General features: G+C 44.1%; 87 protein-coding genes and 4 tRNA genes (1 of these 91 only partly in view). 47 read left to right on the forward strand and 44 right to left on the reverse strand.

Annotated elements, in window-relative coordinates; all coding sequences use genetic code 11:
• The 3 genes from obgE to hpt all read right to left on the reverse strand — a co-directional run.
• Positions 1-520: the 5' portion of a GTPase ObgE gene (gene obgE, locus T426_RS0115135; protein WP_027585920.1), read on the reverse strand. It extends 473 nt beyond the left edge of the window; only the first 520 of its 993 coding nucleotides appear in the window; it begins with the start codon at positions 518-520; its stop codon lies beyond the left edge, outside the window.
• A 159-nt stretch (positions 521-679) separates the two neighbouring features.
• Positions 680-1,252, reverse strand: a complete 573-nt coding sequence (locus T426_RS0115140; protein WP_025865384.1) for an adenylate kinase — start codon at positions 1,250-1,252, stop codon at positions 680-682.
• A 68-nt stretch (positions 1,253-1,320) separates the two neighbouring features.
• Positions 1,321-1,863, reverse strand: a complete 543-nt coding sequence (hpt, locus tag T426_RS0115145) for a hypoxanthine phosphoribosyltransferase (RefSeq protein WP_025865385.1) — start codon at positions 1,861-1,863, stop codon at positions 1,321-1,323.
• A gap of 347 nt (positions 1,864-2,210) precedes the next feature.
• Here hpt and purE point away from each other — a divergent pair, with 347 nt between their 5' ends.
• The 8 genes from purE (at position 2,211) to T426_RS23920 (ending at position 12,406) form a co-directional block, all read left to right on the forward strand.
• Positions 2,211-2,720, forward strand: a complete 510-nt coding sequence (gene purE / locus T426_RS0115150) for a 5-(carboxyamino)imidazole ribonucleotide mutase (RefSeq protein ID WP_234406817.1) — start codon at positions 2,211-2,213, stop codon at positions 2,718-2,720.
• Between the two features lie 115 nt (positions 2,721-2,835).
• On the forward strand, positions 2,836-3,669 hold the full coding sequence (locus T426_RS0115155; RefSeq protein WP_148303811.1) for a PorV/PorQ family protein: 834 nt from the start codon (positions 2,836-2,838) through the stop codon (positions 3,667-3,669).
• Positions 3,670-3,675: 6 nt separating this feature from the next.
• On the forward strand, positions 3,676-5,718 hold the full coding sequence (locus T426_RS0115160; RefSeq protein WP_025865388.1) for a ComEA family DNA-binding protein: 2,043 nt from the start codon (positions 3,676-3,678) through the stop codon (positions 5,716-5,718).
• Positions 5,719-5,823: 105 nt separating this feature from the next.
• The gene (locus tag T426_RS0115165) at positions 5,824-6,978 is read left to right on the forward strand and encodes a 1-acyl-sn-glycerol-3-phosphate acyltransferase (protein ID WP_025865389.1); all 1,155 of its coding nucleotides are present in this window, start codon (positions 5,824-5,826) and stop codon (positions 6,976-6,978) included.
• Complete coding sequence (locus T426_RS0115170; protein ID WP_025865390.1) at positions 6,979-7,617, forward strand: HAD family hydrolase; 639 nt, start codon at positions 6,979-6,981, stop codon at positions 7,615-7,617.
• Positions 7,618-7,807: 190 nt separating this feature from the next.
• The gene (locus T426_RS0115175; protein WP_025865391.1) at positions 7,808-9,124 is read left to right on the forward strand and encodes an aspartate kinase; all 1,317 of its coding nucleotides are present in this window, start codon (positions 7,808-7,810) and stop codon (positions 9,122-9,124) included.
• A gap of 6 nt (positions 9,125-9,130) precedes the next feature.
• Positions 9,131-10,285, forward strand: a complete 1,155-nt coding sequence (gene lysA, locus T426_RS0115180) for a diaminopimelate decarboxylase (RefSeq protein ID WP_025865392.1) — start codon at positions 9,131-9,133, stop codon at positions 10,283-10,285.
• 570 nt (positions 10,286-10,855) lie between these two features.
• Positions 10,856-12,406: an ArnT family glycosyltransferase gene (locus T426_RS23920; protein ID WP_051569003.1), complete on the forward strand. Its 1,551-nt coding sequence runs from the start codon at positions 10,856-10,858 to the stop codon at positions 12,404-12,406.
• A gap of 11 nt (positions 12,407-12,417) precedes the next feature.
• On the opposite strand, the gene cls is transcribed toward T426_RS23920, so the two are convergent.
• The 10 genes from cls to T426_RS0115250 form a co-directional block, all read right to left on the reverse strand.
• Positions 12,418-13,875 (reverse strand): cardiolipin synthase, encoded by a 1,458-nt coding sequence (gene cls, locus T426_RS0115195; RefSeq protein ID WP_027585922.1) that lies wholly within the window; start codon positions 13,873-13,875, stop codon positions 12,418-12,420.
• A 175-nt stretch (positions 13,876-14,050) separates the two neighbouring features.
• Positions 14,051-14,593, reverse strand: a complete 543-nt coding sequence (locus T426_RS0115200) for an isochorismatase family protein (protein WP_025865395.1) — start codon at positions 14,591-14,593, stop codon at positions 14,051-14,053.
• An 11-nt stretch (positions 14,594-14,604) separates the two neighbouring features.
• On the reverse strand, positions 14,605-15,237 hold the full coding sequence (locus T426_RS0115205) for a KpsF/GutQ family sugar-phosphate isomerase (RefSeq protein ID WP_025865396.1): 633 nt from the start codon (positions 15,235-15,237) through the stop codon (positions 14,605-14,607).
• A 226-nt stretch (positions 15,238-15,463) separates the two neighbouring features.
• Positions 15,464-16,231 (reverse strand): CPBP family intramembrane glutamic endopeptidase, encoded by a 768-nt coding sequence (locus tag T426_RS0115210; RefSeq protein ID WP_025865397.1) that lies wholly within the window; start codon positions 16,229-16,231, stop codon positions 15,464-15,466.
• A gap of 118 nt (positions 16,232-16,349) precedes the next feature.
• Positions 16,350-17,375 (reverse strand): glycosyltransferase family 2 protein, encoded by a 1,026-nt coding sequence (locus T426_RS0115215; protein WP_025865398.1) that lies wholly within the window; start codon positions 17,373-17,375, stop codon positions 16,350-16,352.
• A complete protein-coding gene (locus tag T426_RS0115220) occupies positions 17,372-18,271 on the reverse strand; it encodes a lysophospholipid acyltransferase family protein (RefSeq protein ID WP_025865399.1) in 900 nt (299 codons plus the stop codon). Before T426_RS0115220 ends, T426_RS0115215 begins: the two co-directional genes overlap by 4 nt.
• 18 nt (positions 18,272-18,289) lie before the next feature.
• Positions 18,290-18,760 carry a hypothetical protein gene (locus T426_RS25235; RefSeq protein ID WP_025865400.1) on the reverse strand — a complete coding sequence of 157 codons (471 nt, stop codon included), beginning with the start codon at positions 18,758-18,760 and terminating at the stop codon, positions 18,290-18,292.
• A 9-nt stretch (positions 18,761-18,769) separates the two neighbouring features.
• Positions 18,770-19,564, reverse strand: coding sequence for an inositol monophosphatase family protein (locus T426_RS0115230; RefSeq protein WP_025865401.1), 795 nt, complete (start codon positions 19,562-19,564; stop codon positions 18,770-18,772).
• A gap of 147 nt (positions 19,565-19,711) precedes the next feature.
• Complete coding sequence (gene mtaB, locus T426_RS0115235; RefSeq protein ID WP_025865402.1) at positions 19,712-21,013, reverse strand: tRNA (N(6)-L-threonylcarbamoyladenosine(37)-C(2))-methylthiotransferase MtaB; 1,302 nt, start codon at positions 21,011-21,013, stop codon at positions 19,712-19,714.
• Between the two features lie 612 nt (positions 21,014-21,625).
• Positions 21,626-22,948, reverse strand: coding sequence for a PhoH family protein (locus tag T426_RS0115250; protein WP_025865403.1), 1,323 nt, complete (start codon positions 22,946-22,948; stop codon positions 21,626-21,628).
• A gap of 112 nt (positions 22,949-23,060) precedes the next feature.
• On the opposite strand from T426_RS0115250, the gene T426_RS0115255 reads away from it, so the two are divergent.
• The gene (locus T426_RS0115255) at positions 23,061-24,359 is read left to right on the forward strand and encodes a bifunctional folylpolyglutamate synthase/dihydrofolate synthase (RefSeq protein ID WP_027585925.1); all 1,299 of its coding nucleotides are present in this window, start codon (positions 23,061-23,063) and stop codon (positions 24,357-24,359) included.
• Positions 24,360-24,415: 56 nt separating this feature from the next.
• On the opposite strand, the gene T426_RS0115260 is transcribed toward T426_RS0115255, so the two are convergent.
• From T426_RS0115260 to T426_RS23930, 5 genes are all read right to left on the reverse strand, one after another.
• A tRNA-Val gene (locus T426_RS0115260) sits at positions 24,416-24,490 on the reverse strand.
• Positions 24,491-24,521: 31 nt separating this feature from the next.
• A tRNA-Val gene (locus tag T426_RS0115265) sits at positions 24,522-24,596 on the reverse strand.
• A 174-nt stretch (positions 24,597-24,770) separates the two neighbouring features.
• A complete protein-coding gene (locus T426_RS0115270) occupies positions 24,771-25,565 on the reverse strand; it encodes a 3-keto-disaccharide hydrolase (RefSeq protein ID WP_025864304.1) in 795 nt (264 codons plus the stop codon).
• 91 nt (positions 25,566-25,656) lie between these two features.
• Positions 25,657-25,911 (reverse strand): hypothetical protein, encoded by a 255-nt coding sequence (locus T426_RS0115275; protein WP_025864305.1) that lies wholly within the window; start codon positions 25,909-25,911, stop codon positions 25,657-25,659.
• Positions 25,912-26,090: 179 nt separating this feature from the next.
• The gene (locus T426_RS23930) at positions 26,091-29,147 is read right to left on the reverse strand and encodes a serine hydrolase domain-containing protein (protein ID WP_025864306.1); all 3,057 of its coding nucleotides are present in this window, start codon (positions 29,145-29,147) and stop codon (positions 26,091-26,093) included.
• Between the two features lie 214 nt (positions 29,148-29,361).
• Between T426_RS23930 and T426_RS0115285 the strand changes: the two genes are divergently transcribed.
• The 4 genes from T426_RS0115285 to T426_RS23935 all read left to right on the forward strand — a co-directional run bounded on the left by T426_RS0115285 (position 29,362) and on the right by T426_RS23935 (position 34,566).
• Positions 29,362-30,537: an exo-beta-N-acetylmuramidase NamZ family protein gene (locus tag T426_RS0115285; RefSeq protein ID WP_027585926.1), complete on the forward strand. Its 1,176-nt coding sequence runs from the start codon at positions 29,362-29,364 to the stop codon at positions 30,535-30,537.
• 3 nt (positions 30,538-30,540) lie between these two features.
• A complete protein-coding gene (locus T426_RS0115290) occupies positions 30,541-32,010 on the forward strand; it encodes a sodium:solute symporter (protein WP_027585927.1) in 1,470 nt (489 codons plus the stop codon).
• A 111-nt stretch (positions 32,011-32,121) separates the two neighbouring features.
• The gene (locus T426_RS0115295) at positions 32,122-33,537 is read left to right on the forward strand and encodes a hypothetical protein (RefSeq protein ID WP_051538788.1); all 1,416 of its coding nucleotides are present in this window, start codon (positions 32,122-32,124) and stop codon (positions 33,535-33,537) included.
• 6 nt (positions 33,538-33,543) lie between these two features.
• Positions 33,544-34,566: an endonuclease/exonuclease/phosphatase family protein gene (locus T426_RS23935; RefSeq protein ID WP_036984467.1), complete on the forward strand. Its 1,023-nt coding sequence runs from the start codon at positions 33,544-33,546 to the stop codon at positions 34,564-34,566.
• 1 nt (position 34,567) lies between these two features.
• Here the strand turns inward: T426_RS23935 and T426_RS0115305 are convergent, their stop codons facing one another.
• On the reverse strand, positions 34,568-36,001 hold the full coding sequence (locus T426_RS0115305) for a CCA tRNA nucleotidyltransferase (RefSeq protein ID WP_025864310.1): 1,434 nt from the start codon (positions 35,999-36,001) through the stop codon (positions 34,568-34,570).
• A 150-nt stretch (positions 36,002-36,151) separates the two neighbouring features.
• Between T426_RS0115305 and trxA the strand changes: the two genes are divergently transcribed.
• Entirely contained in the window at positions 36,152-36,511 is a 360-nt protein-coding gene (trxA, locus tag T426_RS0115310) for a thioredoxin (RefSeq protein ID WP_025864311.1), read from the forward strand.
• Positions 36,512-36,566: 55 nt separating this feature from the next.
• On the opposite strand, the gene T426_RS0115315 is transcribed toward trxA, so the two are convergent.
• Positions 36,567-37,859, reverse strand: coding sequence for a UDP-N-acetylmuramoyl-tripeptide--D-alanyl-D-alanine ligase (locus tag T426_RS0115315; RefSeq protein WP_025864312.1), 1,293 nt, complete (start codon positions 37,857-37,859; stop codon positions 36,567-36,569).
• A gap of 63 nt (positions 37,860-37,922) precedes the next feature.
• Positions 37,923-39,377, reverse strand: coding sequence for an SUMF1/EgtB/PvdO family nonheme iron enzyme (locus T426_RS0115320; RefSeq protein ID WP_025864313.1), 1,455 nt, complete (start codon positions 39,375-39,377; stop codon positions 37,923-37,925).
• Between the two features lie 277 nt (positions 39,378-39,654).
• Between T426_RS0115320 and porU the strand changes: the two genes are divergently transcribed.
• The 5 genes from porU to T426_RS0115350 all read left to right on the forward strand — a co-directional run bounded on the left by porU (position 39,655) and on the right by T426_RS0115350 (position 47,877).
• A complete protein-coding gene (porU, locus tag T426_RS0115330) occupies positions 39,655-43,371 on the forward strand; it encodes a type IX secretion system sortase PorU (protein WP_025864315.1) in 3,717 nt (1,238 codons plus the stop codon).
• A gap of 113 nt (positions 43,372-43,484) precedes the next feature.
• Positions 43,485-44,672: a type IX secretion system outer membrane channel protein PorV gene (porV, locus tag T426_RS0115335; RefSeq protein ID WP_025864316.1), complete on the forward strand. Its 1,188-nt coding sequence runs from the start codon at positions 43,485-43,487 to the stop codon at positions 44,670-44,672.
• A gap of 3 nt (positions 44,673-44,675) precedes the next feature.
• On the forward strand, positions 44,676-45,161 hold the full coding sequence (gene ispF / locus T426_RS0115340; RefSeq protein WP_025864317.1) for a 2-C-methyl-D-erythritol 2,4-cyclodiphosphate synthase: 486 nt from the start codon (positions 44,676-44,678) through the stop codon (positions 45,159-45,161).
• Between the two features lie 42 nt (positions 45,162-45,203).
• A complete protein-coding gene (locus tag T426_RS0115345; RefSeq protein WP_025864318.1) occupies positions 45,204-45,512 on the forward strand; it encodes a thioredoxin family protein in 309 nt (102 codons plus the stop codon).
• 130 nt (positions 45,513-45,642) lie between these two features.
• Entirely contained in the window at positions 45,643-47,877 is a 2,235-nt protein-coding gene (locus tag T426_RS0115350) for an ATP-binding protein (protein WP_153637584.1), read from the forward strand.
• A gap of 54 nt (positions 47,878-47,931) precedes the next feature.
• Here T426_RS0115350 and hutU read toward each other — a convergent pair whose 3' ends face one another.
• On the reverse strand, positions 47,932-49,941 hold the full coding sequence (hutU, locus tag T426_RS0115355) for a urocanate hydratase (protein WP_025864321.1): 2,010 nt from the start codon (positions 49,939-49,941) through the stop codon (positions 47,932-47,934).
• A gap of 339 nt (positions 49,942-50,280) precedes the next feature.
• Between hutU and T426_RS0115360 the strand changes: the two genes are divergently transcribed.
• Genes T426_RS0115360 through T426_RS0115370 form a run of 3 tightly spaced genes read left to right on the forward strand, consistent with a single transcriptional unit; the run spans position 50,281 to position 52,172 of the window.
• Positions 50,281-50,874: a LemA family protein gene (locus T426_RS0115360; protein WP_025864322.1), complete on the forward strand. Its 594-nt coding sequence runs from the start codon at positions 50,281-50,283 to the stop codon at positions 50,872-50,874.
• Positions 50,875-50,886: 12 nt separating this feature from the next.
• The gene (locus T426_RS0115365; RefSeq protein WP_025864323.1) at positions 50,887-51,324 is read left to right on the forward strand and encodes a TPM domain-containing protein; all 438 of its coding nucleotides are present in this window, start codon (positions 50,887-50,889) and stop codon (positions 51,322-51,324) included.
• A complete protein-coding gene (locus T426_RS0115370; protein WP_025864324.1) occupies positions 51,324-52,172 on the forward strand; it encodes a TPM domain-containing protein in 849 nt (282 codons plus the stop codon). The genes T426_RS0115365 and T426_RS0115370 overlap by 1 nt, the downstream gene beginning before the upstream one ends.
• Positions 52,173-52,247: 75 nt before the next feature.
• Here the strand turns inward: T426_RS0115370 and T426_RS0115375 are convergent, their stop codons facing one another.
• From T426_RS0115375 to T426_RS0115390, 4 genes are read right to left on the reverse strand one after another with little or no spacing between them, the layout of a single operon-like run.
• On the reverse strand, positions 52,248-53,036 hold the full coding sequence (locus tag T426_RS0115375) for a zinc ribbon domain-containing protein (RefSeq protein ID WP_025864325.1): 789 nt from the start codon (positions 53,034-53,036) through the stop codon (positions 52,248-52,250).
• Between the two features lie 34 nt (positions 53,037-53,070).
• On the reverse strand, positions 53,071-54,171 hold the full coding sequence (locus T426_RS0115380; protein WP_025864326.1) for a Nif3-like dinuclear metal center hexameric protein: 1,101 nt from the start codon (positions 54,169-54,171) through the stop codon (positions 53,071-53,073).
• A 48-nt stretch (positions 54,172-54,219) separates the two neighbouring features.
• Entirely contained in the window at positions 54,220-54,555 is a 336-nt protein-coding gene (locus T426_RS25805; RefSeq protein WP_025864327.1) for a MerR family transcriptional regulator, read from the reverse strand.
• A gap of 11 nt (positions 54,556-54,566) precedes the next feature.
• A complete protein-coding gene (locus tag T426_RS0115390; RefSeq protein ID WP_025864328.1) occupies positions 54,567-55,538 on the reverse strand; it encodes a M23 family metallopeptidase in 972 nt (323 codons plus the stop codon).
• A gap of 178 nt (positions 55,539-55,716) precedes the next feature.
• Between T426_RS0115390 and alaS the strand changes: the two genes are divergently transcribed.
• The 4 genes from alaS to T426_RS0115410 all read left to right on the forward strand — a co-directional run bounded on the left by alaS (position 55,717) and on the right by T426_RS0115410 (position 63,367).
• Entirely contained in the window at positions 55,717-58,338 is a 2,622-nt protein-coding gene (gene alaS / locus T426_RS0115395; RefSeq protein ID WP_148303734.1) for an alanine--tRNA ligase, read from the forward strand.
• Between the two features lie 275 nt (positions 58,339-58,613).
• On the forward strand, positions 58,614-60,404 hold the full coding sequence (locus T426_RS0115400; protein WP_025864330.1) for an AMP-dependent synthetase/ligase: 1,791 nt from the start codon (positions 58,614-58,616) through the stop codon (positions 60,402-60,404).
• A 28-nt stretch (positions 60,405-60,432) separates the two neighbouring features.
• Positions 60,433-62,214 carry an AMP-dependent synthetase/ligase gene (locus tag T426_RS0115405; RefSeq protein WP_025864331.1) on the forward strand — a complete coding sequence of 594 codons (1,782 nt, stop codon included), beginning with the start codon at positions 60,433-60,435 and terminating at the stop codon, positions 62,212-62,214.
• A gap of 271 nt (positions 62,215-62,485) precedes the next feature.
• Positions 62,486-63,367: an SDR family oxidoreductase gene (locus T426_RS0115410; protein ID WP_027585932.1), complete on the forward strand. Its 882-nt coding sequence runs from the start codon at positions 62,486-62,488 to the stop codon at positions 63,365-63,367.
• A gap of 254 nt (positions 63,368-63,621) precedes the next feature.
• Here the strand turns inward: T426_RS0115410 and T426_RS25810 are convergent, their stop codons facing one another.
• Together T426_RS25810 and T426_RS0115420 are read right to left on the reverse strand one after the other, a co-directional pair.
• Positions 63,622-64,467 carry an SEC-C metal-binding domain-containing protein gene (locus T426_RS25810; protein ID WP_025864333.1) on the reverse strand — a complete coding sequence of 282 codons (846 nt, stop codon included), beginning with the start codon at positions 64,465-64,467 and terminating at the stop codon, positions 63,622-63,624.
• A gap of 116 nt (positions 64,468-64,583) precedes the next feature.
• Positions 64,584-66,248, reverse strand: coding sequence for a peptide MFS transporter (locus T426_RS0115420; protein WP_025864334.1), 1,665 nt, complete (start codon positions 66,246-66,248; stop codon positions 64,584-64,586).
• A gap of 232 nt (positions 66,249-66,480) precedes the next feature.
• Here T426_RS0115420 and T426_RS0115425 point away from each other — a divergent pair, with 232 nt between their 5' ends.
• From T426_RS0115425 to T426_RS0115440, 4 genes are all read left to right on the forward strand, one after another.
• Entirely contained in the window at positions 66,481-67,998 is a 1,518-nt protein-coding gene (locus T426_RS0115425) for a bifunctional ADP-dependent NAD(P)H-hydrate dehydratase/NAD(P)H-hydrate epimerase (protein WP_025864335.1), read from the forward strand.
• Between the two features lie 225 nt (positions 67,999-68,223).
• A complete protein-coding gene (locus T426_RS0115430; RefSeq protein ID WP_169737689.1) occupies positions 68,224-69,348 on the forward strand; it encodes a DUF4831 family protein in 1,125 nt (374 codons plus the stop codon).
• Positions 69,349-69,599: 251 nt separating this feature from the next.
• Positions 69,600-71,288, forward strand: a complete 1,689-nt coding sequence (locus T426_RS23940; RefSeq protein ID WP_025864338.1) for an MFS transporter — start codon at positions 69,600-69,602, stop codon at positions 71,286-71,288.
• Positions 71,289-71,494: 206 nt separating this feature from the next.
• Positions 71,495-72,955 carry an aminoacyl-histidine dipeptidase gene (locus T426_RS0115440; protein WP_025864339.1) on the forward strand — a complete coding sequence of 487 codons (1,461 nt, stop codon included), beginning with the start codon at positions 71,495-71,497 and terminating at the stop codon, positions 72,953-72,955.
• A 79-nt stretch (positions 72,956-73,034) separates the two neighbouring features.
• Here T426_RS0115440 and T426_RS0115445 read toward each other — a convergent pair whose 3' ends face one another.
• The 9 genes from T426_RS0115445 to T426_RS0115490 all read right to left on the reverse strand — a co-directional run bounded on the left by T426_RS0115445 (position 73,035) and on the right by T426_RS0115490 (position 83,914).
• Complete coding sequence (locus tag T426_RS0115445) at positions 73,035-74,135, reverse strand: alanine racemase (protein WP_025864340.1); 1,101 nt, start codon at positions 74,133-74,135, stop codon at positions 73,035-73,037.
• Positions 74,135-75,580, reverse strand: coding sequence for a nicotinate phosphoribosyltransferase (locus tag T426_RS0115450; RefSeq protein ID WP_027585934.1), 1,446 nt, complete (start codon positions 75,578-75,580; stop codon positions 74,135-74,137). Before T426_RS0115450 ends, T426_RS0115445 begins: the two co-directional genes overlap by 1 nt.
• A 204-nt stretch (positions 75,581-75,784) precedes the next feature.
• Positions 75,785-77,062 (reverse strand): adenylosuccinate synthase, encoded by a 1,278-nt coding sequence (locus tag T426_RS0115455; protein WP_025864341.1) that lies wholly within the window; start codon positions 77,060-77,062, stop codon positions 75,785-75,787.
• Between the two features lie 229 nt (positions 77,063-77,291).
• Positions 77,292-77,738, reverse strand: a complete 447-nt coding sequence (locus tag T426_RS0115460) for a Fur family transcriptional regulator (RefSeq protein ID WP_025864342.1) — start codon at positions 77,736-77,738, stop codon at positions 77,292-77,294.
• An 82-nt stretch (positions 77,739-77,820) separates the two neighbouring features.
• On the reverse strand, positions 77,821-80,010 hold the full coding sequence (locus T426_RS0115465) for a RelA/SpoT family protein (RefSeq protein WP_025864343.1): 2,190 nt from the start codon (positions 80,008-80,010) through the stop codon (positions 77,821-77,823).
• A gap of 255 nt (positions 80,011-80,265) precedes the next feature.
• A complete protein-coding gene (locus T426_RS0115475; protein ID WP_025864344.1) occupies positions 80,266-80,976 on the reverse strand; it encodes a nucleotidyltransferase family protein in 711 nt (236 codons plus the stop codon).
• Positions 80,977-81,027: 51 nt separating this feature from the next.
• Positions 81,028-81,606 (reverse strand): D-sedoheptulose-7-phosphate isomerase, encoded by a 579-nt coding sequence (locus tag T426_RS0115480; protein WP_025864345.1) that lies wholly within the window; start codon positions 81,604-81,606, stop codon positions 81,028-81,030.
• A gap of 19 nt (positions 81,607-81,625) precedes the next feature.
• Entirely contained in the window at positions 81,626-82,648 is a 1,023-nt protein-coding gene (locus T426_RS0115485; RefSeq protein WP_025864346.1) for a GHMP family kinase ATP-binding protein, read from the reverse strand.
• A gap of 3 nt (positions 82,649-82,651) precedes the next feature.
• Positions 82,652-83,914, reverse strand: coding sequence for a glycosyltransferase (locus T426_RS0115490; protein WP_199898556.1), 1,263 nt, complete (start codon positions 83,912-83,914; stop codon positions 82,652-82,654).
• Positions 83,915-84,005: 91 nt separating this feature from the next.
• On the opposite strand from T426_RS0115490, the gene surE reads away from it, so the two are divergent.
• From surE to T426_RS0115525, 7 genes are all read left to right on the forward strand, one after another.
• Positions 84,006-84,767, forward strand: a complete 762-nt coding sequence (surE, locus tag T426_RS0115495) for a 5'/3'-nucleotidase SurE (RefSeq protein WP_025864348.1) — start codon at positions 84,006-84,008, stop codon at positions 84,765-84,767.
• Between the two features lie 2 nt (positions 84,768-84,769).
• The gene (locus tag T426_RS23945) at positions 84,770-85,084 is read left to right on the forward strand and encodes a hypothetical protein (RefSeq protein ID WP_025864349.1); all 315 of its coding nucleotides are present in this window, start codon (positions 84,770-84,772) and stop codon (positions 85,082-85,084) included.
• 63 nt (positions 85,085-85,147) lie between these two features.
• The gene (gene lpxB, locus T426_RS0115505) at positions 85,148-86,272 is read left to right on the forward strand and encodes a lipid-A-disaccharide synthase (protein ID WP_027585935.1); all 1,125 of its coding nucleotides are present in this window, start codon (positions 85,148-85,150) and stop codon (positions 86,270-86,272) included.
• 24 nt (positions 86,273-86,296) lie between these two features.
• The gene (gene gldG, locus T426_RS0115510; protein ID WP_027585936.1) at positions 86,297-88,714 is read left to right on the forward strand and encodes a gliding motility-associated ABC transporter substrate-binding protein GldG; all 2,418 of its coding nucleotides are present in this window, start codon (positions 86,297-86,299) and stop codon (positions 88,712-88,714) included.
• Between the two features lie 150 nt (positions 88,715-88,864).
• Entirely contained in the window at positions 88,865-89,992 is a 1,128-nt protein-coding gene (dnaN, locus tag T426_RS0115515) for a DNA polymerase III subunit beta (RefSeq protein ID WP_027585937.1), read from the forward strand.
• Between the two features lie 79 nt (positions 89,993-90,071).
• Positions 90,072-90,881, forward strand: a complete 810-nt coding sequence (locus T426_RS0115520; RefSeq protein WP_025864350.1) for a 3'-5' exonuclease — start codon at positions 90,072-90,074, stop codon at positions 90,879-90,881.
• A gap of 27 nt (positions 90,882-90,908) precedes the next feature.
• Positions 90,909-91,523 (forward strand): fumarylacetoacetate hydrolase family protein, encoded by a 615-nt coding sequence (locus tag T426_RS0115525; protein ID WP_025864351.1) that lies wholly within the window; start codon positions 90,909-90,911, stop codon positions 91,521-91,523.
• A 54-nt stretch (positions 91,524-91,577) separates the two neighbouring features.
• Here T426_RS0115525 and T426_RS0115530 read toward each other — a convergent pair whose 3' ends face one another.
• The gene (locus T426_RS0115530; protein ID WP_036984470.1) at positions 91,578-92,399 is read right to left on the reverse strand and encodes a hypothetical protein; all 822 of its coding nucleotides are present in this window, start codon (positions 92,397-92,399) and stop codon (positions 91,578-91,580) included.
• A 122-nt stretch (positions 92,400-92,521) separates the two neighbouring features.
• On the opposite strand from T426_RS0115530, the gene T426_RS0115535 reads away from it, so the two are divergent.
• The gene (locus tag T426_RS0115535; protein WP_025864353.1) at positions 92,522-93,811 is read left to right on the forward strand and encodes an LVIVD repeat-containing protein; all 1,290 of its coding nucleotides are present in this window, start codon (positions 92,522-92,524) and stop codon (positions 93,809-93,811) included.
• Positions 93,812-93,888: 77 nt separating this feature from the next.
• Here the strand turns inward: T426_RS0115535 and T426_RS0115540 are convergent, their stop codons facing one another.
• Together T426_RS0115540 and T426_RS0115545 are read right to left on the reverse strand one after the other, a co-directional pair.
• Positions 93,889-95,304 carry an NfeD family protein gene (locus T426_RS0115540; RefSeq protein ID WP_025864354.1) on the reverse strand — a complete coding sequence of 472 codons (1,416 nt, stop codon included), beginning with the start codon at positions 95,302-95,304 and terminating at the stop codon, positions 93,889-93,891.
• A gap of 72 nt (positions 95,305-95,376) precedes the next feature.
• On the reverse strand, positions 95,377-96,132 hold the full coding sequence (locus tag T426_RS0115545; protein ID WP_025864355.1) for a menaquinone biosynthetic enzyme MqnA/MqnD family protein: 756 nt from the start codon (positions 96,130-96,132) through the stop codon (positions 95,377-95,379).
• Positions 96,133-96,453: 321 nt separating this feature from the next.
• Between T426_RS0115545 and purB the strand changes: the two genes are divergently transcribed.
• Positions 96,454-97,803: an adenylosuccinate lyase gene (gene purB, locus T426_RS0115550; protein WP_027585940.1), complete on the forward strand. Its 1,350-nt coding sequence runs from the start codon at positions 96,454-96,456 to the stop codon at positions 97,801-97,803.
• Between the two features lie 235 nt (positions 97,804-98,038).
• Positions 98,039-99,859: an ABC transporter ATP-binding protein gene (locus T426_RS0115560; RefSeq protein WP_025864356.1), complete on the forward strand. Its 1,821-nt coding sequence runs from the start codon at positions 98,039-98,041 to the stop codon at positions 99,857-99,859.
• 82 nt (positions 99,860-99,941) lie between these two features.
• Here the strand turns inward: T426_RS0115560 and T426_RS0115565 are convergent, their stop codons facing one another.
• The 4 genes from T426_RS0115565 to T426_RS0115580 form a co-directional block, all read right to left on the reverse strand.
• Positions 99,942-101,891 carry a dipeptidyl-peptidase 3 family protein gene (locus T426_RS0115565; RefSeq protein WP_025864357.1) on the reverse strand — a complete coding sequence of 650 codons (1,950 nt, stop codon included), beginning with the start codon at positions 101,889-101,891 and terminating at the stop codon, positions 99,942-99,944.
• Positions 101,892-102,020: 129 nt separating this feature from the next.
• Complete coding sequence (locus tag T426_RS0115570; RefSeq protein WP_025864358.1) at positions 102,021-102,773, reverse strand: LytR/AlgR family response regulator transcription factor; 753 nt, start codon at positions 102,771-102,773, stop codon at positions 102,021-102,023.
• A gap of 91 nt (positions 102,774-102,864) precedes the next feature.
• Positions 102,865-103,545, reverse strand: coding sequence for a TrmH family RNA methyltransferase (locus tag T426_RS0115575; protein WP_027585942.1), 681 nt, complete (start codon positions 103,543-103,545; stop codon positions 102,865-102,867).
• Positions 103,546-103,602: 57 nt separating this feature from the next.
• Positions 103,603-103,875: an HU family DNA-binding protein gene (locus tag T426_RS0115580; protein ID WP_025864360.1), complete on the reverse strand. Its 273-nt coding sequence runs from the start codon at positions 103,873-103,875 to the stop codon at positions 103,603-103,605.
• 321 nt (positions 103,876-104,196) lie between these two features.
• Between T426_RS0115580 and T426_RS0115585 the strand changes: the two genes are divergently transcribed.
• The 7 genes from T426_RS0115585 to T426_RS0115615 all read left to right on the forward strand — a co-directional run bounded on the left by T426_RS0115585 (position 104,197) and on the right by T426_RS0115615 (position 115,338).
• Positions 104,197-104,281, forward strand: a tRNA-Ser gene (locus tag T426_RS0115585).
• Positions 104,282-104,286: 5 nt separating this feature from the next.
• A tRNA-Trp gene (locus tag T426_RS0115590) sits at positions 104,287-104,359 on the forward strand.
• A gap of 187 nt (positions 104,360-104,546) precedes the next feature.
• Positions 104,547-105,266: a (Fe-S)-binding protein gene (locus tag T426_RS0115595; protein ID WP_025864361.1), complete on the forward strand. Its 720-nt coding sequence runs from the start codon at positions 104,547-104,549 to the stop codon at positions 105,264-105,266.
• Positions 105,267-105,408: 142 nt separating this feature from the next.
• Positions 105,409-107,457, forward strand: a complete 2,049-nt coding sequence (gene htpG, locus T426_RS0115600; protein ID WP_025864362.1) for a molecular chaperone HtpG — start codon at positions 105,409-105,411, stop codon at positions 107,455-107,457.
• 117 nt (positions 107,458-107,574) lie between these two features.
• Positions 107,575-110,448 (forward strand): two-component regulator propeller domain-containing protein, encoded by a 2,874-nt coding sequence (locus T426_RS0115605; RefSeq protein WP_027585944.1) that lies wholly within the window; start codon positions 107,575-107,577, stop codon positions 110,446-110,448.
• A gap of 372 nt (positions 110,449-110,820) precedes the next feature.
• Positions 110,821-113,856 carry a SusC/RagA family TonB-linked outer membrane protein gene (locus T426_RS0115610; protein ID WP_025864364.1) on the forward strand — a complete coding sequence of 1,012 codons (3,036 nt, stop codon included), beginning with the start codon at positions 110,821-110,823 and terminating at the stop codon, positions 113,854-113,856.
• A 27-nt stretch (positions 113,857-113,883) separates the two neighbouring features.
• Positions 113,884-115,338, forward strand: a complete 1,455-nt coding sequence (locus T426_RS0115615; RefSeq protein WP_025864365.1) for a RagB/SusD family nutrient uptake outer membrane protein — start codon at positions 113,884-113,886, stop codon at positions 115,336-115,338.
• Positions 115,339-115,343: the final 5 nt, after the last annotated feature.

The following is a 115,343-nucleotide window of genomic DNA, read 5'->3' on the forward strand; positions in this document are numbered from 1 at the left end:
CGGCACTGGGGAAACCAACCAGACCAACGTCGGCCAATACTTTCAACTCCAGTATACGCCAGCTTTCTTCGTAATCTTCACCGGGCTGAGAATACCTTGGCGTTTGGTTGGTGGCCGATTTAAAGTGTACGTTACCCTGCCCGCCGCGACCACCTTTTGCCAGGAAGCCCGTTTCGCCATCTTTGGTAATTTCAAACAGGACTTCGCCGGTCTCGGCGTCTTTGGCAACCGTTCCCAACGGCACTTCGATGATCACATCATCTCCGTCTTTGCCCGTGCTGGTTTGTCTTCCGCCCGATTCACCATGTCCGGCGAATATGTGTTTCTGGAATTTCAGGTGCAGTAATGTCCACATCTGGGCGTTACCGCGCACAATCACATGGCCGCCTCGACCACCATCGCCTCCGTCGGGACCACCTTTCGGTATATATTTCTCCCGCCGCATGTGACTTGAACCTGCACCGCCTTTTCCTGAGCGGCAAAATATTTTAACGTAATCTACGAAGTTCGATCCTGCCATTTTGTATTTCTGTTGAAGGGGACAAAATTACACCCTTAATTTGACAATGCGAAAAGCAATTACGCTTTGTGAGACGATATCGGCAAAATGCCTCATCAAAACAGAAAAAAGGCCGCCTTCCATTTCGAAAGCGGCCTTTCTATTTTTTTTTTGTTGCGATTAAAGCGCCTTAACCGACCGAACCAGTTTATCGGCAATTTCCTCAACTGTCCCCATTCCTTCAACCGGGACATATTTGCCCTGTGCTTTGTAGAATTCAATCAATGGAGCAGTTTTGTGTTCATACACAGAAATCCGGTTTTCGATGATCGCCCGATCCTGATCGTCAGAGCGACCAGAGGTCAAGCCTCTGTTCAGCAGCCGGTCAATCAGTTCCTGTTTTTCTACCTGAAGGCAGAGCATTGCAGACAAATCGGTGCCATGCTCTTCCAAAAGCTGGTCGAGCGCCTTTGCCTGGGCGACTGTACGTGGAAAGCCGTCGAAAATAAATCCGTTTGCCGTCGGATGGGCATTCAATTTACCTTTGATCATGTCGACAACCACAGAATCGGGCACCAATTCTCCTTTGTCGATGTTTTTCTTTGCTTCAATGCCGAGGTGAGTTTTTGCAGCTATTTCAGTGCGCAACAGATCTCCCGTGGAAAGATGAATCAGGTTGAAGTTTTTTTCCAGAAATTCAGCCTGCGTACCTTTTCCCGCTCCGGGGGGTCCAAAAAGAACTAAGTTAAGCATATCCTTTTTATCTAATTGATGTTTTGGTTTCCCGATATCAGGTCAATAGGCTTGCAAGTTAATTATTATTAGTCAGGTACTAATGTGTAAATATCCTTTAGGTTACGGCCACGCCCGTCATAATCAAGACCATAACCTACAATGAAATCATTGGGTATTTCCAACCCCACGTAATTCAGGTTGACCTCTGTCTTCAGGGCATCTGGCTTGAATAACAGTGTTGCCACTTTTACATCAGCTGCGCCTTTTCCTTTTACCTGCCGAACGACATCGGTAATGGTAAATCCGCTGTCAACAATGTCCTCAAGAATGACGACGTTGCGTCCCTGCAAGTTCTCATTCAGTCCAATCAATTCTTTCAAATTGCCCGTAGATTGAGTGCCTGAATAGGAAGCCAGTTTGAGGAACGTAATTTCAGCATCCGCCAACTCCAATTCTTTCAATAAATCGGCTGAGAAAATAAAGGAACCGTTAAGAATACAGAGGAAAATCACTTCTTTCCCTTCAAGTTCGCTTCGCATTTGATCGGCCATTCTTTTTATGGCCTGTTGAATTTTCCCCTCAGAAATGGAAATTTCAAATTCTTTGTCCCAGAGTTTAATCCGTTTCATTCGTCTTACAGTTAACCTTTTAAGGTGTCGGAATCTCAGCGTTGTAAAATCCGGTTGAATTGTTGTTCGGACGGTCTTTGTGAAGGATTTGAAAAAGGTGTAACGAACAATTTTTCAAGATACCGACCGGAAAAAACAGAACCCGGGCAATTGCCAGGGCCGGATAAACAAACGTCAGAATTCCTTAATACAAGCTTGAAATTTCCGGACAAAGGTAAGCATTTCTTTTTTTTGTGACGGATAATTGCTGTGAGTAAGTGAGAGATTTTTAATGCTTTTCTATTTTTTGGTATTATTTTTATCCGGTCAATTTATGAATTGTATTAATCAACCAATAAATAGTCAAAATGATGGAACCAAAGGTTAGTATCATTATGGGCAGTACCTCCGATTTACCCGTGATGGAAGGGGCTGCCAAGATTCTGGATGAATTCGGAATCCCTTTTGAAATGAACGCCCTTTCAGCTCATCGTACGCCGGAAGCGGTGGAGAAATTTGCCACAAATGCGGCCGATCGGGGAATAAAAGTAATTATTGCGGCTGCAGGAATGGCCGCACATTTACCTGGCGTAATTGCTGCCATGACTCCACTGCCGGTTATTGGAGTACCCATTAAAGCCAGCCTGGATGGTTGGGATTCTATCCTCTCTATCGTACAGATGCCTCCCGGAATACCGGTGGCGACGGTTGCCGTAAACGGAGCTCGCAATGCGGCTATTCTGGCTATTCAGATTATGGCTACCGGCGATGCGGAGTTGATGGGAAAGTTCAAAGCATTTAAAAACGATTTGAAGAAAAAAATCGTGAAAGCGAATGAGGAATTGGCTACTGTGAAATATCAGTACAAAACGAATTAAATATTAGGTTTCATTCCTCATTTTTTCGTAAATTAATTAATAGTTTTTCAGGGGGCCGATGGTTGTTATGCAACCACCGGCCTTTTTTTCATCCATTTTAGCTGACGAAATTGGAATGCATCAAACCAATAACCTGACATTTAACCTTTTTATTTGTTTCTTTCTTCTCTCGACCACTTCAAGCTTTGCTCAGGCTGATTTCGCTAAATCAGACAGTTATTCCATTTCTGTTGGCGGGGCTTCCGTCACTCTGCAAACTCCATTCGCGGTTTTTTATAACCAGGCTGGCCTGGCCGGTTTGGAAAAATTATCGGCTGCGGTATATTACCAGCAGCGTTATATGACCAGTGATTTCGCGGAAATTTCTGGTGTCGTTTGTTTGCCTCTCAAAACCGGAACTTTCGCATTAAGTGTGTGGCAGACGGGAATTACGGGTTACCACGAAAATCGTTTTGGGCTGGCTTTTGCCAAGAAGCTAGGGCCTCGTTTGTCCAGTGGACTGCAATTCAGTTATTACATGATGGATTTTCCGGAGAACGGAACTGCTCAGGGAGTTTTTCTCTTCGAGATGGGGGCTCGGTACGAATTACCGGGAAAGCAAACCTTGGGCGTTCATCTGTTTAATCCGTTTGGCGCCAATGTGCGCTCCACTCTCAATCGTCATACGTTGCCTGCTGCTCTTAAAATTGGAGCGGGGTTCCCGTTAGGTGATATGCTACGAACTTATCTGGCAGCCTCCGGCGACCTGGATGGAAATTACAAACTACATGGCGGTTTCGATTTTCAGCCACATGATCATTTTTCATTGCGGGGAGGGCTTTCCGGGAAACCGGTGAACTACGCAGCCGGTATTGGTTACCGCTGGAGTTTTCTGCAAACCGATTTGGCAGTGTCGCATCATGCTGTGTTGGGATATTCTCCGTCGATTTCACTAACCTTTAATTTATAGTTGTTTATGGTGAAGGAAAGGTGGCATATCGTATTATTGTTGTTGTTCATTCCTTTTTTTCCAATCGATTTGATTGGACAGGAACGCTCCCGCGAGCAGGAGATTGAACAGATCATCGAATCGATTCGGGAGTCAGCAGAGGATGAAACAGAATCAGCATTGGTTCTGGAGGATCTGACACACCTGGCGGAACAACCATTGTATATCAATTCTGCGTCGGGCGCCGATATGGAAAAGCTACACTTTCTGAATTTCTCGCAAATTGCCACCATTATTAGCTATCGCGAAAAGCATGGCGACATTTTGTCTTCCTATGAATTAAGTTCTTTGCCCGGATTTTCCCCGGATATCGTAAAAAGAATAAGTCCGTTTATCTCGTTTTCGCAGCCTCAGTCCGGTGGGCGAAAATATTCCCGGAAGGGAAGGAGTTATCTGCTTTTAAAAGGCCAGCGACTTTTTCCGGAAAGTCGGGGATATAAAAGCGCATCAGATTCGGAACCTCCCAAATATCCGGGAACACCGGAACGATTTTATACCCGTTATCATTACGAAAAACCGGAACGTTGGGCGGCTGGTTTTACAGCAGAAAAAGATGCGGGAGAGGAATTTTTTACGGGAGACAATGCCAGCGGATTTGATTTTTATTCTGCTTTTGCTGCAGTTTACGGAAAGGGCGTTATCAGGCAAATTAATATTGGAGATTACTATGTCCGGACCGGCCAGGGACTTAACTATTGGTCCGGAATGGGAGCCGGCAAGTCAGCGGATGTACTGAATACGATGAAGTCCGGTCAAGGTATTCGGGCATATACGTCAACCGACGAGAACCGGTTTTTTCGCGGCGGCGCGATGACGGTGGGTACCGGACCGTTTGAAATGTTCCTGTTTTTTTCGGATAAGAACCGTGATGCCAACCAAATTCTGGAGGAACCTCCGGTGTTTACATCGCTTCAAACTTCCGGATTGCACCGAACGGAAGGAGAACAAACTGACAAGTTGGCTATGAATGAACGAGTTTATGGAGGATATGCGCAGCTGAAAGCCGCTCATTTTCGTGCGGGCATTTCTTATAGTCGTCAGCAATTTAGTGGTGAAATTCAGCCAAGTGAAGAGTTGTACAAACAATATTATTTCCGGGGTAACACCAATCAGCAGGCTGGAATTGATTATCAGGTCGCCTTTCCGTCCATCCAGTTATTTGGCGAGGTTGCTGCCAGCGAAAACAGAGCATTGGCCGGAATTCAGGGAATTATTTGGCATCCGCATCCGCAAATTGGGGTATCTGCTGTTTACCGGAATTACTCCCGCGCATTTCATTCTTTTTATGGAAATGCTTTTGGCGAAAGTTCGGGCGTCAGGAATGAAAACGGATTTTATTTCGGTACAGAAATACTTCTTGCGCCTAAACTAAAACTTGATTTTTATGCTGATTCGTATCGTTTCCCCTGGCTGCGTTCTTACACGTCGTCGCCGGGTTCGGGTACGGAATTATTTTCTCAACTCACCTGGTCGCCGTTACCTGATTTTGAATGCTATTTGCGTGGGAAAACAGAAACCCGGCCGGATAAAGTATCTAACGAGGTTACTACTGCAACAGATGCAGATGAAACAACCACCCGGTTACGATTGCATACCGATTGGGATATGTCGGAATCGGTTACGTTGAGAAATCGAGTTGAATGTGCGGAATACAGAAAGGGTGATGAGACGGAAACCGGCTTGCTGGCTTTTCAGGATGTGGTCTTCCATTTGAGCAAATTGAAAACAGAGTGTTGGATCCGTTATGCATGGTACAATACCGACGGGTACAATTCCCGAATTTATGCCTATGAAAATGATGTCTTATATCATTTTTCGATTCCTGCTTTTTACGGCAAAGGACATCGAATGTATCTCAACCTGAAATGGGCTCCTGACAGAGTGGTTACTCTATATTTAAAAGGCGGTTACAGTCTGCGTCCGGGGCTGGCAACATGGGGCTCGGGAAACGATGAAACAGCAGGAGATTCACGTGTTGATATCCGTGCTCTTTTACGAATAAGATGGTAGAATCAGAGGAGGTCAGATGTTACCGAGCAATCTGTTTATGGCGCATTCGGGTAATTTTATACCTTTGCAAGGCTGCTCAGAAATTTAATCTATTCTAGCAATAAAATGCAATCCGAAAAAAAATTTGAAGAAATCAGGCCTTACAGGGACGACGAAGTTGTAGAAGTGATGCAGCGATTAGTCGCCGATCCCATCTTCGATGAGGTACTGATGACGCTATATCAAACCCGTGAGCGGGTCGAAGAGATCAAATCTGCCCTTTTATTAACGGATAATGTCGACGATTTTCAGACGCGCTTCATGTTACCGTATCTGGACAAAATTATTGACAATAGTACCGAAGGAATCAGCATTGGTGGATTGGAAAATATTGAGCCAGACCAAAGCTATGTTTTCATTTCCAATCATCGCGATATCATTCTGGATGCAGCCCTGATGAATGTGGAGATTAAAAAAGCCGGACTGAATACCACTGAAATTGCAATTGGTAGCAACTTGCTGATTTATCAGTGGATTACTGATATGGTTAAGCTGAACCGGGCTTTTGTGGTGAAAAGAAATATTCCGGTGAAGCAGATGCTGACAGCCTCTAAAACATTGTCAGAATATATTCGCTATTCCATTCAAAATCGTAGTGATTCGGTATGGATCGCACAACGCGAAGGACGTACTAAAGACGGTAACGACCAGACCCAGGTTTCGGTGTTGAAAATGATGAACATGTCAAATCAGGCTGATTTCGAAACTGGTTTCCGGGAACTGAACCTCGTTCCACTTTCTATTTCTTACGAGATTGAACCTTGCGGGAATGAAAAGGTGGCTGAATTGCTGAAAAGACAAAACCATCCCGACTTCACGAAAACGGAGAAGGATGACTTGTGGAGTATGGTGAGCGGCCTGAAGAATCAAAAGGGACATGTGCATTTCGAATTCGGTAAACCGATAGGAGAACCTTTAGCTGAGATTGCCAAAATTGGAAATACGAACAAAGCGTTAAGGGCTCTCTCCGAGTATATCGATGTGGAGATTTACCGGAACTTCAAGCTTTGGCCGAATAATTACATTGCCTACGATATTTTTTATCAGACACAAAAATATGCAGGTAAGTACACGGCAGAAGAGAAAGAGAAGTTTCTTGATTTGACACACCAGCGACTCAAACTGGTGAACGAGGACCGTGACGAAGCCATGCAACTGTGGCTGGGAATGTATGCCGCGCCTGTTTTCAATTACGAAAATTGTAAATGCCATCGGAAATAAATGAAGATTTCGACTGTCATTTGGGATTGGAATGGAACCTTGCTCGATGATCTGCGTTTGTCGGTTCGGATTATTAATCAATTATTGGAGAAGCGCTCTCTTCCCGCCCTTTCAACCGATCGCTACCGCGAAGTATTTACTTTTCCTGTAAAAGATTATTACCGCAAAATCGGGTTTGATTTTGAAAAAGAGCCTTTTGAAGTTCCGGCCCGGGAGTATATCGATATTTACAACCGCGACGTTCCTGATTGCGGTTTACAGAATGGCGCAACGGATGTTCTCCAGATGCTTCAATCTAAGAACGTGCGGCAATTGATTCTTTCGGCGATGGAGCAGAAGCCGCTTGTTGAAAATGTAAAACAAAACAACATCTTCCCCTTTTTTGAGATGATCCGTGGTTTGGACAATCATTACGCCGCTTCAAAAATCGAGAATGGAAAACAATTAATAAAAGATGTTGCTGTTTCTCCGAAGCAGGTTCTGCTGATTGGCGATACGATTCATGATTTTGAAGTAGCCGAAGCCATTGGCTGTCATTGTCTTCTGGTTGCCAATGGTCATCAATCGCACGAAAGACTTGCCGAAACTGGTTGCGAAGTGATCGATTCTTTGAGCCATGTACCAACCCGTTTCTCCTGACTTTACTCCCTTTGTATTTCTGAAATACTCACTCCCAAGCTTGAATCTTTTCAGTAAAAAACAGCTTTTGCTTACGATTTGTAAGTGAATTTTTCGTTACCTCCTTTGTCGAATCCATTTTTCCTTTGATTAATTTGTAGTTTTGCTTTTGAAAATTGCAACAGGTTAAACGGTTAAAGAGGATTGACCAATGAAAGTTTTGAAATTTGGAGGAACCTCGGTAGGTTCCGTTGAAAACATGCAGGCGGTAATGAAAATTATCGCAGATGGTGATCGCAAAGTCGTTGTTTTATCGGCCATGTCGGGAACAACCAACAGTCTTGTCGAAATTTCCGATTATTTGTATAAACGGAATAAGGAGGCGGCGTTGGGCGTTATCAGCGGACTGGAAAAGAAATACTACAACGTTGTTTATGACCTGTTTGAGAAGAGTGAGAATAAAGAGAAAGGAAAAAAGATACTTGAAACGCACTTTGAAACACTAAAATCGTTTGCTGTAGGTGATTTTAGCGAGCTGGGCGAGCGGACGATTCTGGCTCAGGGTGAGCTGCTTTCGACGAATTTGTTTACTATCCTGATGCAGGAAAATGGGTACAATGCCTATTGTTTGCCGGCGCTCGATTTCATGAAAATCGATAAGGATAAATCCCCTGATACTACTTATATCCGAACCCATCTTGCTGAGCTGATGGAAAATTCTCCCAAGGCTGATTACTATATAACTCAAGGGTTCATCTGTCGGAATCCGGAAGGGGAAATTGACAACTTACAGCGCGGAGGTTCTGACTACTCAGCATCGCTGATTGGTGCAGCACTTAAGAGTGAAGAGGTTCAGATTTGGACGGATATCGATGGTTTTCATAATAATGATCCGCGTTTTGTTGAGAATACGCATCGAGTAGACTTTCTGTCGTTTAACGAAGCTGCTGAGCTGGCCTATTTCGGTGCAAAAATTTTGCATCCGCAGACCATTCATCCTGCGATGATCAATAATATTCCGGTTCGCTTGAAGAATACTATGGCACCTGAAAGCCGGGGAACACTGATTACAGCTGAATCGAGTGGTCCCGGAATTAAAGCTGTGGCTGCTAAGGACGGCATTACGGCCATTAAGATTCGCTCAGGGCGAATGCTGAACGCCTATGGTTTCCTGAAAAATGTTTTTGAAATCTTCGAGTTTTTCAAAACGCCCATCGATATGATTACCACTTCAGAGGTGGCTGTTTCCCTGACCATCGATAACGACCATCATTTGCCGGAAATTCTGAAGGAATTGAGGGAATATGGCGAAGTGATTGTCGACGAGAAACAAACCATTGTTTGTATTGTTGGAGACATTGTGGCTGGTGAAAAGGGATATGCTGCGCGTGTGTTCAACGCACTTGAAGGCATTCCCGTCCGGATGATTTCCTATGGAGGAAGCCGCCATAATATTTCGGTGCTCGTAAATACCCGCGATAAACAAGCGACACTTGAAGCGCTTAGTGATAAAGTTTTAAACGCATAACATTCGATGATAGATAACCGGTTTATTGAAAAATTCAGGGCACTCGAAACGCCTTTCTATTTTTATGATTTTGATTTGTTGCGCCGGACCCTCGACGAAGTAAAGCAGGAAAGCAATAAGTATGGTTACATTGTGCATTATGCAGTGAAGGCCAATGCCAACGATGCTTTGCTGGGAGTAATTCGCGATGCGGGTATGGGAGCCGATTGCGTGAGTGGAAACGAGGTAGCGAAAGCAATTGAAATCGGAATTCCCCGCGAAAAAGTAGCTTTTGCCGGCGTAGGGAAAAGCGATAAGGAGATTCGTACCGCGCTTAAAAACGATATTTTCAGTTTTAACTGTGAGTCGATTCCGGAAATTGAGGTGATTGACGAGCTGGCTGGCGAAATTGGTAAAGTGGCGCCGGTGGCTATCCGCATCAATCCCGACGTGGACCCACAAACGCATGAATACATCACAACCGGATTAAAAGATAACAAGTTTGGGATCAATCACTGGGATTTTGACGAGGTTGGTCGACGGCTTCGCTCGTTAAAAAATATTCGGTTAACCGGAATACATTTCCATATTGGTTCGCAGATTACTGATATCTCAGTGTTTGAGCAGCTTTCGTTGAAAGTGAATAAAATTCAGGAGTGGTTTGTCGAAAATGGATTCCACTTGCAGCACATCAATGTGGGTGGTGGATTGGGTATTAATTATGAAAATCCTGAAATGGAACCCATTCCTGATTTCAAATCCTACTTCAAAGCATTTCACGATAACCTGGAGTTACAGCCCGGTCAGCAACTTCATTTCGAATTGGGACGTTCGCTGGTGGCACAGTGCGGACATCTGATTTCGCGTGTACTTTACGTGAAAAAGGGACTCGAAACGCAGTTCATGATTTTAGATGCCGGCATGACAGAATTGATTCGTCCGGCTCTTTACAAAGCAACTCATAAGGCAACGAATCTGACCTCGAATGGAGAGTTGGTGAAATACGATGTGGTAGGCCCGATTTGCGAATCTTCTGATACCTTCTCTCGTGGAACCTTAATGCCCGTAGCGAGAAGAGGTGATTTGGTTGCGTTACATTCGGCCGGTGCTTACGGAGAGTCGATGGCGTCGACTTACAACATGCGCGACATGGTGAAAAGTTACAATTCGGATGAATTATAAATATTGAAATAATAAAATACAAAAAGCCGGCTCTACTAATAAAGTCGGCTTTTTGTTTGAATGCTGCCTGTTGATTAACTCAGAATCTTGTCACCAAGAAATGATGAGTACATCCAAACCAGTTTTTCCTGCTCGCAAATGTTAAAGCGGTAGTCTTTCTTATTCATGCAATCTGAATCCATAATTGTTTTGTTTAATTGAATGAGCGATGGAACGACATGATGGAGTGGTAAATGCTAAGAAATTGTTAAGAGGTGTCGCATATTTACGCTTCTCTTATTTATAATTTGTCTAATTAATAATAAGCTTTAATTTTGTCCACCGATAACATGATGAGGTAATGAATCTCGATATCTCTCCCGAGCTGATTGAACAATATTATTGTCGTAGATAATTGTTTAGCAGACTAGTAAATGGAGAGAATAGTTTCGCCGCAAGAGATGACATTAGTTTAATAATCGTAAGTCAAAAAGCCCTCAAAGCCAGAGGGCTTTTTTTTGTACCTATGACCAACTGAGCGGAATGTTGTAAATTTCCATTCAATAAATAATCTAATTTATTGTGAAAGCTATGAACAGCAGGAAAGAGAACGTCCTTTTTGGTTGGATGATCGCCGGTTTTGCTTTGACGATAGTCGTCATCCATATGTTGACAGCTTATAATTACGAGTTGCATCGCGACGGTATGCTCTACTTTGCCATGGGAGATTTTCCGGCAACCGGATACATTTCGACACCACCACTTATCGGGATTGTTTCCTTTCTGATACGACATACAGCGGGTTATTCCATTTTTGCGATTAAGTTGGTGCCTGCTTTATTGGGAGCAGCTTCGTTGGTCACTATCGGATTTCTTGTCAGGGAAATGGGAGGACGACTACTGGCTGTTTTTATTGCCGGAATGGCGTATCTCACCTCGGTGGCTTTTCTTCGTTCGAATGCTTTGTTTCAACCGGTTTCCTTCGACGAGTTTTTCTGGTTGCTGACTTCTTATCTTTTTATTCGGATGATCAACCGGAATGACGAGCAGTTGTGGCCCTGGCTTGGCTTTGTTATCGGTATTGGCTTTCTGGCAAAGTATTCCATCGTATTTCTCGTTGTCGCGTGGGGAATGTCTCTTTTATTAAGTCCTTATCGGAAAATGCTTTGGAGTAAGCAATTGCTATTGGGTATTATGATTGGTCTGGCTATCATACTTCCCAACCTGATTTGGCAGTATGAGCATGATTGGCCTGTCGTACACCATATGGTCGAATTGCAGCGAACCCAATTGGTAAACGTGACTCTTTCGGGTTTTTTGTCTGCACAGCTGTTGTTTCATTTTGCCTCGTTGTGGGTTTGGATAGCGGGATTGCTGGTTTTGCTCATTGCCCGGAATGAGCGTAAATTTCGTCCCATCGCGGTCACCTTTTTAATGGTTTTACTTATCCTGATTCTATCGCGGGGGAAGTCTTATTATACGTTGGGAGCTTATCCCATGTTGTTTGCCGGGGGTGGTTATGTGATGGAAAAATACCTGACGGGAAAATGGAGATGGATCAATTTTGCCCTGCCGGTTGTATCGGTTTTATTGCTTATTCCGATTTTACCTTTGGCAATGCCCGTTCTTCCGATGAATAAAATGGCGACTTATTGCCAATCGGTGACAAAGGTTATTGGTCCCGGTATTATAACGTGGGAGGATGGAAAGGTTCATAAAATTCCACAGGATTATGCGGATATGACCGGTTGGAGTGAGCTGGCCAAACTGACGGCAAAAGCTTATCACCAACTGACTCCGGTTCAGCAAGCCAATTGCCATATCTACGCCGAAAACTATGGTGAGGCGGGAGCTGTTCATTTTTACGGACATGCTTATGATCTCCCCGAACCGATTAGTTTTGATGATAGTTACTTGTTGTGGGCTCCTGATTCTCTCGGAAGCGGAGCGTTTATTTATATCAATGACGAAGTGGGAGATATTGATAAGTTATTCAACACTTATCGGGAAATTGGCGAAATCGATGATGTCAATTTCCGTGAAAACGGCCTGAAGGTTTTTTTATGTACTGATCCGAAACCGGGAGCTCAATCTTTTTATGCCGCTAAAGCTGATGAATTAAAAAGTATGTATCGTCGTTGAGTGAATTTGTGTTACAATAACGGAGCAATCAGACGGGCAACCGAGCCGATTAGTTTCTGAAAGACAGGTCGGTTTTCCCATTCGGCGAGAGATAATCCGTGGGAATCTCTTAGATCATTTTCAAAATCGGCCCTGATTTTTCCGGCTACTTCTTCGTCCATGATGATGGCATTTACTTCCGCGTTGGAATCGAAACTGCGGTAATCCATATTGGCCGTTCCTACCGAAGCCACCTCTCCGTCAACGACAATTGTTTTGGCGTGAAGCATTCCTTTTTGGTAAAGGTGAATTTCCACATCGCTTTCTATCAACTCGCCCAGGTAGGTGTAGCTTGCCGCTGAAACAATAAATGAGTCACTCTCCTGAGGTAGAAGAAGAACTACTCGTATACCCGATTTTGCCGTGGTTTTCAGTGCCGTGATGATGCTTTCATTGGGGATGAAGTAGGGCGTCGCAATGAATAATTCCTTCTGTGCAAGGGAGATTAGCTGAAAATAGGTTTCCATAATGTTCGGACTATCCGAATCAGGCTCACTCCCCACGACCAGGGTTGGCGATGTGCCTTCGCTGTTTTCAACCGGAAAATAACGGGGTCCAATATTCAATGCGATATTACGGACGAAATACCAATCGAGGAAAAAAAGCAGCTGCAATGAATAGCAGGCGTCACCTTCAATCATACAGTGAACATCGCGCCACATTTTGGGGCGCTTTGGCCATTTCCGCTTACCATTCACATAGTTGTCTGATAGATTAATGCCGCCGGTAAATCCAACTTCCCCGTCAATGACAACAATTTTTCTGTGTGTCCGGTAATTCAGGCGATTGGCAAAGCGAGGGAATAATACCGAGTTGTATTCACCCGTTTGTATTCCTGCCTTTTCCAGCCGTTGGAGCGTCTTATTTTTTAATTTTCGACTGCCGTAACTGTCATAAATCAACCGGACTTCCACTCCTTCACGTGCTTTTTGTTCCAGAATTTCACAAATCCGGTCAAATATTTTTCCTTCGGTAATAATATAGTATTCAATATGGATGTGATGTCGGGCTGCCAACAATCTTTCAAATAGTACAGGATATTTTTGTTCACCATTATTCAGTATGGTGACTGTATTCTGCAGAAAGAGCGGGGCAAAACTGTTTCGCCACGACAGAAATGGAATTCGCCATTTATCCTGAAGTAACTCGACCAGGTCTGATTTACTTTTCGACAGAAAATCAGTATAATACTGGCTCCATTCCCTCAATAATCTCTGATCGGCGATAGCTTTTCGGGAGAAAAGTTTCCGTTTACGGGTATCAATACCAAAAAACAGGTAGATGATAACACCTAATATGGGCAGCAAAACCAGCAATAGCAGGTATGACTGAGTTTTGAGCGGGTTCTTGTTCCTCAGCAGGATAGAGAAGAAAAAAACGATAACGATTAAATAGTACAGAACCGTTAGATATGGTATTACTCCGGTCATTCAGGTGTCTGATGTGTCTTTTGTTTTCATAAAGATAAAGTAAATCGGGAAAACTGCTCACACCTCAACGAAAGGAATCGATAGAGAGAATGAATATGGATTTTTGAGGAGTATGCAAAAAGAAATGCCGCGTCGAAATTTGACACGGCATACCGCAAATATCTGAGATGATAAATTATTTAATCAGTTTCGATACGGTTTTAAATTCAGCAGCTTTGGCCGATGCAGTTAGTTCAAACAGGATCGATTCATAAGAGGTCATCATAATGCCTTCGTGCCGGAATCGCTCCATGGCCAGTTGTTTGTTGGCATCGGTTCGGGAATCGGTGCAATCCATTACCACGATAGGATGATATCCTGCTTGCTTCAAGTCCACTGCTGTCTGAAGAACACATACGTGCGATTCGATTCCGGCAATAATGACGTTCTCGCAATTTTTCTTTTCCAGAAAAAGCTGGTATTCGGGCACGTTATAGCTGCTGAAGTCCGATTTCTCGAAATACGTAAATCCGGGTACCAGACTGGATATTTCATCCAACGTTTTTCCCAAGCCACTTGTGTATTGCTGCGTAAAAACGGTCGAAATTCCCAGGACCTGTAGTCCTTTTACCAGTATTTTTGAGTTTTCAAGTAATGTCTCTTTGTTATTCATTACCGGAAACAATCGTTCCTGGATATCAATGATTAACCCAGTTGTGTTTTCTCTTGTAATACGCATGATTCGTTGGTTTATGATTTTTCTTTTGCCAGCTGTTCCATTCCGATGGACAACCGGCGTGATTTGTGTCCTAAGTAACCTCCGTGATGACGCTTCGCATACTCTTCGCTTGTAAATTCGATTCGACGCATCATCAGGTTCACCAGTACGTCTCCAATAACTGTCATAACAGTCGTCGAAGTTGAAGGAGTAAGGCCCAGCGGACAAAGCTCTTTGGGATTCCCGGTAGGAAGCACCACATCAGCCGTTAAGGCCAGTTGACTCTTGTCGTCACTTGTTATTACGATGAGCGGGAGATTGGGATACAAATTTTCTGCTAAATCGATAAGTTCCAAAATTTCCCGGGTTTTCCCTGAATTGGAAATAAGCAGCAATACATCGTTGGGTTGTAATACGCCCAAGTCGCCGTGTTGTGCTTCGCTCGGATGCAGAAAAATGGCTGGTGTCCCGGTTGAACTAAAGGTGGTTGAAATGTTCAGTGCAATCTGTCCGGCTTTTCCCATTCCACTGGTTACCAGTTTGCCGTGATTACAATGTATTCTTTCGTAAAGAATTTCAACGGCCGCTTCATAGCCATTGTTGATCGGAATGGTTGATATTGCTTCAGCTTCACGCTGTAAAAGGCTATTAATTAATTCGCTCATTTTCGATTGATTGACTTCCTTCGGGGCAATTGCTCCGTCTGTTCCGAACGGTGAAAACAAAGCTTATCTAGGTTAAGTATTTTCCCCTGGTAAAAAACAAGCCGCAAAACTACATTTATTTTTATTTCAGAACAATGATTCCTCTCAAAACCTGAAACCGAGCCTGTTCGATATGATTCCGGAGCAAATGCCTGCTGATGTTTCGGCATTTTTGAGTAGTACTGACTTAGGAAATGCGGTGCTTTTTCAGCGATAATTGATTAATGAAAAGGTGATTTACCGGAATGAGGATGATGACAATGGCAATGACAATCCATTGTGATGGAATTGGATTGTTTCCATTTTCGATGATTAGGACATCGTTTGTGAGTTTGAAAACAATACTTACTCCCCAATGCATGCCAATTGTGTACCAGAGGTTGCCGGTCATTACCAGGGGCGATACCAGCATAACACCGAGCAGGAAGAGGTAGGCGAGTGTTGTTAATCCACTTTCGAATTGGTACATTTGGTTACCTGTACTGACAATTGCTGAAAAAATGATGAAGGTTTCAGGAGAAGTCCGGCGGTGCAGAAAGCGGTATAAATATCCCATCGACAAAATATCGAAGGCGATGACCGGCAGCAGAGTTACCAAGGCAAACAGCAAAGCCTGTTTCCAGAAAATTTTCGGTTCAGGCAGGTAGTTTATCCTCACGATATCATACTGAACAGCCAAAAGGAATGCAGCGGAGAAAAAAAGCAGACCGATTATCAATCCTGCCAGCAAGTGTTTGGGGCTTTTCAACAGGTTCGTTAAGCCATAGACCTTCAGCCCGCTGAATCCTTGCCAACGGGCAACCAACCAGGCTACAGCCATAAAAACAACGAGCAGTAACAAGAAGAGTTCGGTCTTGCGGAGATAGTGCAAGACTGCTACCGGGATTTGATAAGCGATAAAAAGCATGACAAATCCCAGAAGAACCTTAAATACTGAAGGGCTGGTCTTTTTCATTCACCTAAAAATGGAAACACATGCTTTTTAAATTTAGCATATTCCATCGGAGTTCAGGTCTAAATCTTCAACTTTGTTACGGTAAAATGAAAACGATGAATGAAAAGGGCACTTCCCGCTAGGGTTTCCAATTTAGTTCGTTGAATTTTTTCTTTCCCCGGAAGTAGTAATTCCAAACCAGGCTTCCCCGGTAAATTTGAGGATGCTTTGTTGCGATATCATTTCCCCGGAGTTCTTTCCGCTGCTTTCGCAGAAATGGAAGATGACGGTAGAAGGCCACGTGTGCTGTAAATACCTTTCGGAAAGCAGCTACCTGTCCTGTAGCCAGAAATTGAAGTGCTGCCGCTCCGTCGAGTACCATTCGGCTGAACAAAACCGGGAATAATAATTGGGAAGGCAAATTTTTGTATAGCAGGAACAGGTTGTTTCGGAAGTTGAGGTATATCTTCCTCGGATTCCCGTACGAAAGACTTCCGCCACCCACATGATGGACCCTGGATTGATGGTTGTAGTAAACTTTGTAGCCGCGGTTTTTCATTCGCCAGCACAGGTCAATCTCTTCCATGTGCGCCCAGAAATGAGCATCCAGGCCTTCCAGTTCCTTCCAAACCGATGAACGAACCATCAGACAGGCACCGGTTCCCCAGAAGATCTCGCCGCTTTCGTTGTACTGACCTTCGTCCTTTTCTACGACATCAAGCAGGCGGCCCCGGCAGAACGGGTAGCCAAAACGGTCGATGAAACCGCCGGCTGCCCCGGCATATTCAAAATATTCGGGCTTTTTCGTTTGCAGAATCTTCGGTTGACAGGCACCAATTGACACATTTGCATCCATCATTTCGATGAGCGGTTCGAGCCAGTTTTTCGTTACTTCCACATCGGAATTCAGAAGCAGGTAATATTCAGCCTCAATTTGAGCAAGGGCCTGGTTATAACCTTCGGCGAAACCGTAATTTTCTTTGAGTTGCAAATAGCGAACCGAAGGAAATTCTTTTTCCACCACCTCGCGACTGTTATCGGTTGAGCCGTTATCAGCTACTACCACTTCTACTTCGGGCAAGTTGCTGTACTTTACCAGAGCGGGTAAGTATTGACGCAGAAAATCGCGGCCATTCCAGTTGAGTATGACAACAGATACTTTCATTTGACAGAGGTGGCTGACTGTTCAGGTTCTCGTTTATGTTTCCATCGGCGGTGTGACCAAAGCCAGTAAGCCGGTTCGTCTTTGATAATTTGCTCCAGAAAACGGGTGTGTTTTTCTGTGATTTCAAATGGGGCACATTCGTTGGGCGCATCTGTAAGTAAATGATAGGTAACCTCGTAATGCCCTCTTTTTACTTTGCTCATATGTGCTCCCAGTACCACTGCATTTAACTTTTTGGCAATTTTTTCGGTTCCCAGTAAAATCGGAGTATCCTGGTTGAGGAAAGTAGTCCAGTACTGAATCTCGTTTTTCTTAGGGGTCTGGTCATTCAGGAAACCAGCGGCAGTCACCTTATTTTGGTTCTTATCATTCACCAACTGCCTGAATGTTTTGTTTTTTTCGAGTGGGATGGCATTGAAACGACTTCTGAGCTTGTAATAGAAGCGGTCGATGCTTTTGTTGTGCAGTGTCTTATAAACTACATAGAACTCTGAATCTGAGTGTAAACCCCAGCTGCACAACCATTCCCAGTTACTATGATGCCCCATGGAGACAATGACCGGACGACCGGCCTCCAGATAGTTGTTAGCCAGCTCGGGATTGAGAAACTTCATTCGTTTCTTTATTCTGGCGGGAGAAATTTGGGAAAAGTAAAGCGTTTCGATAAAACTGTCGCAGAAATGTTGATAAAACTGTCGCTCAATTTTTTTACGTTCCTGAACTGTTTTCTCCGGAAAGGCATTTGCTAAATTGGTTCGAACGACTTTTCGGCGATAGCCAAAAACGTGATAAACAAGAAAATAAAGAAAATCAGAAAATGCATAATGGACACGCAGCGGAAGAAAATGGTTAAGCCATGTAAATCCCCTGAGAATGTGATATAATAGATAATCCATAGAGAAATAAACGTTCGATTAAGATTGTCGGAGTAGCTGCAACAGAATGGCAACCAACGTTTCTTTGTTTTTGCTGTCGATAAATGCTTCCAAAGCTTTATCTCGCTCTTTTGCATTCATTTCCAGAATTTTTTCCAGCTCTTTTTGTTCCCGTCCGGTCAGCTCGTTGCCGAATGCTTCGAGTAACGGTTGATGTGTTTCACTTGCTTTTTCGGGTAACCCGAAGACTTCCAGTTCGTGAATGGCAGCATCCAATATCTCGTGAGCCTGAACGCGAATCGGGTCAGTTAATTTGATACCGCCGGATGTATCGCGCAGATTCCAGCTGGAATAATCGTACTTGAGGTTGTTGATGAGCCGGGCATGTTCGCTGCCTTCACCAAAAATGCGGGAAATGTATATCAGCGTGTGTGCTTTCCAGGCTTCCAGATCGAAACGCTTCACTTCGAGGCGGGCAATCTGTTCTTTCAGGATGTCTATTTCTCTCATGGTCTGTATTCAGTTGCCGAGATGTTTATGTACAATGTCGTAAAATTCCTCGAAATATGCACCGTTTGCCGCCACGATTTCTCCACCGAACAGGAAATTATCGCCGCCATTAAAGTCGGTTACCTTTCCTCCTGCCTGTTTAATAATCAGCACTCCAGCTGCCACGTCCCAAGCGTGGAGGGCATGTTCCCAGAAAGCTTCGAACCGTCCGGCTGCCACATAAGCCAAATCGGTGGCTGCAGATCCTAGCCGGCGAATGCCTTGAGAATGTTGCATAAAGTGGTTCATGGCTTCCAGGTAACCATCCAGCTTCTCGAAATTGTAATATGGAAATCCGGTCGCTATTAACGCGTCTTCGGTCGTTTTGGCATCGCTTGCGCGGATAACTTTTCCATTCAGGTAAGCCTGACTATCTTTCCATGCATAGAAACATTCGTCCTGCGTGATTTCATAAACCACTCCCAGGATAATTTCGTTACCACGAGAGAGTGCCACACTTACTGCATAAGGCGGCATACCGTGAATAAAATTGGTGGTGCCATCCAACGGATCGATGATCCATTTTAATTCTTCTCCCTGATTTCCAGCTGTGTTTTCCTCCGTAATAAATCCGGCTTCCGGTAAAAGCTGCCGCAGTTTCTCGACTAATTGCTTTTCGGCGCCTTTGTCGACGTACGATACAAAGTCCGATTTTCCTTTCTTCTCAACGGCATCCAGCTGAAAACCTTTTCGTTCGTCGGCAATGAATTTGCCGGTATCTTTTACAATCCCGATAACATCGGTACAGAGTTTTTCCAGGTTCATCACAAAAAAATTTCTTCAAAAGTAACGATTAATCGCCTTGGTTGTCATTTTCCTTATCAGGATGAAAAATCTGTTGTTTTCATAAAAATAAAATATCCCGCCGGAAACTCCTGACGGGACGTATATCAATGTGTGTTTCAGGCTTGCTTAATCAACCATTACGGCCATGTTCCCGGTAGGATTGATACCCGACAGTTTTACTTCCCTGATTTGGTTAACCAGTTCATCACGGAAATCGGTTTCTACTTTGATGTAGTTATCAGTCCATCCGGTGATTCTCGATTTCGAACGGCTTTTTTCGAATAACACCCGGTGGTTTTGTCCGTCGTGCTTCAGGTAAAAATCTTTCAGTTTTTGGTTGGATAACTCTTTGAGTTTTTCCACCCTTTTTTTCCGTTCGTTAACCGGAACTACGCCTTCAATCTTCAGGGCGCTGGTTTTCGAGCGCTCGGAATAAGGGAAAACATGCAGCTGCGAAATGTCCAGTCCTTCGATAAACTGGTACGATTCCTCGAACAGTTTATCCGATTCACCGTTCATGCCGGCAATTACATCTACTCCGATGAATGCATGTGGCAGTAATTCCTTGATTTTCTCCACACGGCGTGCAAACAGCTCACGGTCGTAGCGACGTCCCATCAGTTTCAGCACTTCGTTGGTACCGGCCTGTAGCGGAATGTGGAAATGTGGTGCAATTCGTTTCGACCGCGACACAAATTCGATGATATCGTCGTTCAGCAAGTTTGGCTCAATGGACGATATACGAATGCGATCGACACTTTCCACTTCGTCCAGCGCCTGAACCAAGTCGTAGAAAGTTTCGCCGGTGCTTTGCCCAAAATCGCCAATGTTCACTCCGGTGAGAATGATTTCGCGAATGCCTTGTTCTCCGGCGCGCTGAGCTTCTTCCACCAGGCTGGTAATGCTCGGGTTCCTGCTTTTTCCGCGCGCCATTGGGATGGTGCAGTACGTGCAGAAATAATCACAACCATCCTGTACTTTCAGAAAACTACGGGTACGGTCGCCATATGAATATGCATGGTCGAACTTGTTGATACGGGTAAAGGAGCAATTATGTACATCGCCCTTTTTGTGTTTCTCGAGCCCGTCTAGATATTTGGTGATATTGAATTTATCATTGGCTCCCAGCACCAGGTCCACTCCTTCGATTGATGCCACTTCGTCTGGTTTCAGCTGGGCATAGCATCCTACTACCACAATAAATGCGGCCGGATTTTGCCGGATGGCCTGACGAATAATGGCACGGCTTTTCTTGTCGGCGGTATCGGTTACCGAACAGGTATTGATAACGTAAACATCAGCTTTGTCCCTGAAACCAGTCCTGTCAAAGCCCATTTCCTGAAAAGAGCGGGCAATGGTGGACGTTTCCGAGAAGTTCAGTTTACATCCCAGCGTGGTAAAAGCTACTTTTTTTCCGTTGTAATTCATTCCTCTCTCGCTTCAAATCTGCCCGGAGGCATTCAACGTTTTCTCATACTTTATACCTAAAAACCAGTCAAAAAGTTTTCAGGATAAAAGCGTCTTTTATTGACGGCGCAAAACTACAAAAATAATTTTGAAGGAGGCGGAATGGGGTGGGGTTCATTTATTTTCAACAATAGTTATTCGTATGAAATGAGCTTATTGAAAATTTCAATGGCAGAAATCAGCCGGAAATGGACCAATTGAAAATTTCAACGATAAGAATCAGTCAAGAATTTCCGAATTAAAAATTTCAACAGCCTGAAATATTCAGAAATGGACCAATTGAAAATTTCAGCAGCCTGAATTTGTCAAAAGTAGACGAATTGAAAATTTCAACGGCAAGAAATCACGACAAATGGACCAATTGAAAATTTCAGCAGCAAGAATCAGTCAAGAATTGGCGAATTGAAAATTTCAGCAGCCTGAAATGTTCAGAAATGGAACAATTGAAAATTTCAATAGCAAGAATCAGTCAGGAGTGAACGGATTGAAAATTTCAACAGCCTGAATATAAATGGCGGGAATTGGTTTAAGAAAGGATGTCATCGCTCAGTAGCGATGACATCCTTAAGTGTTTTACAGTAAATCGCTGGCTAACTCAGCCAGGTAGCTGCGTTCGCCTTTCACCAGGTTGATGTGTGCAAACAGGTCCTGACCTTTCATCTTGTCGGTGAGAAAAGCCAGCCCGTTCGACTGCATATCGAGGTACGGCGAGTCAATTTGCATGATATCGCCGGTGAAAATCATTTTGGTGCCTTCGCCCGCACGGGTAATGATGGTTTTCACTTCGTGCGGCGTCAGGTTCTGCGCTTCATCGATGATGAAGAAACAGTTGGAGAGACTTCGTCCCCTGATGAAGGCCAGTGCCGTAATCACCAGCCGTTCGTCTTTTTGCAACTCTTCGATTAACTGAACCTCGGTGCTGCGTGGATTGAAGCTTTTCTTAATCACCGAAAGGTTATCGAAAAGCGGCTGCATATAAGGCGATACCTTTTCTTCGGCGTCTCCCGGAAGGAAACCCAAATCGCGGTTACTTAACGCTACAATAGGACGTGCCAGCAATGTAGTGTCGTAGAGTTTGTGTTGTGCAATGGCCGCGGCCAAAGCGAGCAGCGTTTTCCCGGTACCTGCTTTCCCGGTAAGGGCAATCAGTTTTATCTCCGGGTTTAAAAGAGCATCCAGCGAAAAGGTTTGTTCCGCGTTGCGGGGTTTTATGCCGTACGCGGTGTGTTTGTCCACCCGTTGAATGGTTTTGGTAAACGGATTGTAATGGGCGAGCGCGCTCGAACGGTTTCCTTTCAGAATCAGGTATTCGTTGGCAAAAGGTGAGTCTCCAATTCCGGCTTCTTCCAGCGAAAGCGATTTGTTGTCGTATAATTTGGCGATGAGTTCGTCATTGTACTCATTCATTTCCCTGATACCTTCGTAAAGCACATTGACGTCGGTGATTTTGTCGTTTTTGTAATCTTCCGATTCGATGTGCAGCGATTTGGCTTTCATCCGGAGGTTCACATCTTTGGTCACAAAGATGGTTTTCCTTTCGGGATATTTATCCCGAACAGCTTCGGCGATGGCCAGAATACGGTGGTCGGGAATGTCATCGCGGAAGGATTCTTTCATTTGCTTGGAAAAAGGCTTCCCGGTTTCGATAATGAGTTTGCCTTTTTTCGGTCCAAGCGATAATCCTCCGTTGAAGAGGTCGTCGCCGACGATTTCATCCAGAATGCGCACAAACTGACGGGCCTGAAAATTAATCTGATCACTGCCTCGTTTGAATTTATCCAGCTCTTCCAAAACAGTGATCGGGATAACAACGTCATTGTCTTCGAAATTGTAGATACACTTGTGGTCATGCAAAATGACATTAGTGTCGAGGACGAATACTTTAGATTGCGTCATATTCGTAGGGTTTGAAGGGTTTGCTTTTAAAGGTAGTATTTTTTGCATCCGGTGTACGGCAGGTCGAAATGAATTTACGAACTTTAACCCGTTGATAAATTCTTTTCACATTATGGACAGATTTGAAGCGACACTGAGATATTTATACGAGCAATTGCCTTTTTACCAGCGTAAAGGACCGGCAGCGTATAAAAATAACCTGGATAATACGCTGGCGCTGGATGAGCTTTACGGACATCCGCACCGATTATTCCGGAGCGTACATGTGGCCGGAACGAACGGAAAAGGATCGGTTTCGCATATGTTGGCGAGTGTGCTTCAGGAAGCAGGTTACCGGGTGGGACTATATACCTCACCGCACCTGAAAGATTTCAGGGAACGTATTCGGGTGAATGGTGTGAAAATTCCGAAAGAGGAGGTTGTGCGCTTTGTCGACGATTTCATGGCTCGTAACCAGCTTGAGAAGATGGAACCGTCGTTTTTTGAGTTGACTGTAGCCATGGCATTTGATTATTTTGCCCGCGAACGTGTTGATATAGCGGTGGTGGAAGTTGGTTTGGGCGGTCGTCTCGATTCCACGAATATCATTACTCCAGAGGTGTCGGTTATCACGAATATCAGTCTTGACCATGTGGCATTGTTGGGAAATTCATTGACTGAGATTGCCGGTGAAAAGGCCGGTATCATGAAAAAAGGAATTCCGGTAGTGGTAGGGGAAACCATGAAAGAAACGGCTCCGGTTTTCACCGAAAGGGCAGAAAGTCTGGGCATTCCGCTGAGGTTTGCCGATCAATTGTATCAGACCGGCTATTCCATGGCTTCGCCTGAGGGAAAGCAACTGTTCAATGTGCGCTATAATAATACACTTCGTTTCGAGCAGCTTCAGCTGGATTTATTGGGCCAATACCAGGGACGGAATCTTTGCACAGCTTTGGCCGCCATGGATGTTATGAAAGAACGGGGCTGGAAAATTTCGGACGATGCCTTGTACAGGGGCATGGAACACCTGGTGAAAAATACCGGTTTACTTGGACGCTGGCAGGTGCTTGGTGCGAACCCCCGCATTGTTTGCGATACGGGGCATAACGAGGCCGGGGTCCGTGAAATTGTACATCAGATACATCAGACTCCTTATAAAAAACTGCACTTTGTATTGGGAATGGTCAACGATAAGGATGTGAGCAGCGTTTTGCGGCTCTTGCCGAAGGATGCCGTTTACTATTTTACCAAGGCGTCCATTCCAAGGGCAATGTCGGAAAATATGCTGGAGTTGAAAGCAACTGATTTGGGATTGAAAGGACAGAAATATCCGACAGTTGTCGAGGCGCTGACTGCAGCAAAGCAGCATGCTGAACCCGACGACATGATTTTTATTGGTGGAAGTACCTTTGTGGTAGCGGAAGTACTTTAGCTTTTTCTTCCAAAAGGGCATAAAAAAAGGATTCCACAGAAGTGAAATCCTTTGAGTGGGAACTGCTGGATTCGAACCAGCGACCCTCTGCTTGTAAGGCAGATGCTCTGAACCAACTGAGCTAAGCTCCCTAAAAAAAATAAAATCCTAAATATGAACGTGTGGGAACTGCTGGATTCGAACCAGCGACCCTCTGCTTGTAAGGCAGATGCTCTGAACCAACTGAGCTAAGCTCCCGCTTTCGTTAAAAGCGTTGCAAATATAGATTTTTTTTGTTTCCTGCAAAAACAGATGACAAACTTTTTAGCCGATTTATTGCTATACACGATTTCCGAAACGGCTTATTCTGCCTGCTTCTTCCGCAAGATTCTCATTGGGAAGAAATTGGGGAGTGTGACTGATGCATCTTTGCTAAAAGTCAGAAGGTAATTCCTTGATGCGTTTTATTCTGATGTTGCGGATGAACAGCTCTCCACCTTCCGATTGCAACTGAATTTTGCCCTTTACTAAGGGTAGCAGTTCTCCGTTAACCCACTTGCGTGAGTCATAACTGACCATGTTTACTTTGCCGTTGATGACGTGAACGGAGGTACTGCCAAAGCAATACAGGTCGATGGAGTTCCATTCGCCGAGTGGTTTTTCGTAGTCGGCACTTTTGGAGCAAATTTTTGCGGCTTCGTCATTTCCGAAAGCCACCTGTGCCTCGCCAGTCTGGTAGATGTACTGATTTCCGTTTTTTATACACGGGATTTTACTATAAGTGTCGCCCATGCAATATAAGTCTCCTAAATTGCCATGTTTCATTTGCAATTCGTGCGAATTCATCCAGACGTTGAGGGCTGAACCAAATGGTCCGTAGCTGTGATAGAGTAATCCGGAGTTACGTTGAGAAAAGACAAGCTTTCCCCATTTAAACTCGAGATGGAGGTGGTAATTCTCAAAGGAATTCCGGGTTGCCAGGGAAGCGTTGATTTCGCCTGATATCCTGATAGCAGGTTGTCCGTCTTCTTTTACTACCGAATAAATCTTCATTGGATCTTTCTTGATACCAAGTGGTTTTCCTCCTTTTTCGAGTGGGCCGACATAGGTTTCCCATCCTTTCAGATTTTTTCCGTTGAACAGGGAGCGCCATCCGGCAGCTGATTGGGCTTCAGCCCCCATATACCAACCGGAGAGTAAAAAGAGAATCAGAAATATTTTTCTCATGATTGTGAAGGTTAGCGTCTGTTGGGGAAGGTACAAAAAAAACTGCCTCAGGTTTTGAGGCAGTTAATAGATTTTTTTCTCTTTAATATTTTTATACTTCGTGATGTTGAAGAATTTCTTCCGCTTTTTCGAGGATCGTAGTATCATCTAAAAGAACGATACCGCCATTGGGGCCTTGTTCGAGGTGCATTCCAACTGCTTTGCCTTTTTCATAATTTGCTCCGCCGAAATAGTTCCTGACGGTCTCAACCTCAATGCCTAATTCTTCAGCAATGTGGTGGATGGCACCGTCAGGCAAACTGTCTTTAATTTTCCTGAGCTCGTTGAATGTTATTTTCTTTGTCATAGCGGTAGGATTTTATCTTGTTAATAAAAAGATTTGGAAGTAAAACATGTATCACCTTAAAAATAAAATTAAATATTTAATAACCCAACGGTAACATCGATTACACTTCTGTTATTACGTAAAATTCACATTAATTAACAAATAAAAACCCGCTCGAATTATTCGCAATTATCAGAAAATCAAAATGGTGGATTCTCGCCTGACAGGTAGTCGAGTCCGTTTTTTTGCGAATGTTTTATAACATGTTTCTGCTCTTCTCCTTCGCTTTTTAATCCCCGTTTAAGTGCATCATAAACAGCTTGGTGCAGGCGGGGTCTTAAGTTCAATTCGTAGAGTTTCCGGTCGTTTCGGGTAGGATAAACCCGGTTGGAAAAGAACATGAAAAGAAGCCTGTTTTCCGGATCGGCCCAGGCAAATGTTCCGGTAAATCCACTGTGCCCAAAACTCTTTGTACTGGATGACGGAGCCGGATAAGCTTCATCGATTGTTTTTTCACTGTTGTCAATCAGTGGTTTGTCGAATCCGAGTCCCCGCCGGTTATCGTTCTCGGGGAACTGGCAGCGGGTCCATTCTTTCATAGTCGCTTCACTTATGTAGCGTTTCCCGCCGTATGTCCCGTAATTCAGATACATCTGAATGATTTTGGCTGCATCGTTAATGGTTCCGAAAAGCCCCGCATTACCCGAAACGCCGCCCATCATGGCTGCCCCCTCGTCGTGCACAAATCCTTGAATTTGCCGGTGGCGGAAGAACGTGTCGTCTTCAGTGGGAATCATGCGGTTGATAGGATATTTCAGATAAGGATTGTAGGTAACCGTTGATGCTCCCAGTGGTCCGTAAAAGTTTTCGTGTATGTATTTCTGATAATCCTCTCCCGTCAGGTTGGCGATGATTTGTGGGTAGAGATAAAAGGTCAATCCGGAATACACATATTGCTTTTTAGGCAATAAAGGTGATTTATCAATGTCGGAATATATGGTGTCAATAAAGCTGTGATTCAGGTACATTCTATCGCTTACGCGAAGAGAATACTTCCTGGTAGGACGATGTCGAATGTATCCATGTTTAAACCGCCCGTTAGGTTTCACGATACTTCTCCAGTAGGGAATCCATGCTTCGAGCTGTCCCTGGTGGGCCAGTATGTCGCGAACGTGGATGTTGGCTTTGTTGGTATTGTTCCATTCGGGCCAGTATTTCGAAAACTTATCGTCGACATTGAATTTCCCCTCGTCTGCCAGTTTCATCAATGCCGGCAACGGACCGGTTACTTTAGTCAATGATGCAAAGTCGTAGATGTCGGATGGTTTTACTGGTATCTGGTCGTTGTAGGTTCTGTATCCATAGCATTTGTGGAAGAATATTTTTCCGTTTTTCGCCAGCAATATCTGACATCCGGGATATGCTTTTTGCGTAAGGCCGATGTTCACCAGCGAATCGATGCGTTGTTCCAAGTAGTGAGAATCGATTCCAACAGCTTCGGGAATTGTGTAGGAAAAACGTCCCAATGTTTTCGTTTGTATTCCGGTTCCAGCCGGGAAAAACTGATTTAGCGTAACCGGTAATTTTCCCTTCGCAGCAATGCCACCAAAGATCATCTGTGCAGCCAGGCTTTCAGCATCATCGGTTTCCTGGTAAGCCATAACGACGGAACGGGCATCGTTGAGGTCACGAAATGCGTTGGCCGCATAGGCATTACCGAATAATACCACAACCGAGTTGTTCATTTTACTGATGATATTTGTTGCATCGAGCTGAAGTTGAGTTAGATGAAAATTGTCCTGAGGAGTCATCCAAAAGTTATTGACCGCGGCAATCACCAGGTTGTAATTTTTCAACTGAGGAAGAAGCTCCTGAAGTGCTTTGCGGGGGGCATTTTTATCAATATGGAAATTGTCGACTTCCATATATTCCCCCAGTGCTTTTTGAAATACAGTATCGTAATCACGGCCGATGCTGACGGTCGCGATGTGTAAGGTATCAAGTTCCTGAAGAGGTAACAGGTCGCCTTTATTTTGTAAAAGCGTGATACTATGCCTGGTCAATTCACGGGAAGTCAAATGATAAAGCGGCTTCTGCAAATCTTCGTAGAGGCTATCTGTTTTTACCGGTTTCCAGTTGTTCAGACCAGCCCATCGTTTTACCATTAATACCTTGCGGCACTTTTGGTCGATTTCTTCTTTGGTAATCTTTCCCCGTTTTACTGCCTTTTCGATGGCTTTGATGGCCGCTTTCGGATCGGTGACAAACTCCAACATGTCGTTGCCGGCAGCTAAAGCCATTACATCAGCTGTTCCGGGACGTCCATCCACTTTTGCGCCATTCATGTTCATGGCATCGGTCACGGTGAGCCCTTGAAATTCCAGTTCATCGTGAAGCAGTTGTCCGGTAATTGGCTTCGAAAGTGATGCAGGTGTACCGGTTGAATCTAATGCTGGCACATCGAGATGACCTACCATAATGCCGCCAACTCCTGCATAAATCAACCGGTGAAAGGGCATAATTTCGAGGCTGTCAAGGCGTGTCTTGTCAAATGGAATAACCGGAAGTGTTTTGTGCGAATCTTTTTCAGTATCGCCGTGTCCGGGGAAATGTTTGGCGGTAGGAAGAATATTCTCTTCTTGCATTCCCAACGCATACATCATTGCTTTCCGGGTGACATTTTCTACATCCTGACCATAAGAGCGGTACCCGATAATTGGATTCTTAGGATTGCTGTTGACATCGGCCACCGGTGCAAAATTGACTTGAATGCCCATCCTTTTGCATTGCTGACCAATGTCTTTCCCCATCTGATAAACCAACGAGTCATCTTGAACGGCCCCAATAGCCATGGCGTCAGGGTAACTAATGCAACTATCGAGGCGCATTCCCAACCCGTTTTCCGCATCAATGCCAATTAACAAAGGAACCTTTGATGCCTGCTGGAATTTATTGGTTAATTGTGCCTGACGTACCGGTCCACCTTGAAAGAAGACCAGACCTCCGATTTTATTTTCGGCTATCTGTTGTAAAATCGACTGGGTGTGGGCTTCATCGGTGTTAGAATAGGCTGCAACAGTAATCAACTGGCCAATTTTTTCATCAAAGCTAAGTGATTGAAATACCGAATCGACCCACGCGTCGTTCTCGTATGCGTAGAATGGTGGCCGGACTGGATTGGCGGCTTGATTCATAACCGGGTGAAAGAGGATGATAATGAGGTTGATTAATCCAAGCAGGTTTCTCTGGAGCTTCATGATGTCATAAGTTGTAGTGATGGACAATTTCGATTTTCGTAAAATTAGTAAATGGATTGTACTGTGTCTGTTTATTCCGTATTAGAAATCGTTATTTTTACTTCAGGGTTTGTCATAAATTTGTATTTTAGTCGGAAGTAATATGTATGACAAATTTAAAGTCTTAATTGATTAATCCTAACAATTTTCTGAATCGTTTATAAAAACTAAACCCGTGAAAAATCATATCCTGTTCTTATTTTCCGTTTTTCTCTTTTTCTCTTGTGTAAACGCGAATGAAAAACAGATAATCGTTGGTGCCGAACAACCCGGAAAATATTTGCCGTTGCTGGAAGGTAAAAATGTGGCACTGGTGGTAAATCAAACCTCCATGGTAAATGGTCAGCACCTGGTTGATTTTCTGCTCGAAAAGCAAATTCCGGTGAAAGAAGTTTTTGCGCCTGAACATGGCTTCAGAGGTAAGGCTGATGCAGGGGAACAGTTGGAAAATACGGTTGATAAACAAACGGGCTTGCCGGTTATATCGATTTATGGAAAAACGAAAAAGCCTAGCCCGGAGCAGTTAAAAGGAATCGATTGGGTTGTTTTCGATATACAGGATGTCGGTTGTCGTTTTTACACTTACATCAGTACCATGCATTATGTGATGGAGGCTTGCGCCGAAAACGGAGTGAAAATGATGATTCTCGATCGCCCCAATCCCAACGGCGATTACGTAGCCGGATCCATTTTGAAACCCGAATTTCGCTCATTCGTGGGGATGGATCCCATTCCGGTGGTGCATGGTTGTACCGTTGGAGAACTGGCTCGGATGATCAATGGCGAAGGGTGGCTGACAAATCATGAAAAAGTTGATTTAACAGTCATCCCGGTTAAAAACTACGCTCATCAGGATCGGTATTCTTTGCCCGTGAAACCTTCACCCAATCTACCGAATGATTTGTCGATTCGTTTGTATCCGTCGCTCTGTTTTTTCGAGTCCACCAGTGTGAGTGTTGGGCGGGGAACTTATTTTCCTTTCCAGGTGCTGGGATATCCTAATCCAAAATTTGGTTCCTTTTCGTTTACGCCCGAGAGTATTGTTGGTATGGCCAAATCGCCGCCTCATTTGGGTGAGAAATGTTACGGAGAAGATTTCAGGGAACTGAAGAGTGTACCGCGCTTTACGCTGAAATACTTTTTGGATTGGTATCATCGCTTTCCTAATGAGAAGGATTTTCTGACCCGCGAGCGTTGGTTTAATTTGCTGATGGGAACAGATGCTGTGATTAAACAAATCAGGGAGGGAAAGACTGAACAGGAAATTCGCGCGTCATGGAAACCGGAACTCGATGCCTATCGACAGATTCGTAAAAAATATCTCCTATATCCCGATAACGCCCAAAACTAAATCATGAATCCATTTATTGTGCTGGCCGTCATTGGCGGTTATTTTCTTTTGCTGATACTTATTTCGCGCTTAACGGCGAAAGGGGCAAACTCTGATACTTTTTTCACGGCTAACCGGAAATCGCCCTGGTATGTGGTGGCTTTCGGAATGATTGGGGCTACGCTCTCGGGCGTTACTTTTATTTCCGTTCCCGGAGAAGTCGGGAGCTCGGCTTTTTCCTATTTTCAATTTGTATTGGGTAATTTGGTAGGATACTGGGTTGTCGCCGGAGTACTCTTGCCCATGTACTACAAGATGAATCTGGTTTCGATTTATGGTTACCTCGAAGAACGATTTGGGCCGGCGGCCTATAAAACCGGTTCGTTCTTTTTTCTTCTTTCCCGTACGATCGGGGCGGCTTTTCGGCTATACCTGGTGGCTGGAGTATTGCAACTCGCTTTTTTCGATGCGTTTGGTATTCCCTTTTGGGTTACCGTAATGATTAGCATTTTACTGATTTGGGTGTATACCTACCGGGGAGGAATCAAAACCATTGTGTGGACCGATACCTTGCAGACCACATTTCTGATTCTGGCAGTCGTTCTGACGATTAATTATATCCTGAACCATTTTGGTTGGTCGGTGGGAGAAGCTTTCCGGCATATAACTGATCATGCCGATTCCAAGATATTTCATTGGGGATGGAAATCGGGAAATAATTTCTTCAAACAGTTTTTTGCGGGGATGTTTGTCACGGTCGTTATGGTTGGCCTTGACCAGGATATGATGCAGAAAAATCTGACATGCCGGAATGTAGGAGAAGCACAGAAAAATATGCTCTGGTTTAGTGCCAGCTTTGTAGTAGCAGTAACCTTGTTTTTGGGATTGGGCGTTTTGCTTTACATGTTTGCTGCGCAGACGGGAACGCCTATTCCGGAAAGGACGGATGATTTGTATCCTTTGCTGGCGATGAACAAGATGAGCCTATCTATTGGTATTGCATTCTTGTTAGGAATTACTGCGGCAGCCTATTCGAGTGCTGATTCGGCTTTGGCTTCGTTAACCACGGCATTTTGTGTCGATTTTCTGAAGTTTCAGAAGCGGACGGATGATAAAAAGGAGAAGCAGCGAAAAATGGTGCACGTTGGTTTTTCAGTGATTCTGTTCTTCGTAATTGTGCTTTTTCGGGTGATTAATGACGAAAGTGTGGTGGTGGCACTTTTTAAAGTAGCAGGATATACCTACGGTCCGTTACTTGGATTGTTTGCTTTTGGGATGTTTACAAAATACGAAGTGAACGACCGTGCTATTCCCATTCTGGCTGTTGCTGCTCCACTCATAAGTTGGGCCATCGATACATGGTCGGAACAATTGCTGTTTGGTTATCGATTTGGTTTTGAAATTCTTATTTTAAATGGAGCATTGATGTTTCTCGGTCTTTTTCTTTTTCGAAAAAAAATATTTCGAAAGTTAAAAAATGTTAAAGGAGTTTAATAATAATTATTATATTTGAGCATGGGGAGGTCGCTACTTCCCTGGCCGTGATGATGTTATTGAGGGCGCATATTTAAACTTATGAGGGGCTTTTGTAAAATACTGGTTGTTATGGTGTTGGTGTACCTTTTTGCTTCCTGTGAAAAGGAAAACATCAATTCATCTAATGATGCCCTTCTGCGTTTCTCAACCGACACGGTTGCCTTCGATACCATTTTTACCTCCATTGGGTCGCCCACCCGTAATGTTCGTGTCGTTAATCCGACCAACAGTACCCTCGTAATTTCCTCAATCAAGCTGGCTGGCGGCAATAAAAGTGGATTCCGTTTAAATGTAAATGGAGAAGTAGCCAATGATGTTTACGATGTCGAAATCCCTCCGAATGACAGTATCTTTGTTTTCGTGGAAGTAACGCTCGGTGAAAACGGGGGAAACATACCCATGGTCGCTGAAGACTCTATTGTTTTCAGTGTAAACGGTATTATGCAGGATGTTAACCTGATTGCCTGGGGACAGGATTTTAAGCGAATTAATTCCAAGGTGATTGGGACAACTACCTGGACAAATGAAAAGCCTTACCTGGTGTACAATTATGCCTATGTAGATTCCGGGGCTGTTTTGACGATCGAGCCGGGAACCATCATTTATTTTCATGATGGCGCCGGATTTTATGTGAAAGGTTCGCTTGATGTTCAGGGGACAAATGATGAGCCTGTTGTTTTTCAGGGAGATCGACTTGAATCGATGTATGGTGATTTACCTGACCAGTGGAGCGGCATCATTCTTTTTTCCGGAAGCCATAATAACCGGTTTGAACACGCTGTTATCAAAAATGCCAATATTGGATTGCAGGTGGGAACTATTGAGCATGAAGGGTATGCGTCGGTCGATCTTGCAGATACCCGGATTGAGAATATGAGCTGGGCCGGCATTTGGGCCATGAAATCGAAAATACTGGCAAGTAATTGTGTAATATCCAATGTGCGATATTACAATACGGCCTTATTGTTGGGCGGTGATTATCAGTTTTATCATTCTACGTTTGCTAATTACTATAATGCACTTTCTACGGGCATCAGGAATACGGAAACATTGATTGTATCCAATTACCTGGTCGACAGTAAAACCGATATGCGTTATGTGGGGAATATGACGCAGGCTACGTTCGGGAACTGCATTGTTACAGGGAACAGGTCGAATGAGTTACTGGTGCGCATGGATAAGAAGGGCGAGGCCAATTATCTTTTCGACAATTGCCTGTTGCAGCTTAGCGATACAATTGATATCGATAATAACTCCCATTACCTGGGAATTCTTCGAAATGCCGACCCGCGTTTCATTGATCCGTATAACGGGAACTTCCAGCTGGATACACTTTCCTCTGTAAAAGACATTGGTAAACTGAGTTATGCCAAAATGTTCCCGAATGATTTCCTAGGGGAAAGTCGGTTGGATGATGCCGGACCCGACCTGGGAGCCTACGAACGGATTGAAAAGGATCCACAAAAAACGGCTGATTCGAAATAACTGCATATGTCATTGCCGATACTGGCTATTTTACTGATGGTTAATCTTCTCTCTTCTGAACCACAATCTGCTTCGAAAAATGATTTCCACATTGTATTCTACAATGTGGAAAACTTGTTTGATGTCAAAAATGATCCGGAAACCAAAGATGATGATTTCACCCCTGACGGGAAGAATCACTGGACCTATCATCGGTTGGATGCAAAGCTTCAACATATTTATAAAACGCTGATTGCAGCAGGGAAGGGCGAATTTCCTGATATAATTGGTCTGGCGGAAATAGAAAACCGATGGGTGCTCAAGCGCTTAATCGACAATACGCCGCTGAGCCGGGTTCCTTATGGCATTATTCATAAGGATTCGCCGGATCCGCGTGGTATTGATGTGGCATTGCTTTACCGAAAGGATCGGATCGATCCGGTTGACTTCGATTTTTTGCGCGTGGTGAAAGAAGGGAAGAGGCAGTTCGAGTCACGCGATATCCTTTACTTTTCCGGGCGTTTAAACGGTGATACAGTCCATTTCTTTGTCAACCACTGGCCATCACGCTATGGCGGTTATATGGCAACAAAGAAGAAGCGTAACTTCGCCGCACGTATTTTACGGCAACGAATCGATACCATTTTTAAAAGTGAACCAGACGCGCGCATTTTACTGATGGGCGATTTTAATGCGACCATGAATGAAGGCTGTCTGCGGGATGTTTTGCGCGCTGCTCAATTTACAAACATCAATGGAAAAGATTCACTGATCAATCTTACAAGTAATTGGAGAAATGAGTCCATCGGAACGTTGAGGAATCAGGGGCAATGGGCTGTCTTCGATCAGTTTATTTGTTCGCCTTCGTTGCTGGATGGAGGACAACTCAAACTGGATCTTTCCCGAACCCATATTTGTCATGAAGCCTTTTTGCTGGAAGCAGACGAAAAATACCTGGGCAGTAAACCTAATCGTACTTACCTGGGGCCAGCTTATCACGGAGGTTTCAGCGACCACCTTCCGATAGTAACCGTATTACATTACGAGTAACTTATTTCACTGGCGATAATCCCATCTCTTTTGCCTTTTCAATCATATAATTGTAGGCCTCTTCGTAATTGTTGTGAATGAGGCCATCCAGAATGGCATCTTTGATGGCAGCTTTCAGCATACCTACTTCCCGGCTTGGACTAAGTCCAAATGTTTCCATGATGATTTCTCCGGAAACGGGAGGTTGAAAGTTTCGGATGGCATCACGTTCTTCCAGGTCCTGCAGTTTTTGCCGGACTATCCGGAAATTATGCATGTACCGTTTTACTTTGTCGGCATTCTTCGACGTAATATCGGCTTCACACAATGTCATCAGATCTTCAATATCATCTCCGGCATCGAAAAGCAGACGTCTGACAGCTGAATCGGATACCTCTTCCTCTGAAAGAACGATGGGGCGCATATGCAGCAGAACCATCTTTTGTACAAACTTCATTTTCTCATTCAGCGGAAGCTTTAGCCTCTTAAACAGGCCGGGAATCATTTTCGAGCCGATGAAGTTGTGCGCATGAAATGTCCAGCCCTGTCCTTCGACAAAGCGCTTGGTAGCGGGTTTGGCAATGTCGTGCAGAATGGCAGACCAGCGTAACCACAAATTGTCGGTATTGGGGCAAATGCGGTCGAGAACTTCAAGTGTGTGGTAGAAGTTATCTTTATGGCTGATGCCTTGCTTTATTTCGCGTCCTTTCAGTTTGACAAATTCCGGGAAAATAATGGGCAGTAATCCGGTTTTATCCAGCAACTTGAATCCCACCGATGGTTTGGATGATAAAATGATTTTGTTCAGTTCATCCATAACGCGTTCCATCGATACAATCTTAATCCGCTCGGCCTGTTCCGTAATCGCTTCCAAGGTTTTGTCCTCGATGATAAATTCTAGCTGGGTGGCAAAACGAATGGCCCGCATCATGCGAAGCGGATCGTCGGAGAAGGTTATTCCTGGTTCAAGCGGTGTGCGGATGATTTTATTCGCGAGATCATCCAGTCCGCCAAACGGATCGAGCAGTTCACCGAAACGATCTTTATTCAGCGAAAGCGCTAATGCATTAATGGTGAAATCGCGCCTTTTTTGGTCATCTTCCAGGGTGCCATCTTCCACAATTGGCTTTCGGCTATCGCTCCGGTACGATTCTTTACGGGCACCAACAAACTCAAAATCGATGTTGTCGAATTTGAACATGGCGGTTCCAAAATTTTTGAATACCGAAACATTGAGTTTGGGATTAATGGCACTGGCTACATCCCGCGCGAGCGAAATGCCACTGCCTACCGTGACAATATCAATATCGTAGTTTTCCCGTTTCCGGTCGAGCAGTAAATCCCTTACAAAACCTCCGATGACATAGGTTTCCAGGTTCTGACCGTCCGAAATCTCGGCAATGGTACCAAATACTTTGTGCGTTAACTTTGATTTAAAGTTCTGCCGATTAGGCATATGGAGATATTTATGGTTAATTGCAAATTTTTAAATTGTTGACAAAAATAGAAGTTTTCAACGAACTTATTGTTCTTTGTCCCGGAAGGGAACAATGACAGATATTCATTTGTTGACCCTATTAGTAACTTATCATGAAAATTGTAATCTATGCTTGAACATTTAACCAAAGAGACATTCAAAGAAAAAGTATTCAACTTTGAGGAGAATAAGGAATGGAAATTCGAAGGAGATACTCCTTGTATTATTGACTTTTACGCCGATTGGTGCCAGCCCTGTAAGATTGTTGCTCCCATCCTGGAAGAACTTCAGGAAGAATATGGTAACAAACTGGTGATTTATAAAATCGACACAGAAGCAGAGCAGGAACTGGCCGGAATGTTTGGCATTCAGAGTATCCCGTCGTTACTTTTCGTTCCAGTAAACGAGCAACCGCAAATGGCGATGGGCGCTTTGCCTAAAGATACTTTTAAACAAGCCATTTCCGATGTGCTGAAAGTTGAAAATTAGTATTCCTGATATTTCCACTACGATTTATAGACGGGTTGAATTTGATTCAGCTCGTTTATAATTTCTCCACCAGCGATTCCAGCTTCATTCCGCGCGATCCTTTTATGAGCAGATAATATCCTGAGGGCTTTGTGTTCTCTAAATAGGTTTTGGCTTCCTCCGTCGTTCGAAACGATTGGAAGGAATCGGGCATCTGACATTTCGCGAATTCAGGTCCAACCAGCAGAACAAAATCCGGTCCGAATGAAGCCAACCGGTCAACTACTTTTTGATGCTCTTTGGCCGAAGTCGTTCCTAGCTCCAACATGTCGCCCAATATTACTCCCTTAGGTGTATTGTTAATATGCTGAAAAGTATCCAGTGCCACCTGCATACTCGACGGATTGGCATTGTACGCATCGAGTTGCAGTTTGTTACTGTTGCTTTCGATGAATTGCGAGCGGTTGTTGGCCGGAACATAGCTTTCCAAAGCCTCTTTTATTTTTAGCGGATCGATCCCGAAGAAGTTGCCGATTGTTGCAGCAGCAAGTGCATTTTCCAGGTTGTAGCCACCAATGAGTTTGGTTTTGAGATAAAGCCAACCTTTCGGGAATTTCACTTTGCAAACCATGAATGGATTGGACTCGATTAATTCGCCCTGAAAGCCTGGTTCGTTTTTATCAGTTGTGTAAGGAATATTTGACGTTTCTCCAGCCATTTCCTTCAAGTGAGCGTTGGCCTGGTTGATGAATATCTTTCCTCCTGTCCGTTCGACGAAACGATATAATTCTGCTTTGGTTTTTTTTACCCCATCGAAAGAACCAAATCCTTCGAGGTGAGCTTTGCCCACATTGGTTATCAAACCGAAATTGGGAAGAGTAATTTCACAAAGCGTAGCGATCTCGCCCGGATGATTGGCTCCCATTTCCACAATTCCGAGTTCCGTTTCAGCCGTCATCGACAGCAAAGTTAACGGTACCCCGATGTGATTATTCAGGTTCCCCTGTGTAAAAACGATTTTGAATTTCTTTGACAGAACAGCAGCCGTTAACTCCTTGGTCGTAGTCTTGCCGTTGGTACCGGTAATGGCAAGAATTGGCAGATTCAACTTTTGACGGTGAAAGCGTGCCAATTGTTGAAGGCTTTCCAGAACATTTTCCACATATATGATGCGCGAATTTGTCGCATATTTTGTTTCGTCAACGATGGCGTAGGCAGCACCTTTTTCGATCGAATTGGCAGCAAACTGATTTCCGTTGAAGTTGTCTCCTTTCAGTGCGAAAAAAATGCATCCTTCTTTGATGTTTCTACTATCTGTTGAAATGCTCGGATGCGAGGTGAATAGCTGATATAGTTCTTCCGTTGTCATGGCCTAAAAATAAAAAACCTCAGTCAAAATGCTGAGGTTTTCAATTGGTAATATTTTTTATCATTAATCTCCGTTGCTGGGACTACCCAGGTGTGTCATGGCACAACGGAAACCAATATCATCGGTCGCCTTATTCTGATCCATATAACGACGAGCTCCCGGACTTAACCAGTATGGACGATCTTTCCAGCTTCCTCCTTTATAGACTCTGACATTGTCCGTAATGCGCGGTGCAAATTGTCCGGCATTTGTTTCATACATATTTTTGGAAGTACTGTCTGCTTTTGAGGTTTCCGAGTTCCAGTCTTCCGAATCTTCAATTCTAGACTGATAATCACCATCGCGGAAGTTCTTAACGTTAGCAACCGTATCAACAATGAGTCGACCGTAGTCGTCACGCATCAGGTTGCCATCAGCATCACGTTTGTATTTTGTATAAACGTTTCCGCGGAAGGGTTGGAATTCTGCTTCATCCTGTGTCGCTGCCGGGCGATATACATCCTGAACCCATTCGTTCACATTTCCTGCCATGCAGTAGAGACCATAGTCGTTCGGCCAGAATGATGTCACCGGGGCCGTAATGTCATACCCATCATTTAATGCACCGGCCATACCCATCATATCACCTCTTCCACGAACACTGTTGGCCATCATTTCACCACGGTATTTTTTCTGTGTATTTCGTATCTGATTTCCGTTCCACGGATAAATACGCCGGTCGGTCAACAGCTCTCCATCCGTATTTCCAACCAAACCAAGGGCAGCATATTCCCATTCAGCTTCGGTAGGAAGACGATAGTTTGGCAGAAGCAAACCATCTGATTGTTTTACATGACGGGTAGCTCCATCCTTTGAGTAATCCTTCATCGGATTGTCGCCTTCTACACCCTGATATAAACCGTTCAGATATGATTCAGTAGTGAAAACACTTTGTCCCTTCTGAGACAAGTCATCCGTGAGGACACCTTCGTTAATGAGAATTCGTTCATTAACACGGTCGGTACGCCATTTGCAATATTGAGTTGCCTGTACCCAACTAACTCCTACTACCGGATAGTTGCTGTAAGCCGGATGACGGAAATAGTTTTCCAGGTAAGGTTCGTTATACGCCAGCTCGTCTCTCCAAACCAATGAATCGGGAAGAGCCTCGTTATACTTTTTTTTGTCATCAGGATATACCCTTTTAATCCAATATAAATATTCGCGCCAGTCAATATTTCTTACTTCCGTTTCATCCATGTAAAACGAAGCAACCGTTACCCTTCTTGGTGTGTTATTCCAATCATACATAACATCCTGCTCAACACGTCCCATTGTGAAGGTTCCTCCTTTTATGAAGACCAATCCCGGACCTGTTTCCTGATGGTATCCCGCCTGGTATTCAAAACCACCGTTATCCGGATCGTTATACGCCCAGCCTGTGGTAGAAGAAGTTCCGTTGTCTTTTCCTTTAAAAAGACTACAGGAGCCAAGTAATAAAAGACTAATCGCCAATAACGGAATTAATTTCAATCTCATGATGTGTATAATCGTTAATGATTTTTCCTTGGTGAACACAAATATAACTGAAAACCCGCCTTACTTATTGTCTGTCGGGAATAACTTTTTTAAATGTCGCACGGTATCGGGACAAATATATTGTAAAATATTGCGATTAAAGAAAATTGCGTTCATTTGTCTTGTCCGAAATATTTGATTTTCCAAAAAAACGTTGATATTGTAAATGATTTTCTGTTTTTCAGTTAGTTTGGAATTCAGAGAGCAGAATAATATCATCGGTATTTGCTCGTCCACAATGTATAAATTATTCTTATTCATATCAATTTTTCTATTCAGCTGCAATATTTACGGCGAGCAGCTTGCCGTGTCATTAGCGTGGCATAAGGTTGATAATTCAATACTTCCAGTTTTCACCGGTGCTAAATTCGATGATGTTCAACCCAAAATCCCTTTTTGGTCGGTTATGATACCGGTTAATTCGGCAACAGTTGATGCTCAACTGGTGGTCGACCAATGGGATTCCCTTCCGGATACGCGAGCGTTAAAAGAATATGCTTTCCCCGATACATTGTTGTTTACCAGCAAGGTTTTGACCGCAGCAGGGAAGAAATTTCTTCAATTGCGATTGTCTCCTTTCGTCGGCGAATCAGGAAACGTTCGGTATGTTTCCCGTTTTCATGTAAGATACTCCGTCCTTCCGGACCTGAAGACAGCCAGTTTGGTAGGTGGTGTGGCCACTCATTCCGTATTGGCTTCCGGAACATGGAAGAAGGTGAAAGCAACCGGACAAGGGATGCATTGTATTACTTATGCTGATTTGACTAATATGGGGTTTCAGACACCGGCGAACGTGAGGATTTACGGGAACTTGGAATATATGTTAGATCGGGTGAACAGCCCGGGCTCTCCGGATGATCTGGTCCCGATTCCTTTCTATACCGGGAAAAATGCCTCGGGAGATGATTGTTTGTTCTTTTATGCACCGGGAACCGTAAAATGGACGTACGATGAGGCAACGGGGATGTATCAACATCAACTGAACTCCTTCGCTCCTGATTATTCCTTCTTTTACCTAACGGAAAATTCCAGCGCAGCCCCTCAGGTATCAACTGATGCGATTACGGGATCAACAGCAGATACTACTATTACACAATATGATTATCATGACTTTTCGGAAAAGGAAGAGAATAACCTGATTGAATCGGGGCGGCAGTGGTTTGGTCCGGCTTTAACAGGTAGTGCTTCTCAGAGTGTTGCTTTCTCTGTGCCCAACCGGGTGGTTTCGGAGCCTGTTTCCTTTCAAATGGTGGCTGCGGCGCGAACCAAGAGCGGCTCCTCATTATCTGTTCAGGTCAACGGAACAACGCTCGCCGATTTTCAATTTAGTGCCTATCAAACATACGAAAGTGCCGACTACGCTGATCTGCAAGAGAAGCAGTTTGCGTATTCCGGTGCCGGGACACAGATAAATGTCGTGTTACAGTCAAATGCAGGAGGAACTGATCAAACCTGGCTGGATTATATCCGGATGCAGGCCAGGGCAAATATGGTCCTTTCGGGAAATGAATTGATTTTTCGGGATAGCCGTTCCGTGAAATTAGGACGCATAGCCCGATTCAGTCTTTCCGGTGCCAATTCGGAAACAAGGATTTGGGATGTGACTTCACCGTTGAGTCCGAAGGCAATGAAGGCGACATTAGACGGAAGTACATTGAATTTTCTTGCTTCAGTTGATAGCTTGCGTGAATTTATTGCGTTTGATCCTTCTGCCAACTTCCCAGGTGTTGAGTTTGTCGAAAATATAGCAAATCAGGATTTGCATGGCATCGATGCAGGACAAATGCTCATCATCACTCCTGAAATTTTTCTGGCGCAAGCCAATGAGTTAGCCAACTTTCACCGGCAAACAGACGGTATGCATGTTTCGGTTGTTCCGGTAGAAAAGATTTATAATGAATTTTCAGCAGGCGTAAAAGATGTAACCGCCATTCGGAATTTTATTCGAATGTGTTACCGGAAGAATTCGGGTACACCGTTGAAGTATGTGTTGCTTTTCGGAAAAGGAACCTATGATAATATACATGAGGTGTCAGATGAAAATCCGGATTATATCCCAACCTGGCAGTCCGAGAATTCGGTAAATCCATCTTTGTCTTTTGTGTCGGACGATTATTTTGGGTTACTCGATGATGGCGAAGGGGAGTATAACGGAGCCGTAGATGTTGGCGTAGGAAGAATTCCTTGTTTGTCGCAGGCTGAAGCAACAGCGGCCATCGATAAAATTATCCATTATGCGTCGGAGACCAGTATGGGGGAATGGCGGAATGTGTTGTGCTTTATTGCTGATGACGAGGATGGAAATTTGCATATGCGTGATGCCGAACGGCTGGCTGATCAGGTGAACACAAATTACCCGTCATTTTACACTGATAAGATTTATTTTGATGCTTACCCGCAGGAAACAACGCCCGACGAGCGGTATCCGGAAGTGACTACTGCTATTAACGATCGTATCAAGCGGGGGGTTTTGATCATGAATTATACCGGTCATGCGAATGAGGAGGGCCTGGCTCATGAAAAAGTGTTGATGAAGCCGGATATTGACGCCTGGACGAATTACGATAAACTTCCCGTGTTTGTTACAGCTACCTGCGAATTCAGCCGGTGGGATTATACCAATAAGCAATCGGCCGGTGAACACGTTCTTTTTAATCCAAATGGTGGTGGAGTTGCGCTTTTCTCGACTACCCGACTGGTTTATTCTTCTGCCAATTATCAGATTAATAAAAGTTTTTTCAATCATGTATTTGAGCAGGACCAGAATGGAAAAAACCTGAGAATGGGCGATGTTATCCGTTTATCGAAGATTGATAACGGCGGGACTATTAATTCCCGGAAGTTTGCGTTACTGGGCGATCCAGCGCTGCGCCTTACCTATCCGCAATACCATGTCGCTACATTGCAAATTAATGGGGAGCAGGCGGATGGATTGAGTGATACGATTCGTGCGTTGGATGTTATTAAGGTAAACGGACAGGTACAAGACATTAAAGGAAACAAATTGACGAACTTTAACGGCGATCTTTATCCGATAGTTTATGATAAGCAAACGACAGAGCAGACGTTAGGAAATGCCGGGCAGACACCTTTCGATTATGTTGTTCAGAATAATGTACTATACAAGGGGAAAGTGTCGGTTACAGGTGGTGTATTTTCCTTTTCGTTTGTCGTGCCAAAGGATATTAATTACCGTGTGGATAAAGGTATGATACGTTATTATGCAACGGATGGAAAGGTTGATGGGCAAGGATATTATAATCAATTTGATATTGGTGGAGCCTCATCTGGCTCGACAAACGATGTAACAGGACCAGATATTCAGATTTATTTGGATAATGAGAATTTCCGTTCGGGCGATGAAACTGGAAAGAATCCGTTGCTGTTAGTTTCCCTGGCTGATGAAACCGGCATTAACACTTCCGGAACGGGTATTGGGCATGATTTAACCGCTACACTTGATGGCAATGAGCAGAATTTAATTGTACTCAACGATTTGTTTCAGGCCGATCTGAATTCTTATAACAGCGGAACCGTTAATTACCAGTTTAATAATCTGTCAGACGGTATTCATACCTTGAAGATTAAGGCCTGGGATGTATTGAATAATTCTTCTGAGAAGGAGGTGGAGTTTAAGGTGAATACAGGACTAAAGATAAGCCGTGTCTATAATTATCCGAATCCGGTTACGGACGAAACGCACTTTGTTTTTGAACATAACCAATACGGTGAACTGTTTGATGTTACCATTTCTATTTACGATTTGCAGGGACGTTTGGTCGACCGAATGGATAAATCTGTTCTATCCGATGGATTGTCGAGTAATTCGGTTACATGGAATCCTGCCTCGCGCGGTATCTACTTGCCAAAGGGAATATACGTTTATCGGATTACTGCCACATCAAGCGAGGGTTTTTCTGCTTCTGGAAGTGGACGAATGTTGATATTGCATTAGAAACATACGTCTGAAGATAATTTTTTATTATGAAAAGCGTTCCTGTATAGGAATGCATTTTGAAAACAAAAGCTTATTTTTGTGGACATTAATGTTTTTATTTTACCATATCTATGAGAAAACTGCTTGTTAGCCTAATTGCCATTGTCTCGTTGCTGCAAACAGCGAAAGTATTTGCCCAGGAAACTATTACCGGACAGGATGTAAAGGCAAATCCGATTACTACGGCTGTACCTTTCCTGACCATTGCACCCGATTCAAGACATGGAGCGATGGGGGATGCCGGTGTGGCTACATCTCCGGACGTGAATTCTCAGCACTGGAACGCATCGCAATATGCATTCATGGAAAGCTCATTCGGAATCGGGGTTTCCTATACGCCGTGGCTTCGGGATTTGGCTGATGACATTAACCTGGCCTATGTTGCTGGTTACTATCGTCTCGACAACCAGCAAACAGTCAGCGCTTCACTGCGGTATTTCTCACTGGGTAGCATTCAGCTAACCGATGTACAGGGACAACCGATGGGGAGTCAGAATCCGAATGAATTTGCTTTCGATGCGGGTTATTCAAGAAAGCTTTCGGATAATTGGTCCGGTGGTGTTGTATTGAGGTATATCCGGTCAGATCTTTCCGGTGGAGTGGGCGATGAAACCTATTCGCCGGGCAATGCTTTTGCAACCGATGTTTCATTCTATTATCATTCGGCATGGAAAGACAGTCGTCAGCGACGGGAGATTTCTGCCGGTATTGATATTTCCAATGTTGGCTCTAGGATTTCTTACGATCAGGGCGAAACAAAAGAGTTTCTTCCCGCCAATCTTCGTTTGGGAACAGCTTTCTCCATGGATTTGGATGAGTACAATTCGCTGACACTAACCGCAGATATCAATAAATTGTTGGTGCCGACTCCGGTTGATACTGTTTCCACAACCGATTCGGGAAATGGTACCATCATTGTTACTCCTGGTTATGGTTCTGATAAATCGGCGATAAGCGCTGTATTCTCCTCGTTTGGTGATGCTCCCGGTGGATTTAAGGAAGAGCTGCAGGAGGTGATGGTGTCACTTGGAGCAGAGTATTGGTATAATAAGCAGTTTGCTTTGCGTGCCGGATATTTTTATGAGAATCAGAATAAGGGTAACCGAAAATATTTTACAGCTGGTGCTGGTTTGAAAATGAATGTGTTTGCTTTGGATTTTTCCTATCTTCTTCCAGTTGAGCGAAACAATCCGCTGCAAAATACGTTACGTTTCACATTGTCATTCGATTTGGATGCATTTCAAAAAATTCGGCGTTAGTTTATGGCTTATCGTGTGGGACTAGGCTACGATGTTCATCGGCTAGCCGAAGGTGAGGAGTTGTGGCTTGGCGGAGTTCGGATTCCTCATTACAAAGGAACAGTGGCACATTCCGATGGTGATGTTTTGTTGCATGCCATTAGTGACGCCATGTTGGGAGCTGCACGTTTGCGTGATATTGGTTTTCATTTTCCCGATACATCGGAAGAATTTAAAAATGCTGACAGCAAAATGCTTATGGCAGAAGCATACCGGCTGGTCAGGGAAAAGGGTTACCAAATTGTCAATATCGATTCAACCATTGCTGCACAGAAGCCGAAGTTAATGCCTTTCATCACGATGATGGAACAAAAGATTGCAGAGGTATTGGAAATTGATGAAGAAAGTGTGGCCGTAAAAGCCACAACTACTGAAGGACTTGGTCCGGAGGGGCGAGAAGAGAGCATTTCGGTACAAGCTGTTGTGTTGTTACAAAAACAAATATCATAAACGCGGGAACAACGATGTTTCCGTTTAGCATTTAACGATCTTATGCATTTTGAAGAGTTGGTAGAAACCGAAGCACTGGTATTATTGTATTTTACCGGCCCCAATTGCTCGGTTTGTCATGTACTGAGGCCCAAAGTTGAGGCATTGGTGCAGAGTGAATTCCCGAAAGTAGCTTTTCGGGCCGTGAGTGTGGATCAGGAACCTGAATTGGCTGCGTCTTTTTCAGTCTTTACGGTTCCAACAGTAATCTTCTTTGCCGAGGGAAAAGAAACTTTCAGAAAGGTTCGTGCCTTTTCTCTTGATGAACTACAAGGCGATATGTCCAGAATTTACAGGTTCTTTGAGGATTAATAACCGGTAAATATGGTGTTACATATTGAATCTTATTTTAATTAATGTTTTTTTATCTCAGTAATTTTTTTTAATTTGTTTATCTAAACCCAAAGTTCTGTTACCAATTTTAAAACCTTCTTAACCAACCGTGCCCAGAGGTAAGTTAGTTTATATAACCCTATTGTTGGGATTGGTCTGTATACCCCTAATTTTAAGCGCCAAACCCAACGTTGAAGAAGTCGACAGTCTCGTGCAAAAGCTTTCTTCCGTTTCGGAGAAAAATAAAGCAGAGCTGCTCAACCAGATTTCTTTTGCCTACCTCTATATTGATGCCAAGAAAGCCCAAAATTATGCTGAGCAAGCCCTTGAACTGGCTATTAAACGGAAGGACCGTAAAGAGGAAGGAACCGCTTATGTGGCAATGGGGAGTAATTATTTTCTGCGGGGGGAGTATGAAGCCTGCCTGCCACTCTTAAAACAAGGGTTGCTGATTGGAAAAGATTTAAATGACCGGAAACTAATTACTAACTCACTCAATTCGCTCGGCTCCTACTACAACAAAATAGGCGATTTCAAGAAAGCACTGGATGCCTACGAAGAGGCTTTGACTTATTTGAAGTCTCCCAAGGACGATATTGAGATTGCTACGATTGACTCGAACCTGGCCGGATTGTATTCTACGTCCGGCAATTATGTTAAGGCAATGGAGTTGTTTATGCGCGCTTTAACCATTTTTGAAAAGAAAGGCTCAAAAGAAGAGGTGGCACGCATTAAAAATAATATTGCAGTAGCATACCACGATTGGGGCAACCTCGATAAAGCGCTTAAATATTATAATGAGGCACTTGACGTGTATCGTGACTTGAATCAACTTTCCAACGAAGCTATTCCATTAAATAATATCGGTGAAATTTACAAGGATCGCGGTGAATACGAGAAAGCGATTGACTACTACCGTCAGTGTTATGGTATCGGTATTATGCTTGATAACAGGCAGTACGAAAGTATTGGTATTTTGGGGATGGGCGAGGCTTTGATTAAGCTCAACCGGATTGACGAAGGTGAGGCGAAGATTCTCGAAGCGAAAGCAAAATTCGAGAGTATGAATTATGTGGAAGGACTGGCGCATGTATACTACAATATGGGATTGATTGCCGACGCAAGAAAGCAATCGGACCAAGCCATGGCAGACTTCGAAAAGAGTATCGACTATGCTAAGAAGCTGCATATTATTGATTTACTGGAAAAGAATTACGCTGCATTGTCCCGGTTGGTAGCAATAACTGGTGATTATCGTCGTGCTTTCGAGTTGTACAATACTTATTCAACGATTCGTGATTCAGCTTTCAATGAGAGTAAAGCCAAATTGATTACGGAAATTCAAAGCCGGTATGAACTGGAGCAGAAGCAAAATGAGATTGAAATCCTGACCCGAGACAATGCGATTAAGGATTTGGAGTTGGGTAGAAAACGGATTCGTTTCAATATCATGCTTGGAATCATTTTGGTTCTGGCTGTTTTTTCTGCACTGGTCGCTACGCTTTATACCACTAAACGCAAATCCAATCTCTTACTGGAGTCCAGTAATGAGCAAATTCTCCAGCAAAAGGATGAACTGGAAAAACTCAATACCACAAAAGACAAGTTATTGTCAATCATTGGCCACGACTTGCGTGGTTCGATAGGTGCTTCCAAGAGTATGCTTCATCAACTGATTAAGGAACCCGATGTTTTTCCTCCGGAAGAGCAGGAGCAAATCAAAGAAGAATTGTACCGGCTTTCGGAGAATACTTATGAATTGCTGGAAAACCTGCTTTCGTGGGCAAAAAGTCAACGTGGACTCAAAATCTTTAAAGATGCCAATTCTATTCGTCGGTTAGTTGATTCAAATATTGAGCAGCAGCGTTTCTTTACTGACAAGAAGAATATTGAACTGACTTCGCAACTGACTGAAGACTGCATGGTATACTGCGACAGGAATATGATTAATATGGTTATTCGCAACCTGTTGACGAATGCCACCAAGTTTACACCCGAAAAAGGTAAAATCACGGTATTTGGCCATCGCGCCGGAAACAACTATCGCGTTTCGATTAAAGATAATGGAGTAGGTATTCCTGCCGAAAATATTTCCCGCATTTTCGATTCCCGTGAATTCTTTACAACCTATGGTACAAATAGTGAAAAAGGTTCCGGTCTTGGTTTGATTCTCTGTAAAGAATTTGTTGAGAAGAATGGTGGCGAAATCAGTGTTGAATCTGATTTGGGACGTGGTACCACATTCTCATTTACCTTGGTTGTTGCCACCGGAGTTAACAGCTCCAGTATGGAAATGAACCAGGAAAACGGAAAAGGAACGCCTGGTAATTCTTCCATCGGATAAAAAAAGTGCCCGGATTTTCATCCGGACAGCTCTTTCCTATGAATTTTATTCCCGTTATTGTTTTTTGAATTGCTTTGCGACGATATCATCGTCGGCAATATTGGGCAATGTCACCTTCAGGTTGGGATTTTGCTTCATTGCGCGTTTGATAGCAAATATAGCTGGTTCGTTCCTGGCCCACGAACGTCGTGAAATACCATTGTTCACATCCCAGTGAAGCATTTGTGTTAATCGACGATCACATTCTTCCGAACCGTCAAGCAGCATGCCGAATCCGCCGTTGATTACTTCACCCCAACCGACGCCGCCACCATTGTGCAACGAAACCCAGGTGGCTCCACGGAAAGCATCGCCAATGACATTGTGAACAGCCATATCGGCCGTAAAACTTGAGCCATCATAAATATTTGATGTTTCCCGGAAGGGGGAATCGGTTCCTGAAACATCATGATGATCGCGTCCCAAAACAATCGGAGCGGAAATTTCACCGTTGCGAATGGCCTCGTTAAATGCGGCGGCAATTTGCGTCCGGCCATCACAATCGGCATAAAGAATCCTTGCCTGTGAACCAACCACCAGTTTGTTCTCTCCTGCTCTGTGAATCCAGTGAAGATTATCCTCCATCTGCGATTTGATTTCTTTCGGCGCTTCTGCCGAAAGTCTTTCTAATACTTGTGCGGCGATGGCATCCGATTTTTCCAAATCCTCCGGTTTTCCGGAAGTACAAATCCAACGGAAAGGTCCGAATCCGTAATCGAAGAAAAGTGGTCCCATGATGTCTTCCACATATGATGGATATCGGAATAGACGGTTGTCTTTCATTACATCAGCTCCGGCACGGGACGCTTCCAGCAAGAAGGCGTTTCCATAGTCCCAGAAATACATGCCATTGGCTGTCATTTGATTGATGGCAGCCACATGACGACGTAGCGTTTTCTGCACTTCTTCTTTAAATCTCTCCGGATTTTCTGCCATCATTTTGTTTGCCTTCTCCAACGTAAGACCTGCCGGGTAATAACCTCCTGCATATGGATTGTGCAATGATGTTTGGTCGGAACCAAGTTCAACCGGAATACCGTCTTTCGCCAGTCGTTCCCACAAGTCGACTACATTTCCCTGGTAAGCAATGGAGACAGCTTCTTTGTTCCGACTTGCCTGAAGCATTCGCGGAATCAATTTATCTAAGTCACTGAACACTTCGTCGACCCAACCTTGCTCATGCCTTACTTGCACTGCTTTAGGATTGATTTCAGCTACGACACCTACACATCCGGCAATGACAGCGGCTTTTGGCTGCGCACCTGACATGCCACCCAGCCCGGACGATATAAATATTTTGCCGGCAATTCCTCCTTCCGAATGCATCCGGGCCGCGTTTATTAAGGTGATCGTTGTGCCATGCACAATTCCCTGCGGGCCAATGTACATGAATGAACCAGCGGTCATCTGGCCGTATTGGGTCACACCGAGCGCATTCATTCGTTCGTAATCATCTTTTGATGAGTAGTTGGGGATGACCATTCCATTGGTGACGACCACTCTGGGTGCCTCTTTGTGTGACGGAAACAGTCCCATTGGATGGCCGGAGTACAACACAAGGGTCTGTTCATCGGTCATCTCCGAAAGGTATTTCATGGTGAGGCGGTACTGTGCCCAGTTTTGAAAGACTGCCCCGTTTCCACCGTAGGTGATCAATTCGTGCGGATGTTGCGCCACGGCCTTATCCAGGTTGTTTTGAATCATCAGCATGATAGCTGCAGCTTGTTTTGAGCGGGCAGGATAGTCATCGATGGAATGCGCATGCATTTTTATGTCCGGACGAAACCGGTGCATGTAGATTCGCCCGTAGGTTTCCAGTTCGTGGGCAAACTCCGGAGCCAATACTTTATGGTGCTTATTCGGGAAATATCGCAACGCATTGCGAAGGGCAAGCTGCTTTTCCTCGTTGGTCAGAATTTGCTTCCGCCTTGGAGCGTGATTGATATTGGGATCATAAGTTTTAGGTTCCGGCAAAACATCCGGAATTCCTTCGGTTATGGATTTCGCAAACGTATCGTTGGTCATAGTTTTCGTTTTAATTTTCTGACAATAAAATTACGATGCTGTGGATGATTAAAAAATGAGGAAGGGCATGTTTGGTAAATGGTCTGGGTGGGACTGATTTCGCCAGTTATGCCAATTCGGCAGGTGGCGGTGTGTTGAGAACATGCTCATTATTATGTTGTTTGTGGATTGTGCCTGACATCAATTAGTACGGACTGGATTTTGTGTTAACTTGTAAAAGAATATTCAAGTAATAATTGGTCCACACAGAATGAGAGAACTTCTTAACCTGAATGATGCTCGCTTGTGGTCACCCCGACATCCGTCGGTGAAATTTGATAACTAAAAGAGATAATACACATGAAAAGAGTTGGAATTATTGTTCTGGTTGTAATCGTCGTGACCTTCTTCGGAATTTTTAAATGGGGAGTTGGCATCAATAACCGAATGGTCGAAAAGCAGGAGGCTGTTTCGTCTCAGTGGTCGCAAGTTGAAAATGTATACCAGCGCAGGGCCGACCTGATTCCTAATCTGGTGAGTACCGTAAAAGGATATGCTGAACATGAAAAAGAAACCCTCACTTCGGTGATTGAGGCGCGTGCCAAAGCTACATCAGTCAATGTAAATGCTGATAATCTCGATCAAGCTTCACTGCAGAAATTCCAGGAAGCGCAGCAGGGACTGTCTTCAGCGTTGAGTCGTTTAATGGTAACGGTTGAGCGATATCCTGATTTAAAGGCGAACCAAAACTTCCTTGGGCTACAGGCACAACTGGAAGGAACTGAAAACCGAATTGCTGTTGAACGCCGTCGGTTTAACGAGGTTGCCCGCGATTACAATACCTACATTCGTAAATTCCCGCAAAGCATTATTGCCAATTTCCAGGGATTCGAGAAGAAAGCATATTTTGAGGCCGATAAAGGAGCAAATCAGGCGCCGAAAGTCCAATTCTAAAAAAGGAGTTTCATGAAAATTGAAGAGTTTTTCAGCAAGGAAGAACAGGCTAATATAATAGAAGCCATTCAGGAAGCTGAGCACAATACCAGTGGCGAAATTAGGGTACATATCGACGATAAATGCCCGGGTGAAGTGCTAGACAGAGCTGCCCACGTTTTCAAAGTGCTGGATATGCATAAAACCAAGGAACGCAACGGTGTTTTGTTTTACCTGGCTGTGGGAAACCGGAAATTTGCCATCCTCGGTGATGCTGGTATTAATAAGGTCGTTCCGGAAAATTTCTGGGATGAGATTAAAAACAAGATGCTGGAATACTTTAAAGAAGGCGATTTCGCTATCGGACTTGCTGAAGGTATTTCCATGGCAGGACATCAGCTTAGCGAACACTTCCCTTATCAGAAGGATGATGTAAACGAATTATCAGACGAAATCTCATTCGGAAAATAATGAAACAAATTAAACATATTTCTACACAACTTAAGGGATGGTTGCTGTTGCTGGCTTTGATGGTTAGTTTTAGTGCTTTCGCAGAAAACAGTGACTTTCCGGCTCGACCAAAACCCGCCAGGCTGGTCAACGATTTGGCCAATATTTTGCCGCAGCAGAAAGCGATGATGCTGAACGAAAAACTGGCCGAATTTGCCCGGCAAACGTCCACCCAAATAACTGTAGTAACAGTTAAGGATCTTCATGGTTACGATAAGGGTGATTATGCTGTTCGGTTAGCTGAAAAGTGGGGAATTGGGCAAAAAGGGAAAGACAACGGTATATTGATGTTGGTAAAACCAAAAACCAGCGAATCGACAGGGAAAGCATTTATTGCCGTCGGTTATGGCCTTGAAGGCGTTGTTCCGGATGTAGTTGCCAAGCAAACAATTATTGAAAATGAGATGATTCCCTGGTTCAAAAAGGGAGACTATTTCATTGGAATCGATCGGGCGACCAATGTACTGATGGGATTGACGAAAAAGGAATTTACGGCTGACCAGTATATTCAGGCTACACGCGAACAGAGCAAACGTGGAAGAGGAACTGGTGGAGTTGGGGCGGTGATTTTCTTCATCATCTTATTCGTCATCTTTGGTCGTCGACGTCGCAGGTTTGGCGCTGTTGGACGCGGTCCTTCATTTTTGGAGGGATTGTTACTGATGAATCTTTTAGGTGGAAGCCACCAGGGCTCCTGGAATGATTTCTCTGGCGGAGGCGGAAGCTTCGGCGGCGGAGGAGGATTCTCCGACTTTGGCGGTTTTGGCGGCGGAAGTTTTGGCGGCGGTGGAGCCGGTGGAGAGTGGTAAATAGCAAAAAACGATATAACAAAAGAAACCCGGTTCATTTCTGGACCGGGTTTCTTATATGAAATAATACTTTGCTTATTTGCTTTCTTTCTCTTCAGAGAGTGGCGTCATGATATCCTGGTCAACAAGGATGCGGCCACAATATTCACAAACGATAACTTTTTTGCGTGAAGCAATGTCCATTTGACGCTGCGGCGGAATTTTGTTGAAACAACCTCCACAAGCATCACGCTGTACGGTTACAACAGCCAGTCCGTTACGCGCATTCTTACGGATACGTTTGAAAGCCGTTAGTAAACGATCTTCGATAGACGTTTCAATGGACTCTGATTTATCGACGAGTTTTTGCTCTTCGACCGAAGTCTCTGAAGTAATTTCTTCCAGCTCTTTGCGTTTGCGCACGAGATCTTCTTCGTGTTCTTTCAGGTCAACCTGAGCTTTGTCGATTTCGTCTTTTTTCAGTTTTGCTTCAGCAGTAAACTCTTTGATGCGCTTTTCTGCCAGCTCGATTTCCAGTGTCTGAAATTCAATCTCTTTCGACAGCGAATCGTACTCACGGTTATTGCGTACATTATTCTGCTGCTCGGTGTATTTTTCAATCAGCGACTTGGCTTCTTTTATTTCGGCTTTTTTGTTTGTAACCGCAGTATTCAAGCTTTTTACCTCATCGTCATATTTCTCGATGCGGGTTTTCAAACCGGCGATTTCATCTTCCAAATCCTGAACTTCCAACGGCAGTTCTCCCCGCAGTGTGTGGATTTTATCGATTTCGGAAACAACTGTTTGAAGCTCATAAAGCATTCTCAGCTTCTCTTCTGCGGGAACTTCATTCCCACCAGCCGGCTTGTTGAATTCTGTCGTCATATCCTGTTTGTTATTTATTGTGTTTCTTAAGTATTTACAGGTACATTACCGGGTTGGTTTTCACCTCCGATAAGCGAATGGCAAAGTTAGGGAAATTTTTGGTAAGTATTTCATAAAAAACCTCTTTAGTAAACTGCTCGCTTTCATAGTGCCCGATGTCCGCAATTACCAGTTGATCCTCGGCATCGAAAAACTGGTGGTATTTAAAATCTCCGGTAATGAAAACATCGGCTCCAGAGGCCTTTGCTTCATTTAAAAGGAAACTACCCGAGCCACCGCAGAGTGCTACTTTTTCAACAGGCTTATTCAATAACCGGGTGTGGCGAATGGCTCCACAGGCAAATGTTTCTTTTACCTTTAGCAGGAAGGATTTTTCGTCCATTGGTTCCGGAAGATGGCCGACCATTCCCATGCCTGTTTCAGCCCAGTCGTTTTCCAATGGATAAAAATCGTAGGCTACTTCTTCGTACGGGTGACTTTCTAGGAGTGCCCGCAGGACCTTACTTTTCCGGTAACGGGGAAGAACGGTTTCCACCCTGAGCTCTTTCTCTGTATGTTGCTTGCCACGCTCACCGACGAATGGATTGGTGTTTTCGCTTCCGCGGAAAGTACCTTCTCCCGGAAGGTTAAAACTGCATTGATCGTAATTGCCAATGTGGCCGGCTCCGGCAGCGAAGATGGCTTCACGTACTTTCTCAGCATGTTCAACAGGGACGAAGGTTACCAACTTCAACAATTGTCCTTTCATCGGTGACAAGATTTGACAACCCTGTAAGCCCAGTTTTTCGCACATCTTGGTGTTCACCCCGCCGGGAACACTATCGAGATTAGTATGCGAGGCATAAATGGCCACATCGTTTTTGATAGCCTTTATCACACAACGCTCCACATAGTTTTTGCCGTTAAATTGCTTCAATCCCTTGAAGACAATCGGATGGTGGGCAATTATCAAACCAGCTTCCGATGCAATGGCTTCCTCAATTACCTCTTCAGTTACATCCAAGGTCAGCAACACAGCTCCCACCTCATCGTCCGGGTTGCCAACAATCAATCCGGCATTGTCATACGATTCCTGAAAAGATGTTGGAGCCAGTGCTTCCAGTTTGCTGGTGATGTCACGAATCCTGAGCTTCATTTTTGCGGGTTTTTTAGGCAGGTAATTCCGGATAAAAAAAGAAGAACCTTACAGCTCTTCTTTAATATCGATTAAAAATTTCTTTATGTCCTGCAGTTTCCTGACAACTTCGTAGGTATCCTGGGTTCCCTGCCGGTTTTCTTTTATTTTTTTGTGTGCGCCTTTCAGCGTCATTCCGCGCTCTTTTACCAGGTGATAAATTAAACCAAGGTGTTCAATATCTTCTTTGGTAAAAAAACGGTTGCCTTTTTTGTTTTTATGCGGTTTGAGAGAATCAAATTCTTTCTCCCAGAAACGAATGGTGGATGGCCGGAGGTCGAACATTTCGGCTACTTCACCAATCGAGTAATATAGTTTTTCCGCTTTAGGCTGTTTAAATGGCACGGTGTTGCTTTTTAGTCAAAACTTTGTCCCATGTTGGACGAAATCTCAATCATCTTCTCATACTCCTGCGGCGACAAATCGAGGAAGTAATAGTTCTGGGGGTTAACTTTCTTACCGTTTTTATGTACTTCGTAGTGAAGGTGCGGTGCCGTTGATGTTCCGGTGCTTCCCACAAAACCAATTACATCTCCACGTTTTACTTTTTGTCCCGGTTTTACGTTGAACGCGCTCAGGTGAGCATACAATGTCTCGAAACCATAACCATGGTCGATCAAGATGTGGTTTCCAAAGCCAATCTTGGAACGGCGAATCCACTTTACTACGCCACTTCCCGTTGCGAATACCTCGGTTCCGGTAGGTGCAGAGAAATCCATTCCGTAGTGAAACTTACGGATTTTATAAATTGGATGAATGCGATATCCCCATCCTGATGCAGTTCGTTTCAAATCTTTGTTTGAAACCGGCATGATGGATGGCAGACTGGCCAACATTTTCTCTTTGTTCAGGGCCATGGTCATCACATCATCGTATGATTTGGACTGAATATAAATCTGTTTGGTCAAAACATCCAGCTTGCGAGCTGTGGAAATGACCAAATCAGCATTGTCCATACTTTCCAGTTGTGAATAACGGTTTACTCCACCAAAACCGGCCTTACGCACGGACGCGGGAATCGGTTCGGCTTCAAAAATGACCCGGTATATATTGTCGTCGCGGTACTGAATATCCTTCAATACTTTGCTCATATTATCCAGATCCTTATTCATTAAAGTATATTGCGTGAGCAACCTTTCGTTCTCACGTTTCATTCGGCGAAGTTTGGGGGAATCGAAGAATTGCAGGAACACCATCGAAATGATGACTGCCAATACTATACTTGTGGAAAGGTAGCCAAGCAATCTCTTGACAAGAGATTTAATGTTGCGTTCAATCTTGTCGTAACTGAGCGTTTCAGGGTTAAATCTGTAGTTGGTTTTACCCATGCTGGTCCTTTATTTTACAATATGTGTTAACAAATTTAACGAAATAATCTAAATTTGCAAGGATCAATAAAACAGACCCTTCAAACGGTTGCAAATCTAAAATTTTTTTCGAGTTTCGCAGGAGAAAACCCGACGAACCGGGTCAATTTTAACATTTATTGAATTAAGCTTCTTGATTATGAATTCAAAAGAGATACGTCAAACATTTCTTGATTTTTTTGTATCGAAACAACATCAGATTGTCGCCTCGGCACCAATGGTAGTAAAAAATGATCCTACATTGATGTTCACCAACGCGGGGATGAACCAGTTCAAAGATATTTTCCTGGGAAATTCGCCGGTTAAATCGCCGAGAATTGCGGATACTCAAAAATGTTTGCGTGTTTCGGGTAAGCATAACGACCTGGAAGAAGTGGGACATGATACCTACCATCATACGATGTTCGAAATGTTGGGTAACTGGTCGTTTGGAGACTACTTCAAAAGGGACGCAATTGATTGGGCCTGGGAGTTATTGGTGGGGGAGTTTAAAATTTCTCCCGATCGTTTCTACGCTACCGTATTTGAAGGGGATGAAACAGATGGAGTCGCAGCTGATGATGAAGCTCGTGGTTACTGGAAACAGTACCTCCCGGACGATCATATTTTGAATGGGAATAAAAAAGACAATTTCTGGGAGATGGGTGATACCGGTCCATGTGGGCCTTGCTCCGAAATTCATGTCGATTTGCGTGATGAGCACGAGCGGGCTAAGAAGGACGGACGTTTGCTGGTCAATAAGGACCATCCTCAGGTAATTGAAATCTGGAACCTTGTATTTATTCAGTATAACCGCAAAGCTTCCGGAAAACTGGAAGAGCTGCCGGCGAAGCATGTCGATACCGGAATGGGTTTCGAACGCCTTTGCATGGTATTACAGGGAAAGCAATCGAACTACGATACCGATATATTCCAGCCTGTCATCAGGGAACTTGGAAATCTGGCAGGCGTAAAATATGGCGATGACGAAAAAACCGATATTGCCATGCGTGTAGTGGCCGACCACTTGCGTGCGATTGCTTTCTCCATCACCGATGGTCAGCTTCCGTCAAACAACAAAGCCGGTTATGTGATCCGACGTATTCTTCGTCGCGCCGTGCGTTATGGTTATACCTTCCTGAATTTCAGAAAGCCTTTTATTTTCCAATTGGTTCCGGTTCTTATTCAGAATATGGGCGAAGCATTCCCCGAACTCGAGAAGCAGCAGGAGCTGGTTACCAAGGTGATTCACGAGGAAGAGGAATCCTTCCTGCGGACGCTGGAAACCGGTATCCGTATGCTGGATAGTATTATTGAAGAAACGAAAAAGAACGAATATAAAGTAGTCAGCGGAAAGTTGGCCTTCGAACTCTACGATACGTTTGGTTTTCCGCTTGACCTGACCGAATTGATTCTTCGTGAAAACGATTTGGTCGTTAACCGGAAGGAATTCAACGAGGCCATGGAGGCTCAGAAGAACCGTTCGCGGAACGCTACGCACCAGGAAACCGGCGACTGGATTCAACTTCATGCAGATGATGAAGAGGAATTCATTGGGTACGATCATGTCGAAGCGAAGGTCAAAATTACGAAATACCGGAAGGTGAAGGTGAAGAATAAGGAGTCCTACCAACTGGTTTTCAACTTCACTCCTTTCTATGCCGAATCGGGTGGTCAGGTTGGCGATACCGGCTACATCGAAGCAAACGGACAGAAAATAAGTATTCTGGATACCCAGAAGGAAAATAACCTCATCATTCATTACGCGAAAGAGTTACCTGCTGATCCGTCGGCAACATTTATGGCTCATGTCGACAGTCGTAAACGGCAATTGACAGCCAATAACCACTCAGCAACACACTTATTGGATCATGTACTCCGGGAAGTGCTGGGTGAGCATGTCGAACAGAAAGGTTCGCTGGTGAACGAAGATTACCTGCGGTTTGACTTTTCGCATTTCCAGAAAGTTACCGATGAGGAAATTGATGAAATTCAGCGTAAGGTAAACCAGATGATCAGGATGAACCTGAAACGGGAAGAGTTTCGTGCTGTTCCGATGCAGGAAGCAATGGACATGGGAGCGATTGCCTTGTTCGGTGAAAAATATGGCGACTTGGTCCGGGTAATTCGCTTTGGCGATTCAACCGAGTTGTGCGGAGGAACACACGTGGAATCAACCGGAGAAATCGGTTTGTTTACCATCGTATCCGAAGGTTCTGTTTCAGCGGGTGTTCGACGGATTGAAGCCATTACGGCTGACCGTGCCGAACAAATGATGGTGCAGAATCACAAAGTACTGAAGGAAGTTTCGGGCATGCTGAACAATCCCAAAAACCTGAAAGTATCGGTTGAGGAGTTTTTGAAGCGCAATAATGAGTTGACCAAGCAAATTGAAGCTTTCGAGAAGGAAGCAGTCGGTATTTTGAAGCGTGATTTGCTGCGCGAAGTAAAAGAAATCAACGGTGTAAGTTTTATTGCCCGTCAGCTGGAGGTGAACAACTCGGCCATGCTGAAAGATTTGGCGTTCCAGTTGAAAGGCGAAATCGATAACCTCTTCCTGGTACTGGCTTCTGAGATTGACGGAAAAGCCAATCTGCATATCATGATTTCGGACAAGCTGGTGAAGGAACGTGGTTTCAATGCCGGCAAAATGATTCGTGACTTAGCGAAGCATGTGAAAGGCGGCGGTGGCGGACAGCCATTTTATGCTACAGCGGGCGGAAAAGAACCTGCCGGAATTCCGACGGTATTGGAGGAAGCCTTGAATCTGGTGAGTCAGTAAACAGATTATTTGAAGATATCAATTGAAAGGCTGCCTGCTGAGGGCAGCTTTTTCTGTAAGAAGGGGATACCATTCAGGAAAGAGGAAGAAATTTATGATAAAAGTATGTTTTGTTTCTTGCTTGAATACAGCCACTTGTAATTATTTATATATGTTCTAAATTTGTGACATTTGGCGAAATCTCATCTTTCATACTGAGATAAAACCGCGCAGATGTTATTTTTGTCAGGTGCAGAAATTTGCCTGTATTAAATTGAACTAAACCAGTAAGGATAATGAAAGTGACAAGAACATTTGATCTGCTCGATCGGATGGCCGCTAATTTCGATAAAGAGGTAATCATTGCCGGTAAGCAGGATGGAAAGTGGAAGACGTACAGCACCCGGCAATACATCGAAAAAGTAAATCAGTTTAGTTATGGTTTGTTGGCTTTGGGTATAAAACCGGGCGACAAAATTGTCACAGTTTCGAACAGCCGCCCCGAATGGAACATCATGGACATGGGGATGGCACAGGTTGGCGCTGTTCATGTAGCCCTTTATCCTAACCTGACGGAAGAAGAATATACTTACCTGCTTTCCCATTCCGATTGTCGTGCCGTGGTGGTCGGCAACCGGACCATGTACAATCGCTTGAAGAAAGTAGCCGATGCAGCAGAGAATGTGGAATTGTTTTTCACGATAGATGATATCGACAGCGAACGAAACCTCTCGGAAATTTGTGCGTTGGGCGAAAAACATCAGGATGAATATAAAGAAGAGGTTGAGCGAATCAAGAGCGGTATCACGGAAGAGGATTTACTTTCCATTATTTATACTTCCGGAACTACCGGAACTGCAAAAGGTGTGATGCTGGCCCACCGAAGTGTGGTGACGAATGCCATTGGCACATCCTCGAGGAATAAAGTAGACGAAAATGATAAAGCCATTAGTTTTCTTCCGCTTTGCCACATCTACGAACGCATGGTCAATTACCATTACCAGTACAAAGGTGTCAGCATTTATTATGCACAGAATTTGGGAACAGTAGTGAATGATCTTCGCGATGTGAAGGCTGATACCTTTTCAACGGTGCCTCGTTTCCTGGAAAAGGTGTATGACAATATCATCGCCAAAGGGAAAGACCTGACCGGTATCAAGAAGTCAATATTTTTCTGGGCTGTCAGTTTGGGTGAGAAGTTTGATCCGGCGAAGAATTACGGACCTTTTTACCGTTACAAACTGAAGATGGCCCGTAAGTTGATTTTCGACAAGTGGCGCGCTGCCCTTGGCGGGAAGATTCGTGTTATCATCACTGGTGGAGCGGCTATGCAGGAAAGGCTGGGTAGGATTTTCTCGGCTGCGGGAATTAGTATTCAGGAAGGTTACGGACTGACCGAAACCGGGCCGGTGATTGCCGTGAATGGATGGGAAAAAGAGGAGAAGATGATTGGTACCGTCGGTCCTGTTTTGGACGGGGTGGATTGCAAAATCGCTGAGGACGGCGAGATTTTGTGCAAAGGTCCCAATGTGATGTTGGGGTATTACAAAGATCCGGAATACACTGCCGAAGTAGTTGACGAAGACGGATGGTTTCACACGGGCGATATCGGAACACTGATTAATGGTCAATTTTTGAAGATTACCGACCGAAAAAAGTCCATTTTCAAGCTGTCGGCCGGAAAATATATTGCTCCGCAGGTACTCGAGAATAAATTGAAAGCTTCGGGTTTTATCGAGCAGGCTTTGGTGTTGGGCATGAATGAAAAGTTTGCTGCGGCGATTATCTCTCCGGCTTTTGATTACCTGCACTTCTGGGCTGCCAAGCACAAGATTAACTATCGTGACAACGAAGAGTTGATACAAAATCCATCAGCAATCGAACGGATTCAAAAAGAGGTGGCGTTGATTAATAAAACGTTGGCTCCTCACGAGCAGATCAAGAAAATTAAAGTGGTAGCCGATGAGTGGACGCCGGCAACCGGGGAGTTGTCACAAACGCTCAAAGTGAAAAGGGAGGTACTGATTGAAAAGTACCAGGCCGAGTTGGAAGAAATATTCGGTCATCCTCATATGGCCCGCCAATAAATCGATTAATGATTTCAGAACTATTATAATGAGTGCAGTAACACGTACATTCGATATCCTTGATCATTGTTTGAAGAACTTTCCGCGCGAAGATGCTCTTTGCCGGAAAGAAGGGAGCGAATGGAAAAAATACAGTACAGAAGAATATGCCCGTCATGCCTACCTGATTGCCTATGGTTTAATGGCTTTAGGATTAAGAAGAGGCGACCGCGTGGCAACGGTGAGCAGTAACCGACCGGAATGGAGTTTTCTGGATATGGGACTGGCCTTGTCCGGCGGTGTGCATGTCCCCATTTACCCAACCATCAGCGAAGAAGAATACCGGTATATTCTAGCTCATTCCGAAGCTCGTTTCCTGTTTGTCTCCGATGCGAAGATGTATGAAAAATTAAAGCCATTGGCCGATGAGCTGGAGTCAATAGAAGAGATTTTCTCGTTTAACGAGGTGGAAGGGGCAAAGCACATCAGCGAAATTTATTCATTGGGCGAGGCGAATGAGAGTCATTTCCGTGGTGTGGTAGGTGAACTGAAGAACAGCATGAGTGAGGACGAGATGGCTACGCTGATTTACACTTCCGGTACAACCGGAAAACCCAAAGGGGTGATGCTTTCGCACAGAAACCTGGTCTCCAATTTCAAGGCACATGCGCAAAATCACGAATTGGGAGATCAACACCGGGTTATTTCGTTTCTACCACTCTGTCATGTCTACGAGCGTTCGATGAATTACCATTTTCAGTACAAGGGAATGGGAATTTATTACATCGAGACCATTGCACAGATTATGCCTGCAGTGAAGGAGGTGAAACCTCATATGTTTAACACCGTGCCTCGTTTGCTGGAGCGGATTTACGATGGAATTATCGGAAAAGGTGAGCAACTTACCGGAATAAAACGAAAGATATTTTTCTGGGCACTGGCCCTTACCGAGCGTTTCGACTACCAGGTGAAATTTGGTTTGGGATACCGGTTTAAGCTGGCTATTGCCGATAAACTGGTGTTTTCGAAGTGGCGTGAGGCGCTTGGTGGAAATGTGCATTACATTGTTTCGGGTGGCGCTGCGTTGCAGGAGCGGATTGCCCGCGTGTTTGGGGCGGCGAAAATTTGCACCCTCGAAGGTTACGGTCTCACGGAAACATCACCCGTAATTGCTGTCGCAAATCCCGCAACCGGGGAGCTGAAGATTGGTACCAATGGTCCGGTCCTGCCGGGAGTTCAGGTTCATATTGCTGAAGATGGCGAAATATTGGTGAAAGGTCCGAATGTGATGCTGGGATATTACAATGAACCGGAGATGACGCGTGAGGTTATTGACGACGAAGGATGGTTCCACACAGGTGATGTGGGAACATTAATTGAAGGAAAATACCTCAAAATTACCGATCGAAAGAAGGAAATTTTTAAATTGTCGGGCGGAAAATACATCGCACCTCAGATGATTGAGAATAAATTCAAGGAATCTCTCTTCATCGAGCAGATGATGGTGATTGGTGAAAACCAAAAATTTGCCAGTGCGCTGATTTCTCCTAATTTTGATCTTCTTCATGACTGGTGTGCCGAACGGAAAATCCATTTTCATGATAATAAAGAGTTGGTTCGTACTTCCGAGGTGATGAACCAGTACAGGAAAGTGGTTCGCGAAATCAATAAAATGTTGGGCCAGCACGAGGAGATTAAACGTTTCAAACTGGTTTGTGAGGCGTGGTCGCCGCAATCGGGCGAATTGTCACAAACTTTGAAGCTGCGACGGAAATTCGTTGCACAGAAGTATAAGACGTTAATTGATGATATTTACAATAACCCGGTGTAGTAGCCGGTGACTAAATCCAACCTATCATTTATTCTGAAGGGAAGATTCATTATCCGGATCTTCCCTTCTGTATGTGTAAAATGTGTAGTAATGGTTGGAAGTGAATTTCTTGAAGATGGCGGTTTTTCAGGGGAAACGGAATTATTTTTTCTGATTATGTAAAAATCAATCTTTGTTACGGATCGGGTTTTACAGCTAATCCATTACTTTTGTCAGGTTAAAGAGATTCACCTTCAACAGTAAATTGCTTTACGGAATAATCCAGTACGCAATGGAGAAAATTTTAATAACCGGTGCCACGGGGAATGTAGGATTGGCAACGCTGAAGTACTTAGGCGAAAAAAATCTACCTGGAGTTGAATTGCTTGCTGCGGTTCGGGACGAAGAACGTGCCCACCATGATATTGGTGTAGGGAATTGCCAGTTCATTCCGTTCGAATTTGATGAACCTTCGACTTATGCAGCTGCACTCGAGGGTGTAACGAAAATTTTGCTGGTCAGGCCACATCAACTTTCCGATGTATCGAAATATATTTACCCGTTTTTAGATGAAGCGGCCGGTCGCGGGGTGAAACAAATCACGTTTTTGTCGGTCATTGGAGCCGAACGAAACAAATTGCTCCCGCATTACAAAATTGAAAATTATTTGCAGAATCTGGGAGTCAGTTACACGTTCGTGCGACCTTGCTTTTTCATGCAGAATCTGACGACCATTCACCGGAAGGAGATTCTGGAGAATAATAAGGTGTATATCCCTGCCGGAAATACGCCGGTCAACTACATCGATGTGCGTGATGTAGCTGAAGTATTAGGACGGGTGCTTACCGAACCGGGCCACGAAAATATGACGTATGAGATTACCGGCTCGCAAACCATGACTTACTACGAGCTGGTAGGAATTCTTTCTTCGGTTCTCGATCGGGAAATTCGTTATCCCCGCCCGAGTACACTAATGTTTATGCGACAGAAGATCAGGGAGAAAAAGCCGTTGGCTTTCGTAAAGGTGATGAGTTTGTTGTATAGCGGAGCACGGAATGGGAAAATGAATCTGGTAACGGAAGATTTTAACCGGCTTACCGGTCGTGACCCAATTGATTTCAAAACGTTCGCTAACGCATATAAGCAAAAGTGGATAAAGCAGGAAAATAAGTAAACTCAGATAGTTTGAAGCCGGTTCATTGAGCCGGCTTTTCTTTTTTCTGGTCTTGAATACCTTCTATATTTCCGAATTAATTCTCCGCATTGGAAAAGTTGCAATTCCAAGGAGATGCCTAAGTAGAAAACCCCTAAATCCCCTGAAGGGGACTTTAAGCCGCCCCTTTAGGGGAGGTTTGGAGGGGTGAAATGAATGTTTGTAAACTATTGTAAAACTGAAGAATGTGTTGTTTTGCTTTTGAAACTTCTTTTTCAGTTACCCTGAATTTTCTTCATGCAGCAATGCTTGTATTTTTTCCCCGAACCGCATGGGCACAGGTCGTTTCGCCCTACATTGCTGGTAATTCCGGCCAGCATTGGTTTTTCTGTTTCAAACAGAGGCACCAGCTGCTGATAGTGGTTCTTCCAGTTTCCACGCTGTAAATAGTAGCTGTTCGGTTGCTTTTCACCTTTCTTCAAAATCTCCAACGCATAAGCAATTTCTACCCTGATGCGGTTCTCTTCGGTGCCTGTCTGCGTATGTTGTTCGTATTCTTTGTAGAATTCCTGTAAAGCAGGTTCGCATTCGGTCAATCCGGCTTCAGCCGCCTGAACGGCCAATAATTCTCTCCATCCGGTTTTTTTATCCTTCAGCAAAGCCGAAACCTTTTCCGCCTGGTTGTTATTGGCGAAAGCCAGACATTCGTACAGAAAAAGATAGGGCGTTTTATGCTCTTCCTTTACCTCTTTCGCTACCGCATCCAGGAACGTGTTAATCACTTCGGGATATTTCTCTGCGAACAGTCCGACGAGGTATAATCCCTGTTCGTTCAGAATATCCCAATCGGGTGCATCGGGCGTGGTAAAAAGCTGGACAACCGCATCGGCCATTTTCCGGGTGGCGTGGGCTTCCGCAAGAATCGCATACCAAAGTGGCAAATTGGCATATTGACCATCTTGTTTCAGCATCAGCGAATCGTCGTACGCATGCTCCAGGTGGAAAATAATCTTCTCTTCCAGCTCTTTGTCGGTTGGTTGATGGTACAGAAAATCCAGTGCTTCGAAAGGTATTCCATCTTTGGTATTATGCAGAATGGCCAGCGCTTCTTGGGTTGTCATATGAAAATGGTTTGATGGGGGACAAAGATAAAGGAATAAACAGAGTATGCCAGAAATAAGAAAGGCCACCCTTTTTCCGGGCGGCCTCTCTTTCATAAAAAATATAATAACATAGATTAAGCTTCCGATGCTCTTTCCAGCCTTTTCAGAATCATGAAAATAAAGGCGGCTGAAACCAAACACATCACCACCAGGATGAGGAAGAATTGCCATAATTCCAGCGTGTCCCAGAATTTTCCAATCAATCCGGCCATCAGGTTACCAATGGCGGTAGCTCCGAGCCAACCTCCCTGGGCCAGACCTTTGTACTTGGGTGGTGCCACCTTCGATACAAACGAAATACCGATAGGACTCAGGAACAACTCGGCAATGGTGAGCGTGAAGTAGGTGCTGATTAACCAGTACGGCGATACCAGTGAATCAGAAACGTTTCCGTGCAACGCTCCGGGCGACATCAGGTTGGTCGATGCCAAAATCAGCAACGTAAAACCAAGGGCTGTCAGAATCATTCCGATGCCAATCTTCTTCGGTGAGGAAGGTTCTTTGCCAACTTTGCGCAGCATGGTAAAGAATCCAACAATCAGCGGCGTCAGGAAGACGATGAAAATTGGGTTAAAGTGCTGGAACAACTGCGGCGAGATCATCATGGTGTCATCGTAACTGTTGTAAACCATTCCGGTAATAATTGAACCTACAACGAAGACTCCAAAACCGATCGCCCTGAATTTGGAGGCCAGTTTCCGGCTAAACGTCATAATCAATCCGATGATAGCAAACAGCAACGGCAGGAATGCACTTAAGTCGAAGAACATATAAGTGAACCGGCTGACCATGCTTTCGGTATAGTCGCGGGCAAATACCGTCATGGTAAATCCGTTCTGGTGGAAGGCCATCCAGAAGAACATCACCACAAAGAATACCAGTAACAACGCTACCAGACGTTTGCGGGTCGCCTCCGGTGTCATGTGCACCATTTTGTCTTTCAGGTTCACGTCCATCGATTTTTGCTTCTCCGTCACATCCGCAGCTTTGTAATACTTACGGAATCCGATGAAAATGAGCAGTGAGATAACCATACTAATGGCGGCCAATGCAAATCCGGCGTTGTATGATTTGGAGAGCGTATCGAGGTATAAATGGCTGAACTGAGTTAAATCGGTGAATTGATCACCCATTTGCTGGTGTGCCAGTTTCAGTAATTCGGTGGTGTCTTTTAATTTACCATCAAGGTACTGATGCGCCATGTTCGGAATCTGAGCGTTGTAAAACAGTCCGCTCTTCTTCAGAATCATGTTGCTGATACCGGTGGCTGCTGAAGGAGCGAAGAACGCACCGATATTGATTCCCATGTAAAAAATGTTGAAAGCGTTATCGCGATTGGCGCTGTACTTTGGGTCGTCGTACATATTTCCGACCAGGGCCTGCAGGTTTCCCTTAAAGAATCCCGTTCCTAACGAAATAACAGCAAGGGCGCTGACCATCAGTATCAGCCCTTGTCCCGGAATGGCCAACATGAGATAACCAAGGAACATGACAATCGTTCCGATAGTAATGGTTTTTCCGTAGCCCCACACCTTGTCGGCCATAATACCACCAATGAGTGGCAAAAAGTAGATACCAAACAGGAAACCTCCATAATAGTCTCCCGCCGTAGCTGTCGAAAAACCGAATTTCGCCTGGAGGTAGAGCGTAAATATGGCAAGCATGGTATAATACCCGAAGCGTTCCCCCATATTGGCAAAAAACGCTACATATAGTCCTTTCGGATGTCCTTTAAGCATAGATTATGATTTTGAAAGATTAGTTCGAAAATTAGCAATCGGACAAATATAATTAACTTTTTCTTCCGCAAAGGAGAGCCATGTCATACATGGATATGTTGTTAGAAAGAAAATGACCAGCATCCGGGGGTAGTCATGAGGAAAAGCGCTCCCGATTTTGTAAATTCGTTCAACGTGTATTACAGAAGCGGATGATTGTTAAAACGACTTCCGAAGATAAAAATCGATTGTTATGAAACTTTTTGCGACCAGCCAGATTGCCGGGATTGATAAGTATACCATCGAGCATGAACCCATTTCCGATATCGATTTGATGGAGCGGGCAGCTTCCACCTTGGTCGATTGGATTTTGCATCACGCCGAGCCCGACCAGCACATGGTGTTTTTTGTGGGACCGGGCAATAATGGTGGCGATGCGTTAGCCGCTGCCCGAATGCTGGCGTGGGCGCTTTCCGGCATCGAGGTTTATATACTTGATTTGGGAAAGGAGATGTCTGACTCGGCGAATAGTAACCTGGAGCGTTTGCAACAACAAAACCGTACCCGGATTTCTTACATCGATGCCGATTCGCCAATGCCGGAAATAAAATCCACCGATTGGGTGATTGACGGCTTGTTCGGTTCAGGTTTGTCGCGGCCGTTGAAAGGTTTGCCGGCGAAAGTTGTCAAACACATCAATGCTTCCGGTGCCACGGTTGTTGCCATCGATATCCCGTCGGGACTGATGGGGGAAGACAACCGTGAAAATGATCGGGATGCCATTATTCGGGCCGATGTGACGCTTACTTTTCAGTTTCCGAAAATCAGTTTTCTCCTGCCGGAAAATGATCCGTTTACCGGAAGCTGGGTTGTGCAGGATATCGGTTTGCATCCCGATGCCATTGAGAAAACGGAGACCCCCTTTTTCTATACAGACCATCAGGTAGCCCGAAAACTTTTAAAGGACCGGAGAACTTTTGCTCATAAAGGAAACTTAGGACACGCTTTGCTGATTGCCGGTAGTTACGGAAAAATGGGGGCTGCTGTTCTGGCCTCGCGCGGCTGCCTGCGTTCGGGCGTTGGCTTGCTTACGACGCATGTTCCGAGGCTGGGTTACAGTATTCTGCAAAACAGCATTCCGGAAGCCATGGCGAGCATCGATCAGTCGGATTTGATGTTTACCCAGAATCCGGATTTGGCTCCTTTCAATGCGATTGGTATTGGGCCCGGACTGGATACAAAGTGCAATACGGGGCGCGGTGTTCAGCGAATGCTGGAAGAAGAGCTGAAAAAGCCGATGGTTATCGATGCGGATGGTTTGAACCTGTTGGCAAGAAATCCGGAGTGGCTGAAGTTACTACCCCCTGAAACGATTTTGACACCGCATCCCGGTGAGTTTGCCCGGCTGACACATCCGGTCGAATGTGGATACGAACGTTTGCAACTGGCAATCGATTTTGCCAAAGACAATGGAGTTGTGTTGGTGCTGAAAGGAGCTTACACGGCAATTGCCTGCCCGGATGGAACCTGCTGGTTCAACAGTACCGGTAATCCGGGAATGGCTACTGCCGGCAGCGGCGACGTTCTGACCGGAATTCTGCTTGGCTTGCTGGCGCAGGGATATGCTGCTAAAGATGCAGCCATTTTGGGCGTTTTTCTTCATGGGATGGCGGCTGATTTAGCTGTGGAAGAGAGTTCTCAGGAGGCATTACTGGCCGGAGATATCACTCAACATTTGGGGTTGGCATTTGCCACACTTAAAGATTCTTAAAGATTTTGTGAAAGCAAAAAAAACTGTCAAATTTGGGGATATTTGTTTCTGATAATCTCTCTTCACAGGAAGAGAAACTGAAAATTGATTTGCTGGTGTTTTTTAGAGTCGGAAATGAATGCCCCCTAATAATGAAAAGGAGAAAGCAGAATTTTGTGTTTTCCCGGGTTGGGAATTTACAATGAACTGCAGATTCGATTTGGTTTAATGAATAATTTAAAAGAAATGAAAAGCATATATCTTACGTTGTTGGGGTTGCTGTTTGTTGCCGGACAGGTAATGGCATCGCCCAAAGATGAAAAACCAGTGCCTTTTACCGGAGGAGTTGTGTATTCGTTGCCGGAAACAGGTATACGGGTAACCGTTGAAGTGGAGCAAGTGAAATTTATTCATGGCCCGTATTATCAGTATGCCGACAAGTATCTGGGTATCCCCAATGCACCCTCGACTGACAGGGAAAGCTGGAAGATTACGAATGTCAGCCTGAGTACTTACGGAGAGCCCGATCCTACAGAAGTCCATACTGCATCGGGACCGTTTGCTTCGGCTTTAAGCCTGACGGAAGACGGTGTTTTGATTGGCATTAACAGCGATGTGAAATCGGGAAAAGAAGACGTAGCCAGTTCAGTTTACACTCCTGATGTTGAGGTTCCGGAGGAGCCCTGGCCCGATCGTTCCATGCATTCTTTTCTGAATGAAGTGGACACTATTCCCGCCGATCAGTTTACCGAAAAGACCTTGCAGCAAAAAGCTTTGGAAACCGCTCATGATATTACCAAAATCAGGAAACGAAAATTCAAATCGCTCGCTTTCGGGTACGATAAGGCTTTGCCTGACGGAGAAGCTTACAATACCATGGTGGCTCAACTGGACAAGTTGGAGAAGGAATATGTCGGACTTTTCATCGGGAAGTCATATAAAGCAAAGCACACCTATGTTTTCAATGTCGTACCTGATGCAAAAAATGGAAAGAGTGCGATTGTTTTTAGGTTTTCAACATCCAAAGGGGTGGTTCCGACAACCGATCTCTCCGGAAAACCGGTGATGTTGGAGATTGACCGGAATACTAGTTTGGAAAAAAGTAACGGTCAGGTAGCGGGTCAGCAAACGGCTACACCCGAAACGAGTAACAGTGGTTTGTTTTACCGGATTCCCGGAAACGCCGGGGTTCGACTTTTGGATGGAACCCATATTTTACTGGAATCTCATCTGACGCTTGGGCAGTTTGGTAAAGTGGCCCCGATTCCTGAAGGACTGCTTAACGGAAATTATGATATCCGGCTGCATCCGGCTACCGGAGCAATTCAGAGAGTAAAAAGAATAATGGAAAAAAATAAAGAGGAACAGTAATAAATATATCGAATGCGGACAATTGTCCGCATTTTTTTGTCCCCATACCATTTCCCGGATGTTTCCCAACACGTTGTTGAAGAATGGATTTCTATATAAGTTGTGGATATTTAGGGATTTATGTTTTTAATGTAATGTTTTTTTTGTCTGAATATGACGTAAATCGCCTTTATTGAGCAGAATATCTTCCGGTTTTTATTGTATTTTGGGCTGCCAATAGGAAAATATTATAAGTAAGTAAATAGATAATTATGACTGAAGCAATTCGTAAATCGTTGAGGGAATCACCAAAAGCGAGATGGACGGCCATGGTAGTCGTTTCTCTTTCGATGTTTGGTGCATATTACTTTAACTATGCTTTGTCGCCTGTGAAGCCAATTCTGGAAAGTGCTTTGGGGTGGACAAGTTCTGATTTTGGTGTGTACACCTCTGCCTATGCCTGGTTCAATGTGTATTTTCTGATGTTGATTTTCAGCGGTATCATTCTCGACCGGTTGGGAATTAAGATTACAGGTTTAGGCGCTACCGTTTTAATGGTTGTCGGCACAGGTGTGAACTATTGGGCCATTACAGCGCCTTTCCCCGCTGGTGCTCAGGTGACTCTTCCTTTAATTGGAAGTATCAAAACAGAAGTGCTTCTTTCATCCATTGGATTTGCCATTTTTGGAGTAGGAAGTGAAGCGACCGGAATCACGGTTTCAAAAGCGATTGTGAAATGGTTCAAAGGGAAAGAAATGGCATTGGCGATGGGATTGCAGATGTCAATTGCCCGTTTGGGAACCGCTTTAGCATTGGCTATTTCGTTGCCATTGGCTCTTCATTTTACTTACAGAGCTCCTGTGGCATTTGCATTCATCCTGATGCTGTTGGGAGTCATCGCGTTTATCACCTATATCGTACTCGATACAAAACTCGATAAATCGGAAGAGCACATTGAAGTTGAAGAAGAGGAACCATTCCGCCTGAAGGATATTGTGATGATCATTTCGAACAAAGCGTTTTGGTATATCGCCATCCTTTGTGTTCTCTTTTACGGTGCGGTTTTCCCGTTCTTATTCTACGCAACGGACTTCATTATCAATAAATACCATGTGTCACCGTCGTTGGCAGGTTTGATTCCGAGTTTGTTGCCTTTCGGAACCATCTTCCTGACTCCGTTCTTTGGTGGTATTTACGATAAGAAAGGAAAAGGTGCGACCATCATGATCATTGGTGCTATCATGTTGATTGTGGTACATGGATTTCTTTCTATTCCGACCCTTGACAACTGGATTTTTGCTGCCGCTATGGTGGTTATTCTGGGTATTGCCTTCTCTTTGGTACCTTCAGCTATGTGGCCATCGGTACCGAAAATTATTCCGGAAAAACAGCTGGGTACTGCTTATGCCGTTATCTTCTTCATCCAGAATATTGGCCTTATGGCGATTCCACTTCTCTTAGGTGTTGTGTTAAATTCAACCAATCCCAACGTTTCACCGAATAAAACAGTTATTCGAAAAGCTGTTGAGATGAGTTACACCAAAGCACTGCAGGAACAAAATATTACACTGGACGCAAAAGCGCTGAATATTGCGATTGAGAAAACAACCAGTGGTGTTGTCGATTCAATTGTTGAGTCAGTTTCATATGTTCCAACTCCGCAAAGCGAGATCAATGTGGAGAAAGTCGAAAATTCAATTGTTGCCAACAATCTCAACATGCTTGGTAGTCCTGAATTAGGAGTATCTCAGGAGAAAGTACTGGATAAAATGGGCTCCACCTTCAAAAAGGCTACTTTTGAAGTTGTGACCAAAGAGAAGCTGAATATCCGGTATGACTATCAGTACGATATTCTCATGTTTACGCTGCTGGGGGTTCTGGCCTTGTTATTTGCCTTCTTGCTGAAACGGGAAGATCGTATAAAAGGTTACGGACTCGAGAAACCAAATATCGAGAGTTAATACCTCAGCATATTGATAAATCCATTGGGCTGACCGTTTTCCGGTTGGCCCTTTTTTGTTGTTCCCTTTCCGGGAAATCATGAGTTTTGACAGGCCAAACATCCTCTTGATTTGTTATTTTTAAGGATTCAAAAGAAACTTCCTTTATTCATTCGCTGTTCAGGACATTAGAAAATCTGTTTTAAACATTATTATAATTGAAAATTATGAGTAAAGAGATTACCAATCTGGAGCCCAAAGCACTTTGGGAACATTTTTATCAGTTGACCCAAATTCCAAGGCCGTCAAAAAAAGAAACCCGGATTCAGGAGTTCATGATGAATTTCGGAAAGTCGCTCGGACTGGAGACCATTAAGGATGAAACTGGTAATATCATCATTCGCAAACCGGCTACTCCCGGTATGGAGAACCGGAAAGGTGTGGTTTTTCAGGGACACCTTGATATGGTACCGCAAAAAAATAACGATACCAAACACGATTTCGAGAACGATCCGATTGACGCATACATCGACGGAGACTGGGTTACGGCCAAAGGAACCACGCTCGGAGCAGATAACGGAATTGGTGTAGCTGCTGCGATGACCGTTCTGGCGGCAACGGATATTGCTCACGGACCGGTGGAAGCTTTATTTACATGCGATGAAGAGACAGGTATGACCGGAGCTTTTGGTTTACAACCGAATGTTCTGAAAGGCGATATTCTCCTGAATATGGACTCGGAAGATGAGGGTGAATTGTATGTCGGTTGCGCCGGTGGTGTAGATGCCAGCATCGAATTCGAATACGATCAGGTAGTTGTTCCTTCTGGCGTGAAAGCTTTTGATTTGGTTGTTTCCGGACTAAAAGGCGGACACTCAGGAATGGATATCCCGCTTGGCCTGGGGAATGCCAATAAATTACTGGTTCGTTTCCTGAAGTATGCGGTAACTGAGCTGGATGTTCGTTTGGCTGGAATCAATGCCGGTGGATTGCGCAATGCCATTCCCCGCGAAGGTACGGCTAAGGTGGTTGTTCCCGCAGAGAATGTTGATGCATTGAAAAAAGCTGTTGCTGAATATGAAGCTATTTATAAAGCTGAGTTGAGCAGTCGTGAACCGAACCTAGGCTTTGTCGCCAATGAAACAGAGATGCCTAAATCGTTGATTGACGAGGCGGTTCAGGATGGTCTGATTGACTCGGTGAATGCATGTCCGAATGGCGTTATCCGCATGAGCGATGATATGCCTGGACTGGTGGAGACTTCAACGAATCTGGCTTCGGTTAAATCTGAAAACGGTACCGTAAGCATTCAGTGCTTGCTGCGTAGTTCAGTTGACACAGCTAAGCAATATCTGGCCGAGCGTATCGACAGTGTATTCTCGCTGGCCGGTGCAACGGTTGTATTTGCCGGCGGCTACCCGGGATGGAAACCGAATATGGCTTCTCCTATTCTGAAGCAAATGCAGGGAATCTACAATGATAAGTTTGGTAAAGTGCCAGAAATTAAGGCTATCCATGCCGGACTGGAATGTGGTCTGTTGGGCGCAGTATATCCCAACTGGGATATGATTTCGTTTGGTCCAACCATTCGTTCTCCTCACTCACCCGATGAAAAAGTACACATTGAATCAGTGAACAAATTCTGGGACTTCCTGGTTGAGACACTGAAAAATGTAGAAGAAAAATAAAGGATTAATTCCTTACAAGCATTAGAAAAGCTTTCCTCAAACGGGGAAAGCTTTTTTTGTTATCTATTTGTTTTGCTTGTTAATATCTGGGCATGGTGTCAATTATCTCGCCTTCATCAGTGAAATACCATCCCATTGCATGTGCTGTCAGGCAGGCGTGCACCGGAAGAATTTCGACCAGGTCGCCAATTTTAAATTTATTAAACTCTTGCGGCGAGACCTTCAATATGCCATGTTCCTGCGAAAGGTCGTGCAGGTAATTCATTTCGTTTAAAAGAATACGTTTATTTCCGTCCCTTCTGACGATGCGTCCGTACAATTTCTTCCCATCGATGTTCATGATATAGTCTTTTGAAAAATGCACGGAACCGCCATGGATGACTATTTCGTTCCTCGACTGATTCTTGGAAACAACCGGGCAAACCATTCGAATAGCAATCTGGTCATACTCGCAGGCACTAAGCTGTTGCTGCATCAAATCGTAAAATACAAAATTGCCCGGCCGAATTTCGTCAACTCCGCGAAAATCATCACTGATGCTGCATGCCGGTGTATCTCCAATCGAAATTTCCAGGTCGGGAAATACCGGCGAAAATTTCTTTTTTAACTGGTTCAGCTTCATCAGTGCATCAAAGTGGATATTATAGATGGTATGGCGGGCTTTCGTTTTGTATGTATGGCCGGAGTGAGAAAGAAATCCTCTGAATTTTATGTTTTCCTTATAAATCAAGGCATACTCCAGCAAACTTTCTATTTGCCCTTCCCGGTCAGCTTCAATTCCGGTTCGTCCGTGACCCGTATCAATTTTCACATAAAACTCAACAGGTGAGGTTAACTTGTTATTTAAAATTTTTAGGATCTCGTGTGTTTCAACAACAAGATTCAGTTTAATCTTTGCTGCCAAAGCGTTGATGTTCTCCATCTCAAGCGGATTGATGGGAAAGGCAATGGTAATGTCATCCCATCCATTTTCGGCAAAGTATTCGGCCATTTGAACGGACGATACCGTAATGGCAGTGACTCCATAATCGCGAAACCAGGAGCCTACTTCTGCTGACACATGAGTCTTAAAATGTGGCCTGAAACGAAGTTTATTGGCTTTGGCCTTATTGGCCATGAACTCGATATTCGACAGGCATTTCTTTTTGTCAAGTACTAAAGTCGGGCGAATGATTTCCATTAATTCGGTTTTATTTCGGTCTGACAGAGTTTGCTATCCACTTTCTTCATTAACTCGCATCGTAAATTATACAAGTTTTTCGAAATTCCAACTTTATAGATGTGAGCTTTGATAAAACGCTTGTGTTCGGAAGGCAATAGTGCTGCACGAGTCTTCAGGTACTCGTGAATTTTAGCGAGCGATGGTGTCTCATCAGTTAGCTTCCCATTATCGTATACAACCTGAAGTAATTTTTCCCTTTTCAGATGTGAAACCTGGGTAAATTTTTCGGGATGATGCGGGTGATAAATGTATTCTGCTTCGTTGGGATCTTCGTTGGCCAGCAGAATTCCGTCCCGGAAGAAAAATCCTTCTTCATCGTAATAGCGATAGACTTCTTTTTTCCCCGGAAGGGTAACTTTCTCAATATTCTCCGAAATTTTCATTCGGGGAGTTCCGTCACATTCGGCCAGCTTGTAAACTCCATCGAGCGCAGCTTCGGGCTTCCCTGTGACCATCTCAGTACCAATGCCAAAGGCGTCAATGGGGGCTTCCTGCTCTTCGAGACTTTTAACCACGTGTTCGTTGAGCTGGTTGGAGGCAAAAATCTGGACGTAATTCAGTCCGGCTGCGTCAAGTTGTTTTCGGGCTCGTTTACTTAAATAGGCAAGGTCACCGCTGTCGAGCCGGATACCAATCATTTTCTGCCCTTTGGCTTCCATTTCTTTGGCAATTTTTATCGCGTTTGGGACCCCGCTTTTCAGCGTATCATAAGTGTCGACCAGCAACACGGTATTTTGAGGATGAACTTCTGCAAACGTCCGGAAAGCCGTTAGCTCATCATCGAAACTTTGAATCCAGCTATGAGCCAGTGTTCCGGAAACAGGGATATCGAATGCTTTTCCGGCAAATACGTTGGAAGTGGCAGATGCACCACCGATTACAGCAGCTCTGGATGCGTGGATGCCTCCCAGGCCGTGCGCCCGTCGGAGTCCGAAATCGACAAATGTCTTCGCTTTGCTGACATGTTTGATTCGAAACGCTTTAGTTGCTACCAGCGATTGAAAATTGAGTAAATTGAGTAGCATGGTCTCAATGAGTTGTGCTTCAATAATATTTCCTTCGACACGCAGCAACGGTTCACCCGGAAAAACGATTTCTCCTTCCTTCATGGAAATGATTTTCCCGCTAAAGCGAAAATCCCGTAGATATTCGACAAAATCTGGGTGTAATCCGGTTTTTTTCAGGTACTCGATGTCTGAATCGGAGTAATTAAAATGTTTCAGCAAGCGAAGAACTTCACCCAAACCTGCAAAAACCAGGTAACCTCCGTCATACGGATTGGTCCGGAAAAAATAGTCGAATGTAACCTGTTCGTCTTTCTTCCCGGAAAAGTAATAGCCCTGGGCCATGGTGAGTTCGTAAAAGTCGGTATATAGTCCCAAATGGTCGTTTAATGTCTGCATAATATATCGTGGAGGATGTTAAACGTTAAATATACTGATAAATTGACTAAACAAGCTATTTCTACTGATTTTTCGAGAGGCTGACTGTAGGAGATCTGGGTATGTAGTAATCATAATATACATACATTTCAGATGATGGAGATGCTGGAAAAAGGGTAAAAAAAATCCCGGTGGTTAAGCCGGGATTCCTGAGTGTATTGGTGATTATATAATTTCACGGATAACTGTGGCAGACCGGTTCGGACCCACCGATACAATGCGAATGGGAACACCAACCTGTTCCTCGATGAAACTGATATATGAACTCAGTTCTTCCGGAAATTCGCCCTCTTGCGTGAAGTGGCTGATTTCGGTGTGCCATCCAGGTAATTCGGTAAAAACAGGTTCAACATGTTCGTCCAGCTCGTAAGGGAATTCATCTGTCTCTTTCCCATCAATGCGGTAAGCAGTACAAATTTTAATGGTTTCGAATTCGTCCAGAACATCTGCTTTCATCATGATCAGTTCGGTTACCCCGTTAATCATGATGGCATATTTTAACGCGACCAGGTCGAGCCAGCCACAACGACGGGGACGGCCGGTTGTTGAACCGTATTCGTTTCCTTTGTCCCGAAGTTTCTGGCCTTCGTCGTTGAAAAGCTCTGTTGGAAAAGGTCCCATTCCAACGCGAGTGCAGTACGCTTTAAAAATTCCGAATACTTCACCAATTCTATTGGGAGCAATCCCCAGTCCGGTACAAGCACCGGCACAAACTGTATTTGAAGAGGTAACAAACGGGTAGGAGCCAAAATCGATATCCAGTAGCGTTCCCTGGGCTCCTTCGGCAATTACCGTTTTACCGGTGGCCAGCAGATTGTTGATGTAGTTCTCGCTGTCAATCAGTTGGAATTGTTTCAAGGTTTCGATGCCAGCAAACCATTCTTTTTCGTATTCTGCGAGTTCTGCTTCGTAATCGTAATGGTAGTAATTCTTCAATTGATCGACATGCTGCTTAACGCGATCATTGTATTTCTGTTTGAAATTGCTGAGAATATCGCCCACACGAAGACCTTCGCGGCCAATTTTATCGCGGTAGGTTGGACCGATTCCTTTCAGCGTGGAACCGATTTTTCCTTCACCTTTGGCTGCCTCTGAAGCAGCATCTAAGAGTCGATGTGTTGGCAAAATCAGATGCGCCTTTTTGGAAATGAATAAATTTCCGGTGATATCGAATCCTATTTTCTTCAGCGAGTCGATTTCTTTCTTAAAAATACAGGGGTCAATGACTACACCATTACCGATGATGTTGATTTTATCGCCACGAAAAATCCCGGATGGAATGGTGTGAAGTACGTGTTTGATGTCGTTAAATTCAAGGGTATGACCTGCGTTGGGACCTCCCTGGAAACGCGTAATTACGTCGTAACGGGGGGTGAGTACATCCACAACTTTTCCTTTACCTTCGTCACCCCATTGAAGGCCTAGAAGTACGTCTACTTTCATCTGCAAAATGTTAAGTATTCAGGCTCTGATTAGCGGAACCGGTTTTGATTTAAGTTTTATATGTAATTAACTCAGAACCATTTGCTACTTAGATTGTAGCTGGCCGGTATGGCACATCGACGGTTGGAAAATTACGGCTAAAATTACAACTTTTTTCCGAGGGGGCATAAAAAATCCCGCCTAATGGCGGGACCAAGTATTGATAATGAAACTATTTGCGTCAATAAAATCAATCGTTATCAGTGCGCTCACCATACAGGTAAAGCGAGTGATGAGATAACTTGAAATTGTGCGTTTTGCAAGCTTCTTCAATTATTTCACGTATCCGCGGATCGTAAAACTCCATTACTTCACCTGTTTTCAGGTCAATCAAATGATCGTGCTGCGAGGATGCGAATGTCTTCTCGAATTGTGCAATGTTCTTTCCAAACTGATGCTTAACGACCAGTTTACAATCGAGAAGTAATTCAATCGTATTATAGAGTGTCGCACGACTCACCCGATAGTTTTTATTCTTCATCGAGATGTATAGTGACTCAATGTCGAAATGTCCTTCCCGGGAATAAATTTCATCCAGAATGGCGAACCTCTCAGGTGTTTTACGATGACCTTTTTTCTCAAGGTACTCTGTAAAAATATTTTTTACTGTTTCTTTGGTTTTCTGTGGATTATTCATACTTAAACCAAGTTTAAATAGAGAGGTAAAAATATAAAATTTAATTCAAATAAGTATAAATTTTAGGAGTCTATTTTTAAAATCAAAGCTCCTTCCGTTCAACCGAGTCAATTCCCTTAATTTCTTTCAGCTTTGAAAGCAGGTTGTCAAGGTCTTCCGTATGGTGGACGTAAAGATAAAGGTTCCCTTCAAAAACACCATCGTGTGTCTCAAAATTTATAGAGCGCATATTGATTCCATATTCATTGGAAATCACATTGGTAATCTGATTGACCATTCCCTGCCGGTCGAATCCCCTGATGTAAATATGGGAAAGATAGGAGAGCACTTTAAAACGGGTCCATTTAGCCTCGAGAATGTTGTCTCCCTGACTCGACATGAGCTTGATAGCCTCGGGACAGGTTTTTTTGTGGATTAAAATATTTCCGCTGTCGGCTATATAGCCAACGACATCATCTCCCGGAATCGGATTGCAGTCGGTCGCTAATATGTAGTTGTTCTGTTCCGGATCTTCCTCCAATAGGAAGGGCTTTTTCTTATCGATAACCGGGCCAGCTGATTTTTTCTTAGACGAAAAGGTTAATTTCCAGAATTTGACAAACTTGTTTTCCGACTTTTTTTGCAGAATCTCTTCCAGTTTATCCAATTTCAGAAGCCCCATCCCAACCTCGGCATACAGTTGCTCCTTGGTGTGCAAGCCAAAATGGGCTATCAATTTTTTCAATGTATTAGCAGAGGGCAAGACATTTAGTTTCCCCAGTTCGTCGCGTAAAATTTCCTGACCGTTTTCGATGTGTTTTCGCTGCTCTTGTTTGAATGAATCCCTGATTTTGGATTTGGCGCGCGCAGTGACGGCAATTTCTAACCACGAAGGTTTAGGATTCTGTTTGTCTGAGGTGAGAATCTCCACCTGGTCGCCGCTACTGAGCACATAACTCATGGGAACCAGCTGGTGGTTAACTTTTGCTCCAATACATTTGTTTCCCAGTTCGGTGTGTATGTCGTAAGCAAAATCGAGGACGGTAGCGTTTTTGGGTATCATTTTCATATCACCTTTCGGCGTGAAGATGATGATTTCCTGAGAATAAAGATTGAGTTTAAACTCATCGAGAAAGTCGAGGGCATCCGATTCCGGATTTTGTAACAGTTCCCGGATTTTCTCCAGCCAACGGTCTATTTCGCTTTCTGCGGTATTATCCCCTTTGTATTTGTAGTGAGCCGCAAAACCACGTTCGGCAATTTCGTCCATCCGTTCGGTCCGAATCTGTACTTCCACCCACTGTCCTTCCGGTCCCATCACGGTAACGTGAAGTGCTTCGTAACCATTTGCCTTGGGAATGGTAATCCAGTCTCGGATTCGGTCGGGCTTTGGTTTATAAATGTCGGTAATAAGGGAGAGGATATCGAAACATTGCCGTTTTTCGGAAAGGCCGGGTTTGGGTTTAAATACGATGCGTATCGCGAGGAGGTCATAAATTTCGGAGAAGGATATTTTCTTATTTTGCATCTTATTCCAGATGGAATAGATGGATTTCGGCCGTCCGCTAATGGTGAAATCGAAATGTTCCTCGTATAGTTTCTTTTGAATGGGCTTGGCAAATACATGCACCAAATAATTGATGCGTTCTTCCTGGTTGTGAAGCTGAAGGTCAATTTGTTGGTAAGCCTCCGGGTGTTTGTATCGAAGACTCAGATCTTCCAACTCGGTTTTGATAGAATACAGTCCCAGGCGATGAGCTAATGGGGCAAATACGTAAAGCGTTTCACCGGCAATTTTCAGCTGCTTGTTGCGGGGCATCGAATCGAGAGTGCGCATGTTGTGCAACCGATCGGCCAGTTTGATTAGAATCACACGCACATCGTCTGACAGCGTGAGCAGCATTTTCCGGAAATTGACTGCCTGTTTGGAATCGAATGTGCCGGAAAGTTTGGTCAATCCATCCACCAGGTTGGCTACTTTTTTGCCAAACATATTTTCGATGTCCTGAAGCGAGTAGTCAGTATCTTCTACGACGTCGTGTAAAATAGCGGCTGTTGCAGATTTGGCTCCAAGGCCAATTTCACTGGTTACTATTTTAGCTACCGCGATGGGATGGAGAATATAGGGCTCTCCCGACTTCCGGCGTACACCCATATGAGCCTTGTTCGCGAAGTTAAAGGCCTTAAGAATAAGTGCCTTTGCCTCGTCGGTCACCGGACGGTTGAACGATTTTAACAAATCGTCGAAAAGGTCCTGGATGTATCTTTTTTCGGCTTCGGTCTGTAAACCCATTCATTCGCTGTTTAAAATGTTTTGTAACCAGCTATTTCGAATTGGTAAAAATAATTTTTTACCGGTTAAATATTTCATTCCTGCAGATTATAATTTATTCTTCGCTTCGTGTGAAGCGAATATATCGATCAGGAATACTGCAAATGTTTTGCCAAATAGTAATTCCGGGTGATTGCCGAAAGGTTGTTTCTCGGTGAAACAGTGCGAAAGTTTGTTTTGTTTCAGAATTAATGTTGCGGGATGATTAATTTTCAATTACTCACCACTGTTCAGCCGGCGAAAGTCATTTTGAGCCTGTTCGTAGGTTTCCGGGATTCCAATATCCAGAAAATATCCGTTGGCCGGAAAAGCTCCGCAGGAAATTTGTCCAATCTGTTTTTCCAGGAAGTCTTTTTCAAATGAAAATTTGGTTGGATAACTTTCCTTCAGAAGAATATCTTTTTCCATCAGGTAAACACCGCCATTAATAAAACCTTGCTTCACCTTTTCTTTTTCGTGAAATGCCCGAATTTTCCCATCGTTGATTTCCACGCGTCCGTACCTATCAAAATCGGTCAGCTCTTTCACCGCCAATGTTAAAGCAAAACTGCCGTTTAGGTGAAAAGATTCCAATTCAGATAGCGGTACTTTGAATAAAGTATCTCCGTTGAAAAGAAAAACTCGCTCTCCTTTCACCTGGTTCATTGCCAGTTTTATTCCTCCTCCGGTTCCAAGTGGTTCGGGTTCGACGGCATATTTTAGTTCCATTCCGGCATAACGGTGTCCGAAATAGGCTTCAATCATTTTGTATTTGTATCCTACCGATAAAATGACTCGTTCAATTCCCTGCAAGGAAAGTTCATTTAGAAGATAGGAGAGAAAGGGTTTGCCGTTTATCGCGGCCATGGGTTTAGGCATATCGTAAACAACATCCTGGAGGCGGGTACCCAGCCCGCCGGCTAATATAATGGCTTCAACGGTTTTCATTTCTTAGTTTGGTGTTACGGTTACACATTGATTTATCGCATAACATACGAATTAATTACCTGGTTGACCAAACAGGTTATTTTCTACGATCTCGCAGAAAATGTGCCCCATTAGTATGTGGGCTTCCTGAATACGCGGCGTATCGGTTGAAGGAACATTGAGTAAGATATCAGCCAGAGCTTTCAGTTTTCCGCCGGTTTCGCCCGTCATTGCTATTGTGTGCATATTTTTGCTTCGCGCAGTTTCCATCGCCTTCACAATATTTTCCGAGTTTCCGCTGGTGGAAATGCCTACCAGTACATCGCCTTTCCTCCCGGTTGCTTTGACATAACGGGCATAGCCTGATGCAAAATCGTAATCATTGGCGACAGCTGTTAAAAACGACGTATTCACATGGCAGGCTTCTGCATCAAGCGGTTCGCGATCGAGATAAAACCGGCCGGAGAGTTCGGCAGCCAGGTGTTGCGCATCGGCAGCGCTTCCACCGTTTCCACAGAAAAGAACTTTCCCTCCTTCCCGGTAGGTACGGGTAATTAATGCAGCAGCCAGTTCTATTTTGGCGATCAATTGATCATTTTCCAGAATGCGCTGTTTTACATCTAATGCTTCGGTTATGCGTTTTCGTATCATGATTTAAATTGCGTACTGTTTAACTGGTCCAGGTACTCAGTCCGTGTTTGGTAAAACCATACCGTTTTACTTGTCCACCAAATTTCAAGAGGCTCTCTACTACCTGGTAGCGTGTGTTTTCCGGACAATAAAAAAACATAAATCCACCACCGCCGGCTCCCGAAATCTTACCTCCGGTAGCTCCTGCCTTTAATGCGGTGGCGTAAATTTCGTCAATTTGCGGATTGGAAATCCCTTCCGCCATCTTTTTCTTGTTCTGCCACCCAAAATCGAGGATGGTACCCACCTGGTCCAAATCACCTTTCAACAACGCTTCCTTCATCAAAATGGCCTGCCGCTTGATATTGTGCATGGCCTCGATGGATGAGGTGTTGTTTTTAGTCACATTTTCCCGCTGCTGCTCAATGATGGTTGAAGATAAGCGACTGGTTTCAGTATAGTAAAGGACCAGATTGAAAGCTAGTTCGTCCAACACTCGCTGACTGATGCGCAACGGATTGACAATGACTTTGTCTTCTTTGTAAAACTCCATAAAGTTGACCCCGCCAAAAGTGGCAGCATACTGGTCCTGCTTTCCTCCTGCCTGACTCAGATCGACGCGTTCGATGGCATAGGCCAGTTGGGCAATATCGTATTCGCCAAGCGGAAGTTTTAACCATTCGGTGAAAGCCCCGAGAACGGCTGCTACCAATGTTGAGGAGGAGCCCAAACCGGAACCGGGAGGTGCATCCACGAAAGTGGTGAGGGTAAATGATAATGGCTCTTTGGTGAAGTCGCGCACGACCCGGTTGTAAATGCCTTTCAGCAAATCGAGCTGGCCATCAATGGTCAATTGTTCTGTAGAAGTTAAGGTGAGATATTCACCTTTATCGACAGCATTCAGAACAATCTTCCCGTCGTTCCGGGGTTCGATGGTAGCATAGGCGTACATGCTGATGGTGGCATTCAGGATGGCGCCGCCGTAAAGGTCGGAGTAGGGCGATACATCGGAGCCGCCACCGGCCAGTCCAATACGCAACGGAGCTTTACTTCGAATGATCATACGCTAAACGATTTGTTGGTAAACTTCGCTGATGGTTTCTACCATCCGCTGCCATGAATATTTTTTCTTCTCTTCTTTAACCTGTTCTTCAAATTCCGACTGTCGGCTGTTTTCATAAAAATCAACCAGCGCATCGGCAATGGCTTTCACATTTGGTTGCACCACGTAGCCCACCTTTTGGTCCGGAATAATTTCGGACAATCCACCAACGTCGGTCACGAGCATAGGCTTTTCGAAATGGTAACCAATTTGTGTTACGCCACTTTGCGTTGCCGATTTGTACGGCTGAACAACCATGTCAGCAACGCTAAAGTACTTTGCTACTTCACTATCGGCGATGAAATCTGTGCGAAGAATGAGGTTTTCATCCAGTTGAAGTTTCTTGATAAGTTGCAGATAGCTATCGGGTGGCGAGTAAAACTCTCCGGCAACCAATAGCTTGACAGGGAATTTTCGAAGACGTTCATCTGCGAAAGCTTCCAATAGCCAGTCGAGACCTTTGTAATCACGAATAAAGCCAAAGAAAAGAAGGTACCGAAAGTTGGGATCCAACTTCAGCGATTTGATGGCTTCTTCCCGCGAAAGCGGAGCTCCGAAATTATCGAAAAGCGGATGAGGACAAAGGCCCCGTGGTCTGTTCTGATCGAATTTGGCAATATCGTTGAAAACACTCTTAGACATGGCCACAAATCCATCAACTGCTTTGGTGAAGAAATGAGTAAATGGCTTATCTCCCGGACGTGGTTCGTGCGGAATGATGTTGTCGGCAATGGCAATTACCTTTGTTTTTTTGTTCTTCCGTACTCTTCGGGCGATGGTGCCAAAACAGGGCGCCATAAAGGGCAGCCAGTATTTGAAAATGACCATGTCCGGAGCTTCTTTCCGGATACGGTTGCCAACTTTTAACCAGTTGAGGGGATTAATGGAGCTAACCGTGGCCTGAATATCGAGATCAGCCGGTGCTTCCCAATCGGCGTATTGTGTTTTTCCCGGGAAAAGAAAGCTGGGATACTGCAGCGTAAATGTTTCGATGCGGACCTCATATTCTGAGGTCTGAAACTCGCGCGCAAGGCGCTCGTTGTATGCGGCCAGTCCGCCTCTGAACGGCCATGCAGTTCCTATAATGACTACTTTTTTCTTCAACACATGAAAATTTACAAACAAAAGTACGATTTTCAGCATGATGCCAAAACGGAAATAAGATTCAACCGATAATTCCTGAGAATCATAGATAACGAGATGACGCCCGTTTGAAATTAACTGCATAAGAATCACGCAACTTTTTCGGTCGGATGGTAGTTGTTCGCCGTGAACGATTATCTTTGTTTTCTTGTTGAAAAATGGAAAAATTCGGAAAATGAACGAACGACCACTGATATTACTCACCAATGACGACGGTGTTTATGCCAAAGGTTTAAAGGAGGTTACTGAAGTAATGCGCCTTTTCGGCGATATAGTTGTGGTGGCTCCCGACAGTCCTCGCTCCGGAATGTCGCATGCCATTACGGTGGATCGGCCTTTGCGTGTGAATAAACTGGAAGAAGAAGACGGTTTGACCATCTATTCATGCACCGGAACACCGGTTGATTGTGTGAAACTGGCCTGTAACCAGTTGCTCGATCGTTTACCCGATTTTGTGATTTCAGGTATCAACCACGGTGCCAACAGCTCGGTTTCCATTCTCTATTCCGGAACCATGGGGGGGGCTATCGAGGGGTGCATTCATGGAATTCCATCTATCGGCTTTTCCTTAAATGATTACGATACCGATGCTGATTTCGGCCGATCTAAAATGGCTGTTGCCCGTATCTTTCAGGTGGTGGTTGAGCATGGTCTGCCCGATGGCGTTTGCCTCAATGTGAACATCCCGAAAGGCGACGTAAAAGGCATTAATTTTTGTCGTCAAACACGGGGTAAATGGGAAGAGGAGTTCGAACACCGAACCGATCCGCACGGACGAAGCTACTATTGGCTGACGGGTTATTTCAATAATGCTGAGGCGGAAGCTCGCGACACAGACGATTTTGCCCTGAAAAACGGATATGTTTCGGTGGTACCGGTTACCATCGATTTGACGGCTTATCAGGCGTTCCAACATATGAAAACCTGGAAGTTTTAACCATGGAAAATCAGGAACAACAAAAGCAGCCGAAGAAGCTGAACAACATTTGGTTGGGTGCGCTGGCTGGCGTACTGATGCCTTTAGTGTTTTTTATGCTTTACTATTTATTCCGGTTTGGCTACATGCCCTTTTCCACATTTATCAATCGTTTGTTGGAGACGAATACAATTATTCATGTGTTGAGTCTGGCCGTTTTTCCCAACCTGGGACTTTTCATGTTGTTTGTCCGGGGAAATCGTTTACGTTCGGGACGTGGCGTATTATTAGCGACCATTATATATGCGGTCGTAGCATTTATCGTCAAACTGTCATAAACGATTTTATCGAATATTCATTCAGAATTTAATTCGATTACTCTAACTATAAATTTCCTAAGCGTGAAGTATTTTTTCATTGCCGGTGAAGCATCGGGCGATTTACATGCCTCGCATTTGATGCGTGAATTGAAAAAAGAGGATCCGCAAGCCGAGTTTCGCTATTTTGGTGGCGACTTGATGGAAGCTGAAGGTGGTACGTTGTTGAAGCACTACCGTGAAATGGCTTACATGGGATTCATCACGGTAGTAAGAAATCTGGATAAAATAAAAGCAAATTTCAAGCTGGCTGAAGCCGAGTTGCTGGCCTGGAAACCTGATGTATTGGTTTTAGTCGATTACCCGGGATTTAATCTGCGGATGGCGAGATTTGCCAAAGAGCACAGCATTCGTACCTACTATTATATCTCTCCTAAAATATGGGCGTGGAAGACCAAGCGCGTTAAGAAGGTGAAGAAATTCATCGATGAGATGTTTACGATTTTTCCTTTCGAAACAGAATTCTACGCCAAATATGATTATCCGGTCCGTTATGTGGGCAACCCCACAGTTGACGAACTGGCCGTACGTCCCAACCAGGATGAGACATTTGACGCTTTTGTTTCACGAAATCAGCTTTCCGGAAAACCGTTAATTGCGTTACTTGCCGGAAGCCGGAAGCAGGAAATCAACAATATTCTTCCGGTGATGACGGATGCCGCCGCCCGTTTTCCTGAATACGAATTTGTGCTGGCGGGTGCGCCTTCTCAGCCTGAAGAGTTCTACAGGCAAGTTTTAAAAGGGAAAGAGATTCCAATCGTATTCAATCAAACGTATGAATTGCTGCAACAGTCGAAAGCGGCGCTGGTAGCTTCCGGAACCGCAACACTGGAGACTGCGGTGCTAAATATTCCTCAAGTGGTTTGTTACAAAATGGAGTTGGGGAAAATTGCCCGCTGGGGAAGGCCGTTTTTGCTGAAGATTCCTTATTTTTCGCTGGTCAACCTGATTGTAGACCGCGAAATTGTGACGGAGTTGTTCCAGGACCATTGTACCGTCGATACCGTGAGCACGGAATTGAAGAAAATTCTGGACAATAAATCCTACCGGGAGAAAATGTTGGCTGGTTATGACGAAATGCGCCAGCGTTTAGGTGAACCCGGATGTGCTGCGCGGGCTGCTAAACAGATGGTTGAGCTGCTGAAATAATTCATTCGATAAATATTGCCGTATATGTACAGTCTGTTCAGAAAGGAAATCAACCAGTTTTTCGGTTCTCTGATCGGTTACCTGGTGATTGCCGTTTTTTTGCTTTCCACTGGTTTATTTCTTTGGGTCTTTAACGGGAATTACAACATCCCGGATGGTGGTTATGCTACGTTGGATGGACTTTTTTCCATGGCTCCGTGGGTGTATTTGTTCCTGATTCCGGCGGTTACCATGCGGATGTTTGCCGATGAGAAGCGCACGGGAACCTTGGAGCTATTGCTCACCCGACCGCTTTCCTCGTTTCAGTTAGTTGGGGCGAAGTATTTGGCAGCGCTGGTCGTCGTTGCACTTTCGTTATTGCCCACTCTGCTCTATTTTTTCTCGGTATACCAATTAGGAAATCCTGTAGGAAGCATCGATACCGGTGCTACTTGGGGAAGTTACCTGGGGCTTTTCTTTTTGGCGGCTATTTATCTTTCCATTGGGCTTTTTGCCTCCTCTCTGACGGACAACCAAATTGTGGCTTTTATTCTGTCGCTGTTTCTGTCATTTTTCTGGTACACCGGATTTGATTTTGTCGCAGGTCTGCCTATTCCTTCCGGCATTGCCGAAACTCTTTCGTCGTTGGGGATTAATCAACATTACGAATCGGTGAGCCGTGGTGTCCTCGACTCCCGCGATTTGTACTACTTCCTGGCGATGGTTGGCTTGTTTTTATTGCTTACGCAGATTTCGCTCTTCTGGAAGCGTTATTCGAAGAAGCAAGCTATTTCCCGTTTGGGAATTTATATTGTGGCGACCACATTTGCAGCGATTCTGATGACGAATCATTTCTTTCGTATTGACTTTACTGCGGAAAAACGTTTCACCCTGGCTGAGCAGACCCGTAAAATCATGGAAGAGGTTGACCAACCAGCCATTGTTAATGTTTACCTGAAAGGAGATATGTTGCCGGCCGGATTTCGGAAGCTGGCTAAGGCCGTGAAGGAAAAATTGCTCGACATGAATGTGTATGCCGGAGCTCCGGTGCATGTTCAGTTTATCGATCCTTACCAGGATGTGAAACCGTCGCAACGTAAAGGATATTTTGATTCATTGATTGACGAAGGTCTGAAGCCGACCGATTTACGCATTAAAACCGATCAGGGAACTTCTACCCGGCTTATTTTTCCGTCGGCTGTTGTCCGGCTTCATGGGCATGAAGTAGTGGTCAACTTCCTGCAAAACGATCCCTCGTTGCCGGCAGAAGAGAATCTGAATCGTTCTATCGAATTGCTGGAATACCAATTTGCCCGTGCTTTCAGGGTGCTGATGCAGCACAAAAAGCAAAAAGTGGCTTTCCTGACTGGCCATCGTGAACTAAGTCAATGGCAGGTAAAGGATATTTCAAATGCTCTCAGCGAAAACTACGATGTAGTAAGGATAACTCCGGATGATTTATTGGCAGCTCCGGATAGTTTCCGTGCTGTCATTGTTGCGGACCCGGAAAAAGCTTTCCCTGAAAGGGATAAATTCGCACTTGACCAATACGCTATGAAAGGTGGTCGATTGATGTGGCTTATCGATCCGGTGCAGGTAAGTATGGATAGTCTATCCGAGGGCATGATGACGCTGGCGTTTCCACGAAATCTGAATTTGCAGGATCAATTGTTTCATTACGGCGTTCGTCTCAATCACGATTTGATTCAGGATGTGCAGTGTCGTATGATTCCTGTGAATACCGCTTTGACCGGACAACCTCCCAAATTTACACCGGCGCCCTGGTATTTCTCGCCACTGTTGATGCCATCTCAGAATTCACCGGTAGGGAAGAATTTGAATCGCCTGATGGCTGATTTTGTTAGCTCACTCGAACTGGTTGGCGAAAATCAGGATGTGAAAAAGACGGTTCTGCTTACTTCTTCGGCTTATTCCCGAACAACGGAAACGCCTATGGAAGTGAGCCTGGATATGATTAATGAACCGCCGGCCCGCGAGCTTTTTACGCAGCATTACATTCCGGTAGGTGTGTTACTCGAAGGTAAGTTTTCGTCCGTATTCAAAAACCGGATGTTAAACGAGTTGCATTTGCCGGCCGGAATGAAACCTCGTTATGAAAGTCCTCAGACGAAGATGATGGTTTTCTCGGATGGAAATCTGATTGCGAATAAAGTGCATGAAACGCCAAAAGGTGTTCAGATTTTGCCGCTCGGATACGATCGTTACACAAAACAAACTTTCGGAAATAAAGCGTTTTTTGTGAATGCGGTACAGTATTTATGCGACGATTCGGGATTGATGGAATTACGCACCCGAACGGTAAAACTGCGCTTGTTGGACAAGGTGAAACTACGCGAAGAAAAATTGAAATGGCAATTGCTGAACCTCCTTGTTCCGGTGCTGTTTATCTTATTGTTTGGTGTCGTTTTCAACTTTATCAGACGAAAACGTTATGCACATTAAGTTAATAAATTGAAAGAAAAACGTATATTGCGGGGTAGGCAAAGTAGGCGAATGTTTGTATCTTCGTAATGTATCTGCCTTGTCCGGACCAAGTGCCGAAAATGAAGGCTAAGTAATTGAGAATCGTTTAAAAACTAAGAATAACTACCCATGAGATTTGTCGTTTCGAGTACCGAATTACTGAGGCATCTTAATGCAATCAGCAGGGTCATCAGCAACAAAAATACCTTGCCTATCCTCGATAATTTCCTGTTTCAACTCGAGGGCAATACCCTAACGGTTACTGCTTCCGATTTGGAAACAACGCTTATTACTACACTTTCGTTGGAAAATACCGAGGGAGATGGAAATATTGCCATCCCGGCTAAGATTGTAATTGATACCCTGAAAGAGTTTCCCGAACAGCCGCTGACTTTTAATATTAACATGGATACCATGGCAGTGGAGATTCTTTCCGAAAACGGTAAATTCTCGATTGTCGGGCAAAACGGCACTGATTTTCCACAATTGCCTGAGCTTGGAGATGGAGCAACCAGTCTTAATATGCCACATGATGTGCTGTTGAGTGGAATTAATAAGACCCTGTTTGCTACTGCAGACGATGAGTTGCGTCCGGTGATGAATGGTATTTATATCGAGTTGTCGGAAGATGATTTGACATTTGTTGCGTCCGATGCGCACAAACTGGTTCGTTACAAACGTAGTGATGCCCGGGCCGATGTTCAATCATCTTTCATTCTTCCGAAGAAGCCGGCTTCGTTGCTGAAGAACTTGCTGCCACGCGAAGACTTCGATGTAAAGCTCGCGTTTGATGATAAGAATGCATTTTTCAGCCTAACCGGTTTTAAAGTGGTTTGCCGTCTGGTGGAAGGAAATTATCCAGCTTACAATTCAGTTATTCCGGTGAATAATCCGAACAAACTGACGGTTGACCGGGTAGAGTTTTATAATACCTTGAAGCGTGTGTCGGTTTTCTCGAATCAGGCAAGTAACCTGGTGAAGTTGGCTTTGACATCTGCGGAAATGGTGGTTTCAGCGCAGGACGTCGACTTTGCCATTTCGGCCGTCGAGCGAATCAAATGCCAGTACGAAGGTCAGGAAATGGAAATTGGTTTTAAGTCGACTTTCCTTCTTGAAATTCTTTCCAATTTATCTTCTACCGAAGTTCAGGTGGAACTTTCGGACCCGACAAGAGCCGGAATTTTACTGCCTGCAGAAAAAGAAATAGAAGAAGAAGATGTACTTATGCTTCTGATGCCGATGATGATCAATGCGTAAACGGAATTTTTATTGAAATAATCATAGATAAACCTGACAGAATCCCGCTTCTGTTAGGTTTTTTGTTACATGTAATTTTATGGAACTGAATTTGAAAAATCCACTGGTGTTTCTCGATCTTGAGACTACTGGTATCAATATTGTCACCGACCGGATTGTCGAAATTGCCTTTCTGAAGATACTTCCTGACGGAAAGCAGGAGGAAAAATTGATGCTGATTAATCCGGAAATGCCCATTCCGGCTCAGTCATCCGCGATTCACGGAATCAAAGATGAAGATGTGAAAGATGCACCGACGTTTAAGGAAGTGGCCAAGGTTCTGGCAAAATTCGTAGAAGGCTGCGATTTAGCCGGATTCAACTCCAATCGGTTCGATATTCCGTTACTTTCGGAAGAGTTTCTTCGGGCAGAAGTGGATATTGATTTGAAAAAACGAAAATTCATTGATGTACAGACGATCTTCCATAAAATGGAAAAACGTACGCTGGGTGCTGCTTATGAGTTCTATTGCAACAAAGAGCTGGAGAATGCACATAGCGCCATGGTCGATACCGTTGCTACCTACGAAGTATTGAAATCGCAACTTGACCGTTATTCTGCGGAAGAAGCCGAAGCCAGAGGCAAGAAGTTTAGTCCACTCGTAAATGATGTGGATAAATTGTCAGAGTTCTCGTCGTTTGATCGGAATGTGGATTTTGCCGGACGCATTGTGTATAACAGTGATGGCGTTGAGGTTTTCAATTTCGGAAAACACAAAGGAAAACCTGTAGAGCAGGTGCTGAAGGAAGAACCCGGTTATTACGGATGGATGTTGAATGGAGAGTTTCCGCTGTATACCAAAAAAGTATTGACAGCTATTCGGTTGCGTGCATTTAGCAACAATGGCTGATCGACAGAATTAGCTAAATAAAGACATATGAAAATCATTTGCATCGGCCGGAATTACTCAGAACACGCTAAGGAACTGAAAAATGAAGTTCCTACCGAACCGGTCTACTTCATGAAGCCGGACTCGGCACTTTTGTTGAGGAATCGTCCTTTTTATATTCCTGATTTTTCCAATGAAATACACCACGAGGTGGAGCTGGTAGTAAAAGTCGGGCGCTTAGGCAAAAACATTCAGGAAAAATTTGCTCACCGGTATTACGATGAAATTGGCTTGGGAGTCGATTTCACAGCGCGTGATATTCAGCGCGAATGCAAAGCGAAAGGTTTGCCCTGGGAAAAGGCCAAAGGCTTCGATTCATCGGCGGTGCTGAGCAACGAGTTTATTGCTAAATCAGAGTTAGGCGATGTGAACAATATTGCTTTTTCGATGAAGAAGAATGGTGAAGTGGTTCAGGATGGGAATTCATCGGACATGCTTTTCAATATTGACAAGATTATTGCTTACGTTTCCCAATTTATGACACTGAAGATGGGGGATTTGATTTATACCGGAACCCCCTCAGGAGTTGGGCCGGTAGCTATCGGCGATCGGCTGGAAGGTCTTATTGGCGACAAGCAGATGTTTGATTTTCAGATAAAATAACTGTACTGGCAGTAAAAAAGAGCCGGAATTCAAATCGATTCCGGCTTTTTATGGCTATCGGAAAAGCAGGCCGACCCGTAACGATAGCCTGTTGATATCCCTGTTCTTTTTGTAGTAATTGGTGTCACCTTCGTCTCCCTGTTGGTAGGTGAGTCGTTGGAAACGATAGCCGCAACTAAAAATCCAGCCCATATCATTGTTCATCATTCGCATGATGGAAAACTCCGGGTTGAGACTGATTCCTCCTTTTGTCTTCAGCTTTATACCAGTGTAATAGGAGTTGGGGACGTAAAAATCGGAATAGTACGGGGTGTAGGTAGTTATGTCTTTTTCGCGCGCTAGGGGAACACTCCAACCGCCTTTTAGGCTAATGATTGGGGTAAACTGTCCGGTTGAGAAGAAGAAACTGGCAGTCGCATGCAGAGGCATCACACCGTCGTCGAAGAAGTCGATTCCTGTCTCGAATCCCGGGGCAAACCATGAACTCAACCGGTATCCTTGCAAAATGCTAAAACTAAAGGGAGCGTCGTTCTCTTCACTCCGGTTTCCTAACAGAACTCCAGCTTGCACGGTACCAAAATAGCCTTTTTGGTAACTGGATATTTCAGGTCGGCTGATTTCCGCTAGCTCGATTTGCGAACCATCTTTATTCTTTAATACCAGGCTACTTCCGGGAAGCCATGATTTTCCGTCTTTCGAAATCAGGTAGAATTTGTTTTCGCCGTCGGCTATTCGCAGTACGCGACCTTTTTTAACCTTCATTACCCTTCCATTCAGGGTATCAAGCGTAATTCCCTCGGAAACAATTTTTACATTCTGAGCTGACAAGTGGGAGAAAAAAAAGCAAGTGAATACTAAGAGGCAAATTCTTTTCATTGTTAGTTCGGGTTTTAATTCATTTGATAGACGAAGGCTATACTTAATAAGGTTGCGTTCTCTTTTCAACGCAACCGAAAATTTGTTTTCTGCATCTTTCAAACAAACAAAACCTGACCGCTATGAAAAAAATATTCTTTCCCTTACTCATCCTGTTTGCTTTGATTTCGGATGGATGTAAGGATAAATTTGCTGTGGAATACACCGTGCTTGAGCCGGAATATATGTCTTACGAAGATTTGCGTTCTGCAGTCGTCAACGAAGCACCTGTTCCACTGAAACACCCTGGGAAAATTTATTTTAAGGATAACTACATTTTTGTAAACGAATACATGGAAGGGATTCATGTTTTTGATAACAGTGATCCTGCTCATCCGGAAGAGGTTACTTTTATCGAAATTCCGGGAAATATTGATATGGCGATTCGAAACCAGACATTATTTGCCGATAGTTATACCGATCTGGTGGCTATTGATATTGCCGATTTGCAGAATGTGAAAGAAGTTAGCCGCCTGACGGCTGTTTTTCCCTATACTATCCCATCTTATGAAGAGGGGGCGAGAATAGGTTCGGTTGATCAGACCAAAGGAGTGGTGATTGGCTGGACGAAGAAAACAATTCACGAAGAAATACCGGAAATATCGAACTATTACCCGGTTCATCCATCCTGGAAAGAGCTTACCAACGGCGATTACGCTTTAACCACAAACAGTGGAATTTCCGGAGGTTCAGCCAATGGCGCTGTAACGTTTGGTGTGGCTGGTTCTTTGGCTTGTTTTGGCCTGTATGGTGATTATTTGTATGCGCTCTCTGATTATAAACTGAAGCATTTCGATGTGTCGGACAATACAGCGATGCAGGACCTTGGTTCGTACTCAATCCCCGATCCGGAAACGGTTAGCATTTATAATGATTTGCTCTTTATCGGGGGAAACAGCAGCGTGACGATTTACCAGATAAATGAAGCCGGTGACTTGACGGAGAAGGGGTTATTTGAACACGTTACCAGTTGCGATCCGGTGGTTATCCAGGGAGATTATGCTTTTTATACATTGAGGGGAGGAACGCGTTGCGGAAGTGAGGTGAATGAGTTACATGTTCTCGATATATCTGACATTACCAGTCCGACAAGAATTTCGATTGTAGAAATGACTGAGCCATTTGGTTTGGGAATTGATGATGACATGTTGTTTGTATGTGACGGTTCGGATGGTTTGAAAGTTTACGATGCGGCCAATAAAAAACACATCGGATTGAATCAGATTGGGCATTTCAAAGATATTCAGGCGCGGGATGCGATTCCGGTGAATGGATATTTGTTTGTGATAGGAGATGATGGCTTCAGCCAGTATGATTATAGTGATCCGGCGAATATTAAGCGCGTTAGTTTAATTCCGGTTCAACCAGAATAGAGAATATTTTAGCCGAAATATGAAAAGCGCAATCATTTTTCCTTCGTGGAAAGAGATTGCGCTTCTATTATGTTCGCTTATTTTTTTCTAATAACGTGTAATTGTCCAGCCTGGTATTGAATAACTTCAATTTCCTCACCCCGTTCGATAAATCCCGATTCGGCCCGGGCATCGTAGATGTCGTTTTCTACCTGCACTTTTCCAGCAGGCCGTAAAACAGTAACAGCCACACCCGATTTGCCAATCATCTGGATGGTCTCGACATCAACACCTACAAAGCCATCTTCCTTATTCTCTGCCGTGTTCAGAGCAAGGTTTCGGAATGGGCCGCCATGTGACGCGAAGATGAGCTTGGTAGCATATAGCGCGAAGAAAAATACGACGATGAAAGCTCCTAAAACTGTTACAACTGCCCGGGTGAGTGCTTCTGCGGGAACATTGTCGAAATTGAAATTATCGTTACCTACCATGCTTAATATTAAGCCGGACATGGTTAAAATAATTCCGGCTATTCCGGCAACGCCAAAGCCGGGTATGACAAATATCTCGACAGCAATGAGTATCAATCCGACAATAAAGAGGAGGATCTCCCAATTGGCAGCCAGACCTTCCAGGTAAAGTGGAGCAAAGTACAATAAGGCAGCAAAAATAGCCAGTCCCAACGGGAAGCCGATTCCCGGCGTCTGTAACTCAAAATAGATTCCTCCAAGAATTGCCAGAATGAGAATGCCGGAAACCATTGGGTGTACCAGAAAACCGATAAACTGCTCCAGTGCGGTAGGTTTATATTCTTTGACAACATAGTCTTCCAGGCCAGCTTTATTAATTACCTGCTGAATATTGCTTACCATGCCTTCGCAAAAGCCATATTTAATGGCTTCGGTTGGTGTCATGGTCAATACTTTTCCTGTATCGATAATTCCGGGAATATACAGACTTTGGTCAACCATGGCTTCGGCAATTTTCGGATCACGCCGCCATTTGATGATTGTATCCTGTCCACTGATAATGGTATCTTTCCCTTGCGCTTCAGCGGTAGCCCGCATGATGGAGCGCATGTAGCTCTGATACTTGTCTGGCATAGCCTGACCGGTTTGGTTGACGACAGTAGCCGCCCCCATATTCGCTCCTTCGCGCATGTAAATACTGTCGCACGAAAGTGCAATGAGTGCACCGGCCGAAGCGGCGTTGTTATCGATAAAGGCGTAAACCGGTATTGGTGAATTCAGAATTTTTGTCCGGATGGAATCGGCATCTAAAACAGTTCCTCCATAGGTGTTCAAATGGATGACGATTAAACTGGCGCGAAGTGAATCTGCTTCGGCGAAAGCCTGTTTGGTTTTCCGCCAGGCTGCCGGTGCAATATTCTCATCGATGTTGAACCGCAGCACCACTTTGGGACTGTTGGCTGTTGATAGAGAGTCAGCATCGTCAGCTTTCGACGGGAAATAAGCCAGCACCAGTATCAGCAAGGTAAGGAGTCTGATTTTCATCTGCAGTGTTCATTAGTTAACACGAAAACCGCTTTACCTTTCATGTCAGGAAAATGGCAGGAATTCGTTTACCTAAGATTCCAATTTTTCGGCATAATTCCAAAATAATTCCAAGCCCTTTCGTTTGGAGTCATCCAACGGGTAGCTGATGTCGCGGCTGTAATATTCTGCCAGGTTATAAGCAGGATATTGCGGTGCAATTTCCTTAATAACGTCGGGCATATTGTCGATTCCTACTGCAAGCGCCTCGTTGAGGGCTTTCTTAAATTCTTCAGGTAACGGCTTGTTGGCTGTCCAGCAGGCGAAAACAAAATCCAAGCCGGTGTAATTGGCCCATTCCTGACTTAAATCGTAAACATGCGGATAGTGCCCGTCAATTTCGAAAACCCGATCACCAATGACCACGCCGGCTGTTTTTCCTTTGATATCGCGGACGTGATATCCCGGTTCACCTTTCAGCCACTTCACCTCTTTTTTCCAGAAGAACCGTGCCAGTACGCGCGCGAGCATAACGGAGGTTCTCGACTGGTAATCGAGAATAATGGTATCAACTTCCTCCAACGGAACATCACTTACCAGGACAACTGTCCGGACCGGTCCACGTGCTCCGATACAATAGTCGGAAATAATTTCAGCTCCGGGAATTTGAGGAATAACGGCCACCGGGACCAACCCTACATCGACTTTGTTCTCAATGAGTTTGGCGGCACAAAGCGAAGGCATGTCCAGCGAAAGCTCAATTTCGTTGACAAATCCCGAGTGTTCAAGTCCGTAAATAAATGGTTTAGTATTCAGGTAAGAGACGGCTGATATTTTAACTTTCTTCATTGTCGTAATACTCCAAAATTGCTGCTAAAAGTATGAAAAATATTGGCTGTGATACCTGATATTTTACCATTCCGGATAAGATTATCTGATTTGTTTCGGAAGGTCGTTTTATCATTAACCCAAATTTAATGCTGCTTGTTTTCCCCTTTTCACGAAGTCAGCCATCTGTGATATTGGTATTTGGATAGTTGTTCATCAGCTTTTTATAAAAGTGTTCGAATTAATTTGGGGTGTGTGGCAGGTTAACGTGGTCGTTTTCATCAGGCTAAAGCGGAATTTATTAATTTTGCAGCGGTTATTAATCTGAATTTAAATCGCTTTATGGATCTTCAAATACTTACTGCTATTTCGCCTGTCGACGGTCGTTACCGTGAAAAAGTAGATGAACTGGGTGAATACTTCTCGGAGTTTGCCTTGATAAAGTACCGGGTTTTTGTGGAAGTCGAATATTTTATTTCGCTGACCGATATACCGTTGCCTCAATTGAAATCATTTGACAGTTCGCTGAAAGAAAAACTGCGGGCCATTTATGAAGATTTTACGCTGGAAGAGGCGCAGCATATTAAGGATATTGAGAAAGTGACCAACCACGATGTGAAAGCGGTGGAGTATTTTGTGAAAGAGAAATTCGATGCGCTTGGCCTGGAGAAATTCAAGGAGTTCATTCATTTCGGACTTACTTCGCAGGACATCAATAATACCGCTGTACCTTGTTCCATCCGCGATGCCATTCAGAATGTGTACATTCCCTTGTTTGATGAATTGGTCGCCAAACTGGACGAATTATCGTTGGCCTGGGAGGAAATCCCGATGTTGGCCCGGACACACGGACAACCGGCTTCGCCTACCCGTTTGGGGAAAGAACTGAAAGTTTTCATCGAGCGGTTAAATGTGCAGGTGGAATTACTGAAAGGAATTCCCTGTTATGCAAAGTTTGGTGGTGCAACCGGCAATTTTAACGCGCATTTTGTTGCCTACCCGAAAATTGACTGGGCCGATTTTGCGAACAACTTTGTACAGAATTCACTTGGACTCGAGCGCTCGCAGGTAACGACCCAGATTGCTCACTACGATAATTACGGAGCGATTTTCGATAACCTGAAACGTATTAATACGATTATTCTGGATTTGAACCGCGACATGTGGACTTACATTTCCATGAATTATTTCAAGCAGAAAATTAAAAAGGGCGAAGTTGGTTCTTCGGCCATGCCACACAAGGTAAATCCTATTGACTTTGAGAATTCGGAAGGGAACCTGGGAATTGCCAATGCCGTTTTTGAGCACTTGTCAGCTAAATTACCGGTTTCCCGGTTGCAGCGCGACCTGACTGATTCGACCGTGCTGCGTAACATTGGTGTCCCGATTGCTCATACGGTGATTGCCCTGAAATCGACCTTGAAAGGATTGGGTAAATTACTGATCAACATAGAAGCGATTGAGGAGGACTTGGAAGAAAACTGGGCGGTTGTTGCCGAGGCAATCCAAACAATTCTCCGACGCGAGGGGTATCCGAATCCTTATGAAGCATTAAAAGAATTGACGCGCGTAAATCAAAAAATCAACCGCGAATCGATTCATGAATTTATCGAGACATTGCATGTAGATGAGAAGGTAAAGGCTGAATTGAAGCAGATTACACCACAGAACTATACCGGAATTCTCATCTGATAAAATATTAAAATGGTTGAAGAAAGGATGCCTGTACAGGTGTCCTTTCTTAATTTTTAATCAGAATTCCCGTTCCTGAAAGTTTTGCTACTTTTGGAGCGCAAAGTCTGAAGTTATTACAGGCAGACTGCGGTTTTATGAATGTATTGGAAATGGACCCGGATGTAAGACAAACGAATGGTTTGTGGAATAATGAAAATACATCCGTCTGTTTCGGAACTGAAATCAAGTTATAATGAAAGGTCTTTTTAAACTTCTTCGCAGATATATTCCTCCTTACAAGAGTTACGTTATTCTGAATGTGGTTTTTAACTTGTTGGGAGCAATTTTCGGAGCATTTTCTTTTGCTGCTATTAGTCCGGTACTTGGTGTACTATTTGGTACCCAGAAGATGGTGGACCAGCCGGTGGAGTGGGCACTTACGCTGGATAGCATCAAGCACAACTTCTTTTATCATATCAGTCATGTTATTGAATTGCATGGAAAAGAATCGGCTCTTGTATACATTGGCGGATTCATGGTAATTGCAGTGTTGCTGAAGGTTGGTTTTACGTACCTGGCCAGTTTCATGATGGTGCCTATCCGTAACGGTGTTGTTCGTGATATCAGGAACAGAATTTATAACAAAATACTTTCTCTCCCGATTGGTTTTTTTACGGAGGAGCGCAAGGGAGATATTATTGCCCGTATGACCGGTGATGTTCAGGAGATTGAGAACTCCATTATGAACTCGTTGGAGATGATGTTCAAGAATCCCATTCTGATTATCATCTCACTGGTGGTGATGATAACCATGTCATGGTCGTTGACGATTTTCGTCTTCTTGCTGTTACCGGTAGTTGGATATTTTATTGGTAAGGTGGGGAAGAGCCTGAAAAAACCTTCCATGAGTGGGCAAAATAAAATGGGTGAGCTTCTTTCAACCATAGAGGAATCACTTTCCGGATTACGCATCATCAAAGCTTTTAATGCAGAGAAAAAAGTGACTGAGCGTTTTGAAGGTGAAAACCACGAGTATTACAGCATCATGAACAAACTGATGTGGCGTCGCTACCTCGCTCATCCCATGAGTGAGTTTCTGGGAACACTGGTCATTGTGATCGTTCTGTGGTACGGTGGCCGTTTGGTGCTCCATCATCAGGGTGGACTTAGTGCCCAGGGATTTATCACGTATCTGGTATTTTTCTATAGTATTATCAATCCGGCGAAGGCCTTTTCAACGGCACTCTATTCCGTGCAAAAAGGTCTGGCTTCGATGGAACGGGTGGATATGGTATTGAATGCACAGAATAATATCCGTAACCGGGAAGGCGCTAAGCGGGTTTCGGAATTTAATGACCGGATTAGTTATCAGGATGTTACTTTTCGGTACAACGAAGATAATGTGCTAAAGAAAGTGAATCTCGAAATTGAAAAAGGTAAAACGGTTGCACTGGTTGGACAATCGGGGTCGGGAAAATCGACCTTTGTCGATCTTCTTCCTCGTTTTTACGATGTAAAAGAGGGACAGATTAAGGTAGATGGAGTGGATATTCGCGATTTGAATATTACCGATTTACGAAGTTTGATGGGAAACGTAAACCAGGAACCTATTCTTTTCAATGATAGTTTTTTCAATAACATCGCTTTTGGTGTTGAAAACGCGACCGAAGAAGATGTGATGAATGCTGCCAAGGTGGCAAATGCTCACGAGTTTATTATAAATACTCCTAATGGTTATCAATCGAATATTGGCGACCGGGGAGGAAAACTCTCGGGAGGACAACGTCAGCGTATTTCCATTGCCCGTGCCGTTTTGAAGAATCCGCCGATTATGATTTTGGACGAAGCTACATCGGCGCTGGATACCGAATCGGAAAAACTGGTGCAGGAAGCATTGGATAACCTGATGAAAAACCGGACTTCCATAGTTGTTGCCCACCGTTTATCGACCATCAAGAATGCCGATTTAATTTGTGTGTTTCAGGATGGTGAGATTGTGGAGCGTGGCACGCATGACGAATTGATTGCCAAAGATGGTATTTATAAAAAGCTGCATGGCATGCAGAACTTTTAATAATTGGTCGATTAAAAAAGAAGCCGCGTAACCCGGAAGTTGTGCGGCTTTTTTTTATGATTGTTTCAGAAGTTCCGTTTGATTAATTTACAATTGGCAGAAAGCTGTGATTCTTTGAATAATCTAGCATTTGCCCGGCAAAGTTTTCCGGATACGAAATTGTTATATCTTTTATTTCACCATCTTCTTCAGTTATTTCGTAATTGGGGTTCAGGAAACCGGCATAAGGAGCTAAGTTGAGTTTCTTGTAGCGCTCCAGTACTTCGTCGTGTAAATCACGAATTACTTTCACACCATAGTTTTCAACCAATGCTTTCCCTGCTTCGTAATCGCCTTCCGATTTAATACGCTGAACTTCATTCAGCAGTTCTCCAAACAGTTCGCGTAAGCGCCGGTAGTCATTGATGACGAAGAAGGTCTTATCGTTCCGCTCTTTGCGCTCGATCACATTTTCGGTACTTCCTTTATCGTAAACCCAGCGGGCAATCAATTGGCGATTGCGCATGTGCGACTCCTCCAAATCTTTTCCCGGTTCAATTCTGACCAACTGCGTTAAGAGTCCGTTGCGGATGTAGGCGTCGTATTCTGCTTTGGCGGTTTCATCTGATTCCGTCAATCCGAGTTCAATCAATTTGGGATCCATGATGAAATACAATGCAAATAGATCGGCCCTGGTTTCTTCGAGCGTTGAGTAGTAGTTCTTTAACGCGTCAACGGTTACTCCTTTTTTCATTCTGCCGGAACCATGACCGAGGCATTCGTGCAAATCGGTGTGCAGGTTATTACCCAAGTATCCGTGTTTTTGAGTACGCTCGATTTCCTCCTTATCCCAGCAAAACTCTTCCAGCATGCCGTCACCCAGTGAAGCCTGATGATATGCGTAGGTGATATTTTCGATGGTTACGGATTTCGAACCGTATTGTTCCCTAATCCACTCAGCATTTGGGAGGTTAATCCCAATAGGCGTGGCCGGATGACAATCGCCGCCCAGCATGGCTACCGTAATTACTTTTGCTGAAACTCCAGTGACTTTTTCTTTTTTGAATTCGGGCGAAACCGGCGAATGTTCTTCAAACCACTGAGCATTGTTGCTAATGATTTCGGTGCGTTTAGTCGCTTCTTCGTTTTTAAAATTGACGATAGATTCCCAGCTTCCTTTGATTCCCAGTGCGTCGCCGTACACTTCAATGAAGCCGTTGACAAAGTCAACTTTGCTCTCGATATCTTTCACCCATTCAATGCTGTGTTCGTCGAAACTCTTTAAATCGCCGGTCTGGTAAAAGATGATGAGTTTAGCGATACTTCGCTGCTGTGCCGGTGACTCAGCTACTTCCTGCGCCTTCTTCAACCACTTGACAATTTCCTCGATGGCTTCCGAATACAAACCATTTTCTTTCCACTTCTTTTCAACGAGTTCACCATTCTCCTTGGTGAGTTTCGAGTTTAAGCCAAATGATGGAGGATTTTCACCAGCGTTATTATTTAGCTGAGTGTAAAATAGCTCAGCTTCGGCCTGTGTCACATCTTCGTAAAAATTGTTGGCCGATTCTAGTAGTAAATCTTTTGTTGAATCGAGGGAAACCCTCTTACTGTCGTGTGCCGGATCGAAAATTACCGGTAGTAATTCGTGTATCAATTTCTGTGGATGCTCAAAATCAGACCAGTTGGAGCGACCAATGAGGTGAAGGAAATACTTTTGGGAAAACTCAGGATTGATTTTGTCCATCGAATAATGATGGTGCATCCCGTTGGAAAACCAGATACGCTTCAGATAGACCTCAAATTGCTTGAACTCTTTGGTCTTACGGTCTCCATCGAAAGTGAGATAAATGGTTTCGAGTATTTTCCGTAGACGAAGATTGTACTCGTTGTTTTGATCCCATAAAATATCGCGGCCAGCCAATGCTGCACGACTTAGGTAGTATATTAGTCTTTTTTGTTTCAGGCTAAGCTGCTCAAATCCATCGACCTGGTAGCGAAGGATTTTTAAATCAGCAAACTTCTCGCTGAAAAACTTGAAATCGTCAGTCATGACCATAAAATTTCTGTTAAAACTCGAATGATATCCTAATTAATGGGTATTTATGCATGGAAAACATCTGGTAATGAAAATTGTTTTCCGCGTGCACTATGGGCTGGTTTACTGTACTGCCTGTGCCTACTATTGCTTTGAGCTTAGTACGTGAAGTTGTTTGATTAACGGTTCGCGGTAAGATTTACCAAATGGCAGTGAGTGAATACCATCTTTTGTTTCTACTTCAAGTGTGTTGCCACGAATGCGCTTAATTTTCTTGACATTGACAATGTAAGAGCGGTGAATCCGGATAAAAAGGTCTTCCGGGAGTTTTTCATCGAGGAGTTTAAGCGTATAATGCACTGTGTATTTCTCATCAAACGTTATAAACTGCGCGTAATTTTCGATGGATTCTATGTAAATAATATCCTCGGGATTGACCGGATCGAGCTTCGAGTTGTTTTTGATCCATAAAGTTCCTTTTCCCCATTCGTCATCTGAAAAAATATCTTCCCGCTCTTCCTGGTTAGCCTTTACATCTTTTTGAATGTTCGCAATGGCCCGGTTGACTGAACGTATAAAACGAGGAAAAGTAACCGGCTTCAGAAGATAATCGGTGACGTCATACTCGAATGCAGTTAAAGCATACTTTTCCCGGGAGGAGACAATGATAACCTCAGGTGAATTATCCATCACACTCAGTAATTCCATACCATTCATCTCCGGCATTTCGATGTCGAGAAAAAGAATATCGATTTTGTCTTTCCCTTCTTGCAGGAGTTTCAGTGCATCTACAGCACTTTCCAACGAAAAATATTTTTCAAAGAGTTTTGTCCGATCGATGTATTTCTCCAATACTGTCCTGCAAACCCGGTCGTCGTCAACGATTAAACAGTTCATAAGCCCATTAATCTTGTTTCAAAGATAGAAAAAATCAGGGCAATTGATTTCTGAATGAATATGAAAAACTAAAAACTATTTAATCAGTGAGTTATATCGCCTTCATGTTATCCTCGCGAAATTTCTTTTCGATAAGCGCTGCTCTTTTGATGGTTTTCCGTAACCATGCAAGATGGATATCACCTTTGTCGTCATCGTTGAGAAGGTAATCAATATCACTCTGCCTGAGGCGTAAATTCAGATGATGGAGAGTGATGGCCGCAGAGACAGAAATATTGAAACTTTCGGTAAAACCGAACATGGGTATTTTGAGAAATTCGTCGGCGTTATTTTCAACAACCGCTGAAATTCCGGTTAATTCGGTTCCGAAAATTAAGGCTGCTTTGCCCTTTCCTAAATCGAAATCTTCCAGATTGGTATCGTTCGCGTGGGGTGAGGTGGCTACAATTCTGTAGCCTTGATTGCGTAAGTGATTGATACAATCCAATGTATTTTGCTCTTTTTCGCGGTAGTGGTGCAGGTTTAGCCATTTGGTTGAACCTAGCGTCACATCGGGATTCACTTTAAACTGGTTGCGATTTTCTATAATATGTACGTCCTGAATCCCGAAGCAATCACAGGAACGCAAGACAGCGCTGGCATTTTGAGATTGATAAATATCTTCCAGAACAACGGTTAGATAACGTGTTCTCGAACTCAATACCTTCTCAAAAAGTTCTTTCCGTTCCGGTGTGATGTATTCAGAAAGATAATTTATTAATTCTTTGTTCATGGATATCAATAAAAAAAGGGAGCCTGGGCTCCCTTTGAAATCTTTTTTGCCATTAATTTACTGAACACTGTCAGTCAATTCGCTACCAGCTTTGAATTTAACAATCTTTTTGGCAGGAATGTTAATCGTAGCACCCGTTTGTGGGTTACGACCCTGACGAGCAGGACGTTCGGTGGTTGCAAACGAACCAAATCCGATTAAAGCAACGCGATCACTTTTTTTGAGTGCATCAGTTGTGGTTTTAACGAAAGCGTCAAGAGCTTTCTTTGCATCCGCTTTAGTCAGGCCAGCTTCAGCAGCAATGGCATCAATTAATTGAGCTTTGTTCATAGTACAGAAAGTTTAGAAACAACAGGTTAAATAAAATTCGTTTAATACTTTTTTTTAACGCTAGTGCCTAATATAAAGAGTTTTAATTATTTTTCACAGCAAACCCTACGAAAAGTGTTGTTTAACATATGATTTCCTGCAAATTTGTCTCAAATACCAGTGAAATCAGGTTGTGTAAGCCTAATTATTTTGGTTTCACTAAATTGAAAAGATTGAAACGAAAAACAAAATTTTTTTTATCTTTTTTTCTTAATAATGCTCTTAATTTTTTTGGCAGAAACTTTTGACAGAAAGAAAAAACTTCTACTTTTGCATTCGCTCGGAGAGATGGCAGAGTGGTCGAATGCGGCGGTCTTGAAAACCGTTGTACCGCGAGGTACCGGGGGTTCGAATCCCTCTCTCTCCGCTCTTACGGGTGTAGCTCAGTTGGTAGAGCACTGGTCTCCAAAACCAGGTGTCGGGCGTTCGAGTCGCTCCTCCCGTGCAGAAAGCCGGTTCAGAAATGAGCCGGCTTTTTTGTTTTTTAGTTTATTCATTTGTTGATTACCTGTTTGTTGCAGCGTTTGGGTTCGTTATCGTTTTTACCTGGATAATGAGAACGACTTATATTCCTGTGCATATTTGAAATCGCTTCGTATATATAATCGGTATATTTGAGCAAATTTTTTCACATGGAAGTCGACTTGTTTATTCCTTGTTTTATCGATCAGTTATATCCGAAGACCGCCTGGAATACCTTGCGTGTTTTGGAGCGGGCCGGATGCAAAGTCCATTACAATCCGGAACAAACCTGTTGCGGGCAGCCGGCTTATAACAGCGGATATTTTGATGAAGCAAGGACGTTGGCAGTTAAATTCCTGAAAGATTTCCGGGGAAAACGCCCTATTGTTAGTCCGGGAGCTTCTTGTTCGGGCTATGTGCGCGACGGATTTGCTGATTTGTTTGATGAGACATCCGGGGAATATCAGGAATATATTCACCGCAAGGGGAATGTGTTTGAACTGACTGATTTTCTCGTCAATCATTTGGGCGTTACCAATCTTGGTGCTTCCTTCCCTCATAAAATAACTTACCACGATGCTTGTTCCGCTTTGCGCGGATATGGAATCCATGATGAGCCGCGTCGGCTTTTGCAAAATGTCGATGGTCTGGAGCTTGTCGAGATGGAGGAAGCGACCGAATGTTGCGGGTTTGGAGGTACGTTTGCTGTAAAGCACAGTGCCATCTCAACGGTGATGACACAGAATAAGGTGGAAAACGCCCTGAAGACCGGAGCCGAATACATCGTCTCTACCGAGGCTTCCTGTCTGATGAACATTTCCGGCTATATTAAACGTCAGTCACTTCCTGTAAAAGTATTGCACATTGCCGATGTGCTGGCCTCTTTTTAAAAATACCCGTCAGTATCCCTTCCTGATTTGTCATTTCGAATGGCTTCATTCTGTCAATTCGTCAGCCAATTTCATATGGCACAACCTTTGAATTTCCGGTTCACGATATATCGAAAAATTATCAACTTAAAATAATATTACAATGGAAGGAAGAATTGGTGTTACCAGTGAAAACCTGTTTCCGATTATTAAGAAATTTCTCTATTCCGATCATGACATTTTTCTGCGGGAGATTGTGTCGAACGCTGTTGATGCAAGTCAAAAGCTCAAAACACTTGCTTCGGTAGGAAGCTACAATGGCAATGTTGAAGACCAAAAAGTTTGGGTAAAACTCGATAAAGAGGCCGGGACAATTACCGTTTCAGATAACGGAATCGGGATGACCGAAGAGGAGGTAAATAAGTACATCAATCAAATTGCATTCTCCGGAGCGAATGAATTCCTGGAAAAATACAAGAAGGATGCGAATGCGATTATCGGCCATTTTGGATTAGGATTTTATTCCTCGTTCATGGTTTCTGACAAAGTGGAGGTTATTACTAAATCCTACCAGGAAGGAAGTAAGGCTGTAAAGTGGAGCTGTAACGGAAGTCCGGAATACACCATGGAGGAAGTTGATAAAGAAGAGGTCGGAACCGACATCGTAATGTTTATCAACGACGATTCCAAAGAATTTTTAGAGGAAAACCGTATTTCCGAATTGTTGAACAAATACTGTAAGTTCCTTCCCGTTCCTGTTTTGTTTGGTAAAAAGAAAGAGTGGAAGGGTGAAGAATATGTTGATACAGATGAGGATAATCAGATCAACGATGTGGCTCCTGCCTGGACGCGCAAACCGGCAGATCTGAAGGATGAGGATTACCACAACTTTTATCATCAGCTTTACCCGATGGCTGATGAGCCGTTGTTCAATATTCATCTGAACGTAGATTATCCATTTAATCTTACCGGTATTCTGTATTTCCCGAAAATCAAGAATACCATTGAAGTACAGAAGAATAAGATTCAGCTATACAGCAACCAGGTATTTGTAACCGATTCGGTTGAAGGCATCGTTCCTGAATTCCTGACGCTGTTGCATGGGGTACTCGATTCACCGGATATTCCGTTGAACGTTTCCCGTTCGTATTTGCAGAGCGATTCGAATGTGAAGAAAATCAGCAGTCACATTACCAAGAAGGTGGCCGATCGTCTGCAGGAAATCTTCAAGGAAAACCGGGAAGATTTCGAACAAAAGTGGGACGATCTGAAGATGTTCATTGTTTATGGCATGCTGACTGATGAGAAATTCTACGAGCGTGCGCTGAAATTCTTCCTGCTGGGAAATACCGACGGTAAGAAATTTACCTGGGAAGAGTATGAAGATCTCATCAAGGAAAATCAGACCGATAAAGACAATAAGCTGGTTTACCTGTATGCTAATCACCACGAAGATCAATACAGTTTTATTGAAGCAGCGAAGGAAAAAGGATACGATGTATTGATGATGGAAGATCCGTTGTCGACGCACCTGTTGAACCTATTGGAGCAGAAGTATCCTGAAAAGCGTTTTGTTCGTGTGGATGCCGATGTGGCGGAAAAATTGATTCCCAAAGAGGATGATGATAAAGAGAAGCTCTCTTTGGAAGAGAAGAACGAACTGAGCCCGGTTTTCCAGGCGATTGTTCCTAACGGGAAAGGCAATTTTATTGTCGACTTTGAGGATTTGGGAGAGTCAGCTAACCCAATGGTCATCACCCAGAATGAGTTCATGCGTCGGATGAAAGACATGTCTCAACTTCAGGCGGGTATGAGCATGTATGGTGATTTACCCGATAGCTACAACCTGGTAGTGAATATTGGTCATCCATTGGTGAAACAAGTATTGGCAGATAAAGATGCTTCACTCAATGCTGAGTTGGAAAAAATTAATCAGGAAATAACCAACGAGCAGAATGAGAAAGAGGCGCTGAACAAGTTGAGAGAAGGTAAGAAAGATGAAGAGGTTCCTCAGGAAGAAAAAGACAAAATGAAGGAACTGGATGACAAAATTACTTCTCTTGAAGCTGACAGACGCTCGAAACTCGAAGCCTTTGGACGAGGAAACCAATTGGCGAATCAGCTGGTCGATCTTGCCCTGTTGGCCAACAATATGTTGCGAGGTAGTGATTTGAACAAGTTTGTGAAACGCAGTATTGAATTGATAAAATAAGCACTGTCATAAGTTGCTAATGAAAGGGAGGCTGTTGTCTCCCTTTTTTTATACTCCTTGTATCCTTATCTTTATGGCCCAATATTCGGGTGGTATATGAAAAGTGTTAGAGGGTTGATGAAGATCCTGAAAAGGGTGTTGGTATTGATGGGGTTCTTACCGGCTCTGGCCATAGCCCAGCCATTAGTGATTCATTATTCAAAAGATGTTTACAAAGGAGGGAGCCAGAACTGGTCGATTGCACAGGACAAGCAAGGGTTGATGTATGTCGGAAACAGCGATGGGCTTCTTCAGTTTGATGGTACGAACTGGAAACTTTACTCACTTCCCGAGCGGAGCATTGTGCGTTCTGTAGCCGCAGGACCGGATGGAAAAATATATACTGGCGCCTTCGAAGAGTTTGGTTACTGGCAGCCCGATAAAACAGGACAGTTGCAATATACTTCCATTTCTCATTCGTATCCCAATCTGAAACTGCACAATTGGGAATTTTGGCGTATCCTGTTTTCACATGACAAAGTTTATTTTCAATCGTTCGGAGCGCTTTTTTCCTTCGATGGCGATACCGTTCGCAGGATTCCTCTTCCTTCAAACGTAATTTTGATGTCGCAGGTGGGTAATCGGCTGGTTACCCAGGAAGATGGAGGTGGACTGATGGAACTGATTAACGATCGGGCGGTTCATATTCCTGGTTCGGATTTTCTATCATCCACGCAAGTGAAGAGTATTATTCCGGGAGGAAAGGATACATTGCTTGTTTGCACCTCATCGAAAGGCATTTTTCAGCTGGCTTCCGGTAAATTTTCTCCTTGGGGCGGCGATATTCAGGAATTCTCGAAGCATAACGAATTGAATGTAGCCATCCGGCTGAAAAACGGATATGCTTTTGGAACGATTTTAAACGGAGTGGTGATTACCGACCGGAAAGGAAATATTAAAACCCGGATTAATACGGAAAGCGGACTTCAGAATAATACGATTCTGGCGCTGAAAGAAGATAAAAAGGGTGGTTTGTGGGTAGCGATGAATAAGGGGATTGATTATGTAGACATCAATTCGCCGCTAATGATTTATCGCGATAAGGATCAACGAATAGGAGCTTTGACTTCTGCCGTTCTATTCGAGGGAAAATTGTTTGTTGGTTCAAACAGGGGTGTTTATTATCGCAATTTGGTTGATGGAGATCCCCGGCAACCCATTGGTAATTTTCAATTTCTGGATGGAACGCAAGGACAAGTGTGGGATTTGCAGGTACATTCAGGCTCACTGATTATTGGGCATAACCGTGGAACGTTTACTTTAAAAAATGGCAGACTCCGCCAAATTAGCAATGTTTCCGGTGGCTATATGGTGAAATCTTATGAGCGTGGCGGGAAGAAATACATGATTCAGAGCACGTATACCCGCCTGGTGATTTACCGTCTGGAGAATGGCGAGTGGCAATATGACCATCAGGTTACCGGATTTAATGAACCTTGCCGGTTTGTCGAGATCGGACCATTCGGATACGTCTGGGTAAGCCATCAGCAAAAAGGTGTGTACCGGTTGAAGCTGGATGCCAATTATCAAAAAGTTCTTGATACTCGTTATTTCGGACGTGTTTCCGGTTTGCCGGGCGATTTCAATGTTCACGTTTTCAAGATTTCGAATCGAATTGTTCTGACATCTCCGGAAGGGCTTTATACGTACGATGACCTGCATGAGAAGGTTGTTCCGATGGATGATTTGAATCGCCAGCTGGGAGAGCTTTCTTCTGCACACCGCATCATTCATGTCGGCAATAACCGTTATTGGCTGATTAGTCGTGATATGCTTGGTTTGGTGGATATTCGCGATAGTGGAGCTACGCTGATATGGAAAATGAATCCCGGTCTTTATGGTTTTTCGATGGTAGAACGATACGAAAATATTGTTCCGCTCAACAAACATATTCAGATGATATGCCTCGACGAAGGCTATGCTCTGATTGATTTGAACAATAAGGTAAAAGATACTGCCGGACAGCAATTGTTTTTCAGAGATGCGATCGCATCTGATAGTAAAGGTAAAAGCAGGCGGTTGACTGTTTCATCTGCCGATTCACCTGAAATAATTCAATTACCACCCTGGGAACGGAATATCAAATTTCGGTTTGCCTCTTTGCGTTACACTCCCGATGGTGAATCCTACCAGTATTATTTAGACGGTTTGAAGCCTGATGAGCACTGGAAATCTACTTTTCCCGAAGGGGAGGCGGCCTACGATCGGCTAGTGGCCGGGAATTATGTTTTTCATGTTCGGAATGTCGATGCATTTGGCCATACCATTTCTGAAATATCGTATCCATTTATTATCAAGCCACACTGGTATGCATCATCCATTGCTTATTTCTTTTATGTCATCATTGGTATACTCATTATTATCTTTTCTCAGCTGGTTTTGTATCGACGTTTTAAACGACGTGAAGAGAGAGTTCGCCATGAAAAGCAGATGGAGCTGGAAAGGCGAAGAGAAGAGGAGCGCGAACATGCCGAGAATGAAATTATCAAACTGCGAAATGAAAAACTGCAGGCAGAACTCTCTCACAAAGATGTTGAACTGGCCAACTCAACCATGTCTATTATCCGTAAAAACGAGTCGCTCATTGAGATAAAGAATGAGATTGAGAAGCAAAAGAAGCAGTTAGGAACACGTTATCCCAAAGGCATGTACGAGAAATTAATTGGCCTGGTTGACAAGAACCTGACCAACGAAGATGATTGGTTGGTATTTGAATCGCATTTCGACCAGGCCCATGAGAACTTCTTCCGACGACTTAAGAGCGAATATCCGGCGTTAACCCCCAGCGATTTGAAGTTGTGCGCTTACCTTCGTCTCAATTTGGCAACCAAAGAGATTGCGCCCTTGCTTAACATATCCGTTCGGGGTGTGGAGATTCGTCGCTACCGCCTGCGGAAGAAACTGGAGCTGCCCCAGGAAAAAAATTTGGTGGAGTTCATGATGGAATTCTAGCGAACATCTTCAAAACTTCATCGTCCGATTTATGACGTTTCGGGATTCCAATCAGGCGTTTTTTTGGACAAGAATCTGATTTGTGAAGCTCGTTTACATATCCTCAACGTTAAACATTTCTTGTATAATCTGATCGTTCTTTATCCTGCCTTAGTATTTATTTAATCTTAGTTTTAGAAAACACAGTGAGTAAAAAGTGCTGTTAGTCAGGCATCCATGACTGTCTAGGAAGTTGATGATGTAGTGATGTGAAAGCCAAGAATTGGATGTTTTTTAACATGATGTAGGTAGGTAGAGGTAGCTTTTTTCCTTTTTGTTCCATCAGGGGGTTCTTTTGTAACATATTCAAATTGTCACAAAAAGACTGATCGAATGAAGAAGAGTTTATTAACCCTTTTGGTGGTCCTTCTTGGCTTTACAGTAGTGATGGCTCAAAACATCACTGTTAAAGGGAAGGTAACTGGCGCGGATGATGGAAAACCCATTCCGGGAGCCAGTATTTTAGTAAAAGGTACCACAACTGGTACCATTACCGATTTTGATGGTAACTATTCGTTAAAAGTTCCGGCCGATGGCACGCTGGTATTCTCTTTTTTGGGAATGAAGACCATTGAGCAGCCGGTTAACGGACTGAAAGAAATTAATGTAACCCTTTCAACTTCTACTAACGATCTGAGTGAAGTTCGTGTGGTAGGTTATGGTGTTCAGCGCAAGCAGGACATCACCGGTTCCATTGCCGGAGTACAGGGAGCCGATTTGATCAAGCAACCGGCCCTGACAGCTACACAGGCTATTCAGGGAAAAGTGGCCGGTGTGCAAATTGTTAACTCCGGGGCTCCGGGAGCTGATCCTCAGGTCCGAATTCGCGGTACGGGAACCATTCTTGGTGGTGCATCTCCACTCTATGTTGTAGATGGTGTTATTACTGATGATATTCGTAATATCAACAATTCCGATATTGTCTCCGTCGACGTGCTGAAAGATGCTTCGGCAGCCGCTATCTATGGTGTTCGCGGCGCAAATGGTGTCATAATCATTACCACCCGTGCTGGTGAAAAAGGCAAAATGAAGATTTCGTACGACGGTTATGTTAGTGCTAATGTAGCGGCTCATAAAGTGAAAATGGCAGACTCGAAACTGTATGCTGCCTATACGAATGAAGCCTTGGGTTATGATGGACAGGCACCGGCATTTGATTTGAATAACCTGCCTCCGCATAATACTGATTGGTTCGATGCGATTACCCGGACAGGAGTTAGTCAGAATCACAACCTCTCGGTGAGTGGTGGAACTGATAAGGCAACTTATTATTTCAGCATGGGGTATAAAAGCGATCAGGGAATCCTGGATGGAAATAATTACGATCGCCTGACACTTCGTTCAAACAATACATACAAAGTAGCCAAGTTCCTTGAGGTGGGTGACAACATTGGATTGTCTCGTTATAATTCGGACAACAAACCTTATTCTGCTTTTACAGCAGCTTATCGTCAGGCACCTACCGTTCCCGTGAAAGATGCAAACGGTAATTATGGTTTCACCGATATTAACAATGTGGGTAACCCACGTGCAACACTCGATTATACCAACAATCAAAGCTGGGGAACCCGTATCCAGGGATCGGTTTACGCCAAAGTTGATTTGTTGAAGCACCTGCAGTTTAAATCCAACATGGGAGTCGATTTTTCAGAAGGTCATGGCCGTATATACAATCCGGTTTACACTGTTTCTGCGACCCAGAAGAATGAAATTTCTCAGTTAACGCTGAATCAGAGCACTAATGCGCACTGGATTTGGGACAACTATTTTACCTATAATAACCACTGGGGAAATCACCGGTTGAAGCTGATGGGCGGTACCACAGCCGAAAAATATCGGACGCAATTTATGAATGCTGCCCGTCAGAATGTACCGGCTCAGAAAAATTACTGGTACCTGGATTTGGGAGATGCAGCTTCGGCAACCAACGGCAGTAGCGGGACAAAGAGTACCCGTAACTCCTACCTGGGACGTGTCAACTATAGCTTTGCCAACAAATACCTGTTTACCGGTACGCTCCGTTACGATGGTTCTTCTATGTTTCCATCTAATAACCGTTGGGCGACATTTCCATCTATCGGACTAGGTTGGGTGTTGACCCAGGAAAATTTCCTGAAAGATAATTCTTGGCTGAGCAATCTGAAATTGCGTGGCAGCTGGGGTAAGATAGGTAATGATGCAATTCCTTCGAATGCATTTATCTACACCATTAACTCTGGTCTGGCGTATGTTTTTGGTCCCGATCAAGCATACACCAATGGCGGTACGATAACCGATATCAAGGATCCGAATCTGAAGTGGGAGGTGACGACTGAAAAGGACCTTGGATTGGAATACGGATTGTTCAATAACCGTCTTTCGGGAGAATTTGACTACTACAACAAACTGACTTCGGACGCGTTGATTTTTGCTCCGATTGCTGCGATATTTGGAGACCCGGATGCAGCGTACCTGACCAATAAAGCGGATATCCGAAATATAGGCTTTGAATTTTCCGCCAACTGGCGGAATAAAGTCAACTCTGATTTCAGTTACAATATTGGTTTGAACATGACAACCAATAAAAACCGAATTGAAAGAGTGGGCGGAGGTCTGCCAATCACCGGTGGAAGTTTGAGTAATGGGCAGGTGACAACCCGGACAGAGGAAGGCCAGCCGATTGGTTCTTTCTGGGTATACCAAACCGATGGTATTTTCCACAACCAGTCCGAGTTGGATGCTTATGTGAATAGCAATGGTCAACCTTTGATGCCAAATGCTAAACCGGGCGATTTAAAACTTGTCGATCGGAATCATGATGGTGTTATTGATGACAATGACCGTTATTATGCGGGCTCGTACAACCCGAAATTAATGATTGGGCTGAATCTGGGAATGAACTATAAGAACTGGGACTTCTCGGTAGATTCTTATGGTAACTTTGGTGGCAAAATTTACAATGGTAAGAAAGCTCAGCGCTGGGGTGGTGAAAACATCGAAGCGTCGCTGACTAATCGTTGGACTCCGAACAATCAGGACACCAATATTCCAAGAGCTTCCAATGCCGTGCCCGTGGCTTCAGATTATTATATTGAGTCAGGCGATTTCTTCCGGTTCAATAACCTGACATTGGGCTATACTCTCCCAAAAACATTGACGGAGAAGATATCAATAAGTCGTTGTCGTTTCTATGTGACAGCTCAAAATGCGATTACACTGACCGGTTACAGCGGTTACAACCCGGAATTACCCGGGCAGATATCCCTGAACTCCGGAAACTCCGATACCCCGGTCAACACAACCAACTCTGGAACCCTTAATTCTGGAATTGATTTGAGCTCTTATCCTGAAACGGCTTCTTACCTCTTGGGTCTCAACATAACTTTCTAATTTGTATTGGATATGAAAACCAGAAAGATGAAACGATTATATATGGGCGCTGCAATGGTTGCAGCCCTGCTGACCTTCTCGGGATGTTCGAGCAGTTACCTGGATGTTCCGCCAGAGGGAAGTATCACGCCAAAAGATTATTACTCCGATCATCCTACGGAAGTGGTTAATGCTGTTTATAATAAACTGCTTGACTGGAATGAAAGTTCTTTCTCCTGGCTGGGTGTTTCCAGCATTACGTCCGACGATGCTGATAAGGGAAGTGATCCGGGAGACACCGGAACCGACAAGAATTTGTTGGATAACTTCACTTTTGGAGCCGATGCCTTGTCATTAAACGATGTATGGCAAGGGAATTTCGAAGGAGTTGCTCGTGCAAACCAGGCACTAAAAGTGCTTGGAGAAGTAACAATTAACGATACGCTGAAGAATCGGCTGGAAGGAGAAACAAAATTTCTGCGTGCCTACTTCTACTGGAACCTGGTGCGTACGTTCGGTGGAGTACCTCTAATTGACAAAGTTCCCGATCCGACCAATGCCGCTGATGTGGCCAATGGAAATACCCGGGCTACGAAAGCACAGATTTACGATCTGATAAAATCGGATCTGCAGTTTGCCATCGATCATCTTCCGAAGAAAAGCGAATATGCTGCGGCGGATTTAGGTCGTGCGACCAAAGGAGCTGCAGAAACTTTTCTGGCCAAGGTCAATTTGTACCAGAAGAACTGGTCAGAAGTATTGACTTTGACCAACGAGGTGATTAACTCCGGTGAATATTCGCTGGTGAGCGATTACTCAACCATTTGGCGCGAAATCGGAGAGAACAACTCTGAATCTATTTTCGAAATTCAGGCACGTGGTGAAACACCGAACAAAGGTGTTCAGGGCTACGTCGATTGTCAGGGAGTCCGCGGTCAGTTCGGATGGGGCTTCAACGTACCCTCACAGGATTTAGCCAACACTTACGAACCGGGTGATGTCCGAAAAGATGCAACTATTATCTTTCCAGGAGAAACTATGTGGGATGGTACGGTGATTAATTCTAACACGCCCAACCCGATGTATAACCAGAAAGCTTATCTGAGTCGTACACAGGAAACATATGACGGAAACTCGTGGGAATCGAGCAAGAATGTCCGGATATTCCGTTATGCTGAGGTGTTGCTGATGAAAGCGGAAGCAGCAAATGAAGCTGGTGATCCGGCTACGGCGCTGGCAGCATTGAACCAGGTTCGCGAACGCGCCGGCTTACCGGATTATACCGATACCAATCAGGATAACCTGCGGATGAAAATTTATCACGAACGTCGTGTGGAACTGGCATTCGAAGGCGATCGGACATTCGACCTCATTCGCCAGGGACGGGCAGCAACCGTGCTGGCCAAAGAAGGATTTGTGGCTGGTAAGAACGAGTTGTTCCCCATTCCGCAACGTCAGATTGAGTTGAGTGGCGGTTTGTTAACACAGAATCCAGGATACTAAAATTA

It is taken from the genome of Prolixibacter bellariivorans ATCC BAA-1284 (assembly GCF_000621705.1).
Lineage (GTDB): Bacteria > Bacteroidota > Bacteroidia > Bacteroidales > Prolixibacteraceae > Prolixibacter > Prolixibacter bellariivorans.

Bases quoted from the DNA above. Each gene is read 5' to 3' on its own strand.
- T426_RS0115140 (WP_025865384.1), bottom strand. From the start codon at position 1,252: ATGCTTAACTTAGTTCTTTTTGGACCCCCCGGAGCGGGAAAAGGTACG.
- hpt (WP_025865385.1), bottom strand. From the start codon at position 1,863: ATGAAACGGATTAAACTCTGGGACAAAGAATTTGAAATTTCCATTTCT.
- purE (WP_234406817.1), top strand. From the start codon at position 2,211: ATGATGGAACCAAAGGTTAGTATCATTATGGGCAGTACCTCCGATTTA.
- T426_RS0115155 (WP_148303811.1), top strand. From the start codon at position 2,836: ATGCATCAAACCAATAACCTGACATTTAACCTTTTTATTTGTTTCTTT.
- T426_RS0115160 (WP_025865388.1), top strand. From the start codon at position 3,676: ATGGTGAAGGAAAGGTGGCATATCGTATTATTGTTGTTGTTCATTCCT.
- T426_RS0115165 (WP_025865389.1), top strand. From the start codon at position 5,824: ATGCAATCCGAAAAAAAATTTGAAGAAATCAGGCCTTACAGGGACGAC.
- T426_RS0115170 (WP_025865390.1), top strand. From the start codon at position 6,979: ATGAAGATTTCGACTGTCATTTGGGATTGGAATGGAACCTTGCTCGAT.
- T426_RS0115175 (WP_025865391.1), top strand. From the start codon at position 7,808: ATGAAAGTTTTGAAATTTGGAGGAACCTCGGTAGGTTCCGTTGAAAAC.
- lysA (WP_025865392.1), top strand. From the start codon at position 9,131: ATGATAGATAACCGGTTTATTGAAAAATTCAGGGCACTCGAAACGCCT.
- T426_RS23920 (WP_051569003.1), top strand. From the start codon at position 10,856: ATGAACAGCAGGAAAGAGAACGTCCTTTTTGGTTGGATGATCGCCGGT.
- cls (WP_027585922.1), bottom strand. From the start codon at position 13,875: ATGACCGGAGTAATACCATATCTAACGGTTCTGTACTATTTAATCGTT.
- T426_RS0115200 (WP_025865395.1), bottom strand. From the start codon at position 14,593: ATGCGTATTACAAGAGAAAACACAACTGGGTTAATCATTGATATCCAG.
- T426_RS0115205 (WP_025865396.1), bottom strand. From the start codon at position 15,237: ATGAGCGAATTAATTAATAGCCTTTTACAGCGTGAAGCTGAAGCAATA.
- T426_RS0115210 (WP_025865397.1), bottom strand. From the start codon at position 16,231: ATGAAAAAGACCAGCCCTTCAGTATTTAAGGTTCTTCTGGGATTTGTC.
- T426_RS0115215 (WP_025865398.1), bottom strand. From the start codon at position 17,375: ATGAAAGTATCTGTTGTCATACTCAACTGGAATGGCCGCGATTTTCTG.
- T426_RS0115220 (WP_025865399.1), bottom strand. From the start codon at position 18,271: ATGGATTATCTATTATATCACATTCTCAGGGGATTTACATGGCTTAAC.
- T426_RS25235 (WP_025865400.1), bottom strand. From the start codon at position 18,760: ATGAGAGAAATAGACATCCTGAAAGAACAGATTGCCCGCCTCGAAGTG.
- T426_RS0115230 (WP_025865401.1), bottom strand. From the start codon at position 19,564: ATGAACCTGGAAAAACTCTGTACCGATGTTATCGGGATTGTAAAAGAT.
- mtaB (WP_025865402.1), bottom strand. From the start codon at position 21,013: ATGAATTACAACGGAAAAAAAGTAGCTTTTACCACGCTGGGATGTAAA.
- T426_RS0115250 (WP_025865403.1), bottom strand. From the start codon at position 22,948: ATGACGCAATCTAAAGTATTCGTCCTCGACACTAATGTCATTTTGCAT.
- T426_RS0115255 (WP_027585925.1), top strand. From the start codon at position 23,061: ATGGACAGATTTGAAGCGACACTGAGATATTTATACGAGCAATTGCCT.
- T426_RS0115270 (WP_025864304.1), bottom strand. From the start codon at position 25,565: ATGAGAAAAATATTTCTGATTCTCTTTTTACTCTCCGGTTGGTATATG.
- T426_RS0115275 (WP_025864305.1), bottom strand. From the start codon at position 25,911: ATGACAAAGAAAATAACATTCAACGAGCTCAGGAAAATTAAAGACAGT.
- T426_RS23930 (WP_025864306.1), bottom strand. From the start codon at position 29,147: ATGAAGCTCCAGAGAAACCTGCTTGGATTAATCAACCTCATTATCATC.
- T426_RS0115290 (WP_027585927.1), top strand. From the start codon at position 30,541: ATGAATCCATTTATTGTGCTGGCCGTCATTGGCGGTTATTTTCTTTTG.
- T426_RS0115295 (WP_051538788.1), top strand. From the start codon at position 32,122: ATGGTGTTGGTGTACCTTTTTGCTTCCTGTGAAAAGGAAAACATCAAT.
- T426_RS23935 (WP_036984467.1), top strand. From the start codon at position 33,544: ATGTCATTGCCGATACTGGCTATTTTACTGATGGTTAATCTTCTCTCT.
- T426_RS0115305 (WP_025864310.1), bottom strand. From the start codon at position 36,001: ATGCCTAATCGGCAGAACTTTAAATCAAAGTTAACGCACAAAGTATTT.
- trxA (WP_025864311.1), top strand. From the start codon at position 36,152: ATGCTTGAACATTTAACCAAAGAGACATTCAAAGAAAAAGTATTCAAC.
- T426_RS0115315 (WP_025864312.1), bottom strand. From the start codon at position 37,859: ATGACAACGGAAGAACTATATCAGCTATTCACCTCGCATCCGAGCATT.
- T426_RS0115320 (WP_025864313.1), bottom strand. From the start codon at position 39,377: ATGAGATTGAAATTAATTCCGTTATTGGCGATTAGTCTTTTATTACTT.
- porU (WP_025864315.1), top strand. From the start codon at position 39,655: ATGTATAAATTATTCTTATTCATATCAATTTTTCTATTCAGCTGCAAT.
- porV (WP_025864316.1), top strand. From the start codon at position 43,485: ATGAGAAAACTGCTTGTTAGCCTAATTGCCATTGTCTCGTTGCTGCAA.
- ispF (WP_025864317.1), top strand. From the start codon at position 44,676: ATGGCTTATCGTGTGGGACTAGGCTACGATGTTCATCGGCTAGCCGAA.
- T426_RS0115345 (WP_025864318.1), top strand. From the start codon at position 45,204: ATGCATTTTGAAGAGTTGGTAGAAACCGAAGCACTGGTATTATTGTAT.
- hutU (WP_025864321.1), bottom strand. From the start codon at position 49,941: ATGACCAACGATACGTTTGCGAAATCCATAACCGAAGGAATTCCGGAT.
- T426_RS0115360 (WP_025864322.1), top strand. From the start codon at position 50,281: ATGAAAAGAGTTGGAATTATTGTTCTGGTTGTAATCGTCGTGACCTTC.
- T426_RS0115365 (WP_025864323.1), top strand. From the start codon at position 50,887: ATGAAAATTGAAGAGTTTTTCAGCAAGGAAGAACAGGCTAATATAATA.
- T426_RS0115370 (WP_025864324.1), top strand. From the start codon at position 51,324: ATGAAACAAATTAAACATATTTCTACACAACTTAAGGGATGGTTGCTG.
- T426_RS0115375 (WP_025864325.1), bottom strand. From the start codon at position 53,036: ATGACGACAGAATTCAACAAGCCGGCTGGTGGGAATGAAGTTCCCGCA.
- T426_RS0115380 (WP_025864326.1), bottom strand. From the start codon at position 54,171: ATGAAGCTCAGGATTCGTGACATCACCAGCAAACTGGAAGCACTGGCT.
- T426_RS0115390 (WP_025864328.1), bottom strand. From the start codon at position 55,538: ATGGGTAAAACCAACTACAGATTTAACCCTGAAACGCTCAGTTACGAC.
- alaS (WP_148303734.1), top strand. From the start codon at position 55,717: ATGAATTCAAAAGAGATACGTCAAACATTTCTTGATTTTTTTGTATCG.
- T426_RS0115400 (WP_025864330.1), top strand. From the start codon at position 58,614: ATGAAAGTGACAAGAACATTTGATCTGCTCGATCGGATGGCCGCTAAT.
- T426_RS0115405 (WP_025864331.1), top strand. From the start codon at position 60,433: ATGAGTGCAGTAACACGTACATTCGATATCCTTGATCATTGTTTGAAG.
- T426_RS0115410 (WP_027585932.1), top strand. From the start codon at position 62,486: ATGGAGAAAATTTTAATAACCGGTGCCACGGGGAATGTAGGATTGGCA.
- T426_RS25810 (WP_025864333.1), bottom strand. From the start codon at position 64,467: ATGACAACCCAAGAAGCGCTGGCCATTCTGCATAATACCAAAGATGGA.
- T426_RS0115420 (WP_025864334.1), bottom strand. From the start codon at position 66,248: ATGCTTAAAGGACATCCGAAAGGACTATATGTAGCGTTTTTTGCCAAT.
- T426_RS0115425 (WP_025864335.1), top strand. From the start codon at position 66,481: ATGAAACTTTTTGCGACCAGCCAGATTGCCGGGATTGATAAGTATACC.
- T426_RS0115430 (WP_169737689.1), top strand. From the start codon at position 68,224: ATGAAAAGCATATATCTTACGTTGTTGGGGTTGCTGTTTGTTGCCGGA.
- T426_RS23940 (WP_025864338.1), top strand. From the start codon at position 69,600: ATGACTGAAGCAATTCGTAAATCGTTGAGGGAATCACCAAAAGCGAGA.
- T426_RS0115440 (WP_025864339.1), top strand. From the start codon at position 71,495: ATGAGTAAAGAGATTACCAATCTGGAGCCCAAAGCACTTTGGGAACAT.
- T426_RS0115445 (WP_025864340.1), bottom strand. From the start codon at position 74,135: ATGGAAATCATTCGCCCGACTTTAGTACTTGACAAAAAGAAATGCCTG.
- T426_RS0115450 (WP_027585934.1), bottom strand. From the start codon at position 75,580: ATGCAGACATTAAACGACCATTTGGGACTATATACCGACTTTTACGAA.
- T426_RS0115455 (WP_025864341.1), bottom strand. From the start codon at position 77,062: ATGAAAGTAGACGTACTTCTAGGCCTTCAATGGGGTGACGAAGGTAAA.
- T426_RS0115460 (WP_025864342.1), bottom strand. From the start codon at position 77,738: ATGAATAATCCACAGAAAACCAAAGAAACAGTAAAAAATATTTTTACA.
- T426_RS0115465 (WP_025864343.1), bottom strand. From the start codon at position 80,010: ATGGGTTTACAGACCGAAGCCGAAAAAAGATACATCCAGGACCTTTTC.
- T426_RS0115475 (WP_025864344.1), bottom strand. From the start codon at position 80,976: ATGAAAACCGTTGAAGCCATTATATTAGCCGGCGGGCTGGGTACCCGC.
- T426_RS0115480 (WP_025864345.1), bottom strand. From the start codon at position 81,606: ATGATACGAAAACGCATAACCGAAGCATTAGATGTAAAACAGCGCATT.
- T426_RS0115485 (WP_025864346.1), bottom strand. From the start codon at position 82,648: ATGATCATTCGAAGTAAAGCTCCGTTGCGTATTGGACTGGCCGGTGGC.
- T426_RS0115490 (WP_199898556.1), bottom strand. From the start codon at position 83,914: ATGCAGTTAATTTCAAACGGGCGTCATCTCGTTATCTATGATTCTCAG.
- surE (WP_025864348.1), top strand. From the start codon at position 84,006: ATGAACGAACGACCACTGATATTACTCACCAATGACGACGGTGTTTAT.
- T426_RS23945 (WP_025864349.1), top strand. From the start codon at position 84,770: ATGGAAAATCAGGAACAACAAAAGCAGCCGAAGAAGCTGAACAACATT.
- gldG (WP_027585936.1), top strand. From the start codon at position 86,297: ATGTACAGTCTGTTCAGAAAGGAAATCAACCAGTTTTTCGGTTCTCTG.
- dnaN (WP_027585937.1), top strand. From the start codon at position 88,865: ATGAGATTTGTCGTTTCGAGTACCGAATTACTGAGGCATCTTAATGCA.
- T426_RS0115520 (WP_025864350.1), top strand. From the start codon at position 90,072: ATGGAACTGAATTTGAAAAATCCACTGGTGTTTCTCGATCTTGAGACT.
- T426_RS0115525 (WP_025864351.1), top strand. From the start codon at position 90,909: ATGAAAATCATTTGCATCGGCCGGAATTACTCAGAACACGCTAAGGAA.
- T426_RS0115530 (WP_036984470.1), bottom strand. From the start codon at position 92,399: ATGAAAAGAATTTGCCTCTTAGTATTCACTTGCTTTTTTTTCTCCCAC.
- T426_RS0115535 (WP_025864353.1), top strand. From the start codon at position 92,522: ATGAAAAAAATATTCTTTCCCTTACTCATCCTGTTTGCTTTGATTTCG.
- T426_RS0115540 (WP_025864354.1), bottom strand. From the start codon at position 95,304: ATGAAAATCAGACTCCTTACCTTGCTGATACTGGTGCTGGCTTATTTC.
- T426_RS0115545 (WP_025864355.1), bottom strand. From the start codon at position 96,132: ATGAAGAAAGTTAAAATATCAGCCGTCTCTTACCTGAATACTAAACCA.
- purB (WP_027585940.1), top strand. From the start codon at position 96,454: ATGGATCTTCAAATACTTACTGCTATTTCGCCTGTCGACGGTCGTTAC.
- T426_RS0115560 (WP_025864356.1), top strand. From the start codon at position 98,039: ATGAAAGGTCTTTTTAAACTTCTTCGCAGATATATTCCTCCTTACAAG.
- T426_RS0115565 (WP_025864357.1), bottom strand. From the start codon at position 101,891: ATGACTGACGATTTCAAGTTTTTCAGCGAGAAGTTTGCTGATTTAAAA.
- T426_RS0115570 (WP_025864358.1), bottom strand. From the start codon at position 102,773: ATGAACTGTTTAATCGTTGACGACGACCGGGTTTGCAGGACAGTATTG.
- T426_RS0115575 (WP_027585942.1), bottom strand. From the start codon at position 103,545: ATGAACAAAGAATTAATAAATTATCTTTCTGAATACATCACACCGGAA.
- T426_RS0115580 (WP_025864360.1), bottom strand. From the start codon at position 103,875: ATGAACAAAGCTCAATTAATTGATGCCATTGCTGCTGAAGCTGGCCTG.
- T426_RS0115595 (WP_025864361.1), top strand. From the start codon at position 104,547: ATGGAAGTCGACTTGTTTATTCCTTGTTTTATCGATCAGTTATATCCG.
- htpG (WP_025864362.1), top strand. From the start codon at position 105,409: ATGGAAGGAAGAATTGGTGTTACCAGTGAAAACCTGTTTCCGATTATT.
- T426_RS0115605 (WP_027585944.1), top strand. From the start codon at position 107,575: ATGAAGATCCTGAAAAGGGTGTTGGTATTGATGGGGTTCTTACCGGCT.
- T426_RS0115610 (WP_025864364.1), top strand. From the start codon at position 110,821: ATGAAGAAGAGTTTATTAACCCTTTTGGTGGTCCTTCTTGGCTTTACA.
- T426_RS0115615 (WP_025864365.1), top strand. From the start codon at position 113,884: ATGAAACGATTATATATGGGCGCTGCAATGGTTGCAGCCCTGCTGACC.